The following is a 110391-nucleotide window of genomic DNA, read 5'->3' as shown; positions in this document are numbered from 1 at the left end:
CTGCGGCTCAAGCCGAGCGGCAAGGTGGAGGCGGTGACCACGCCCCAGTCGCTGCTCGGCGTCTTCCACGAGGTCGTGTTCGAGGCCGACACCATCCATCTCGACCACGGTGACGTGCTGCTGGCGGTGACCGACGGCGTGACCGAGCGGCGCTCGGGCGGGCGGCTGCTCGACGACGACGGCGGCCTGGCCAAGCTGCTGGCCGAGTGCGCCGGGCTGTCGGCCAGGGCGGTGGCCGAGCGCATCCGCAGGGGCGCGGCGGAGTTCGCCGCCGAGCCGAGCGCCGACGACCTGGCCATCGTGGTCCTGCGCGCGCGCTGACCCATGCGGGAGCGCCCCCGCAGGAGCGCTCCCACGACGTGCGCGAGAGGTCAGCCGACGTGCACGTGCTTGCGGGCGAACTCCAGTTGCAGAGCCGTCTGCGCGATGCGTTCCGCGACCACGAGCGAGCCGCGGATGGCGCCGTAGGTGTAGAGCTCGTGCTCGCGGCCATGCTCGGCCAGCTTGGCCACGTACTTCTCGATCTGGCGCAGCGGGCAGCGGGTGTCGTTCTCGCCGGCCAGGATCAGCAGAGGGCTCTTGATCTGGTCCACGTACGTGATCGGCGAGCAGAAGGCGTACCGTTCGGGCTGCTCGTCGGGGGAGCCGCCGAGCAGGGCGCGCTGGTAGGCGCGCAGGCTCTCGGCCTCGTCCTCGTAGCAGGTCTGGTGGCAGGCGATGGGCACCGCGGCGATGCCCGCGGCCCACAGGCCGGGCTGGACGCCGAGGCCGAGCAGCGAGAGGTAGCCGCCCCAGGCGGTGCCGGCCAGGATCAGCCGGGCGGGGTCGATCGTGCCCCGGTCCACCAGCGTCCGGCGCACGGCGGCGATGTCGGCCAGCTCGATGTGCCCGACGTCGCCGTGCAGCGCGTCCCGCCAGGCCGAGCCGTAGCCGGTCGAGCCGCGGTAGTTGACGCGGACGACGGCGAAGCCCGCGTCGACCCAGGCCGCGACCTCGGGGGAGAAGGTGTCGCGGTCGTGGTCGGTCGGGCCGCCGTGCATGAGGAAGACCGCCGGGTGGGGCGCCGCGCCGGTCTCGGGCTTGGACACCAGCGCGTGGATGCGCCCGCCGGGCCCCTCGACGTCGAGATCCTCGACGGGGACGCTCGGCGGCGCCGGCGGGCCGCCCGCGTTGAGCACGACCTGTCCGTTGCTCGACCGGATGATCGGCGGGCGGGAGCCGCTGGACCAGGAGTACTCGATGTGGCCGCCGGGCCGCGGCGCGGCCTCGTCGATCACGCCGTGCGGGGTGTCGATGAGCGTCAGGACGCCGCCCGCCAGGTCGTAGCGGTGCAGGTAGCTGCGGGCGCGGTGGTCGCGCAGGATCAGCAGGCCGCGGCCGTCGTCGAACCATTCGGCGGCCAGGTCGCCGGGGTCCTTCAGCCAGATCTCGCGCTGCTCGCCGGTGACCGGGTCCCAGACCAGGGGCTCGTGGCGCTGGCGGCGCTCGTGCAGCGTCAGCAGGCGGCGGTCGCCGAGCACCGGGGCGAAGCTGAGACCGTGCACGCCCTTGTCGGGGCCGTCGTAGAGCTCGCCGACGGTCTCGCCGTGCTGGTCGACGACGCGCAGCGCCGGACGCCGGAAGTCGCCGTACTCGCCGTGGTTGATGGCGATGAGGGAGCCGTCGAGGGACATGTCGGTCACCCAGGCGGCCTCGGCGTGCTCGTACAGCAGCTCGGCCGGCGCGCCGGGACGTACCAGGTGGATCCGGAACGTGCCCTCGCTGGCCAGGCTGATGGCGGCCATCCCGGTCGCCGAGAGCGCGATGCCGCCCGGCTGGCCCGGCGGCAGGCCGGGTGCGGCCGGCTCGCTGGGACCGCCCGCGAACGGCTGGCGCCACCAGGTGCCGAACTCGTCGCCGTCGGTGTCGGCGAACCAGTAGATCCACTGTCCCGCCGGGTCGATCGCCGCGTACGCGGTGCCCTTGGGCCGGTCGGTGACCTGGCGCACGGCGCCCGTCGCCCGGTCCCAGGCGTAGACCTCCCACGTCCCAGTGGCGTTGGAGCGGTAGATGGAGCGGTTCGGGGCCTGGCGGGCCCAGGCCGGCAACGTCATGCGCGACGCACGGAACCTGGCCTGCCAGCGTTCCTCCGCCTTCATCCGGTGCGCCCCCTCCCATCGATGGCCCACGCCCTCTGGGTGCGGGATGCCGTCCAGTATTGCGCCTGAGTCGCGGAAATACTCGGGGAATGTGGGGGAATTTCGGACTAAATGCCCCATCAGTAACACCAGTCGCAGATGCCCGTCAAGGAACAGGTCTTGAACGGGGCTCAGGCTCGAAGATAGACAGATGAAACGCGGCTCTGACCGTAACTTTCTTCTGGCCATTCTTGGCATGTCGGCGGAAATAGCCGGATATGCGGGCGGCCAGCTCGGCGGAATCAGTGTGCCACGCGCTCGGGCCCATTCCCACGACCTGGGTCAGCTCGTCCGGCCGGAGCTCCATGTCGAACTCGATCGTGCGCCGCCCGGTCTGGGTGAACCCCTGCATGCTGCGGGCGACCCGGCGGTCCTTCTCCTCGTCCACCGAGAGCAGCCCCAGCTCCTCGACCAGCGGGCTCAGGTGCGCCGCCGCGGGGGTCGCGACGATCGCCGCCCCTCCAGGGCGCAGGATCCGCCGGAACTCGGGCCCGTTCCTGGGCGCGAACACATCGATCACCACATCGGCCACCCCATGCCGGATCGGGAGCGGTCGCCACACGTCCGCCACGAACGCCCCCAGCCTCGGATGCGCCCGCGCCGCCCGCCGTACGGCGTGCTTGGACACGTCGAACGCCATCCCGATGCCATCGTCCACCGCATTGAGCACGGCCGCCAGGTAGTGCCCGGTGCCCGTGCCGGCGTCGACGATCAGCGGTGCGACCCTGCCCGCCGCGCCGAGACCCTCGACGGTCACCGGCCCACCTTGCGGACCGGCCTCCACTCCCGCCCCACCGTACGCTCTCGGCCCGGTTTCGTCATTCGATTCAGTAGAAGATTCACGTTTTTCTCCGCCCGCCACCCGTACGCGTACGGTTTCCGCCAGCGCCTGCGCCAGCGGGGCGTAGTGCCCGGCCGCCAGGAACTCGGCCCGCGCGGCCACCATCGCGGGGCTGTCGGCGGTGCCGGGCGGGCGTGACCCGGTGAGCAGGCTGACGTACCCCTGCTTGGCCACGTCGAAGGAGTGCCCCCGCGCACACCGGAGTGCGCCGTCGGCGAGCTCCACGTCCGCGTGGCAGACGGGGCAGATCAGGTGTTCGACGATGTCGGCCAGCATGCGCCCATTCTCCAGCGGCCTCACGCCGCCGCGCGCAGCGCCTCCAGCAGGAACGCGGCGTTGGACGGCGTCGCGCGCAGCTTGCCGACGAGCGTCTCCAGGGCCTGCTGCCGGTCCAGCCCGGCGAGCGTGCGGCGCAGCCGCCAGATCACCTGCCGCTCCTGCGGGTGCAGGAGCATCTCCTCGCGCCTGGTGCCGGAGGCCTCCAGGTCGACCGCGGGGAACAGGCGTCGCTCGGCCAGGTCGCGGGCGAGGTGCAGCTCCATGTTGCCGGTGCCCTTGAACTCCTCGTACAGGCTGTTGTCCATGCGGGAGCCGGTGTCCACGAGCGCGCTGGCGAGGATGGTCAGCGAGCCGCCGCCCTCGACGTTGCGCGCCGCGCCGAAGAAGCGCTTGGGCGGGTAGAGGGCGCGGGCGTCGATGCCGCCGGTGAGCACCCGGCCGCCGCCGGGCGCGAGGTTGTTGTAGGCCCGGCCGAGCCGGGTCAGCGAGTCGAGCAGCAGCACGACGTCGCGGCCGGCCTCCACCAGGCGCTTGGCGCGTTCGAGGGCCAGCTCGGCGACGGCGGCGTGGTCGCGGTCGGGGTGGTCGAAGGTGGAGGCGAAGATCTCGCCCTGGACGGAGGCGCGCATCTCGGTCACCTCCTCGGGCCGCTCGCCCACGAGCACGACCATGAGGTGCACCTCGGGATGGTTGCGGGTGACCGCGGCGGCCAGCGCCTGCAGCACCATCGTCTTGCCGGCCTTGGGCGGCGCCACGATGAGACCGCGCTGCCCCTTGCCGATGGGCGCGACGAGGTCGATGACCCGGGTGCTGAGCGCCCCGGTCTCGATGACCAGCCGCTCGTCGGGATGGACGGGCGTCAGCTCGTCGAATCGCGGCCGGTCCCGCCACTCGGTCAGGCCGTTGACGGACTGGACGCCGGCCAGCTTGTTCCCGGCCACGGAGGCCACGACGTGGTCGCCGCGCCGCAGCCCGAGCTGCCTGACCCGCTCGGGGGGCACGCGTACGTCGCCCGGCCCGGGAAGGTGTTCCGCGCGGATGTGGGCGGACTTCTCCTGCACGTCGAGGAGGCCGCTCACCTGCCCTGCGGGCGTTTCCGCGCGCTGTTGCGGAATGGTGTGAACAGACATGATGAGCCCCTTTGGGGGAGATGCGCCGACCAGAGATCGGCGAGTTCGATGAAGAAGCCGGGCCCGGAGAACCTGGGCGGGGCTTGACGAGGAAAACCAGCGGAGCAGAAGCTCAACGCTTGTGGGGAAGATACCACACGTTCCGCCCCATCAAACGCCTAGCCCTCTTGGACTATTCCCGGACGGTTCTGGTGTGTTCTGCCGCGTGTCCCGGCCCGTACGCGTGACAATGTTCTTCATCGCACCACGCCGTGTGGAAGACCCCCGGCCGGCGGTGCGGCGAAGGCACACAAACCCCCATCAGCGCAGCGGCACCGTGTCAAGTGACATGCAGGACCCCTGCAACTCGGCGGGGGTTCCATGGACACATCCGAGCTCCTTGGGGGATCACCATGAACACCGTCCACTGCCCGCAGTGTCAGCACACGCTCGACGAGGGCCCGATCATGTACCGGTGCGCCCACTGCTGCCGCGCCGTCTACGCCGCCGACCTGGAGAACGAGTACGTTCCGCGGCAGCCCGTCGCCGCCTAACCTAGGCGGGATGAAGCACAGCCCCATCACCGTCTCCGGCGTCGAGGTGACGCCGCTCTGCGACGCGGTGGGCCCGATGGGCCCCGCGATCCGCCTCCCGCTCGCCGAGATGTTCCCCGGCTCCGACCCGGCGGACGATCAGTGGGTCCTGCACTTCCACTGCTACCTGCTGCGTGACGGCGCAGGCCGCCTCACCCTCGTCGACACCGGCATCGGCGGGGAGGACTCCCCGGCGGCCGGCTGGGCGCCCGTGCCCGGCGTCCTGACGGACGAGCTGGCGGCGGTGGGCGTCACGCCCGCCGACATCGGCACCGTCGTCCTCACCCACCTGCACAGCGACCACGCGAGCGGCGCGGTCACAGGCGGCCGGCCGGTGTTCGAGAACGCCCGCCACGTGCTCCAGCGGGCCGAGGTGGACTCGGCCTCCGGAGCCATCTCCGACCTGCTGCTGACCCCGCTCAAGGACCAGCTCCACGTCGTCGAGGGGCAGGCCGAGATCGCGCCGGGCATCCACGTCCAGCACACGCCCGGCCACACCCCCGGCCACCAGATCGCCAGGGTCGGCGACCTGGCCATCACCGGCGACCTCGTGCTCCACCCGGTGCAACTGACCGATCCGGGCATCCACTACGTCTACGACGACGACCAGGAGACGGCCGCGCGCACGCGCACCGAGGTCCTGGCGGCGCTGCGGGCCGAGCGGGCGACGATCGCCACCGCGCACTTCAGCGAGCCGTTCATGCGTCTTTGATCCGTTACGGCACCATAGGCTGTCATGAAGATTCGTGTTGTGGCCGGGGTAGCCCTCGGCGCCGCACTGCTGGCCCCCACCCCCGCGTCGGCGGCCGGCGCGCCCGAGCTCTCGGGCGCCGCCGTCTACGCCGACAACGGCCACCGGCTCGCCCGCTACGAAGGCGGGGAGTGGAGCACCCTCGCCAAGATCGGCGCGCTGCCGCAGTTCGCCGTCTCGCCGGACGGCAGGAAGGCCGCCTGGGTGACCGACGGCGGCAACCTCCAGGTCAAGGACGGCGCCAAGACCGTCACCGCGGCCACGAAGCTCCAGGGCGGCACGCCGTGCCTGACCCCCGTCTGGTCGCCCGACTCGACGCAGGTCGCCTACGTCGGCAAGGGCGAGACCATCATGGCGGTCAAGGCCGACGGCACCGGCAGGCGCCGGCTCGGCACGTCCAAGGGCGTGTGCCATCTGGCGTGGGCGGCGGGCGGCCGTTACCTCGCGGGCTACACCGGCGAGGCCGACGCCGTCTACCGGCTCGACGTCAGGACCGGGAAGGCCGCCAGGGCCAAGGGCGTCAAGCTCGTCACCCACGTGCAGAGCCTGTCGCCGAACGGCCGCAACGCGGTCGTCGCGGTCCCCGCCGATTCCGCCGCGCTCGGCGACGGCAGCTGGCCGGCGGCCTTCAAGCCGGCCGTGGTCGACCTGGTGACGGGCCGGAAGCTCACCCCGGCCGTCAAGGGCCGGCTGATCGGCGCGTTCTACCTGGCCGACGGGCGGCTGGTCGTCCGCGTGGCGGGCGGCGCGCACAACACGCTGGTCGTGCTGGACGCCGGAGGCAAGGAGAGCCAGCGGGTCGAGGAACCGGCCAGGGCCAGGACCCAGGCCCTGCTGCAGGTGCTGCCGTAACGTGGGTCCGGTGAACGATTTCTGGTCCACCGTCAACCGGGTCGTCACCGGAGCCGCGGCCTACATCACGGACGAGCGGGGCCGGGCCCTGCTCGTCAAGCCCAACTACCGCGACCACTGGTCCTTCCCCGGCGGCATCATCGACGCGGGCGAGCACCCGGCGCAGGCGTGCGCCAGGGAGGTCGCCGAGGAGCTCGGCCTGGTGCTGGAGGTCGGCAGGCTGCTCGCCGTGAGCTGGGTCGACGGCCTGGCCTACGTGCCGTACGCGATGGTCAACTTCATGTTCGACTGCGGCGAGCTCCCGCCGGGCACGGTGATCACCTTGCAGGCCGAGGAGCTGGACGACCACGGCTTCTACACCCACGAGGAGGCCGCCCGCCTGCTGCCCGCCCACGGCCACCGGCGGCTGCTGGCGGTCGCGCGGGCGCGGGCCTCGGGCGGGACGGCCTACCTAGCTCCCGGTGAGGACCGGCTGGTCGGCCAGGAGGGCTGAGGGCAGGAAGACCATCGCGGTCAGGCCGCCGTAGGGCGAGGGCGCGAGGGTGACCTTGATGTCGTGCCGGGCGGCCAGCCGGCCGACCACGAACAGGCCCAGCCGGTCGCTCTGCGCCAGGTCGAACTCGGGCATCTTGGCCAGCCGGTCGTTGAGCTCGTCCAGCTCGACGCGGGGCAGGCCGAGGCCGCGGTCCTCGATCTCGATCATCAGGCCGTGCGGGGTGCTCGAACTGCGCACGTCCACCCTGGTCTTGGGGGGTGAGAAGAGCGTGGCGTTCTCGACCAGCTCGGCCAGCAGGTGGGCCACGTCCGTGACGGTCGCGCCGAGCAGCGCGGTCTGCGGCGGCGGGAGGATCTCGACGCGTTCGTACTCCTCGACCTCCGCGACGGCCGCGCGCAGCACGTCGAGGATGGCCACCGGGTTGCGCCAGCCGCGCCCGGGGGCCTGGTCGGACAGGATGATCAGGCTCTCCGCGTGCCTGCGCATGCGGGTGGTGAGGTGGTCCAGCTTGAACAGGTCGGCCAGCAGGTCGGGCTCCTCGGTGGCCCGCTGCATGCCGTCGAGCTGGAGCAACTGGCGGTGCAGCAGCGACTGGTTGCGCCGGGCCAGGTTCACGAAGACCTGGCTGACGCCGTGCCGCAGCCTGGCCTGGTCGACGGCGGCCTCGACGGCCGTGGACTGCACGTGGTTGAAGGCCCGCACGATGTCGGCGACCTCGGCGGTCTCCGTCCTGACCTCCAGCGGCGCGACCTCGGCGGCCGTGGGCGGACGGGTGTTCGTGCGCAGCCGCTCGATCAGCCCGGACAGCCGCACCTCGGCCAGTTCGGTGGCCGCGTCGCGCAGCCCGGCCAGCTCGCGGACCAGCCGCCTGCGGAAGCGCAGCGACAGCAGGATCGAGGCGAGCACGGCGAGCAGGCCCACGCCGCCGGCCACGCCGATCTTGATCAGGATGCTCCCCGCGGCCGGCGTCACCCGGGCCACGATGCCCTCCACGGCCTGGCCCTGGTCGCGTTCGAGCACGGCCCACAGGTTCTGGCCGTCGATCTCCCAGGTGGCGGCGGTGGCGGGCAGGCCGTTCATCGCGGCCTGACCCCGGATGGCGTCCTCGGCGTCGAGGAACTCCTTGTAGACGGGCGAGGCGGCCAGCTGCTCGTACGGGCCGCGCAGGCCGCCGTCCAGGTGCGAGAGCGCCTGCGAGTACAGCAGCCGCCGGGTCGCCACCATCCCGGTGAACGCCTCCCGCTCGACGGCCTCGACCCGCCCTCTGGCCAGCACCACGACGATCATCGCGCGTTCCCGCGAGACCAGGTCCTTGGCCTCGCCGAGCATGGTGACGGCCCGCGCCTGCCGGTACAGCGACATGTCGGGCACCAGCACCATCGCGTCGTACATGCGGAAGGAGGCGTCCACGATCTGGCTGTAGCCGTCGATCACGGCCAGCGGCGCGACCGTGTTGCCGTCGACCTTGGCGCGGATGCCGGCCAGCAGGTCGAGCTTGGCGTTGAGGGCGTCGAGCTGCGTGCGCATCTCGGGCGACATCCCGCGCTGGTCCTTGGCCAGCTTGCGGAAGGCCGCCACGGCCCGGTCGGTCTGCCCGCGCTGCCTGGCCAGCTTGTCCGCCCGGCGCTGGGTGGCCAGGAACTCGACCGAGGCCAGCCGCTCGTCCTGGAGTTCGGCGTTGATCCGCTCCGACGGCGTGGCCAGATTGGAGGCCAGCTTGTTGATCTCCAGCAGGCGCAGGCCGTCGCCGCCGGTCAGGCCCGCCGCGAACGCCCACAGCCCGACCAGGGACAGCAGCGGCACGAGCAGGAGGATCAGGAGCTTCAGAGCAATGGGACGGCCACGCGTGGGGGGCATGCGACCTCCGGGTGCATGATGAGATCGCCTCGCAGATTACACCCCCCTTTGGAAGGATTTCTGTGCGTCTTCCGCGTTCCACCGCCGGTTGGACCATCGGCGTCTTCGGCGTGCTCGCCTTCGCGCTCGGGCTCGTCGGGCTGCTGTCGCCGGACTCCCTGCTGGTCCTGCTGGGTTTCGAGGTGCTCGACGTACGCCCGTCCGGCGACTACACGCTGGTCTACATGGCGGCTTCGTCGATGGCGGCGGTGAACATGGGGGTCTATTACGTTTTCGCGGCATCCGCCGACTACACGCCGTTCTTCCGGTGGACCGTGCCGTTCAGGCTGGTGACGTTCGCGGTGTTCACGACGCTGGTGCTGACGGGGGCGGCGCCGGGCGAGTTCTTCGGCGTGGGGCTCTGGGAAGGCGTGGGAGCGCTGGTCACGGGGTTCGCGCTCTGGCGCGAGGGCAAGCTGCTGCCCTCGCGCCCATGAGCTCACGGCCTGGTGTCGTCGGGACGGCCGCCGGCCACCAGCCGGTCGCCGTCCGCCCGTTCGTGTGCGGCTCGCTCGCTCGCGACCCGTTCGTGTGCGACGCGGCCGTCCGTCACGCCGTCGTTCGCGGCGCGGTTGCGGTCGCGTTCGAGCCGCCGTTCGAGGTCGCGCTTCTCGCCCTCCAGCCGGGAGACCCGGTCGGACGCCTCGGCGCGGGCGGCCCGCAGCCTGCGGCGCTTCCTGGCCGTCCTGCGCGACCCGGCGCCGATCAGCCAGATCCCCGCCAGCAGGGCGGCCGCGGCGACCGCTCCCGCGAGGAACATCTGGACGTGGTCGAGCTGGTAGGTGTTGCCGAACAGGATGTACCTGGAGCTCTCCTCCGTCGCCACCAAGGCGACGGCGCCGCCGGCGAGCAGGACCAGGATCAGACCCAATAAGACCATCCGAACTCACCCCTTGTCGTCAGAGCGCGTTTCTTCTGCCCTGACGGAGACGGGGTATGCGCATGATGGCGGGTATGAGACCCGAGCCAGGCCAGGTGCTGCACTTCTCCGAGGACCCGACCATCGAGCGGTTCGTGCCCCATGTCGCGCAGACGTCCTCGCTCGGCGAGCCGTACGTGTGGGCGGTCGGCCACGACCGCTGCCCCGACCACTGGTTCCCGCGCGCCTGCCCGCGGGCGATGGCCTGGCGCGGGCCGGACACGACCGACGAGGACGTGGCCAGGATCGCCGGCGCGGGCTGCGGCGACCGCGTGCACGCCGTCGAGTACGCCTGGCTCCAGGCCATCATGGACGTCCGCCTGTACGCCTACCGCCTGCCCGCGGCCGGATTTGCGCCGATCGGCGACCCGCCGCACGCCGTGGTGTCGAGGGAGCCGGTCGTCCCGCTCGGGCCGCCCGAGCCGGTGGGCGACCTGTTCGAGCTGCACGAGCAGGCCGGGATCCAGCTGCGCGTGCTGGACAACCTGTGGCCGTTCTGGCACGAGGTGACGGGCAGCAGCATGCGGTTCAGCGGGATCAGGCTGCGGAACGCGCGTCGATGAGCGCGGTCAGCTCCGCCACCGGCATCGAGGCGGGCGGCAGCTTCTCGCGGGCGACCCGGTTGGCCTCGCGGCGCAGCACTTCGTTGACCGGCGTGGGGACGCCGTGCTCGCGGCCGAGCAGGACGATCTCGCCGTTGAGGTAGTCGGCCTCGATCGAGCCGCTGCCCCTGGCCAGGCTCTGCCAGGACGACCCGCCGCCACGCTGAACGCCTTCGATGGGGACGACCTCCACCTGGTCGCCGCGCACCCGGCGCTCGTCCTCGGGGGTGGAGTAGGGGATGCCCGCGTGCTCGAACACGCTGACGGCCTCGGCGCGGGCCCTGTCGAACAGCTCGACCATGCCGTCGGCGTGCCCGACGAGGGCTTCGACGGCGTTGCCGAGGTTGCTGAGCAGCTTGCCGTGCTTCCAGCGCATGACGTCGGGGGTGGCGCGGGCGAGCAGCCCGTGTTTGCCGAGGTCGTCGGCGATCTGCCCGGCGAGGTCGTCCACACCCTGGGGATAGCGCCCGACGTGCAGCAGGCCCGAGTACGGCCGGCCGTAGGCGGCCACGACGCCGGGTTCGAGGTGCTGGGAGGGCAGCCACACGCACATGCCGTAGACCCGCTCGGACCTGCGCAGGACGGTGCGCTCGTTGGCCACGCCGTTCTGGGCGCACACCACCGGCAGGTCCGCCGGCCAGGGGTCGAGGGCGGCCAGGGTGTCCTGGGACTTGGTGGCCAGGATCAGCACGTCGTCGTCGCGGGTGGGGATCGGGCCGGAGGCCGCGGGGATGCGCAGGGTCTCGTCGGAGTCGGGGGTGATCAGGCGGAGTCCGTCACGCTCGAGCGCCTCGTGGTGCGCGCCTCTCGCGACGAGCACGACCTCGTGCCCGCCCTGGTGGAGGCGGGCGCCGATGGTGCCGCCGACTGCTCCTGCTCCGATCACTATGTAGCGCATTGTCCGAGAATGTCACTTCTTACTTCGCGAGCGCCACCTCGGTCTGCGGCATCAGGGCGGTGCCGCGCGTACGCTCGCGCATGATCGTCTTCAGGACGCGCCAGCCGTCGCGCACCGCGTGCAGGTTGCTCGCGCCGTGGATCCGGGAGCGCTCGTGGCTGGGCACCTCGTGGATGACCAGGCCGGCCTGGGCGGCCCGGACGTTCATGAGGGTCTCGATCTCGAAGCCGTCGCAGTCGAGCTCCATGACGTCCAGGTGGTCGCGCCAGAAGGCGTTGTAGCCGTAGCACAGGTCGGTGAAACGGGTGCCGTACAGCATGTTGGTCAGGCCGGTGAGGACCTTGTTGCCCAGCGACCGGATGGGGCTGAGGTCGTCGGAGCCGCCGCCGGGGGCGTACCGGGAGCCCTTGGCGAAGTCGGCGCCGTCGATGAGGGTCTCGACGAAGGAGCGGATCTCCTTGCCGTCGGTGGAGCCGTCGGCGTCGATCATGACGATGATGTCGCCCCGGGCGGCCTGGAAACCCTCGATGAGGGCGTTGCCCTTGCCCCGCCGGCTCTGCACGACGACCCGGAGGTCGGGGCGCAGCCTGCGCGCGACGGCGACGGTGTCGTCGGTCGAGTTGCCGTCGACCAGGATCACCTCGTCGATCCAGTCGGGCAGCGTGGCGAAGACGTGGGGAAGGTTCTCGGCTTCGTTCATCGCGGGGACGATGACACTGACACTGGCGGCGAAGGGCTGCTTGTTCATGGGTACAAGGTGCACCTGCACACATGCAGCCCACTTGACACTGCCTTGCAGTGATCCTACTTATATGCGATCTCCACCGACCAATGCCTCGTCCGCCCGCGCGAGGATCTCGTCGACGGTCTCGGCGGGGGACTGCGCGGAGGTGTCCAGCCACAGGCCGATCCGCGGCGTACCGGCCCGCAGAGCGGCGTCGAGCTGGGCGATCGTCCAGGCGCCGTAGCCGGTCTTGGCGCGTTCGCGCTCGCGGCGCTCGACGGCGGCGGCGTCGGGCGCGAGCACGACCACCCGGAGCGGACGGGTGCGGATCCACCGGGTGAACCGCTCCAAGTCCTCTCCAAGGACCACATCTTGCACAATTGCTGTAAATCCGGCTTCGAAATACAAGTCCGCCGTTCGAGCCGCGAGCCGGTAGCGGAGCTGCAACTGGCGCACCGCCTCCTCCTCCGACCCGGGCGTCATCTCGGCCCGGCCGCCCACGACCATGCGGCGGAAGGTGTCGCCCCGGACGTGGGCCGACCGCGGCAGGCGCTCGGCCAGCGCCTGGGCGACCGTGGACTTGCCCGCGGCCGAGATCCCGGTGACCAGGACGACGCCGTTCACCCGCCGACGAGCTTCCGCACCCGGTCGGCGCCCACCGCCATGAGCAGCGTGGGCAGTCGCGGCCCGGTGTCCCGGCCGACCAGCAGCCGGTAGAGCAGCACGAAGAACGCGCGCTGGGCCGCCTTCAGCTCCGGCGTGGGCTTGGCGTCGGCGTCAAGGCCGGCCTGGAGCTTCGGCACGCCGTAGACCAGGCCGGTGAGGCCGTCGAGCGTCCAGTCGTCGAGGCCCTCGGCCAGCAGCCGCAACGACTCGCGCTCGGTCTGCCCGAGGGAGTCGAGCAGCTCCTGGTCGGGCGTCTCGCGCACGCGGGTGCGCTGGTCAGTGGGCAGGTGGTCGGCCACCCAGCGCTGCGCCCGGTCGAGCCGGGGGCGGGCCTGGTCGAGCTCGTCGACGGCGTCGAGGTCGCGCAGGATGCGCAGCGCCTGCTCGTCGTGGCCGGTGGTGATGTCGAGGATCGAGGCCAGCGTGCGGTAGGGCACCGGGCTCGGCGTGGCCGGCAGCGGCCCGGCGGCGGTGCCCACGGCGCGGGCGTGGGCGGCCAGCTCGGCGGGCTGGGCCTGGCCGGCGGCGACCTTGCGGGCCAGGGCGTCCCACTCGTCGTAGAGGCGCTGGATCTCCTGGTCGAAGGCGACCTTGAAGGACTGGGCGGGCTTGCGGCGGGCGTACAGCCAGCGCAGCACGGGCGCCTCCATGATCTCCAGCGCGTCGGCCGGGGTCGGCACGTCGCCCTTGGAGCTGCTCATCTTGGCCATGCCGGTGATGCCGACGAAGGCGTACATCGGGCCGATCGGCTGCTCGCCGCCGAACACCTCGCCGACGATCTGGCCGCCGACGATCCAGGCCGAGCCGGGGGAGTGGTGGTCGACGCCCGACGGCTCGAAGACCACGCCCTCGTACGCCCACCGCATCGGCCAGTCGACCTTCCACACCAGCTTGCCGCGGTCGTGCTCGGCCAGGCGCACGGTCTCGCCGAACCCGCACTCGCAGGTGTAGGCCAGCTCGGTCGTCTCGTCGTCGTACGCGGTGACCTTGGTGAGGTCGCGCTCGCACAGCTCGCAGTACGGCCTGTACGGGAAGTAGTCGGCCACCTCCCGGCCGCCGTCCTTGGTCCGGTACGCCGCCAGGATCGCGTCGATCCGCGACCGCTCGCGCATGGCCAGCAGGATCTGCTCCCGGTAGGCGCCCGAGGTGTACTGCTCGGTCTGGCTGATGCCCCGGTAGTCGACGCCCAGCTCGGCCAGCGCGGCGGTCATCGGCGCCTTGAAGTGCTCGGCCCAGTTGGTGTGCGGGCTGCCCGGCGGGGCGGGCACCGAGGTCAGCGGTTTGCCGATGTGCTCGGCCCAGGACGGGTCGACGCCCGCGGGCACCCGCCGGAAACGGTCGTAGTCGTCCCAGGACAGCAGGTGCACGCAGTCGAGGCCGCGCCGCCTGATCTCGTCGGCGACGAGGTGGGGGGTCATGACCTCGCGCAGGTTGCCCAGGTGAATGGGGCCCGAGGGGCTGAGCCCGGAGGCGCAGACGATCGGTTTGCCCGGGGCACGACGCTCCGCCTCGGAGATCACCTCGTCCGCGAACCTGGAGACCCAGTCGGCCTCTGCACTTTCCGCCATCGAGCCATTGTCGCGGCTCGCCAGGGTCATACGCGAACCGGCCGAAAATGCGGTGCGTTGCCGGTGAGCCCTGCAGTAGCCTCCGGCGCATGACGCCACCCCGTGTACGTCCGCCCTTCGTGGCCGACGAACGTACCCAGCTCGTCGGCTGGCTGGACATGCAGCGCTCGATCGTCCAGTGGAAGTGCGAGGGGTTGTCAGAGGCCGACGCCCACCGGCCGGTCCTGCCGACCTCGCCCCTGATGACGGTGGCCGGTCTGGTCGCCCACATGCGCTGGACCGAGCACTGCTGGTTCGAGGTGCTCTTCCTGGGCGGCAGCGCCGAGGGCAACCCGCAGTTCCTGGAGGCGCCCGAAGACGCCGACATGCTGGTCGAGGGCGTCACGCTGGCCCAGCTCCTCGACGACTACGCCAAGCAGTGCGAGCGCTCCAACGAGATCGTCGCCGCCCACTCGCTCGACGACGTCGGCAAGCACCCCGACTTCCGGTCGGCGGCGTCCTCGCTGCGCTGGGTGCTGATCCACATGGTCGAGGAGACCGCCAGGCACGCCGGCCACCTCGACATCGTCAGGGAGCTGGTCGACGGGAACAAGGGCTACTACTGACCCTCACAGGCCCAGCACGTCCGCGGGGTCGGCGACGATCCGCTGGATGACCAGCCCGGCCGCCCCCAGCACCGCCGCGTCGGCGCCGTTGGCCGAGACGACCAGGGCGGGCGGCGTGCCGCGCATCTGCCCCAGCCGGGCCGCGAGCACGTCCCGGGCCGGCGCCGCCAGCCACGGGAACAGCGGGGCGAAGATGCCGCCGAGCACGATCCGGCCGGGGTCCAGCAGGTGCACGGCCGAGGTGAGCGCCACCCCGAGCGCCTCCCCGGCCCGCGCGCAGGCGGCCAGCGCGTGCCGGTCGCCCTCGGTCAGCGCGTCCACCAGGGCGGCGACCGAGTCCAGCGCGCCGAGCAGGGCGTCCTGGCCCGCGTACACCTCCAGGCAGCCGCGGCCGCCGCACCGGCAGGCGGGGCCGTCGGGGGTCACGACGACGTGCCCGAGCTCGCCGGCCAGCCCGTACGTCCCCCGGAACACGGTCCCGTCCACGACCAGCCCGGCGCCGACGCCGATCTCGCCTGAGACGTAGAGGAAGTCCGTCGCCCGCGAGCCGAACCACAACTCGCCCAGCGCCGCCAGGTTCGCCTCGTTGTCGACCGCGCACGGCAGGCCGAGCAGGTCGGCCACCCGTACGTCGCGCCAGCCCAGATGAGGGGCGTTGCGCAGCAGGCCGCCCTCGACCGTGCCGGGCACGGCCAGCGCGGCGCCGATGATCCGCAGCCCGGCCGCCTCGGCCTCCGCGGTGACCTCCTTGACCAGGTCGCGCAGCAGTTGCAGCACGCCGGCCGGGTCGGAGCCGCGGTTGTCGGCCGGGCGGGTGCGGCGCAGGCGTACGGACCGGGTGAGGTCGACCACGCAGGCGGCCAGGTAGTCGATGTTGACCTCCAGCCCGAGCGCGGCCACCCGGTGCCCGCTCAGCCCCACGGCCACGCCGGGCCGCCCGCGCTCGCCGTCGCGCACCGCGCCCGACTCGCTCACCGCGCCGGCCTCCAGCAGGGCCGCGACCAGGCTGGACACGGTGGTCTTGGTCAGCCCGGTGAGCTCGGCCAGCGCCGCCCTGGTGAGCGGGCCTTGCCCGTGGACGGCCTGGAGTACCACGGCCAGATTGCGGGCACGCATGGAATCATGCCGGACCCCCCTTGACGCCACCATGCATGCCTCCTCAGGATTATGTACAGATTATGGACTAAAGGTAGGGGACGTCAGCAAATGTCATCCTTCACTCCGACACCCGCCGATCGCTTCACCTTCGGACTCTGGACCGTGGGCTGGCAGGCACGTGACCCGTTCGGCGACGCGAGCCGTCCCGCGCTCGACCCGGTCGAGAGCGTGCACCGGCTGGCCGAGCTCGGCGCGTACGGCGTCACCTTCCACGACGACGACCTGCTGGCCGTCGAGCCCGACCGGGACAAGGCGATCGCCGCCTTCCGCAAGGCCCTGGACGAGACCGGGATGAAGGTCCCGATGGCCACCACGAACCTGTTCACCCACCCGGTGTTCAAGGACGGCGCGTTCACCAGCAACGACCGCGACGTGCGCCGGTACGCCCTGCGCAAGGTCATGCGCAACATCGACCTGGCCGCCTCGCTCGGCGCGACCACGTACGTGTGCTGGGGCGGACGCGAGGGCGCCGAGTCCGACGCGGCCAAGGACGTCAAGGCGGCCCTCGACCGCTACAAGGAGGGCCTGGACCTGCTCTGCCAGTACGTCCTCGACCGCGGCTACGACCTGCGCTTCGCCCTGGAGCCCAAGCCCAACGAGCCGCGCGGCGACATCCTGCTGCCGACCATCGGCCATGCCCTGGCGCTCATCAACGACCTGGAGCACCCCGAGATGGTGGGCCTCAACCCCGAGGTCGGCCACGAGCAGATGGCGGGGCTCAACTTCGTCCACGGCATCGCCCAGGCGCTGTGGCACGGCAAGCTGTTCCACATCGACCTCAACGGCCAGCACGGCCCCAAGTACGACCAGGACCTGATCTTCGGCCACGGCGACCTCAAGAGCGCCTTCTTCCTGGTCGACCTGCTGGAGAACGGCGGCTACGACGGCCCCCGGCACTTCGACTACAAGCCGCTGCGCACCGAGGACCCCGACGACGTGTGGGACTCGGCCGCCGCGAACATGCGCACGTACCTGATCCTGAAGGAGAAGTCGCGCGCCTTCCGCGCCGACGCCGAGGTTCAGGAGGCGCTGCGCGCCTCCCGCGTGGACGAGCTGGCCCGGCCCACCCTCGCCGCGGGCGAGACCTGGCAGGACCTGGCCGCCGACGACTTCGACCCCGAGGCGGCGGCCCGGCGCGGCTTCCACTTCACCCGGCTCAACCAGCTCGCCCTCGAGCACCTCATGGGGGTCCGTGGATGACCAGGCCGCTCAGCGTCCAGCTCTACACCGTCAGGGAACAGCTCGCCGCCGACCGCGACGTCACCCTTGAGCGCATCGCCGGCATCGGTTACGGCGCCGTCGAGCCCTTCGACCCGACCGCCGACCCCAAGGGCTTCCGCCAGGTGATCGACGACCTGGGGCTCGCGGTGAGCAGCACGCACGCGTACGCGCTGCTCAGCCAGGAGCCCGCCGAGGTCTTCGACGCCGTCGCCACGGTCGGCGCCGACCTGGTGATCATCCCCGGCGGCGTCCCCGAGGCCGAGTTCACCACCCGCGACGGCCTCGCGCGCACCGCCGACCTGCTGAACGGCCTGGCCGAGCAGGCGGCCGGGCACGGCATGCGCATCGGCTACCACAACCACTGGTGGGAGATCGAGCCCAGCATCGACGGCCGCCACGCCATCGAGGCGCTGGCCGACCTGCTCGCCCCCGAGGTGTTCCTGGAGATCGACACGTACTGGGCGGCCGTGGGCGGCGCCGACGTGCCCGCCCTGCTCGGCCGCCTGGCCGGGCGCACGCTCGCGCTGCACGTCAAGGACGGGCCGGTGGTGAAGGGCGAGCCGCACACGGCGGTGGGGGCGGGCGCGATGCCGGTGCCCGAGATCCTGGCCGCCGTGCCGGACGCCTGGCGGATCGTCGAGCTCGACACGTGCGCGACCGACCTGTTCACCGCACTCGCCGACAGCCACGCCCACCTCACCGGCCTGGAGGGCTCATGAGCAGCGGAACCAGTCTGGAGGCTGCATGAGCAGCGGGCCCGTGGGCGTCGCGGTCGTCGGCGCCGGGGTGATCAGCGCCCAGTACCTGCGCAACCTCACCGCCTTCCCCGACGTGCGGGTGCTCGGCGTGGCCGACCTGGACACCGGCCGGGCCGCCGCGGCGGCCCGCGAGCACGGCGTGCCCGCCTCGGGCAGCCTGGCCGAGATCCTCGCCCTGCCCGAGGTCGAGATCGTGGTCAACCTGACGGTCCCGGCCGCGCACGCGGCCGTCGCGCTGGAGTCCCTGCGCGCCGGCAAGCACGTGTACGGCGAGAAGCCGCTCGCCCTGGACATGGACCAGGCGGCCAAGGTCATGGCCGAGGCCGCCAACCTGGGCCTGCGCGTCGGCGGCGCCCCCGACACCTTCCTCGGCCCCGGGCTCCAGGCCGCGGCGCACGCCCTGCGCTCCGGCCTGATCGGCGAGCCGGTCGGGATCACCGTCGCCTTCCAGAACCTGGGCCCGGAGTCCTGGCACCCCGATCCCGAGTTCTACTACCGGCCCGGCGGCGGCCCCCTGTTCGACATGGGCCCCTACTACCTGACCGCGCTGGTCTCCCTGCTCGGCCCGGTCGCCCGGGTCGCGGGCGGCACGCGCAGGGCCCGCGCCGAGCGGGTCGTCGGCTCGGGCCCCAAGGCCGGCACCCTCTTCCCCGTGGACGTGCCCACCCACGTCAACGCCCTGCTGGACTTCCCCGGCACGGCCACCGCCACCGCGACCTTCAGCTTCGACTCGCCCGTCAGCCGCAAGCTGATCGAGGTGATCGGCACGGAAGGCGCCCTGCTGCTGCCCGACCCCAACACCTTCGGCGGCCCGCTGCTGGCCCGCGGCCGGCACGACCCCGACTGGCGCGAGCTGCCCGTCGCCGCCGGCCGGGCCGGACGCGGCATCGGCGTGCTCGACCTGGCCCGGTCGCTGCGCGCGGGCACGCCGCACCGGGCCTCGGGCGAGCTGACGCTGCACGTGCTGGAGCTCATGACGGCCATCACCGAGTCGGGCGAACGCGCCGAGTTCCGCCCGATCACCTCGGCCGTGACGGCTCCCGAGCTCCTTCCGGGCGATTGGGACCCGTGCGCGAACACGTCGTCCTGACGGGACGGCTCAGAAGAGCGGCTTGGCCAGGCGGATCGTCAGGATCCGGCTGGTCACGCCCGAGTCCACCAGGCGGCCGTCGGCGTCGAAGGTGCCGAGGCCGAAGTCGTTGTCGTTGGCCACGGCGAGCGTCACCGGGTCGAGCAGGGCGACGCCCTCGATCTTGCCGGGCAGGCCGGGGATCGCCGCCAGGTCCACGGCCTGCGCCTTGGTGGCGACGGTGACGTTCGACGGCAGCGACGCCTCCAGCGAGGGCGTGGTGGCCGGGTCGTCGTGCCGGCCGCCGAGCAGGTTCGTCGCCCGGCGCAGGTCCACGGTGTAGAGGCGGGCCACGGCGTCGGTGCGCTCCTGGAGCAGCAGGCGGCCGGGGCTCAGCACGTTCAGGGCCGAGATCTTCATGTCGCCCTGCTCGGCCGCCGGGTCGAAGGTGGCCACGTTCTCCATGGTGTAGGCCCACTCGCCGGTCGGGCGGCCGGTACGCAGGTCCACCCGCAGGATGCGGGCCGTGCTCGACGCCTTGCCGGTCTTCTTGTCGGGGTTGGCGAGCGGGCTCTGCACGGCCAGGTACAGGGCGCGCTCGGCCTGCGAGACGCCCAGCGCCTCGATGCCGCGGTTCTGCTGCCGGGTCGCGAGGATCGCGGGCAGCGTCTCGTGGACCGGGTAGCCGGCGCCGGTGAGCTTCAGACCCTTGGGGACGTACCTGGCCAGGACGCGGCCGTCGCCCGCCACGTGCAGCAGCGAGGGGGAGTACTCGTCCACCAGCCAGAAGCCGCCGCGGCCGTCGGTGACGATGTCCTCGGTGTCCAGGCCGTTCGGGTCGTAGGGGAGCTGCGTCAGGCCGTCCCAGGTGTAGGGGATCTCGTCGTGGCCGGACTGGTTGGACAGGCCGGTGATCGGGGTGCCGTCGGAGGTCTTCAGCGGGATGCTCTCCACGATGCGCGCCGCGCCGTGCCGTACGGCCACGCGGACGATCGCCGGCGCGAACTCCGGCACCGGGAACGTGCGCCGCTTCTCCCCGTTGACCTTGGGCTCGCCGTTCGGGCCGCGGTCGGTGACCATCCAGTACTCGCCCGCGCGCCTGGCCGGGAACAGGCCGCTGCCGAGGCCGCCCAGCTTGACGCCGCGGGAGTCCTTGACGATGTCCGGCTCGAAGGCGGCCAGGTCGGGGGCGGGCAGCGTCACGTCGGACAGGACGCGCGGCTGCCGTCCCGAGGCGGCGTCGGCGGGCGCGGCGACGGTGGTGGCCAGAGCCGCGCCGACGGCCAGCAGGGCGATGAACGAACGAGACATGACGCTTCCCTTGGCAGCAAACCTACAGATAAGGGTCGAAAGGTATCCGCGCTGGATGTCCTGCCGTTGAAGGGCGCGTGAATTAGTCCCACGACATCACACGAAATTTCACGACGATCGGTGACATGTCGTACTAGGCGGCCTTCGGGGGGCTTCCTAGCGTGGAGTCGTGACCCTCATCCGGCGTACGGCCGTCGCCGCGGCGGCCGCGCTCATCTGCTCGCTGCTGCCCGCGCAGGCCGCCCGCGCCGACGGCTCCTACACCTGCTTCCTCGGCTGGATCGACCACGGCACGATCTCCGGCCAGGACTGCGAGGGCGTCGGCTACGTGAACGTCAACGTCACGATCACGGCCGGCCCCGACCCCGGCACGTACCTGTGCCGCACGGCCTTCTCCTGGAACGGCTCCCTGTCGGGCGAGGGCTGCACGGGCTGAGCCGCCTCCGGTCCCTTGCCTGCCGGTGAGGACCCCGGTCCGGGCCGTTCCCTTCTCTTCGTTCAGGGCAGAGGGGTGCTCATGACCCAAGACCCCTTCGAACCCCCCGGAACCGGGCTCATCACCTCCTGGATCGCGCTCCTCGACAACGCCCGCCACGAGAACCGGGTCATCTCGGTACGCCTGCTGAGCGGCGACTCCTTCACCGGCCACGTCACCCGCCGGGGCGACTCCGTCGTCACCGTCGAGTCCTCGGACCGGGCCTCCGGCGGCGCCCGGGAGCACAACCTCGCCATCAGCGCCATCGTGTCGATCTCCTTCGAGTCGCCGGCCGGTCCCACCGGGGCCTCGCCCGCCTGAGCACCCGCCGGAACGCCGGACGCGCTTCGGACGCGCCGGCCTGTCGCACGGGAACGCGTCGTCCCGTATCGTCCCCACCAGCGACCCCGTCCCCGTGAGGAATGATCAACATGTCCCACGATGTGGTACGACGCGTTTTCCGGACGGTCGACTCGTTCGACCCCGACAAGTTCGCCGAGCTGCTGGCCGAGGACGCCATCCTGGTGTTCGGCAACGCCGAGCCCATGGTGGGACGCGACGCCGTCGCCGCCGGCCTGCGGACGTTCTACTCGACCATCGGTGGCCTGCGGCACCGGATCGTCCGGGACTGGCAGGTGGGGGCCGACACGATCGCCGAGACCGAGGTGACGTACCGGCGGCTCGACGGCAAGGACGCCGCGGTGGTGGCCGTGTCGATCTGGCACACCCGCGACGACGGCCTGATCTCGAACTACCGCATCTTCGCCGATCTCGCCCCCATCTACGAGTCGTAACCCCTGCCCCGTATTCCTGTCGGTATTGTGGACAACTCTGTGCGCCCGCCGGCGGCCACGTACCGACAGGAGAACCGTCATGCCCACCTACGAGCCGCCCACCCCCACCCCGACCGGTACCCCCGCCCCGAGCCCCACGTCCCCGACCCCCAGCGAGCCCCCGACCCCCAGCCCCACGACCCCGTACCCCACCCCCACCCCGACCTCCACCGGAACCCCGACCCCCACCGGAACCCCGACCCCCAGCGGGACACCAACCGGGACACCAACCGGAACGCCGACCCCGACCGGGACGCCAACCGGGACGCCGACCCCGACCGGGACGCCGACCTGGACCCCAACCCCGACCGGGACGCCAGCCCCGACCCCGACCACCACCCCCAGTGGGACACCGAGCCCTTCGGCGGTGGCTCCCGCCCCGAGCGCCACCCCCTCGGCCCCCGCCCCGACCGCGGCCGCCCCCCAAGGCTCCGGGATGCCGACCACCGAGGTGCACGGCACCACCTTCACCAAGGCCGCCGGCGCCTTCCTCGCCGAGCGCACCGAATTCGCGACCGACACCCGCCGCATCCTCGACGCCCTCGCCGCACTGGGCGACTTCGCCGGCACGGACGAGACCGCGAACACCTTCAAGAAGAACTATTCGACGGCCCTGAAGAAGGCCGAGACCTACGTCGACGCCCTGCGCGACGTCTATCCGGCGGTGGCCGACCGCCTGGCCGACATGCGGACCAGCTTCGACGTCGCCAACTGGGCCACCATCGAATCTCTGCCCAAAGTGTCCGACCCGCCCAAGCTCTCCCCCAAGGACGGACAGCTCATCTGACACCCCTGGAGCCCCCGATGACCACCCCCGAAGACCCCACCCCCTACCTCGACGACGAGATGCGTCACCTCCTCGGCCAGTTCCAGGCCGACGTCCGCCCGCTGGAGGAGTTGCAGCAGACCCTCGACGCCGTCCGCGGCCGTGGCGAGGCCGCCGACGGCCAGGTGACGGCCGAGGTGCTGCCGACCGGCGCGCTCGGCGGCCTGCGCATCGATCCGCGGGCCATGCGACTGGGTGCGGACGCCCTGGCCGAGGCCGTCCTGGCCGCCGCGAACGCCGCCGCCGAGGACCTCGCCGCCCAGATGTCCGGCCTGATGACGACCGGTCTGGCCCCCTTCGCCGACGAGGTCCGTCGCTTCACCCGGGACTGACGTCGTGACCGGCACTCAGTACCGGCGCCACCGCCTGAACTGGTCCTGGCCCGCGGCGACGCCCAGCTTGGCGAGCATCTGCTGCCAGGTCGGCAACAGGCTGACCGGGTCGTCCACGACGTCGCCCGGCCGGTTGAGTGCGTTGGCGGTGGTGCTGAAGATGGTGGACCCGGTCAGGAACACGACCGCGTTCCGCGCCGCCGGGTTCTTCGGCAGCACGTTCGCGGCCTTGCCGAAGTTGGCGGGGTCCACGTGGTAGAAGACCATGGCCGCCGCGAAGTTCTTCAGCATGTAGTCGCCGCGGTCCCCCCAGGAGCCGGTGTCCTCGCCCCTCGCCAGCTTGAGCCCGTCGACGACCGCCTGGTCGAGAACGGTGTAGGCCAGGCTGCCCCCGACGGCGTAGATGAACCGTTTGCCCACGGCGTGCTCGAACATCTTCAGCAGCAGCCGCGCCTGCGACCTGCGTATCGCCCAGTTGATCATCACCTGGACCTTCTTGTCGATCGCCGGCCAGCAGAAGAACATCAGCAGTTCCAGCCACTGGATCATGGCCATCGTCCGCAACGTGTGCTGGGTGCGCTCCAGCAGTTCGGCATAATCCTCGACCGCGTCCGCCAGCCCCCGGACGTAGGCGGAGACGCGCGGCGGATAAGGCGCGATCTCCTGGTTGAAATACGTCCGGAACGCGTCAATGCCCGCACCGGAACTCGGCGGACGCCAGACCCGGGCCGCCACCTCCTCCACGTCGTCAAGGCTGGCGTCCACGCGTCCCGCCAGTTGCCGCAACAACTCCGCGGCCGCCCGCGCCTTTGCCGGATCGCCGTCGGGATAGGCCACGCTCAACATCTGCAGAACCACACCGCCCACTCCGACGGCGGAGAACATGAACCCCGCCATCGGCAGCGCCCGGGAAGACGGACTCATTCGACAACCCCTTCTGCTGAAATCAACAATTGGTCGTCGGATCATCCCATCAATATCCTCGATAACGCCAGTCCCAGATTTCCGCCGCCGTTCAGCTGCCGGTCCGATCGGAGTTTCCCGTCAGGGCCTATTACGAGCCCCGGATACCGCCCATTGCGCACCCGTAGCAGTGCGGCGCGATAATCGCCAAGACCGGTGCGGAGGCGGCGGTCTCGATCGGCTTTCGTGGCCGGCGCTTTCCTGCTCATTCGCGGCTTCTTCTTCGGCCGGACGGCCTCCGGGGCCCGCGCGAACGACGCCCGAAAGGGCGAAGGCGGCGTCACCCATGGAAGCGGGCCGGCGATCCGTACACAATGGATCATCAGCCCTCAATGCGGCTCATGCCTCGGAGGTACGGTGACCCCCGCCTCGAACCCCGCATTCGATCACATCTCCGCCGGATACCACCCCGATCCCGCACTGTCGATGTCCCTGCACGCCGACGCCTATACCGACCCGAAATGGCACGACATCGACCAGCAGGCCATCTTCGCCCGTACCTGGCAATGGCTGTGTCACGTGGAACGCCTGCGGGCGCCGGGCAGCTACGTGACGGGGACGGTGGCCGGCCTGCCGATCGTCGCCGTACGGGACGAGGACCTGGGACTTCTACCTGGAGACCGCCGAGCCCGACCAGGCCGAGCTGGACAGCATCCGCTACATCGACGAGGTGCTCCAGGTGGAGGACATCGCCCTGGTGGAGAGCGTCCAGCGTGGCATGCGCACGCCCGCGTTCACCCAGGGCAAGATCGTGTACGACCCCGACGGCTCAGGACTGTCGGAGCACGCCGTCCACCATTTCCACGGCCTGGTCCTGGACGCCTACCGCCACCACCTCGACCACCGACCGTAGGAAAACAGCAGCGACAAGGCCGCTTCCGTACTCCGGAGGCGGCCTTCTCCGTATTCGCCTGTCACGCCCGCACCCATCCGGACACCTGCTTGATGTGACATACCCCTACGGAAGGGACGAACACGTGGGCCCACCGGACCCCCGGCAACGCTTCGAGGAGCTCTACACCGAGCACTACGCGACCGTCTCCGGTTATGTGCGGCGGCGCAGCGACGACCCTCACGACGTCGCCGACGTCATCGCCGAGACGTTCACGACCGCGTGGCGGCGGCTCGGCGAGGTGCCCACCGGCGACCGCACCCGGCTCTGGCTGTACGCGGTGGCACGGCGAACGCTGGCCAACCACCGCCGCGGCGAGTCCCGCAGGGCGGCCCTCACCACACGCTTGCGTACCGAACTCGCGGAATGGACCGACCCCGCGGCCGGCACCGCGCCCGAGACCGCCCGCGCGGCCTTCATGCGGCTGTCCGCCGACGACAGGGAGGTGCTCTCGCTCGTCGCCTGGGAGGGGCTCGGCAACGCCGAGCTGGCGCAGGTGCTCGGATGCTCGCGCCTCGCCGTCCGGCAGCGCCTGCACCGCGCCAGGAAGCGCCTGGCGGCCGAGCTCGCCGCCGAAGACCCCGATCTTGCCCGGTACGGCTCGCGGGCCGTCCGTCTCGCCAAGGAGACCTCATGAACGACGAACTCGACGACATCGTCAGGCGTCTCGCCTCGCCCGCGGGGCCGGGCCTGACCGACGGCGCCCGGGAGACCATGTACAAGATCATGGAGGCGGAGCCGGCCCCCGCCTTGCCCGCGCGCAGGAGGCGGCGCACCCTGCTCGCGCTGCCTGCCGCGGTGGGCGCCCTCGCGGCGTCGCTGGCCGTCGTCGTCACCCTCGGGCCCGCCTCGGCCTCGGCCCTCGACGTCAAGGACGAGGGCGGCTACTTCGTCATCGAGGTCAAGGACATGTTCGCCAAGCCGGAGGTGTACCAGCAGCAGCTGCGCGACGCCGGGCTCGACATCAAGCTGCGGCTGTTGCCGTCCACGCCCAGCAACGTCGGCTCGGTCGCCCCGAGCACGGTGGAACCGAACGGGATCGAGGTGGTCGACCGGCAGGAAGGCTGCGAGACGGCGGGCGGCTGCCCGATCAGCATCAAGGTCAGCCGGGACTTCAAGGGTTCGGCCGAGGTCATCCTCGGCCGGGAGGCGCGTCCCGGCGAGAAGTACGAGATCACCACCGGCTTCGACTCGCTGGGCGAGCCCATGCACTGCGCGCCGTACCACAACAGGCCCGTCAGTGAGGTGCGCGCCCTGCTCAAGGCTCGCGGTGTGGACGTCCAGGCGTTCGACGTCCTCGGCCCCGCCTTCTGGACGAAGGAGGGGGAGGAGACCGAACCGGTGACCAAGGCGTCGGTTCCGGAGTCCATGCACGTCGTCGGCGGCTACCTGACGATGGCCGGCAAGGCGACGCTCCAGGTCAGCGACTCGGACCTGCCCACCGACCTCGTCCGGACACTGCAGCAGAAAGCCGGATGCCGGTGATCCGGCACGGACTCTCGTCATCGCGCTACATGGAACCGACCTTGCCGTCGGAGAACTCCGGCCTGTCGGCCAGGCGAAAGAGCATGACGACCAGGACGACGAGCGCGGCGAACCACCCGGCGAGCAGGACGGGTGACAGTTCGGCGTAGCCGTGCCCGGCCAGCAGGCCGGCCGCGCCCAGACCCGCCACCGCCCAGCGCAGCACGTCCAGCAGGGCGACCTGTGAGGTGTCGCCGCTCGAGCGCAGGTGGATCATGAACGCGTCCACGATCAGCCAGACGGCGATCAGGGCGCCGGCCGTGGCGGCGATGCCGATCACGTCCTTGATCGGCCCGTCCGTGGGTTCGCCGCCCATGAAAACGGCCACCAGCGAGACGGGGACCATGCAGCCCGCCGATGTCCGGGCCCTGGCGAAGGCGTCGCCGGGCTGCTCCAACGACAGCAGCCCGGCGGCGCACAGCCCCCAGCCGACGGGGTCGAACAGCAGGTCGAGGCCGTTGAGCCGGAGGGCGCCGAAGGCGACGACCAGCCCGGTGGCGATCTTCGTTACGGGATGCACGCGCAGTGCCCTTCTCCTGTGGGCGGCTCTCCTGTCGGACGGCGGTCAGAACTCGCCGCTCACCGCCTTGTTGCACACCAGGCCGGCCAGGCCGCGTTGCCAGGCCACGGGTACCTGGCCCGCCTTCCCGGTCAGCTGCCACGACGTCGGCGTCACCTCCGACGAACCCGTCCCCAGCCAGGTCCGGTAGGTGAATCGGATCGGCCGCGGCTCGTGCGGCACCGCCCCGCAGTCGGTGATGACGATCCGCCGGCTCACCGAGTCCATTCCGCGGCCCTCAACAGTGGTCTTGGCCGATTCGTCCTGCGAGCTCTCGGGAGGGAGCAGACGCAGGCCCGGTATGGACATCGAGATATCCGTGATGGTGATTGGGGAAATCGCCTCGTTCTCGAGCTCGAACAGGGCCCTGGTGGACAGCACGCCATTGTCGTCCACGTCGGCCGAGGGAAAGAAGCTGTCGATTGTCCATTGGATCCGCGGCGTTGTCGCCCCTGACCACCACAAGCTCGCCGCCACACACATCAGCACGAGACAGATGGACACTACGGCCGGCATACGCGTACGCGGGGCGATGCCGAATTGCTGCCATATATCCGCTGAACTCACGAGATGGAACCATATATTGTGGCGCCTTGTGTCGATACCCCCGGTGATTTCCTGGGTGGCGGTGCTGGTCACCGTGCTCGCCGCAGCCGTGCCCCTCAGCCAAGGACGCCTCGACAGGTTCGCCGCCCTGACGGGTCTCACCGTCACCGGCACCAATGCCCGCCGGATCATCACCTATTTCACCGGTCTGCGCCGGTGGCGGCTGGTGGCCGTGGTTCTCGCCGCCCCCGTTGCGGGCCTGACCGCGGATCCGTTCTATCTTGTCCTGGGCTGGTGCGTGGTTCCGGTATTCCGTGTCGTACGGTCGCCGGACGCTGACGCCCTTTATCGCCGGGTCTGGCTGCTCGCCGTGTGCGGTTCCGCCGTGACAGGTTGCTATCTCCTGCTATCGCGGGGAATCACCCCGACCCGGCTCGCCCATGCTGTCGTCGTGGTCGCGGTGGTGACGGCGATATCGTATGCCGAGCGAAATGCCGGGCCGGAAATTCCGGACGAGACGGACTCGGCCATTCGCCGATGGTCTGTTCGCGCCGGATATCTGGCGGGAGCCGCGACAGTGCTCGCCGGTGTTCTCATCGGGCCCCGGCAGGCGCTGCCGAGCGAAGTGCAGCAGTACACGATGCCCCGGCAGTTCCCGGAGCAGCGGGCTTCCTTCCAGGAGATCGGCAAGGTGAAACGCCCCACCTGTCCTTGGATCGACGAGATGGACGACCCGTGCCGCTACTGGCTGGTGGACGACATGCCGTTCCCGCAGGCCGCGCCGTACGTCGTCATGAAGGGCGGGGCGCCGAAGGCGGCGCCGTTCGTGGTGAGCCCCGATCGGCGAACCGCCGTCTACCTGGACCGGACCTCGCGCCGCATGGTCTACGAACACGCGGGGACCCGGCATGATCTCAGCGGCCGGCTCGCCGACGCGGACGTGCCCGAGGTGAGCGTCAGCGACCGCGGCAGGTACGTCGCCCTGGCCAGGAACGGCACCCGCGTCATCGACACCAGGTCGTGGAGCGAGACCACGCTTCCCGGCGCGCTGAAAGTGCTTCAGGTCAACTCCGCGGGCGTGGTGGTCACGACGGACTCCCGCCTGGTGGCCCACGACCATGGCGGCAAGGAACTGCTGAACATCGCCATCCCCGACGTGCTCCTGAAATCCGACACCGCCTTCCTCAAGCCGGACCGCAGCCGGCTCGTGGTCATCAGCGAGTACGGCGACCTCGTCGAGACCTACGACCTCACCACCCGCGAGCGCATCCACCGCGTGCGCCCCCGCCTCCCCGACGGCGATTCGATCGAATCGGGCAAGGGCTGGTCGACCAAGGGCCCGTTCGAGGTGCTCCGAGGGAACGCGGGGACGGAGGAGCGCAGAAACTTCTTCCTCGACCTGGCCACCGGCAAGACCTGGTACACCAAGAACAGCCCGCCGGACGGCTACCAACCCGCCAACCAGTAGGACGAACAGAACACGGGCTCCCGCTTCCAGCGGCAACCCCGAACTCGCGGCCTCCTAATACTGTCCGTGTGGTGCTACGCAGCCTGTCGCCTGGGGCGCATGTCGAACATGTAGAAGATGAGCAACAACACGTAGAACACGAGCGCGCCGATCGCACTGAACGCGCCGATGACGGTCGCGACGAGATAGAGCACCGGCCCCATGCCCCAACGAAATCGCAACGAGCGTGCCTCGGCCGGAGTGATGTGCCCGCCGAGGTGGCGGTGCCCTGACGAGGCGTACCACCACACGGCGTTGTAGAAGATGCCGCCGATCACCAGCACGATGCCATAGAAGACGGCGGCCATCTGGGTGCCATGGTCGGCGTGCAGCGCCTCGGCCAGCACATGCGTGGGAAACGGCAAGAAGGCGACATCCATCAGGAGGAGCACGTTGAGGGCCAGCAGCAGGCCGTCGGTCCGCTGGATGAAGTGGAACATGCGGTGGTGGTTCATCCAGATCATCCCCACCAGCAGGAACGTCACCATGTAGGCGAGGTAGGACGGCCACAGGCCGATCAGCGTACCCCCGAGGTCCTTCTCCCAGCCTTCGGGCAGCCGGATCTCGAGCACCAGCAGCGTGATCGCGATGGCGAAAACGCCGTCGCTGAACGCCTCCAGGCGCCCGGTGCTCATCACGGAAGAGTCATCGCTCACGCCGCGTATCGTAGCGAGGGCTACCAAGTCGCCCGATGGCGGGCAGTTCTGCCGTAGCGTCTCAGTGGCACGGCGACGCTGAACCGCGTGAGCACACACCGAAGAACCTCAACTGTGGTGTTCGGGCGCGGCCATCCCGTGCGGCGCGGTCAAGCCATGGGACCACAGCGCTGCTCCGTGTCGAGCCGACCGGGCACAAGGCGACACCAGGACCCGCAAGCCCCGCGGAACCGATCGAGACCATCGCCGCTCTCGTCGGGTCGCGGGCGCCGGCGTCACCGAAACCGTCTACCGGCGCCGGTTCAAGCCGGTGATCACCAAGGGCGCTCACCATGAACACCGTCTTCGGCGACAAGCCGACGGGGTGAGTCCGAGCGAGATGGCTCCCATCGACTTCCGGGAACGGAAAAGGGCCCGACCCGCTGAGCGGATCAGACCCTCTACCTGGCCAAACTGTGTCGGGGTGGCGGGATTTGAACCCACGACCTCTTCGTCCCGAACGAAGCGCGCTGCCAAGCTGCGCTACACCCCGGTGCACGCCCGTCTTGCGCGTGCTTGAGAAAGTCTAGCGGACTTCGCGGGTACTCGTGACCGCCTCAGCGTCGCGGAACCAGCGTGAGCAACGTCGCCTCCGGGAAACACGCGAAACGGGCCGGTGCGTACGGCGAGGTGCCGAGGCCGGCGGACACGTGCAGCCAGGAGCTCTCGTGCCGGCTCAGGCCCTTCACGCGGGCACGGTCGATGCCGCAGTTGGTGACCAGGGCGCCGTAGAACGGGATGCAGAGCTGGCCGCCGTGGGTGTGGCCGGCGAGCAGGAGCTGGTAGCCGTCTTCGGCGAAGCGGGTCATGTTGCGGGGCTCGGGGGAGTGCATGACGCCGAGGCGGAGGTCGGCGTCGGCGGGGGCCGGGCCGGCGACCAGGTCGTAGCGGTCGCGGGAGATGTGGGAGTCGTGGATGCCCGCCACCGCGACGTCGAGGTCGCCGATCTTGACGCGGGCGGTGGTGTTGTTCATGTCCAGCCAGCCCTCGGCGGCCATGCCGGCGCCCAGTTCCTCCCACGGGAGGTTGGGGATGTGCTGGCGGCGGTCGTTCTTCGAGGTACGCCAGAGGTAGCGGGCCGGGTTCTTCGGCTGGGGGGCGTAGAGGTCGTTGGACCCGTAGACGAACAGGCCGGGACGGGACAGCAGGGGCTCCAGGGCGTGCAGGAGCGCGGGGACCGCTTCGGGGTGGGCGATCGAGTCGCCGGTGTTGACCACCAGGTCGGGCTCCAGGGCGCCCAGGGAGCGCACCCAGTTGATGAGCATCGTGCGCCTGGGGGTCAGGTGCAGGTCGGACAGGTGCAGCACGCGTACGGGACGCCGCCCGCGCTCCAGCACCGGCACATCGAAGCGGCGCAGGCGGAACCAGTTGCGCTCCACGACGGAGGCGTAGCCCAGCCCGGCCAGGCCGAGACCGATCATGGACAGGGGCACTGCGACGGCTTTCCTCACGTACTCATGATGCCTGACAACGGGCACGAGGCGTCCCGGCAGACGGCAAGATGGACCGCATGAGCGCAATGAAGGACAAGCTGAAGGCCGATCTCACGGCCTCGATGAAGAGCCGGGACGAAGTCCGTCTCCGGACGATTCGCATGGCTCTGGCGGCCGTGAACGTCGAGGAGGTGGCGGGCAAGACGGCCAGGGAGCTCAGCGATGACGAGGTCATCAAGGTGCTGACCAAGGAGGCCAAGAAGCGGCGCGAGGCCGCCGAGGCGTTCCAGAACGCCGGACGCACCGAGCAGGCCCAGGCCGAGCTGGACGAACAGGCGGTGCTGGAGGAGTACCTGCCGGCGCAGCTCTCCGACGAGGAGCTGGCTCAGATCGTCGACGCGGCCGTGGCCGAGACCGGCGCGTCCGGGCCTCAGGCCATGGGGCAGGTCATGAAGGTGGTCAACCCCAAGGTCGCGGGCAAGGCCGAAGGCGGCCGCGTCGCCGCCGCCGTCCGCGCCCGCCTCACCGCCTGACCACCCGACACCGCCCACCCACCGATAGCCACACATGCCGCCTTCGCGTGGGAGGTCCTCACTCGGGACGCCGCCCTCGTGACGCCGCTCCCGCGACCGTCCGCAGTGACGGCGACGGTCCGACACGGCGGTGGCGGCTCAAGAGGCAGCGGCGGTCCCACGGAGCTCCGTGGTGGCGGCAGGAGCAGCCCCACGGGCGGTGGCGTTCCGAGGGAGCGGCGGCGGCGGTCCGACGTGACGGCAGCGGCCCTTCATGGCGGAGGCGGTCCGGCCGAGCGGTGGTGCTGGTTCACCGGGGCGGCGTTGGTGGCGGGGCTACGGTGTCCGTCTGAGGGGTGTTGCGGGAGGTGGGCAGGGGCGGCCGCGTGAGAGGGCCGTCCCTGGGAAGCCTCTGGGGCGTTGTACGCGGGACTGGGCGGCCATAGAGCCCTAGAGGGGCGATGTCGCCCCAAAGGCCGCCCCGTGCCTCTCAGCGGCGGGTTCGGGCCGCCGGGGCGGTGAGCCCGGTGTTGGCCTGGCCGCCGAGCCCGTCGCCCAGCCCGTCGCCCAGCCCGCCGCCGAACCCGTTGCCCGGCCGCTGCCAGTCGCCCGGCCCACGCCCGTCCCCGCCGCCGTCGCCACGGTCGTTGTGGTCGCCGAAGAAGTTCTCGAACGGATCGCCGTCCCCCGGCCCCTCGTCGCCCCCGCGCTTCTTCTTCTTGGGCTTCGGCGCGCACTTGTCGGAGCAGCCGCCGAACCGCGAGTGGTCCACCGGCGTGAACTCCGCCGGCTCCACCCCCTTGAGCGCCTGCATCATCGCCTGCTTCCAGATGGGCCCGGAGATCGAGGCGCCGTACACGTACGGGAAGTACTGCCCCCGATCGTGACCCCGATCAACTTGTGGGTGGAGGCGCCGCGCGGGTCGCCGAGGCTCACGGCCGAGGACAGGTTCGGGGTGTAACCGGCGAACCAGGCGGACATGTAGTCGTCGGTCGTTCCGGTCTTGCCGGCCGCGTCACGACCGATGCCGCCCACGCCGCTCATCGTGCCCTTGGTGAACACGCCCGAGAGGATGCCGCTGACCGCGTCGGCGACCTCCTCCTCCATGACCTGCGAGCACTTCGGCTTGTACTGCTTGGCGGCGCCGTTCCTGTCCTTGATCTCGGTGATGGCCAGCGGCTGGCAGTACTGGCCGCGCGAGGCGAACACGGCGTAGGAGTTGGCGATCGTCACGGGGTCGACCTCGTTGACGCCCAGCGTGAACGTCTCGACCTCGCGCAGCTTGCCGCCGTCGGCCCGCTTGACGCCGAGGCGCTTGGCGAGCTTGACGACCTTGCAGAGCCCGACCTCCTGCTCCAGCCTGAGGAAGAACGTGTTCACCGAGCCCCACGTGCCGGTCTGCAGGGTCTTGAAACCGCCGCCGCCCTCGCTGGAGTTGTGCGCGGTGTGCGAGGGGTCGCCGACGTTGTCGCCCTTGCAGTCCTTGAACGAGTTGTACCCGCTCGCGGTGAACCCGGCCGGCGAGGGGAAGCCGTCGCCGTACTTCAGGCCCTCCTCCAGGGCGGTGGCCAGCGTGTACGCCTTGGCCGTCGAGCCCTGCTGCAAGCCGCGCCCGCCGCCGTGCGCGGCGTCGGCGACGACGTTGTAGCTCATCTCGTTCTTCTTCTTGCTGCCGCCGAACTTGCGCGAGGCCGCCATCGCCTTGATCTCGCCGGTGCCGGGCACGACCATGGCCTGCGCGGCCACGGGCTTGTCCTTGGGGCTGACGTACTTCTTGATGGCCTTCTCGGCGGCCTTCTGCATCTTGGGGTCGAGCGTGGTCTTGATCGTCATGCCGCCGCGCTGGAGCAGCTTCCTGCGCTCGTCCTGGTTCTTGCCGAAGTCGTCGTTGTTGAGGATCTCGTACTGGACGTAGAGGCAGAAGTAGGGGAACTTGCTGGCCTCGCAGCCGCCGGGGAACTTGACGTCCTTGTAGCCGAGCTTCTCGGCCTTGGCCGCGTCGGCCTCCGCCCGGGTGATCTTGTGGATCTCGGCCATCCGGTCGAGCACGGTGTTGCGGCGCAGCAGCAGCCGTTCGCGCGACTCGGGGCCGACGTTGGGGTCGGTGCGGGCCGGGTTCTGGACGGCGCCGGCCAGCGTGGCGGCCTCCGACAGGTCCAGCTCGGAGGCGGGCTTGTCGAAGAAACGCCTGGCCGCGGCCTGGATGCCGTGCGCGCCCGCGCCGAAGTAGGCGATGTTGAGGTACTTCTCCAGGATCTGCTGCTTGCTGTACTTGCGCTCGATCGCCATGGCGTACCGCAGCTCCTGGAGCTTGCGGGACATCGTCGGGGCGATGGCCGCCTGCTGCTCCTCCGGCGTCTCGGCCTTGTTGACCAGCACCTGCTTGACGTACTGCTGGGTGATCGAGGAGCCGCCCTGCATGACGCCGCCGCCGGTGAGGTTCTTCACCAGGGCGCGGGCGGTGCCCTCGACGTCGATCGGGCCGTGCTCGAAGAAGCGGAAGTCCTCGATCGCGATCAGCGCGGTCTGCATGATGGGCGAGACCTTGTCGAGGGTCACGGACTGCCGGTTCTCGTAGTAGAACTGGGCGATCTGCTTGCCGTTGGCGTCGACCAGCTTCGTGCGTTCCGGCAGCGGGGGTTCGTCGAGTTCCCTGGGCTTGAGTTCGAGTCCGTCCATGGCGGTCTTGGCCGACACGCCCGCCCCGCCGACCGCCGGCAGCGCCACCGCCGCCGCCAGCACACCCGCCGCCGTCCCGGCGATGATCAGACGCAGGACGCTGAGGAGCGGGTGGGAGCGGTCTTTGCCCTTCGCTTGCACGCTCCCAAGGGTACGTCGAAACACTGTCCTTATCGGTAACACGACACCATTTCGCCTTGACTGGGAGGGGTGACTAGTCATTCCCGGTCAACAGTCCGGCGAGAAATTGGTCCTCTGGGGTCTGTCGGCCCGAACGTGAAGTTGCGTACGTTCATCCTCTGCGGCAACTGAATACGGAGGCTCGGCGCCCGCGCCCGTCGGCCCCAAATGACGACTGACCACCTAAGGGGAGTGGGGTCGAAAAATGTGGATCACGGATTGGACCTCCCGTGCCGCCTGTAAGGGTGCGGACCCGGACGCGCTGTTCGTCCAGGGCGCCGCACAGAACAGGGCGAAGCTGATCTGTCGAGGATGCCCGGTCCGTACCGAATGCCTCGCCGATGCGCTGGACAACCGCATCGAGTTCGGGGTGTGGGGCGGTATGACCGAACGCGAACGCCGTGCGCTGCTCAGGCGCCGGCCCGACGTGGACTCGTGGCGCGACCTGCTCGAGTCCGCGAAGGAAGAGTACGAACGGACCAATGAGCTGATCGCGGGCTGATCGGGCCCGCGGCGGGAAAGCACGGCCGGCGCCGCCCGTCGGCCGTGCTTTCTCTACGCGCTCGCCAACAGGTTCCCGATCTGCCGCAAGCCGGCTAGGTCGTGGACATCTCCGGACATCGCACGTACCTGTGCCACGGGCACCGTGGGATGAGCCGAGACGAAATGCTCCTGCTCGCGGCTCTCGCGAGTGGCGAGTTGCATCCGGCCGGTGTGCAGCCGCAGCACAGCGGCCGTCAACTCGTGTTCGCCCCTGGACTCCAGGTCCTCGGCCGCGGCGGCGCTGCGTGCCGCCGAGAGTGCCGAGCCGGGCGACACGTGCACCCGGTTCACCACGAGCCCGGCGAGGGGCATGCGCTCCTCGGCGAGCCGTTCCACGAAGTACGACGCCTCCCTCATCGCGTCGCGCTCCGGCGCGGCCACCACGAGGAAGGCCGTGCCCGGCGCCTGCAACAGCTTGTACGTCATCTCGGCCCGCTGCCTGAACCCGCCGAACACGGCGTCCAACGCGGACACGAACGTCTGCAGGTCCTTGATCACCTGCGCGCCGAGCAGCTTGGTCATCGCTCCGGCCATCAACCCGAACCCGGCGTTGAGCAGCCGGAACGCGCTGCGCCCGCCCGCCTTGGCGGGGGCGGTGAGCAGCCGGATGAACCGTCCGTCGAGGAAGCGGCCGAGCCGCTCGGGCGCGTCGAGGAAGTCCAGCGCCGACCGCGAGGGCGGCGTGTCCACGATGATCAGGTCCCACTCGTCGGAGCGACGGAGCTGGCCGAGCTTCTCCATCGCCATGTACTCCTGCGTGCCCGAGAAGCTGGAGGACAGCGACTGGTAGAAGGGGTTCGACAGGATCTGGCGGGCCCGCTCGGGGTCGGCGTGCGCCTCGATGATCTCGTCGAACGTGCGCTTCATGTCGAGCATCATGGCGAAGAGCTGGCCGCCGCCCTCGGGCGAGCTGACCAGGCGCGGGGTGTTGTCCAGCTCGGTCAGGCCCATCGACTGGGCCAGGCGGCGCGCCGGGTCGACGGTCAGCACGACCGCGCACCGGCCGCGTTCGGCGGCGCGCAGGCCGAGGGCCGCGGCGGTGGTGGTCTTGCCGACGCCGCCGGAGCCGCAGCAGACGATGATCCGGGTGCCCTTGTCGTCGAGGATCGCGTCGACGTCCAGGGGGATGGGCTTCTTCACACGGCTCCCCGGTGGGTGCGGAGGACTTCGGCCAGCTCGTACAGGCCGGCCAGGTCGACGCCGTCGGCCAGCAGCGGCAGCTCGACGCGCGGCAGGCCGGCCTCGGCCAGCGATTCGCGCTCGGCGTGCTCCAGCTCGGTGCGGCGGGCGTGCTCGATGACCTCCTCGGAGAGCGCCTCGGCCATCGCGGCGGCGTCGGAGGTGTCGGCGAGACCGGCCGCCTTGAGCCCCAGCGCCAGCTCGCCCACGTCGAATCGGCCCTTGACAGCCATGTCAAGAGCGGCCTGTGGAAGCAGTGATTCACGGACCATGTTGATGAAAACGCAACCTGCGGGAAGCCCGGCCGAGCGCAATTCGGCGACCCCGTCGAGGGTCTCCTGCACCGGCATCTCCTCCAGGAGGGTGACGAAGTGCACCATCGTCTCCCTGGACTTCACGACGCCGTTCACGAGTTCCGAGTGGTTCTTGATCGGGCCGACCTTGGCCAGGCCGGCGACCTCCTGGGTGACGTTCAGGAAGCGCGTGATGCGGCCGGTGGGCGGCGCGTCGAGGACGACGGCGTCGTAGACCCTGCGGCCGTTCTTGCCCCGCCTGCGTACGGCCTCGGTCGTCTTGCCGGTGACCAGGACGTCGCGGAACCCGGGGGCCACGGTGGTGGCGAAGTCGACGATGCCCATCTTGGTCAGCGCGCGCCCGGCCCTGCGCATGCCGTAGAACATCTCCATGTATTCGAGCATGGCCTCTTCGGGATCGATGGCCAGCGCGTACACGTCGCCGCCGGAGGGCGCGACGGCGATCTTGCGCTCCTCGTAGGGCAGCGGCGGCAGGTCGAAGATCTGGGCGATGCCCTGCCTGCCCTCCACCTCGACGAGCAGCACCTTGCGCCCGCCCGCGGCCAGTGCGAGGGCGAGGGCGGCGGCGACGGTCGTCTTGCCGGTGCCGCCCTTGCCGGTGACGACGTGCAGCCGCACGTCGCCCCAGTCCGTGTCCGGAGAGTCCACGTTTCGAGGCTACCGAACGGTTACTTGTCGAAACCCGACGGCCACCGTTTGATTGCTCACATTGTGGTCACCGCCCCCCGTATGGGTGGGGTGACAGGCCGGGAAGCGGCTTTCCATGAGATCGTCATGCCATGAAGAAATGGGAGTACCTCACCGCTCCGGTGCTGATCCACAACACGAAGATGATCCTCGACAACTTCGGGTCCGACGGCTGGGAGCTCGTCCAGATCGTCCAGGGCGCCTCGCCCGAGCAGCTCGTCGCCTACTTCAAGCGGGAGAAGGCGTGACCCCCGAGGAGCGGATCGCCGAGCTCGGGCACGAGCTGCCCCAGCCCGTGACGCCGCTGGCAGCGTACGTGCCGACCGCCCGTACCGGCGACCTCGTCTACACCTCCGGCCAGGTGCCCATGCTGGAGGGCAAACTGCACCAGACCGGCAAGCTCGGCGTCGACCTCGGCGTCGACGAGGGCAAGGCGCAGGCGCGCATCTGCGTGCTCAACGCGCTGGCCGCGCTGAAGGCCGAGCTGGGCGAGCTGTCCCGGGTGCGCCGGATCGTCAAGGTCGTGGTCTTCGTGGCCAGCGCGCCGAGCTTCACCGAGCAGCCCCAGGTGGCCAACGGCGCCAGCGACTTCCTGGCCGAGGTGTTCGGCGAGGCGGGCAAGCACGCCCGCAGCGCCGTGGGCGTGGCCGCGCTGCCGCTGGACGCCCCCGTGGAAGTGGAGCTGATCGCGGAGGTCTCCTGACCACCAGGATGTGTCACCATGACCGAGTGATGTTCTAGTAGGAGGTCAGGTGGCCGGTCTTCCCCTTCCCGACGAGCTCGCCGCGCGAGCCAGAGAGATCATCGCCGGGCGGCTCGCCCCCGTCCCGGCGCGCGACGCCGCCACGGTGGTGATCCTGCGCGGTTCGGGCCCGCGCGGCGGGCCCGAGGTCTACCTGCTCCGGCGGAAGTCCACGATGGCCTTCGCGGCGGGCGCCTACGTCTTCCCCGGCGGCTCCGTCGATCCACGCGACACCGACCAGGCGGTGGCCTGGGCCGGGCCGTCCCCCAAGGAGTGGGGCGAGGTCTTCCACGCCAGTGAGAACGTCGCGCGTGGGCTGGTGTGCGCGGCCGTGCGGGAGACGTTCGAGGAGTCCGGCGTGCTGCTGGCGGGGCCGGGGCCGGACAGCGTGGTCGAGGACACCACGGGCGACGACTGGGAGGCCGACCGGCTGGCGCTGATCGACCGGAGTCTGGCCTTCGCCGACTTCCTGGCCAAGCGTGGCCTGGTGCTCAGGTCCGACCTGCTCAAGCCGTGGGCCCACTGGATCACGCCGGAGATCGAGCAGCGCAGGTTCGACACCCGGTTCTTCGTGGCGGTGCTGCCCGAGGGCCAGCGCACGCGCGACGTCGGGGGCGAGGCCGACCACGTGGTGTGGCGGCGGCCGGCCGAGGCGATCGAGCTGTGGCGCGCGGGTGAGATCTTCCTGATGCCGCCCACCTCCCACACGCTCGCCGAGTTGGCCGGGCACGACAGCGTGGCGTCCGTGCTGGCCGAGGAGCGGCGGATCACCGCGATCCTGCCGACGGCCATGGAGGTCGAGGGGGAGATGAGGTTGATGACGCCGTGAGCGGACTGCACATCCCGCTCGGCACGCCCGACGGTTCCCGTACCGAGCACGCCGAGAACCTGCTGGCGCCCAACCCGTCCGCCATGACGCTCGACGGCACCAACACCTGGGTCATCGGCACCCGTGACGCGGTCGTGGTCGATCCCGGGCCCGACGACGAGGCGCACCTGCTGCGCGTACGCGACCATCTGGGCGAGCGGCGGGTCACCCAGATCCTGCTCACGCACGGCCACGCCGACCACAGCGGCGGCGCCAAACGGTTCGCCGAGCTGGTCGACGCCCCCGTACGCGCACTCGACCCGCGCCACCGGCTCGGCGACGAAGGGCTCGGTGACGGCGACGTGATCACGGTCGACGGCCTGGAGCTGCACGTCTACGCCACGCCCGGCCACTCGTTCGACTCGCTGTGCTTCTGGCTGCCCCAGGACAGGGCCATGCTGACCGGCGACACCGTCCTAGGCCGGGGCACCACGATCATCGCCCAGGACGGCGGCCTGGGCGACTACCTGCGCAGCCTCGACCGGCTGCGGGCGGCGGCCGAGGGCCTGGGGGCGCGGGCGCTGCTGCCCGGCCACGGCCCGGTGCTGCCCGACCCGATCGCGGCCCTCGACGGCTACATCGCCCACCGGCGGCAGCGGCTCGACCAGATCAGGGCGGCGCAGGCGCGCGGCGCGCGCACGCCGCAGGAGGTCGTCGAGATCGTGTACGCCGACGTCGACAGGTCGCTCTGGCCCGCGGCGGAGGTCTCCGTGCGGGCCCAGCTCGACTACCTGGAGCGGTTGTAGAGCCGGTCCATGTCGAGGATGACCACGGCCTTGGCCTCGATGCGCAACCAGCCGCGCTGGGCGAAGTCGGCCAGGGCCTTGTTCACCGTCTCGCGCGAGGCCCCGACGAGCTGGGCCAGCTCCTCCTGGGTGAGGTCGTGGTGCACGCGCATGCCGTCGTCGGTCTTGGTGCCGAACCGCTCGGCCAGGTCGAGTAGCTGCTTGGCGACCCGGCCGGGCACGTCGGTGAAGACCAGGTCGGCCAGCACGTCGTTGGTACGGCGCAGCCGCTGGGCCAGCGCGCGCAGCAGGTGCAGCGCCACCTCGGGGCGGCCGGTCAGCCACGGGCGCAGGTCGTCGTGGCCCAGCCCGGCCAGGCGCACGTCGGTCAGCGCCGTCGCCGTGGCGGTGCGCGGACGCGGGTCGAACAGCGACAGCTCGCCGAACATCTCGCTCGGGCCGAGCACGCTCAGCAGGTTCTCGCGGCCGTCGGGCGAGGTGCGGGAAAGCTTGATCTTGCCTTCGAGCACGACGTAGAGCCGGTCGCCGGTCTCGTTCTCGTGGAAGAGGGTCTGTCCCTTGGACAGCTGGACCTCGGTGATGCTCGTCCGCAGCGCCGCGGCGCTCTCGCGGTCGAGCGCGGCGAACAGGGGGGCCTTGCCCAGCACATCTTCGGTGTTCACTCTGCCTCCTCTGCTGCCATTGTGACTCACCCCACTCCGGGCGGCACACACAGGCTATGGGAATGCCCGGTTTAGCCCGGGATTGCCCTGATGTGTCGCGCACTGAAGTGTATGAACAAATCGGGTGACCTGCTTACTTCCGCAGGAGGTCGTCCACGGAGGCGACCGCCGTCGCCATCGTGTGGCCCAGCAGGACGCGTACGACATGGGCCGCCGAAGGGCGGCCGGCCGGCTCCGGACGGCGGCAGCGCTCGACGACGCCGCGCAGCGGCTGCGGCAGCGCGCCGGACCCGCTCGCGAACGTCACCAGCTCGGCCCAGTCCCGCACGTCGGCGGCCGGGCCGCCGCGGCCGGGCGAGCCCTGCACGCCCACCAGCACCTGGCCGCGCGTGCCGAGCGCGACGTTGTCGGGGGTGAGCCGCAGGCCGGTCACGCCATGGGCGTGCATCCTGGCCATGGCCGCCGCGCTGCCCAGCGCCAGCCGGTGCAGCGCCGCACCGCGCAACGGTCCGCCCGCGCGGACGAACTCGGTCAGTGACTCGCCCTTGTGCCGATCGCCCATGGTCGCCGCCCTCCAAGCCGCCAGGTTGTACGCGAACGCGGCGTAGAAGGTTCAACCGTTCCCATAGTCTTGCGGCATGGCCACGAACGCGGCGGGGCGCAAGCCGGAGACCCAGCTCGCCCTGGTACGCCGGGCGCGCAGGATGAACCGCGTCCTCGCCGAGACCTACCCCGACGCCCACTGTGAGCTCGACTTCCGCAACCCGCTGGAGCTCCTGGTCGCCACCATCCTGTCGGCCCAGTGCACCGACAAGCGGGTGAACATGGTGACCCCCACCCTGTTCGCCAAATACCCCACCGTCGAGGACTACGCCGCCGCCGACCGCGCCGAGATGGAAGACATCATCCGCTCGACCGGCTTCTTCCGCGCGAAGACCAACAGCATCATCGGCATGGCCCAGGCCGTGTGCGAGCGTTACCGCGGCGAGGTGCCCGGCCGGCTCAAAGACCTGGTCACCCTGCCCGGCGTGGGCCGCAAGACCGCGAACGTGGTGCTCGGCAACGCGTTCGGCGTGCCGGGGCTGACCGTCGACACGCACTTCCAGCGGCTCGTGCGCCGCTTCGGCTGGACCGAGGAGACCGACCCCGTCAAGATCGAGCACATCGTGGCCGAGCTGCTGCCCCGGCGCGAGTGGACGATCTTCTCCCACCGGGTGATCTGGCACGGCCGCCGCATCTGCCACGCCCGCCGCCCGGCCTGCGGCGTGTGCCCGCTGGCCAACCTGTGCCCCTCCTTCGGCACCGGGCCCACCGGCGAGGCGGAGGCCGAGAAGCTGGTCAGGCCCGGTCCCTTCTCCTGATCGGCGAGCAGCGGGAAGTGATCGAGGCCGTGCCGTGTTGGAGGTTGGCGTGACAGAAGTGCCCGACTGGCTCGAACGGCTGGCGGCGCAGGCCGCGCGCATCACGGTCCCCCGTTACCTGCGGCCCCCGGCCGACGGCGGGCGCCTGGCCGCGGTGCTGATGTTGTTCGGCGAGGGTCCGCTCGGCCCCGACGTGCTGCTCATCCAGCGCAGCTCACGCGGGCGCAGGCACGCGGGCCAGCCCGCCTTCCCCGGCGGCGGCGTCGATCCCGACGACGGCGGCCCGGTCGGCGCGGCCCTGCGCGAGGCGGAGGAGGAGACCGGCGTCGATCCCCGTGGCGTCCGCGTCCTCGGCACGATGCCCGAGCTCTACCTCGACCACAGCGACAACCGGGTCACCCCGGTGTTCGGCTGGTGGCACACGCCGTCCGCCGTGCACGCGGCCTCGCCCGACGAGGTGGAGTCCGTGGAGCGGGTGCCGATCGCCGAGCTGGTCGATCCGGGCAACCGGGTCATGTTGCGGCATCCCAGCGGGCTCGCCGGGCCGGCCTTCCACGTGCGCGGCATGCTGGTGTGGGGGTTCACCGCGATGGTGCTCGACTCCGTGCTGCGCGCGGGCGGCCTCGAACGTCCGTGGGACCAGGCGCGGCTTGAGGACCTGCCGGCCGAGGTCGTGCGGCTGGGCCTGCGCGAGCGGACCACTCCGGCGCCCTGACGCGAGGACGCCGGGCCGGGGTCACTCCGGGGCCCTGAGCGAGACGCCGAGCGAGGCCCAGTTGGCCACGTCGGCGTCGTCGTCGGCGGCCAGGGTGCGCAGCATCTCCAGGCCGGCCCGGTCGGGCGGGTCGCCGAGCACGTGCTGCAGCGCGTACGCCGCCCCGTACCGCACCCTGGCGTCGTCGTGACAGGCCAGGTCGATCACCGAAGGCAGCGAGCGGGGGTCGGCCAGGTGGCCGAAGGCGATCAGCACGGAGTACAGGACCATGGCGTCGACCTCGCTGGCGGCCAGGTAGCGCAGCACCGGCAGCGTACGGTCCACGAACGGCCGCAGCATGCCCATGATGTCCACCCCGAGCAGGCGCTCGGCCACGTTGTCCGCAGCGCACAGGCGGCGTGCCTCGATGAACGACTCCAGGTCGGCCCGCTGGCGCAGCTGGCAGATCACGTGCCAGCGCAGCGGGCCGTCCGGATCGGTGTCGCTGAGAGCTGCCTGGATGAGATCGCGCACTGTTCCCTCGGCCGGCGGCATACCGCTCAAGATAGCCAGGCGGGTGACGCCGTCCTGGCGGAAGACGTGCACACTTGACCGTATCGCTGGTTACCTTTGAAGCGTGCGCGGTGATCTGCTTGACCTCATATTGATCGGCCTCGTGATCGCCTTCGGCGTATCCGGCTACCGACAGGGCTTCATCATCGGCGCGATGAGCTTCGTGGGGTTCGTGGGCGGCGCCGTGCTCGGCATCTTCATCGCTCCGCCGATCGCCAAGGCCGTCGTCGACGGCGACACCCCGCAGGCGCTGCTCGCGATCGTGATCGTCTTCCTGGCTGCCACGATCGGCCAGTTCGCCTCCTCCACGGTCGGCGCGGTCGTGCGCAGCCACGTGACGTGGGAGCCGGCCAAGATGGCCGACGCGGTGGGCGGCACGTTCGCCAGCGCGCTGTCCGTGCTGGTGATCGCCTGGCTGATCGGGTCGCTGATCGTCTCGACGACGTTCACCCCGCTGGTCGACCAGGTCAAGAACTCCGCGCTGCTGACCACCGTCGACGACGCGATCCCGCAGGCCGCGCGCAACTGGCAGCAGCCGTTCAAGAAGTTCGTCGACCGGTCGGAGTTCCCGCCCGTCTTCGACGCGATCGGCGCCGACACGCTGATCGACGTGCCGCCGCCCGCGCAGAGCATCCTCCAGGGCGCCAAGCTGGGCCGGGCCCAGCGGGCCATCGTCAAGGTCCAGGGCAACGCCGAGAGCTGCAACAAGCACATCGAGGGCACCGGCTTCGTCTACGCCGACGGCCGGATCATGACGAACGCCCACGTCGTCGCCGGCGTCACCCGCGACCTCGAGGTCATCGACTACAAGAACGTGCGCCACCCGGCCAAGGTCGTGCGCTACAACCCCCAGCGCGACATCGCGATCCTCTACGTGCCCGGCCTCAACCTGCCGCAGCTCGGCTTCGAGGCCGACGGCAAGCGCGGCGCCAACGCGATCATCGCCGGCTTCCCCAGGGGCAAGGGCTTCACCGCCGAGCCGGCCCGCATCGGCGGCCGCCTCGACGCCGAGGGCCCCGACATCTACCACGGCAGCAACGTCCGGCGGAAGGTCTACGCGATCCGCGGAAAGGTGCTGCCGGGCAACTCCGGCGGCCCGCTGCTCACCGTCGACGGCCGCGTATACGGTGTGATCTTCGCCGCCGCGGTCAGCGAGAAGGACACCGGTTACGTGCTGACCGCCGAGGAGGTCGCGCCCGACGCCGGCCAGGGCAGGAACGACACCTCCGCGGCCAGCACCCAGGAGTGCGACTAGCCGGGCAGCTCGCGCAGGATCAGGGCGATCGCCTCGCCGGGGTCGCTGTCCTGGGTCAGGCCGGTGGCCGCCCTGCCGACGGCGTCGTAGTCGCCGCCGTACGCCTGCGCCCTGGCCGCGCCGCGGCTGAACAGGGTGACCGCGCCGCGGCCGTTGCCGCGCTGCAGGTGCGTCAGGCCGACGCAGATCTGCGCGAGCCCCTGCCACAGCTCCCGCTCCTCCTCGGGCGCGCATTTCCAGCGGCCCTCGAAGACCTCGTGCGCGTTGAACGGCAGCCCCTCGGCCAGGAAGTGCCGCGCGTCGGCGAGCGCCTGGTCGGCGGTGGGGGCGTAGTCGTCGGGGACCCGGTCGACGCCGGGCGAGCCGTAGGGGAGCGGCCTGCCGTACGCGTCGCGTGGCCTGGCGTTGCGCGGCTTGCCCTGGGGGTCGCGGTCTCTCATCGCTCGCGGGGCTTCCTCATCGGTCGGGCTCGGGGTCGGCCAGCCAGCCGAGCAGCTCGGTGTCGAACACGTCGGGGATCTCTTCGTGGGGGAAATGGCCCGCGCCCTCGAACAGCCGCCAGCGGTAGGGGGCGGCGACGTACCGGCTGGAGCCCTGGGCGGTGCGGGGCAGCACGCACGGGTCGAGCGCGCCGTGCAGGTGCAGCGTCGGCGCCTCGATCTCGGTACGCATGACCCTGGCGTAGCGGCGGCCGTCGGGCCGGAGCTGGGAACGGCCGAACCAGCGGTGGTACTCCAGCGCCGAGTGGGCCACGGCGGGGATCCGGAACGCCTCCCGGTAGGTGCGCGCGGTCTCGGCGTCGGGCCAGCCGGGGGCCGACCAGCCCGCCAGGATCCGGCCGACCAGGGCCGCGTCGTGCCGGGTGAGCCTGCGTTCGGGCAGCAGCGGGAGCTGGTAGCCGAGCGCGTGCCGGCCGGCCCTGAACTGGCCGGGGTCGGTCACCAGCGCGTTGCGCAGCCGCAGCGGGTGCGGCGCCGAGACCACGACCAGCCGGCGCACGCACTTGGGGTCGAGCACGGCCATCGTCCAGGCCAGCAGGCCGCCCCAGCCGTGCCCGACGACGACCGCGCCGGTCTCGCCGAGCGCGCGGATCAGCCCGGTGGCGTCGGCGGCCAGGGTGGGCAGGTCGTAGCCGCGTGGCGGCTTGTCGCTGCCGCCGTAGCCGCGCAGGTCGGCGGCGACCGCCCGGAAACCGGCCTGGGCGAGGGAGGTGAGCTGGTTGCGCCAGGTCCACCAGAACTGCGGGAACCCGTGCAGCAGCAGGACCAGCGGCCCCTCACCGGCCTCCACGACGTGGAAGCGGGTGCCGCCGGCGTGCACGGCCCGGTGTGTCCACGGGCCGTCGATCTGGACGACCGTCTCGTCAGGTGCCATCACGACTCACCGGCTGGCCCTCGGGGCTGGGCACGGGAAGCGTCTGCTCCTCCGGCGTCGCGATCTCCTTGAGGCCCTTGATCGACCTGGCGGTGCGCTTCATCCCAGCCAGGCCCTTCAGCCTGCGCACGCCGACCAGCACCAGCAGGCCCGCGGCCACCAGGTAGAAGACGGTCACGATGAGGAAGGCCAGCCAGTTGGGCAGCCACTGGGCCAGCACGTACGCGATGGTGAACGAGGCCAGGATCAGGCACAGGTGCGCCATGAACGCGGCGGCGGCGAACAGGCCCGCGGCCATGCCCACCCGCTTGGCGTCGAACTTGAACTCGGCCTTGGCCAGCTCGATCTCGGAGCGGACGAGGTCGGAGATATGGCTGCTGGCCTGGGCGACCAGCGAGCCCAGGGATTCTTCCTCGGGAGTCTGCGGCATGAACGTCTCCTATCGAGGCCTGGTGGCCGTGTCAAACATCCCGTACTGACGGCTGGGCGCCACCGAACACGCCGAGGACGCTGCTCTTCACAGAACTACCCGATCGCCCACGATAACGCCGACCGGTGGAGACGGCTGAGGCGCATGCCCGGTTCGGGCATGCGCCTCAGCTGACTTGTGGCCTGATCAGTCCTCGGACTTGGCCGCGGGCAGCTTCTCGGAGATGAGGTTCATCACCGTGCTGTCGGCCAGCGTGGTGACGTCGCCGATGCTGCGGTTCTCGGCCACGTCGCGCAGGAGGCGGCGCATGATCTTGCCGGAGCGGGTCTTCGGCAGCTCGGGCACGACCAGGATCTGCCGCGGCTTGGCGATCGGGCCGAGCGTCTTGGCCACGTGGTCACGCAACTCGGCGGCGATGTCGTCGCTCTCCTCTGCGCTGCCGCGCAGGATCACGAACGACACGATCGCCTGGCCGGTCACCGGGTCGGTGGCGCCGACCACGGCCGCCTCGGCGACCTTGGGGTGGCTGACCAGCGCGCTCTCCACCTCGGTGGTGGAGATGTTGTGGCCGGAGACGAGCATGACGTCGTCGACGCGGCCGAGCAGCCACAGGTCGCCGTCCTCGTCCTTCTTCGCGCCGTCGCCGGGGAAGTACATGCCCTCGAAACGCGACCAGTACGTGTCGATGTAGCGCTGGTCGTCGCCCCAGATCGTGCGGAGCATGGCGGGCCACGGCTCGCGCACCACGAGGAAGCCGCCGCCGCCGTTGGGCACGCTGTTGCCCTGGTCGTCGACCACGTCGGCGTTGATGCCCGGCAGCGGCCGCATGGCCGCGCCCGGCTTGGCCGAGGTGACGCCCGGCAGCGGGCTGATCATGATCGCGCCGGTCTCCGTCTGCCACCAGGTGTCCACGACCGGGCAGCGGTCGTGGCCGATGTTCTCCCGGTACCAGACGTAGGCCTCGGGGTTGATCGGCTCGCCGACCGAGCCCAGGACGCGCAGGCTGGACATGTCGAACTTGGCGGGGATGTCGTCGCCCCACTTCATGAACGTCCGGATCGCCGTGGGGGCGGTGTAGAGGATCGTGACCTTGTACTTCTGCACGATCTCCCAGAACCGGCCGCGGTGCGGGGTGTCCGGGGTGCCCTCGTAGATGACGCTGGTCGCGCCGTTGGCGAGGGGGCCGTAGACGATGTAGGAGTGGCCGGTGACCCAGCCGATGTCGGCCGTGCACCAGTAGATGTCGGTCTCGGGCTTGAGGTCGAAGACCGCGTCGTGCGTGTAGGCGGTCTGGGTGAGGTAGCCGCCGGTCGTGTGCAGGATGCCCTTGGGCCGGCCGGTGGTGCCGCTGGTGTAGAGGATGTACAGCGGGTCCTCGGCGCCGTGGGGCTCGGCGGTGTGCTGGTCGCTCTGGCGCTCGACCAGGTCGTGCCACCACACGTCCTTCTCGCCCACCGCGACGTCCTGGCCGGTACGCCGTACGACGAGCACGTTCTCCACCTGCGGGCACTCGGCGACGGCCTCGTCCACGGTGGGCTTGAGCGCGCTCGGCTTGCCGCGGCGGTAGCCGCCGTCGGCCGTGATCACGAGCTTGGCGTCGGCGTCGTCGATGCGGCTCTTGAGCGCGCCGGCGGAGAAGCCGCCGAACACCACCGAGTGGATCGCGCCGATGCGGGCGCAGGCCAGCATCGCGATCGGCAGCTCGGGGATCATCGGCATGTAGATGGCCACCCGGTCGCCCTTGCCCACGCCGAGCTCCTGCAGGGCGTTGGCGGCCTTGCTGACCTCGGTCTTGAGGTCGTTGTAGGTGAGCGTGCGGCTGTCGCCGTCGGGCTCGCCCTCCCAGTGGTAGGCGACCTTGTCGCCGCGCCCTTCCTCGACGTGCCGGTCGACGCAGTTGTAGGCGACGTTGAGCTCGCCGCCGACGAACCACTTGGCGAACGGCGCGTTCCACTCCAGCGTCGTGTCCCACCGCCTGGCCCAGGTCAGCCGCTCGGCCGCGCGCTCCCAGAAGGCGAGACGGTCGGCGTCGGCCTCGGCGTAGGCGGCGGCGGTCACGTTCGCGGCCGCGGCCAGCTCAGCCGGTGGTGCGAACCGGCGGTTCTCCTGCAGCAGGTTGGACAGCGCCTGGGTCTCGTTGCCAGGGGTCTCCGGGGCCACTTCGTGCTCCTTCTATGGCCAGGTGGGATAGGTCGGGTCCCACTTCACCAGCTCACGGCCTCCCCACACAAGAGGTCTAGACAGGTCTGTACCGATTCGCGTGGGTGGCCGCATGATTATCAGCTCGCATGACAAACGCAATTGAACTGTTGTCATCCTGAAATCAGGAGAATATGCGGTTCGGCGTGGCGGGAAAATGCGGGGGTCGCCGTAGCGCCTAATACGGCGGCGGTCCGGTCCATGGCGGGGGCACGGTGTGACGCCTTACGGCGGCGGTGTGGGCCCATGGCTGGGCATGGCGTGTCGCCTTGTGCGGCGCTGGTGTGGTCCATGGTGTGTCGCCTTGTGCGGCGGTGGTGTGGTCCGTGGCGGGGCATGGTGTGACGCCTTGTGCGGCGGCGGTGTGGTCCATGGCGAGGCACGGTGTACCCGCCGGTAAGGTCGGTTTCCGTGAGTGACCCATTGGCCGTCATCGCGCGGTTCCCAGGCGTGTCCGAGGCGGTTGACGAGGCGCGTCAGGCCGTCGACAGGCTCTATCGGCATCGCGTCCTGCGCCGGGCGAGCCCGGCGGTGTCCACCGAGTCCTCCCTGCGCGGCGCGCGGGCCTCGGCCGCGATCGAGGGCGCCGACGTGCCGCTGGACGCGCTGCGCCGCGACGAAGTGCACGACCCGCTGGTCCAGGGGGCGCTGCGGGCGTCCGCGGAGATGGGCCGGCTCGGTCCCACCTGGCGGAAGGCCCCGAGGCAGGTGCTGGCCCGCCTGCACACCGTCGCCGCCGCGGGGCTCGCCGACCAGCCCGCATTGGGACGCCCCCGTACGGACGACTCCGCCCCCGACCCGCTCGGCCTCGGCCCCGCGCCGGGGGCCGCGGAGACCGCGACGCGGATGGAGGCCCTGCTCAGGCTGCTGGAGGGGGCGGGCAAGGCGCCCGCGATCGTGCTGGCCGCCGTGGTGCACGCCGAGCTGGCGGTGCTGCGTCCGTTCGGTACGTGCGACGGCGTCGTGGCACGTTCCGCGGAGCGGCTGACCCTGGTCGAGTACGGGCTCGACCCGAAGTCGCTGGTCGTCGTGGAGATCGGGCATCTGGAGCTGCCGTACGCGGAGGCGCTGCGGGCGTACCTGACCGGGACTCCGGAGGGCGTCGGCCAGTGGGTACAACACTGTGCCTCGGCGGTAAGCCTGGGGGTGCGGGAGACGACCGCGATCTGCGAAGCGATGCAGCGGGGCTGACGGACGGGCTGGTCACATAGCTGACGGCGTCTCGTACGAGACGCCGTCTGCCGGTGCATCACACCGGGTTACCAAGCGTGCACCTCAAATCCGTCGGAGCGGGTCAAGCCCGTCACGACGCGCCTCCCGCGGCTGGTCGCGCGTGGGTGCCCGGCTGATGCACCCGGACAAGTGGTCCGTAACCCCTTTCTACGTCGGATCCGCCCTGATGGGAACCCCTTGGAGCAAGACCTTTGCCGAGCCGTGGAGCGGCCGGGAGGGTTCCGTTGCGGCGCCCGCGAACGCCAACCCGTTACCCACCTGTGACGATTACGGACAGTGATCGCCTTTATGTGATCGTTATCGGGTGGCGAAAAAACTTGGCGAAAATGCCAGATTACTGCTCGACGAAACTCGAGTGGATCGGGCAGCATACGGTGGTATCGCCCGAAACTGGAGCGGCTGTGTGAGGGATTGGTTTGCAAGTCTCTTGCCATGTTCCGGTGAAGTGATGAAAGCTTTCTTCTGAAACGGGACCGGCTCTACCCCCCGGAGCCGGACCGATCAGGCGACCCCCGCTCTCCCCCCGGCGGGGGTCGCCCTATTTCTGCCCCCAGGTCGTCCTGGGCCCACCGGTTGTCCACAGGCGGCACGTGCCCCCGCGCCGGTCATCCCCAGAATCCCGTTCGCCCTCTCGCGACGTCCGTCCTCCCCAGCAGGGTTGACCTCCCACGCCCCCGCAAGAGGAGGACCCCGTGCACCGCCCCCTGGTCATCACCGAGGACCACGACCTCCTCGACGACCTGGTCCGCATCGCGGCCGCCGCCGGCGCCCAGCTCGACGTGGCCCACACCCCCGCCGGCGCCCGCCCTTACTGGAACCTCGCCCCCATGGTCGCCATCGGCCCCGACCAGGCCGACGCCGTCTCCGCCACCTCACCGCCCGCCCGCGACCAGGTGCTCCTGGTGACCCGCGCCCCCGACGACCCCGACACCTGGCGAAAATGCGTGGCGGTGGGCGCCCAGGCCGTCGTACGCCTCCCCGGCGACGAACGCCACCTCGTGGAACGCTTCGCCGACGCCATGGAGCCCGAACCCCGATCCGGCGCGGTGACCTGCGTGATCGGCGGCCACGGCGGGGCCGGCGCGAGCGTGGTCGCCGCCTGCCTGGCCCTGCGCGCCTCGGGTGACCGCCTCCGTACGCTGCTGATCGACGCCGACCCGCTGGGCGGCGGCATCGACGCGCTGCTCGGCCACGAGGAGGCGGCGGGCGCCCGCTGGGGCGACCTCGTGGCGAGGGAGGGAAGGATCAGCTCCAGCGCCCTGCAGGCGGCGCTCCCGTCGTTCGGCGACCTCGCGGTCCTGTCCTTCCACCGTGGCGAGGTGGCCGCGATCCCGCCCCAGGCCATGCGCTCGGTCCTGGAAGCGGGCCGGCGCGGCTTCGACCTGATCGTCGTCGACCTGCCACGCCATCTCGACCCGGCCGCCGTGGAAGCCCTCACCAGGGCGACCACGACCCTGACGGTCACCACGGCGGACCTGCGCGGCATCCTGTCCACCGTCCAGGTCCTGGGCGAGCTCCGCAAACACACCTCCGACGTGCGCGCCGTCCTCCGACCCGGCGTCCTCGACGAGGAGACGGCCGCGGCGTCCCTCGGCATCCCCGTCGCCGCCCACCTGCCCGACCATCCGAGGCTCACCGCCACCCTCAACCGCGGCGAGCTGCCCAGGCTCGGTCCGCGCACGGTTCTCGGCAGCCTCTGCGCCGCCCTCCTCCGCGACCTGCTGCCGGCATGAGCGCCGCCGAGGAGGTCTCCCCGGAGCTCGTGGAGGCCGTACGCGTCCGCCTGGCGCGCGCCGGCGTGGAGCCGACGGCGGCCCAGGTGGCCGTGGCGCTCCGGGCCGAACGCTCGGTCTACGGAGACGCCGAGATCCTGGCGGTGGCCCGCGCCCTGTGCGCCGACCTGATCGGCGCCGGCCCGCTGGAGCCGCTCCTGGCCCGTCCCGACGTCACCGACGTCCTGGTCAACGGCCCGCGCGAGGTGTGGATCGACGACGGCGGCGGCCTGCGCCGCACCTCCGTCACCTTCACCGACGACGGGGCGGTCCGCAGGCTGGCCCAGCGCCTCGCGGCCGCCGCCGGTCGCCGGCTCGACGACGCATCCCCTTATGTCGACGCGCGGCTGGCCGGCGGCGTCCGGCTGCACGCCGTACTGCCGCCGATCGCGTCCGGTGGCACCTGCGTGTCGCTGCGTCTGCCGCCGCGCCGCACCTTCACCCTGTCCGACCTGGTGTCGGCCGGCACGATCGCCCCGGCGGCCGTCACGGTGCTGACGGCGATGGTCGACGCCCGGCTCGCCTTCCTCGTCACGGGCGGCACCGGCACGGGCAAGACCACGCTTCTGTCGGCCCTGCTGTCCCAGGCCGACCCGGCCGAACGCCTCCTGCTGGTGGAGGACTCCGCCGAGCTACGCCCTCTGCACCCCCACGTGGTCCGCCTGGAGACCCGACCGGCCAACCTCGAAGGAGCGGGCGGGGTGGGCCTGCGCGACCTGGTGCGCCAGGCGCTGCGCATGCGTCCCGACCGTCTCGTGGTGGGCGAGGTCAGGGGAGCGGAGGTCGTCGACCTGCTCGCCGCCCTGAACACCGGCCACGAGGGCGGCTGCGGCACGCTGCACGCCAACGCCGCGGCCGACGTGCCACCCCGCCTGGAAGCCCTCGGCTGCGCGGCCGGCCTGACCAGGGAGGCCGTGCACAGCCAGCTGGCCGCGGCCCTCGACGTGGTCGTCCACCTGACCCGCACCCGCAGCGACGGCCGAAGGCGCGTCGCCGAGATCTGCCTGCTCTCCAGAACCCCGGCCGGCCTCGTCGAATCGCTCCCCGCCCTCACCTTCGCCCCGAACGGCTCCTCCCACACCGGCCCCGGCTACGAATCCCTCCTGCGCAGGACATCATGAAGGCCCCCGGACGATGACCGCCGCGATCGTCTCGGCCCTGTCCACAGCCTGTGCCGTCTGGCTGTGGACCGGCCCGGCCACGCCCGCCCTCCGCCTGCACGCGCTCCTGACCGCTCGCCACCGCCGTCTCCCATGGCAACACCTGCTCCGGGCCACGCTCACCCGCCCCGGTCCCGCCCGCCGCGCCGACTCCTGGCGCCGCGCCTCCATAGAGCTGTGCCAGTCGCTCTCGGCCGAGCTCGCCGCGGGCCGCACCCCCGGCGAAGCCCTGACCCGAGCCATCACGGCAGTCGACTTCCCCGACCCCGAAGCCCTGCGCCCCGCCCTGGCCGCCGCACGAGACGGCGGCGACGTCGCCGCGGCCCTCACGGCAGCGGCTCCGGCTCAGGGCGGCGAGGGCCTCCGCCGTCTCGCGGCCTGCTGGGACGTCAGCCTCACCGTGGGCGCCGGCATGTCCGCGCTGGTCGAACGAGTCGGCGGCACGCTCCGCGCCGCCCAGTCCCACCGCCAGGACGTCGCCGCCCAACTGGCCGGCCCCCGCACCACAGCCCGGATGCTCGCGGCACTGCCGGTCCTCGGCCTGCTGATGGCGGGAGCGCTCAACATGCACCCGCTGAGCTTCCTGTTCGGCACCTTGCCCGGCCTGCTCTGCCTCCTGTCCGGCACCGCCCTCGACGCCTGCGGCCTGTGGTGGACCCACCGCATGGCCACCAAGGCCCAACCCTGACCCGCCACGCCCCCGACACCTGCAGGCCAGGACTCACCACGAGACCTGCGGGTCGGGACTCACCACGAGACCTGCGGGTCGGGACTCCCGTAAGGCCTGCAGGTCAAACTCCCGCGAGACCTGTAGCTCAGCACTCATGCGACACCTGTCGGCCATCACTCCAGTGAGACCTGTAGGCCGGCGCTCCGGCGAGTGCTCCTCTCCGGGGCGTCCTCATCCCCGCCCGTCGTCGTCATCCCCGCCCGCCCGAACCACTCTGGATCCGCCCGATGTTCCCTTTGCTGTCCGCCCTCTGCGCAGCCCTCGCCACCTGGTTGTGGTCAGCCCCACGCACCCCGGCAGACCGGCTCACCCGCCTCCTGCCCTCGCCCGACCCGCCGTCGAGCCCCGCCACCTCTCCGACGGACACCCCGGCCCGGCCCGAATGGTTCGACAAGCAGGCCCCCCACCACCGCCGCCCGACCCGCAGAACCGTCACCACCGCCGCCATCACCGGCGTGATCACCGCCCTCCTGATCGGCGGTCTCGCAGGAATCGCGGTGGCCCTCCTGCTGACCCCGGTGACCGCCCTGATCCTGCACAGGAAGGAACCCCCGCGGTCCCGCCAGGAACGCGAGCAGATCACCGCCGATCTCCCCTTCGCCGCCGACCTGATGACCGCCTGCCTTCTCGCCGGACAACCGGTGACCGCCGCCACCGACCTGGCCGCGACCACGATCGGCGGCCCCCTCGGTCAGCGTCTGGCGTGGGTGGGCAGCCAACTCCGCCTGGGCGCCGACCCCGAGCCGACCTGGGCAACCCTGGCGAAGGACCCGGCCCTGAGCCAGCTGTCGAGAGCCATGAGCCGGGCCGCGCAGACCGGTGCCCCGCTGGCGGACGTCCTGACCCGCCTGGCCGACGACGCGAGGGACACAGCCAGAGCCGCCTCACTGGCCGCCGCCCGGACCGTGGGCGTGAAAGCGGTCGCCCCTCTGGGCCTGTGCTTCCTGCCGGCCTTCGTCCTCCTGGGCATCATCCCGGTGATCGCCGGTCTCGCCTCCACGATCGTTCTGCCGTGACCTCCGGCGGCTTCGTCCACAGCCTGAGGGCCGCCCCGCGGACAATCCCCAGAACGCCATTCGGCCTGACGGCGGCTGTGCCTTCTCGGCGAATCTTGGACTCCCGCCGGACAAGACCCGGCTCCGACCACCTGGAGGCACGATGCAAGGTCCCGCCACCATGCCAGGCACCCTCAGCCCCACTCCAGCTCCTTCACCCCGGCCCGGTGCCTGCACCGAGCCGACCGCCGCCACCACCACCGCGCCGCCCCCTGCAGTCGGCGACCCCTCCAACGTCGAGGCAGAAGCCAGCCACGCTTCCTCGGCCACCTCCGGCGGGCCCACCGGGCAGAGCTCACGCACCTCCCGCTGGTATCCCGGCAAGTGGATCACCTGCGCTGTCGCGAACCGGGAGCGCGGCATGTCCACCGCCGAATACGCGGTCGGCACCATCGCGGCCTGCGCCTTCGCCGCGCTCCTGTTCAAGGTGGTCAGCAGCCCGGAGGTTCAGGAGATGCTGAAGTCCCTCATAGACCGAGCGCTCAAGATGACCGGATGACCCTCCACCAGACGCGGAACGCCACCACCGGGCAACGGTCGGCATCACGCGGCTCGGTGACGGCCGAGACCGCCGCCATGCTGCCCGCGCTCATGGTCGTCCTGGCAGCCGCGCTCTGGGCCATACAAGCGGTGAACGTCCAACTGGAATGTGTAGACGCAGCTCGAGCGGCAGTGCGCGCCGCAGCCCGAGGTGAGCCGCTGGACCAGGTCCGCGAGCTCGCCCGCTCGGCCACCCGCCCGAACGCACACGTAGAGATCGCCCGCGACGCAGAATTCACCCACGTAGAGATCGCAGTAGATGTACGACCAGCTTGGGGCGCTTCGCTGCCGGCCGTCCGCGTGTCGGCCTCGGCGACAGCCGCCACAGAACCGTGACGTCACGCAGGTGCCTGCCGAAATGAGATCTGCCAGGAGGACATGAGCCCTCGTGTCCTCCTGGCAGTCGGGGGGCGAAATCTCCAACCCCTACGCCGTCTTCTACCCACAAGAAGAGACAACAACTCCGCGACATGGCACGGAGATCGTCCGTGTGGGGGGGCGCAGAAGCGTCGCAAAGCTGAGCGAAGCGACGACCTTTCACCGATCCATCACTCCAAGGACAAGGATGATCAAGCACAGGGAACGAGGGTCGGCGACCTTATGGGGAGTGGCCCTCATGGGGCTCCTGATGGCGGTTGCCGGAGGGTTGGCCTCCGTGGGGGCGATTCGGGTGGCTCGCCATCGGGTTGACAGCGCGGCCGATCTGAGCGCTCTGGCGGCGGCCAGGTCGGCGATCGTCGATCCCGAGGGGGCTTGCGGCAGGGCGTCCGCGCTGGCCAGCAGGAACGGCGTGCGACTGGTGGCTTGTGAGATCACGGGAGAGATAGCGGATGTCCGCACCTCTTTGTCGGTCACCCTGCCGATCGCCGGAGCGCACACCCTCACAGGCAGGTCTCGCGCGGGGCCGGTCACGATGTCACCTGGGTAGCGGCTGGTTGCAGCGGTCGGTCGTGAGGCCATCGTTCTGGGCCTTGAGGGCGCGTGACCGGCCGCGACTCGTGCAGCCTCGGGGCGTGTCGCGCGAGTTCGGCCAGCGGCTGTTCGGGCTGAGACGCGTGCCGGCACCGTGGTCCGGTTGTGTGAAGCCTCACCGGCCGGCCGCTTCGACGTGCTCCGGGCTGGCGGTGTCGATACAGAAGCGCTGATCGGGAGAAGGGGCGGCGCGAGCCGAGGTGGCCGACTCGCCTGCGCCGGCCCCGGTGTTCACTCTGCCGTCAGTCCCTCGACAAGGCCGGCCGTCGGCCTGCCGAGGAGTCGAGAAAGATCGTCACCGACCCGGGCGAAAGCCCCGGCGGCGATGGTTTCATCGAGACTTGCCAGGAAGCCGGCCAGCTCGCCGTCCATCCCCGAATGGATGAGCGCTACCTGCAACTCTTCGGGAGTGACAGGTCGGTAAGTGACCTCTCGTCCCAGCACGACCGACATCGCTTCGGCGATGTCGGCGTAGGTGAAGTTCGTGTCGCCGGAGAGGCTGTAGGTCACCTTGTCGTGCCCATCTGTGGTGACGACGATGGCCAGTGCCTCGGCCAGATCCTTCCGGCTGGCCGCGGCGACGACGGCGTCACCGGTCGCCGCGGCGAGAACGCCGGTGAAGCGGGGGCCTGCGAGCGCCTGGATGTAGTTCTCGATGTACCAGGTGTTCCGCAGGATCGTGTACGTCACGCCGGAAGCGGTAAGAGCGTCCTCTGTCGCTCTGTGGTCCGCGTTGATCTCGAACCGGTCGTCGTCGGCGCGAACTCCGCTGGTGTAGTAGACGTGTCGGACATTCGCCTTCTTCGCCGCCTCGATGACCGACTCGTGCTGAGCAAGGCGGTTGGGGTCTCTGCCCGAGATCAACACGATGTCGGAGTGCCTGGCAACCAGCTCTGCGACGCGGGCTGAATCCGACAGGTCGATGGCGGCGGTGCTGAACCCGGCGGAGGCGAGTTCCCCGAGGCGTGCTTGGTTACGACCGGCCGCGGTGATCGTTTCGGGGCTCGTTCCCCGGGCGACCAGCGCGTCCAGGACGTGGCGGCCGAGTGCCCCGGTAGCCCCGAAGACCAGGGTGCTCGCCTCAGGCGCGGTCATGGAGGGTGATCTGGTAGCCGTCGGGGTCGGCGAAGGTGAATGTGCGGCCGAAGGGGCCGTCGATCGGTGCGGAGACGATGGTGTGACCGTCGGCGACGAGGGCGTCGTGGATGGCCTGCACGTCGGTGGCGTGAAGCCAGATCGAGGCACCGATGCCCGGCTGGGCAACGGATGCGAGATCGGTGCCGGGAACGACCTCGCGGAGTGCGAACGCGATCGGCTTCGTCTCGAACACGACGGCGTGCGGAGGCCCGGCCTGCGAACGGACGAGGCCGAGGTACTGCTCGTAGAACGCCTGCGAAGCGTCGAGGTCGCGCGCTTGCAGCGAGATGAAGTCGGGTCCGGTGACGGGCATGGTGCTGCTCCTTCTCTCTATGTCAGTTTCCTGACACGCATCAATGTATGTCAGAATACTGACATGAGTCAAAACGGTGCCGGCGTCGACCTGGACAAATCGCTGGGCTACCTGCTGAAAGAGGCTTCGAGCGCCCTGCGTGCGGCCATGGAGGAGGTGCTGCGGCCACTCGGCATGACCGTGACGCACTACTCCTGTCTGGAGTTGCTGGCTCAACGGCCGGGCCTGTCGAACTCCGAGTTGGCGCGTGGCGCGTTCGTGACCCGGCAGTCGATGAACGTGCTGCTCCAGACCCTGGAACGAGACGGCTACGTGACCAGGCCCGCGGAGGCGCCCGTCGGAAAGGCGCTTCCCGCGCGGCTCACGCCTCGCGGCCGGCGGAGCCTGGAGAAGGCGAGCGCGGCGGTCCGGTCCGTCGAGGTCAGGATGCTGGGCGGCATGACCGAGGCCGAGCAGTCGGACGCGTTCCGGATTCTGCAGAGCATGATTCATTCGCTGCGCGATGGCGACGATGGTGCATAGCCCGTTCTTCGGCGCATGTTTCGCCGCGTCGGGACAAAGGTTCGGCCGAGCGTGGAAATCTGTGCGAGTGGCCTCGAAATGCCGGTCACCCTGTTCTGTGATGAGCTGATAAACCGTCAGGCGAGCAAAATTAGTAAGGGTCTTGTGGCGTGGTCAGCGGCGCGAAACGGAGGGGTGAGGTGCAGGGTGTGGCGGCTCGCGCGCTGAGGCTTGCCGCTCGAAGGGCTGTGCGGCAAGGCGTGAGGATCGCCGGGGATTGATCGACAGTGCTTCACGTGGAGCCCGGTGGAGCAAGCTGAAGCCCGGGTGCGGGCGCCGGCGGTGATTGAGCAGCGCAGAGCGGTGGGTGGCCGAGATTGCACACAGTTCAGCGATGGGAAGCTGGGATGGCCTGCGGATAGCGGGGTTTGTGCCGAGGTGGGAGGCGCTGCGGGGGCGTGGATCGAGCGTGAAGCGTCACGGGGGCGTTCATAGGGGCGTTCCAGTGCGAAGTGGTGAGAGGGGGGCCCGCAGGGGCGCCCCGACGTGAAGTGTTGCGGGGAAGCCCGCAGGGGCGTTCCGATGTGAAGCGGGAGCCCTGCGGGAGTCTTCAGTGTGAGGCGGGGCGCGGGACGGTCGTCGGGATTGTTCTCGCATGAGGTGTGGCGCAAAAGGCTGAGGTCGAAGTTGCGTGATTGACGAAAATGCCGTCATTTCGGCTGGGGCTTATTGTTAGTTTTGGGCAATCCCCGTCAAACAGGCGATACTGTCTGTGAGTTGCGGTGCAATGTCGCAATCGAGTCACGACTTCTTGGACGCGGTGTCCAAGAGTTCGCTACGTCACATAAGGTTCCGCTTACCCTCGGTTCATGCCATCTACGGCGCGCTTCCAGAACGTCGCCAACAGGACGAATTCGGGAGCGGTCGGTGACCGCATCGGCCGGGCGGACTGCACTTCCGGTCGTCGCGTGCACGCCCCCTGGACGGTCACGCGGCGCGAGGCTCTCCGTGGAGGGAATCGTCGTGACGGTGGTTGGCAGAGTGGTGGCCGCTGTGGCGGTCGTGGCGGGATCGATCGTCCTCGGCGGGTCGGCGCAGGCGGCTGTGGTGACGCGGCAGGCCGGAGCCTCCGGGCAGATCACATCGCCTACCGACGGCCAGGTGGTCACGGGGTCGTCCGTGACGGTTTCCGCTCAGACCGGGTTGATGCAGCTCAAGATGGGCCTGTACGTCGAAGGCCCCTCCACGCCGAGCCGGAGGGTCGCCGGAGGCGGAGCGAACCAGACGATCTCCGGTACGTTCGACGCCGGCAACGCGCCCAACGGCACCTTCACCGTGACGCTCAAGGGCGACATCACGGGAGCCAGGTACGCCGGCAGCACGTTCAAACTGCGGCGACCTCCCGAGCCCCCGGGAAACGTGAACGCGCGCCTGGAGGGCACCACCAAGGTCGAGGTGACCTGGAGCAAGGGCTCGGAGCCGGATCTTCAGTCCTACGAAGTCGCCACAAGTCAGTCCGGCGTCGTGGGCCGGCTGTCCGCGGACAACGCGTGCTCCGGCTCCACGTGCAAGGCCGTGCTCGCGGTGCCCGCCAAGGCGGCGGGGCGACGGGTGGGCATCACGGTCAAGGCCTTCCGTGGCGACGGGGACGGTGGCTCGGTCGGGTCCGGCAAATCGGGTGCCGCGTACGTCACGGTTCCCGCGCCGGCCGCGTCCCAGCCCAAGAAGCAGACGACCAGGCAACAGACGAACAAGGAGCAGACCCCGAAGACGGATGGCAGGACGCGGGTCGACCCGTTGCCGACCCTCCCGGCCAAGAAGCACGTCAAGCCCACGACCGTACCCACCCGCAAGCCGACGACGACCCGCAGGCACACCTCCGCCCTGCCCGAGCTGCCGGAAACCGACGACAAGGGGAACCTCCCGAACCCGGACACGGCCGACACGGGCCGCCAGGAACCGTCCGGGACGAACAAGAGCGCGAACGACGAAACCGCAGCGGCTGCGATCCAGGCGGGCGGCGTCAGGGCGCAGTCGGACGAGTCGCCGATGGGGAACATCGGGCAGTACGGGATGTATGTGACGGGAGGTCTGCTGCTTCTGCTGCTCGCGGCGCACGCCGGGGCATGGGCTCGGAGACGCGCGCTGGCCGCCGGTGCTGGAAATGGTGGTGGGAGCGTCGCGGCTTCGGCCGGCCGTGCCGCCACATCAGCAGGAAGCGGGGCGGATCAGCACAACACCGACGAGGTTCCGCGAGCCAGGACAGCGTCCCGACGTCCTGCCGTGGTGCTCGCCGTCGCCAGGGCGCGCATGCCGGAACCTCCCCAGGCGCACCCCCTGACCCCGCTGCCCGACCCTGCGAGCGGGCAGAGGCCCGGCGAACAGGCGAACGAGGCGGAGGGTCAGGCGCGTGAGACGCCGCAACGTGCTCTCGGAAGGGCTGCCACCGCGCCCGATCCGCTTCTCGGAAGCGCGGATCGCAGGGCGGCGGAGGCTCAGGGAACGGCGCGTGTGCAGGGTGTGAGGGCGGCGGACGCTTCGGTGAGGGCGCAGACGCCGGGAGAGGCTCAGGGGGCGTACAACGCTCGGGGGTGGCGGGAGGCGGAACCCAGGGTGGCTCAGATGCCGGGTGGGGCGTCGGGGCAGGTGCCGGTCGCTCTGCCGATCCATCTGAGCGTGCAGGACTTACGTGCGGCCCAGGAAGCACGGGAGTCGGTTCATCATGAGGCTCGGCAGGAAGCAGCGGGGAAGGCAGGGCGGGATGCGCGGCAGGAGCCGCCGCGCATCGCATTGCCCAGTACGGCTGTCACGGACGTTCCCGAGCCCGCCACCGGCCCCACCGTCCCACCCGCCATCCCCATGGAGCAGCGTTGGGACGACTACCTGCCCCCGTCGCCCAGGTGCATGGAGGACAGCGGCTTCTGGGAGCGTCCGCTGCCGGGCGCCGGCGACTTCTGGGCCTCCGACGACGAGGAGCGGGCGTATACGGGGCGCCGGCCGGAAAAGGGCGACAGTTAGGACTGCGCGCCGGGGGCGAGGAGGATGTCCAGGAGCTGGAGCGCGCCGCGTTTGTGCAGGGGCTCGTTGCCGTTGCCGCACTTCGGGGACTGGATGCAGGACGGGCAGCCGCGCTCGCACTCGCAGGACGCGATCGCCTCACGCGTGGCCGTCAGCCAGTCGGTGGCCCGCGCGTAGCCGCGTTCGGCGAAGCCCGCGCCGCCTTCGTGGCCGTCGTACACGAAGACGGTGAGCAGGCCGGTGTCGGCGTGCAGTTCGGTGGAGACGCCGCCGATGTCCCATCTGTCGCAGGTGGCGAACAGGGGGAGCAGGCCGATCGAGGCGTGCTCGGCGGCGTGTGCGGCGCCGCCGAGGTCGATGTCCGCCGCCGCGAGCGGCGCGACCGCCGTGGCGGGCAGGGTCCACCAGACCGCGCGGGTGCGGAGGGTGCGGGGCGGCAGGTCAAGGGGTTCGTCGCCGAGCATCTCGCCTGACTGCAGGCGTCTTTTCAGGTACGAGACCACCTGCCTGGTCACCTCCACCTCGCCGAAGTGCAGCGTTCCCGGGCCGAGTGGGCGGGAGCGCTGGGTGGCGAGGATGGAGATGTCGGTGATGTCGCGGGCGAACGTGGAGTAGTCGGGATTGGCGGCCTCGACCAGGGCGACCCCGGCGTCCAGGTCGAGGGTCTCCACGAGGAAGGTCTCGCCCTGGTGGATGTAGACCGCGCCGGTGTGGACCGTGGTGTGGGCGGACGGCTCGTCCACGCTGCCGAGCAGGCGGCCGGTCGACGACTCGACCACCTGGATCGGGGCGCCTCCGCCGCCTCTGATGTCGGCGAGGTCGGTGGCGCGTTCGCGGCGGGTCCAGAACCAGCCCGCGGGACGGCGTCTCAGGAGGTTCCGGGCGACCAGGTCTTCCAGGACGTCGGGGGTGGTGGTCCCGAAGACGGGCAGGTCGTCGTCCGTCAGCGGGATCTCGGCGGCGGCGGCGCACAGGTGGGGGCCCAGGACGTACGGGTTGTCCGGGTCCAGGACGATCGCCTCCACCGGCCGGCCGAAGAGGGCCTGCGGATGGTGGACGAGGTAGGTGTCCAGGGGGTCGTCCCTGGCGATGAGCACGGCGAGCGCGTCCTGGCCGTCGCGTCCCGCCCGGCCGGCCTGCTGCCAGAGGGAGGCGCGGGTGCCGGGCCAGCCGGCGATCAGGACGGCGTCCAGGCCCGAGACGTCCACGCCGAGTTCGAGGGCGTTCGTGGTGGCCAGGCCCATGAGGGTGCCGGCGCGCAGGGCCTTCTCCAGGAGACGGCGGTCCTCGGCGAGGTAGCCGGCGCGGTAGGCGGCGACCTTGTCGGGGAGGCCGGCCAGGTCTTGGGCGTCGTCGGGGATTGCCCAGGTGAGCGGGCTCGGGGGAGTGGAGTGGCGCGGGTCCTGGATCTCTCCGCCTGTCACGTCGGCTTCGGGGCCCGTGGCGTCGGGGGCGTCGTGCGGGGGCCAGGGCGCTGAGTCCGGCGTGGCTTGCGGGGCCCAGGGGGCGGTGACGGAGAAGGCGACGTCGGCGAGTTTGGCGCGGGCGGACAGGGCGACCGTCTCCGCACCGCGCCGCGAACGTACGAACGCGAGCGTCCGTACGTTCGCCAGGACCAGGTCCGCGAGGAGGTCAGCGGTCTCCGCGGTGGCCGTGCGGCGCACAGGAGCCCCTCCCTCGCCCCGCAGATCCGTCAGGGGCGGTTCCCAGAGGGCGATGGTCGTGGAACCCTTCGGGGAGGCGTCCGTGGTCACCTCGTCCATCTCAAGCCCCGTCAGCCTCATGGCGAACACGCCGGGCTCGCTCGCCGTGGCCGAGGCGAGCACGAACGTGGGGCGTGAGCCGTACCGGGCGCAGACCCGGCGCAGGCGGCGCAGGATCTGCGCCACGTGCGAGCCGAAGACGCCGCGGTATCCATGGCACTCGTCCACGACCACCATGCGCAGGCGGCGGAAGAACGAGGACCACTGCGCGTGGCGGGGCAGGACGCCGCGGTGGAGCATGTCCGGATTGGTCAGGACGTAGTTGGCGTGCTGGCGGACCCACGTACGTTCCTCGAAGGGGGTGTCACCGTCGAAGCAGGCGGCGCGCACCTGCGTGATGCGCAGTTCGCGCAGGCCGCGGAGCTGGTCGGCGGCCAGGGCCTTGGTCGGCGTCAGGTACAGGACGGTGCCGCCGTCGAGGCAGGCGGCGACCGCCGGCGTGAGGTACGCCAGGGACTTGCCCGAGGCCGTTCCCGTACTGATGATCACGTTTCGGCCACGGAAAGCCAGGTCGGCGGCTTCGTGCTGGTGAGGCCAGAGTCCTGTAACTCCACGGTTCGCCAAGCGCGTAACCAGGACTTCCGGCGCCCACTCCGGCCAACGGGCTTGACCCGCCTGACGTGCTGGAACATGCTCCACATGGGTGACACGCTCATGACGTGCAGGAACTCCGAGCAGGTGGGCGAGGAGTGGACCTGCCTGTTGTGGGGAGGATGCCGAGGAAGTCACTGTTTCCAGTCTTGCATCGATGGGCAAAGTCGCCGGGAATCGTGATTTCGTATAGACACAAGCCAGACGCGTGGTTGAATGCCGCGCGTCAGGGTCGGACAGTCTGGGGCCACGCTCCAGATTGCCAGGCCCGCAAGAGTACTTTCGCAGGCGAGGCGCTGGAGGATCTGTGGATCTGAAGTTGGATCACCGCACCGAAGACCGACTCACCATCGTGGAGGTCGAGGGTGAGATCGATGTCTACACGGCGCCGAGATTGCGTGAGCTCCTCATCGACCTGGTGAACAAGGGCAACTTCCACCTTCTGGTGAACATGGAGAAGGTCGACTTCCTCGACTCCACGGGGCTGGGAGTGCTCGTCGGAGGGCTCAAGAGGGTCCGGGCGCACGACGGCTCGCTTGAGCTGGTGTGCACCCAGGAGCGCATCCTCAAGATCTTCCGCATCACCGGTCTGACCAAGGTCTTCGGGATTTACGCTTCCGTCGACGAGGCCAAGGAAGCTCACGGCAAAGACAAGTAGCATGGCTACCGTCGAGCTGACGTTCAGCGCTCTCCCCGCGCATGTGCGGACCGCCCGGCTGGTGGCCACGGCGATCGCCCGTCGTACCGGCGTGGAGGAATCGCTGCTGGACGAAGTCAGGCTCGCCGTGGGTGAGGCATGCTCCCGGGCGGTCGAGGCGCATCGACTTCACTGTCCGGGCGAGCCCATCCGCATCGAGCTACGTGACGACTCCGGGCGTTTCGAGGTCACGGTCAGCGATCTGGCCCCCAGTGACGAGATCAAGCAGGAGCAGCCGCTCGATCTGGGCATGCTCTCTGACTCGTTCATGTCAGGCTTCGGCATCGCCGTCATCTCGGGTCTGGCCGATGACGTCGAGGTCTTCCCCAGCCCCAAGGGGACGAACATCCGGATGAGCTGGCCCGCCTCCAACGGGGCGGGTTCCTGACCTGACGGCGTTGGATCGGTCCCTTGTCTCCCAAGGGCCGTGTTCGAGCTGGTCGGGTGTGGTTGAGGGGCGATAGACGGGGATGAGGGGATGTCCGGTTGTGGCATGCCTTCCTCCCTGTCGAGTCGCACCACGTTTCCGCATGTCCTGACGAGGGTGCTGGTGCCTCGTTCTATCGGCATGCCCGGACGGCCTGCGCCGCTCTGCGAGAAAGTGGCAGCGTGCGCGCGGCCACCGGAGGCCCGGCCAAGAGGTTGGCCAGGCCCGATGCAGGGCTCATCGATGTCCGGTGCAGGGGCTCGGCGCCGCAGAGGTCCGGCGGCAGAGGTCCGGTGTGGCCCGGCCGCAGGGATCCGGTGTGGCCCAGCGTGGCCCTGCTGCAGGGCTCTGGGCGATCGGTGCGGAATCCGGCATGGCGTCGAAGCAGTGCGAGGGCCGCGCGCCTCTACGCCGCAGGCCTACGGAGCTTCAGCTTCAGAGCAGCCAGGGCCCGCTTTCGCGCATTCAACCGCTGTGCCGTGCGGCGCCCAGGTTCCGATCGGGCGGTTGCTCAGGCTCGCGGACTGCGGGCCAGCTGGGCAGGCGCTGCATGGTGCGGGACGGTGGCTGAGGTCGAAGGTCTTAAGGCGGCGAAGGCCGCAGACTCAAGGCCGAAGGCCAGTGCGGTGAGGGCCTGAGCCCGTGAGCTGAAGGCTCAGTACGCTCCGAAGGCTCCGCCTGGCAAGGGGCGCGACTGAGGGCCGGAAGGCCAGGGCGGCGAAGCAGGGCCTCGGCTGCCTAGCGTGTTCTGGCGGAGCGATACGACTGCGCCCTGGGATCTTGCTCGCCGCAGTGATGTCTGTGGAAGGCGACGGAAGTTTTCCACAGGCTGTGGATGGGCGGGGGATAGTCGGCCGGGTCGTCAAGAGGGCTCGCGCTGGCCGGTAGGGGGCATGGGGTTGAGGCGAGTGGCTGGCGGCGCCTGGAGGGAAGGCATGGCGGCTGCACATGGGGCTGTCAGGACCGACATCCAATGGGCCGCGCGGGAGCCTCAGGCCGAGAGGCAGGCATCGGGTTTGGTTGTTGAGCTGGCGCAGCTTTTCGGCCGCCGTAGGGGCTTTGAGGCGGTGTAGGGGCCTTGGGGCGGATGCGGGAGCTCTGGGCTGTCATGAACGTGGCCTGGAGGGCGGGGCAGTGTCGGCCAGGGGCCCGAACAGCACCCGACCGAGAGGTCAGGGGGCGGCGCACGGAACTGGGAGACGCCGGGCGGCGGTGTCACTGGGTCGCATCTGCCGGCCGTGTCACCGAGCCGCGGGCCGGCGGGCCCGTGTCGCTGGGTCGTGTCACCGGGTCGCGTCGGCCGTGCCGTGTCCGGGGGCGTGTCACTGGGCCGTATCTGCTGGCCGTGTCGCCGGGCCGCGGGTCAGCGAGCCGCGGTTTCCTGGCCGTGCACTGGGTCGCCTCTGCCTGGCCGTGCACTGGGTCCGTCGGCCGGGCCGTGTCCGGGGGCCGTGTCTGCTGGCCGTGTAGCGTCTGCCCCCCGGTCACCGGGCCGTGTCCGGGGGGCGTGTCATTAAGCCGTGTTCGGCGGTCGGGGCGTTCGGCCGTATGGCGCGGATGGGGTGCCCCGAGGCGGCGCCTGGATGGGCGCCACGGGGTGTGCCGGAGGGTGGGGTGGCGGGTGGGGCTGCGGGGGTGGGGTGGGTCGGCGTGTCGTGGGGATTAAATCTGGGTTTCGGGCGGTCCGATTTGTGGGGTTGTCATGCCCGTAAACCTGAGGAAATTTCGCCTGTCAGATCTCAAACCGGCCCGCTGTCAGGGGATTACTGAACGCCCGCACAAATAGCCGCCCCGAGAGCCTTCATATCCGTTCAGTGCCTGCGTAGACTCCCGGCACCGGCCAAGGTGATCCGGCGGAACCGCGGATTCAACCGGAAGCGGCACCCACAACCCGGATGGTGCCGCACCCGCCCGCCGAGAAATCCGCAGCACCGTTCGGGCAGGACGACCGGTCTTGCCGAGGAGAACGATGAGCAGGCACATGCTGGCATTGGCGCCAGCGCCCAATCTGTCCCTGAGCGGTAACAATCTCACCATAGTGATCGTGGTAGCCGCGGTCGCGCTGATCGCGCTAGCCGTCGCCGGCGGCCTCGTACGCGAGGTGCTGTCCGCCGGCCAGGGCACCGAACGCATGCAGAACATCGCGCGAGCCGTGCAGGAAGGCGCGGCTGCCTATCTCACGCGCCAATTCCGCACACTGGCGATCTTCGTGATCGTCATTCCCTTCCTGTTGCTCTTGCTACCGGGCGAAATGGACGTACGCGTCGGTCGCTCGATCTTCTTCGTGGTCGGTGCGGTGTTCTCCGCATTGACCGGATTCATGGGCATGTGGTTGGCGGTGCGCGGAAACGTGCGTGTCGCCGCCGCGGCCAACGAGTCGGGCGAGAAGCGCGCCATGCGCGTCGCCTTCCGCACCGGCGGCGTCGCCGGCATGTTCACCGTCGGCCTCGGGCTGCTCGGTGCGGCCGTGGTCGTCTTCATCTACCAGGGCGAGGCGCCCCACGTTCTCGAAGGCTTCGGGTTCGGGGCGGCGCTGCTGGCGATGTTCATGCGAGTCGGCGGCGGCATCTTCACCAAGGCCGCCGACGTCGGCGCCGACCTGGTGGGCAAGGTCGAGCAGGGCATCCCCGAGGACGACCCGCGCAACGCCGCGACGATCGCCGACAACGTCGGTGACAACGTCGGCGACTGCGCGGGCATGGCGGCCGACCTGTTCGAGTCGTACGCGGTCATGCTGGTCGCCAGCCTCATCCTGGGCAAGGTGGCCTTCGGCGAGCAGGGCCTGATCTTCCCGCTGATCGTGCCCATGATCGGCGTGCTGACGGCGATCATCGGCATCTTCGTCACCGGGCTGCGCGACCGCGACCGCAGCGGCATGGCGGCGATCAACCGCAGCTTCTTCATCTCGGCCGGGATCTCCGCGGTGCTGGTCGCCGCGGCGGCCTTCTGGTATCTGCCCAGCAGCTTCGGCGCCCTGTCGGGCTCGACCGTCACCTCCGACGCCGACCCGCGCCTGATCGCGGTGGGCGCGGTGCTGATCGGCCTGGTCCTGGCCAGCGCCATCCAGCTGCTGACCGGCTACTTCACCGAGACCAACCGCCGTCCGGTGCGCGAGATCGGCGAGAGCTCGGCCACCGGGCCGGCCACCGTCATCCTCGCCGGCATCAGCGTCGGCCTCGAGTCGGCCGTCTACTCGGCGCTGATCATCGGCGGCGCGGTCTACGGGGCGTTCCTGCTCGGGTTCGGGAACGTCACGATTGCGCTGTTCGCGGTGGCCCTGGCCGGCACCGGCCTGCTGACCACGGTCGGCGTCATCGTCTCCATGGACACCTTCGGCCCGGTCTCCGACAACGCCCAGGGCATCGCCGAGATGTCGGGCGACGTCGAGGGCGAGGGCGCGCGGGTGCTCACCAGCCTCGACGCCGTCGGCAACACCACCAAGGCCATCACCAAGGGCATCGCCATCGCCACGGCCGTGCTGGCGGCGACGGCGCTGTTCGGCGCGTTCCGCACGGCGGTGGAGGACCAGCTCTCCAAGGCCGGCCAGGACATCAAGGCCGCACTGGGCGCCTTCTCCACCTTCAGCCTCAGCATCGACCAGCCCAACGTGCTGGTGGGGCTGATCGTCGGCGCCGCGGTGGTGTTCCTGTTCTCCGGCCTGGCGATCTCGGCGGTCGGCCGCGCGGCCATGCGGGTGGTCTTCGAGGTACGCGACCAGTTCCGCAACAAGCCGGGCATCATGGACGGCACCGAGAAGCCCGAGTACGGCCGCGTCGTGGACATCTGCACCCGCGACTCGCTCCGCGAGCTGGCCACGCCCGGCCTGCTGGCGGTGATGACCCCGATCGCGGTCGGGTTCGCGCTCGGCTACGCGCCGCTCGGCGCGTTCCTGGCCGGCGCGATCGCCTGCGGCACCCTGATGGCCGTCTTCCTGGCCAACTCCGGTGGCGCCTGGGACAACGCCAAGAAACTGGTCGAGGACGGGCACCACGGCGGCAAGGGCTCCGAGGCCCACGCCGCCACGGTCATCGGCGACACGGTCGGCGACCCGTTCAAGGACACCGCGGGCCCGGCCATCAACCCGCTGATCAAGGTGATGAACCTGGTGGCGCTGCTGGTCGCGCCGGCCGTCGTCCTGTACGCGGGCAACGCCGCGCTGCGGGTCGGCATCACGGTGGTGGCGGTGGCGGTGGTCGTGGCGGCCATCATCGTCTCCAAGCGCAGGTCGGTGACGAGCCAGCCGGCCAACAACGACCGCGAGCACGAGCCCGTGGCCTCGTAACGACCGATCGACGAGACGCCCGTCCCGGCCAGGGGCGGGCGTCTTCGCATGCGGGCGGGTGGCTGGCGCGGGGACGGCGGGGTGCGGTGGGAAACTGGGCGGGTGGAAGAGGACAACCGGCCCTCGGGCGGGAAGACGCTGGGCCTGATCCTGCTGGCGATGCTGGTCATCCTGGGCGTGATCATCGGGCTCGGGATCTGGGCGTCGAGGGGATGACGTGATGCGGACCCTGATACTGCTCCGCCATGCCAAGGCCGCGCAGGTGCCCGGTCTGGCCGACCGCGAACGTCCGCTGACCGAGCGCGGCGAGCGGGACGCCGCTCGCGCCGGCGACGAGATCAGGGCGGCCGGGCTGAGCCCCGACGCGGTGCTCTGCTCACTGGCGCTGCGGACGAGGCGCACCGCCGAGCTGGCCTTCCCGGGCATGGAGATCAGCTACGAACGTGACATCTACCAGGCATATCCGGAGGAACTGCTCGAACTGCTCCGCAGGACCGACGCGGACCTGGGCACGGTCGTGTTGTGCGGGCACAATCCCGCGGTGCACGAGCTGGCCCTGCAACTGGGCGGCGGCGACTACGGCTTCCGGCCGGGGGCGTTCGCGGTGATCCAGGTGGAGGCGGCGTGGGTAGACCTGTGGCCGGGGGAGGGACGCCTGGTCACGCACTGGGATCCCAAGGAGCACTGACCGGGGACGACGCCTATGCGGGGGGCCGCCAGAGCGCTGCGTGACGGCTTCTCGCTGCCCGCGCGTCCGCCCTGGGGGTACGGGTTGCTGTGCGGGCTCGCGGTGGCCGGGCCGCTGCTGGCCGGGGTGCTGGCGGGCAGGTCCCAGTCAGGGGCGTTCCTGGCACTCGGGGCCTATCTGACGGCGTTCGGGGACACGTACGGGCAGCCGTACGCGGCGCGGGCGCGGTCCATGGCCATCAAGATCGTGCTGATCGCTGGCGGGTGCTGGCTGGGCCTGTACCTGGCGGACCGGCCCTGGTGGGCGGTGCTGGCGCTCGGGGCGGTCGCCGCGGCGGGCGGCAGGTGGCGCACGGTGGGGACGCCGCCCGCGTTCGCCCTGGTCACCGGCTTCTACCTGGCGGTGCCCGCAGGTTTCGGGCCGCCCGAGCTGATGGTGTTCGGCGGCCTCCTGTACGCCGTGCTGGCCCTGGCCCTGTGGCCGTTGCGCCGGTTCGACCCGCTGGCGACGGCGCTGGGCGAGGCCGTCCGCGCCGTGGCCGGCCTGCTCGACGGGCTCGCCGGCGACGACTGGGACGACCGCAGAGAACGCGCGTCCAAGGCCCTGGAGACCGCGGCCACGGCGTCGGCGGCGTTCGAGAGCATGGACGCGGCCGGCCGGTCCGCCGACGCGTACGTCGAGGCGCTGGTCCGGATCTTCCACGAGACGGTGGCGCTGCGCGCCCTGCGCGCGGCGGCCCCGGACGAGCAGGACGGCATCGACGACGTGGCCACGACGCTGGCCGCGGACCTGCGGGAGGCCGCGGACGGGCGGCGGGCCGGGGTGGTGGAGGCGCTGGCCGTCACCGCCGACTACGCCGAACGCCTGGACGCGCGCGAGCCCGGCGGCGACCCGGCGGCGCTGCGCAGCGGCGCGGTGCTCGGGCAGGCCCGGCGCTGCCTGGACCGGATCGCGGTGGGGGTGCGCACGGTCGGCCTCCTGGCCGCCCGGCACGTGCCGCCCGCGGGCCGCGGGCTGCTGCCCGGGCTGTCCGGGCTGCCCGGAACGCCTCCGGCGGGCCGCCGGCTGTTCCCCCGGCTGCCGTGGAAGCCGCCGCCGGGAGGCTCGGGGCCCGAGCACGCCGGGCGGCTGGGGCTCACCGCCGCCGTGGCGATGGCGCTGATGCTGGGGGTGCACGAGCAGTACGGCAAGTGGTTCGTGTTCACCGTGCTGCTGGCGGTGCGGCCCACCTACGGGGACACCGTCGAGCGGGTGGTGCTGCGGGTGGCCGGCACCGTGGCGGGGGCCGCCGGGGCGGCGCTGATCCTGGCGGCGGTGCCGGGGCCGTACACGATCGTGGGGACGGTGCTGGTGTTCGGCACGCTCGGGTTCGCCCTGCGCGAGGTGAGCTACGGCTACTGGTCGGTCTTCGCGACGCCGCTGGCCATGATGCTCACCGACTTCTCGACCCGGCTCGACTGGGAGGCGGCGGGGATCAGGCTGGCGCTCACCGCGGGCGGCGGCGTGCTGGCGCTGGCGGCGGCCCGGCTGCTGTGGCCGCGCGGCCAGTCGGGACGGCTGCGCGGCCTGGCCGCCGAGCTGCTGCGCGAGCACGCCCACCTCGTCCGCGCGCTGGCCGAGGGCGACCTGGACCGGCTGCCCGACCGTACGGAGTCGGCAGGGACCGCGGCCGACCGGCTGCGCGAGTCGCTGGACAAGCTGGACAAGGAGCCGGGCGGCCGGGCGCCGGCCGAGCTGCGGGCCGCGCTGACGCTGGCCAGGAAGCTGAGGGACGACGCGATCCTGCTCGGCGCCGTGCTGCGCGGGGCCGAGCCCGGTTCGGACGCCACCGCCGGCGTGCTCGACGCGGTGGCCGACCGGCTGGACGCCGTGGGGCAGGCCGTACGGGAGCGCGAGCCGCCGCCCGCCGCCGACGCGTTCGAGTCGCAGCTCGACGAGGTGGCGCGGGAGGTCAGCTCGCTGATGGAGGAGGCGGCGGCGGGGGAGGGCACGGCCGTGCGCAGGCGGCTGCGGCACGCGGTGACCGCCCATCCGGCGCTCAGGTCGCTCTGCAAGGACGCGCTCGACCTGGCCGCCGAGGTCACCGCCCGGTTCAGGACGTGAGTACGCCGTCCTCGGCGTCGGCGGCCTCGACCTCGTCCCTGGAGATGCCGAGGAGGTAGAGGATCGAGTCGAGGTAGGGCGTGTTGACCGCGGTGTCGGCCGCCTGCCGGACGACAGGCTTGGCGTTGAAGGCGATGCCCAGCCCGGCCGCGGCGATCATGTCGAGGTCGTTGGCGCCGTCGCCGATGGCCACCGTCTGGGAGATGGGCAGCCTGGCCTCTTTGGCGAACCGCTCCAGCGCGCGCGCCTTGCCCGGCCGGTCGACGATCTCGCCGATGACCCGCCCGGTGAGCTTCCCGTCGATGACCTCCAGGACGTTCGCCGCCGAGTAGTCGATGCCCAGCTCCTCGACCAGGGCGTCGGTGATCTGGGTGAAGCCGCCGCTGACGATGGCGAAGCGGTAGTCGAGGCGCTTGAGCGTACGGACGAGGGTGCGGGCGCCCGGGGTGAGCACGACCTCCTGGCGCACCTGCTCGAACACCTCGGCCGGCAGCCCTTCGAGCAGCGCGACCCGGCGGCGCAGCGACTCGGCGAAGTCGAGCTCGCCGCGCATGGCCTGCTCGGTGACCCGGGCGACCTCGTCGAGGCAGCCGGCGTGCGCGGCCAGCAGCTCGATGACCTCGCCCTGGATGAGGGTGGAGTCGACGTCCATGACGATGAGCCGCTTGGCCCGGCGGGACAGGCCGGTGCGCTGGACGGCGACGTCGACCTCCTGGGCGGCGGCCTCGGCGGCCAGCTCGACGCGCAGGGCGGTCGGGTTGGCGCCGGACACCGACAGCTCGATGCAGGTGACGGGCCACTGGGCGAGGCGTTCGATGCGGTCGATGTTGGCGCCGGCGGCGGCGATGCGGCCGGCGATGCCCGCGATGGCGGCGGGCTGGAGGGTGGCGCCCAGCACGCTGACCGACAGGCGGCCGCGGCGGCGCTGTTCCTTGGCCTGGGAGCCGGTGGAGAGCTCGACCTCCATGCCGAGGTCTTCGGCCACCCGTTCGACGGCGGTCCACATCGCGCCGAGGGTGGTGCCCGTGCCGGTGGACGGGCCGCCGGCGTACGCGACGAGCACGCCGAGCGTGAGCCTGCCGCGGATGACGACCTGTTCGATGTCCGCGACCGTCACCGGGAACCCGGACAGCACGGAGAAGAGCCTGGAGGTGACACCGGGCCGGTCGGGGCCGGTCAGGGTGATCAGGAGGGTGCGCTGGTCCACATCCAGCCACGGTACTGCGCCCGGTCCGGTGCCCGCGCAGCAGGCTCGCCATTCGGACACGGGCGCAGCGTGACTAGCGGACGATCCTGGTCTTGGCGGTCTTGGCGTAGCCGTGCACGGGGACGCCGACGCGCTCCAGCTCCTCCTCGGCCAGCGCCCACGTGCCCTTCTCCTGGTCCCACATGCCCTGCTGGACGTCGTAGGAGACCACGCCGAGGGTCGCCTTCTGCGTGCCCGTGGCGTTCTTCTTCAGCTTCGCGTAGAAGTCGAGGCGGACCCAGTCCTTCTTCTCCAGGACGTAGGGGACGCTGCAGTACAGGGCGCGGCCGTCGAGGCTGCAGACGGTGCCCTTCGGAGCGTCGTAGCGGACCCTGCGCAGGTCCACGCCCTTCGGGAACTGGCCGCCCACGAACCAGGCGTCGGCCGAGAACGGGCCGGTGTTGGTGGCCTTGAGGCTGTACCTGATCTGGCCGCCCGCCTTGGCGGTCTTCGACGCCTGCAGCTTGATGTCGAAGACCGCGAACGGGGCGTCGGCGGTCTTGGCGGCGTGGGCGGCGGTGGTCGTCGTGGCGGACGCGGGCACCGCCGGGACAATCAGCGCACCGGCCAGCAAAGCCAGCGAGGCGACCTTAGTGAGGGAGTTGCGCATTAACGTCTCCGGAGAGGAAGTGGCACGGGGACGCGCACGAACAAGCCCCCGTAAATGTCGGCTGTTCCTATCACGAGGGCAAAATCCATGTAAAGCTTATTTATCCAGAATCAAGTGCGTGTCGCCAAACTCGTGCCACAGATATCCCTTCCGCAGCGCCTCTTCGTACGCGCGTGCCAGCGCCTTCTCGCCGGCGATCGCCGTCAGCATGAGCAGGTGGCTGGAGCGCGGTTCGTGCAAGCCGGTGATGAGCCCGGTGACCGCCCGTACGCCGGTGGCCGGGGTGACTACGTGGCCGGTCCAGCCGGAGGCGGCGCCGACCTGGCCGTCCGGGCCCACGGCGGTCTCCAGGGCGCGTACGACGGTCGTGCCCGCGGCGACCACCCGGCCGCCGTTCCGCCGGGTCAGGTTGACCAGCCGGGCGGTGGCGGCGGGCACCTCGTACCGCTCGGCGTAGGGCCGCTCGTCCTTCTCGGGCGAGGCCACGCCGGTGTGCAGCGTGACGGGCGCGATCGTCACGCCCCGCGAGACCAGCGCGGTGACCAGCTCGGGAGTGAACGGCCGGGCCGCGCTCGGCATCTCCGCGCTGCCCGGCACGGTGGCGAACACCGTCTGGTAGGCGTCGATGGGCCAGTCGGCCGGCACGTACGAATAGCGGATCGGAGAGCCGTGCTCGCGCAGGTACGGCAGCACGTCCCGGTCCAGCAGCGCCCGCCACAGCCGCGGCGTCTCCCGTTCGATCAGCCGCAGCGTGGCCCGGCCGGGCAGCGGCAGCCACTCGCCCGGCTCGCCGCCCCCGTACGGCTCGGACGCCTTGGCCGTCCTGCGGCGCAGCTCGACCAGCCAGGTGCCGTCCTCGCGGGCGGTCGAGAAGTGCACCGCGAGCCGGTCGAGCCGGACCGCGGCGGGCAGCGTCGCGGAGTTGTTGACCACGATCAGGTCGCCGGGGTCGAGCAGTCCGGGCAGGTCACCGAACCGGTGGTGGGCGGGCTCGGCCTCGCCGCGCGAGACCATCAGGCGCACCGCGTCCCTGGCCAGCCCGCGCGCCTCGGGCGGCTCGTGGGCCGACAGGTCGGCGGGCAGCGCGAAGTCCAGCAGCGCGGTCATTGCAGGCTCACCTTCCCGCCGGCCGGCCGGGACGTGACCAGGTCGCGCAGCGCCGCGGCCACCTTGGCGGGGTCGGTGGCCGACGACGCCTCCGCCACCCCGACGGCGTCGGCGAGCATGCGGGTGTTCATCTCCCCGGGATCGGCCCACCAGACCCGCAGGCCGGGCTCCTCGGCGGCCAGCACGTTCGACAGCTGCTCCAGGGCGGCCTTGGTCGCGCCGTAGCCGCCCCAGCCCTCGTAGGCGCCGGTGGCGGCGTCGGAGGTGATGTTGACGACGGCCCCGCCGGCCGCGCGCAGGGCGGGCAGCGTGGCCTGGATGAGCGCGAGCGGCGCGGTCACGTTCGTCTCCAGCAGGACCCGGAACGCCTCCAGCGGATAGCCCGCCAGCGGCGGCAACGGGGTCACCCCGAGGTCGCTTGCGTTGTTGACCAGGAGGTCCAGCTCGGGCACGGCCTGTCCCAGCCGCGCGACGTGCTCGGGGTCGGTCACGTCGCCGGGGATCGCGGTGGCGCCCAGCTCGTCGGCGACCCGGCGCAGCTCGTCCGCGCCGCGGGCGGTGAGCACGAGGTTCCAGCCCGCCTCCGCCAGGGACCTCGCCAGGGCGAGGCCGAGGCCGCGGGAGGCGCCGGTGATGAGAGCGGTGTTCGTCATGACATCGACGCTAGGATCGGCGCGCCGCGCCGGCATCGGCCGCAGGGCCCGCTCCCGCCTGGGCACATCGTCCTAGGACTCCGCCCCTGGACCGGGACCCTAGAGTGGGTCCGTGAGCTCACCCGACCGAGACGAGATCCTGCAGGCGGTGAGCTCCGCCGTGCTCGCGGTCACCCGCCATCTGTCGGTCCGCGAGGTGCTCCAGGTCATCGTACGGTCGGCGCAGCGCCTCCTCGACGCCCGCTACGCCGCCCTCGGCGTGCCCGACGACGACGGCTCGTTCGCCGAGTTCGTCGCCGAGGGCCTCACCGACAAGCAGTGGGAGGCCATCGGCCCGCTGCCCAGGCAGCACGGCATGCTCGGCGCGATGCTCCGCGAAGGCACCCCGGCCCGGCTGCCCGACCTGCGGGAGGACCCGCGGTTCGAGTGGTGGCCGAAGGCGCACCCGGTGATGAAGGACTTCCTCGGCGTCCCGATCCGCGACGCCGACCAGGTGATCGGCATCATCTTCCTGGCCAACAAGCGCACCCCCGGCGGGTTCACGCAGGAGGACCAGGAGCTGCTGACGCTGTTCGCCGCGCACGCCGCCATCGCGCTCACCAACGCCAGGCTCTACGAGCGCGGGCGCGAGCTGGCCATGCTGGAGGAGCGCAACCGGGTGGCCCGCGAGCTGCACGACGCGGTCACCCAGAAGCTGTTCTCGCTCCGGCTGACCGCCCAGGCCGCCGCCACCATGCTGGACAAGGCCCCCGAGAAGGCGCACGCCGAGCTCGAACGCGTCCAGCGTCTGGCCGGGGAGGCGCTGTCGGAGCTGCGCGCGGTGATCGTCGAGCTGCGCCCGGCCGAGCTCGACCGCCACGGGCTCGCCGAGACGTTGCGCAAGCACGTGCGCATGCTCGACCGGCTCCATCCCGCGCTGGTCACCTTCGAGTGCGACGAGCTGCCGCCGCTCGACTCGGCGGTGGAGGTGGCGGTGCTGCGGGTGGCCCAGGAGGCGCTGCACAACGCGCTCAGGCACTCCGGGGCCTCACGGGTGTCCGTACGCCTGGTCCTCGACGGCGGAGGGCTGGCGCTGACCGTCCACGACGACGGCGACGGCTTCGAGCAGGGGGAGTCGCACGGCCTGGGCCTGGTGTCGATGCGCGACCGGGCGGAGTCGGTCGGCGGTGTCATGACGGTCTCCTCGGCCCCCGGCCAGGGGACCGCCGTACGCGTGGAGGTGGGCGTGTGATCCGGGTGCTGATCGCCGACGATCATCCGGTGGTCCGGCAGGGGCTGCGGACGTTCCTCGACCTCCAGGACGACATCACCGTCGTCGGCGAGGCGGCCGACGGCGCGCAGGCCGTGGAGCTGGTCGGCGAGCTGACGCCCGACGTGCTGCTGCTCGACCTGAAGATGCCGGTGCTCGACGGGCTAGGCGCGCTGGAGCGGCTGGCCGGCTCGGCCACGCGGGTGGTGGTGCTGACGTCCGTGAGCGACCGGTCCGACGTCGGCCCGGCGATGCGGGCGGGGGCCGCGGGCTTCCTCTACAAGGACGTCGATCCGTCCGCGCTGGTCCAGGCCGTGCGCGCGGTGCACCACGGTCAGGTGCTGCTCGCGCCGGAGGCGGCCGAGGCGATGTTGTCCGCCCCGGCGCCCGCGGCCGCCGTGCCGGGGCCGGCGCCGCTGACCGAGCGCGAGCGCGAGGTGCTCGCCCTGATCGCGGCCGGGCGGTCCAACAGGGAGATCGCGCGGAGCCTCGCCGTCGCGGAGAAGACGGTCAAGACCCATGTGTCGAACGTGCTGATGAAGCTGGGCGTCCAGGACCGGACCCAGGCCGCGCTGTACGCCGTCCGGCACGGCCTGGCCTGACTCTCGGCCGGTCGGGGCCCGCAAGCCGCCTACGAGTGGCGTACCGGCTCGAAGATGGCGTGATGGGCGGCCACCAGGGCGCGGCGGACGGCCCGGTCGAGCTCCCGCAGGGCCGCGGCCCTGGCCGCGACCTGGGTCGAGGTGAGCCCGCGGTCGTCGGCCAGGACGAGTACGGCGGCCAGCCGGGTGGCCAGCGTGGAGACGCGGTGGGCGCGGGCCGGGTAGCCGGGGGCCAGCTCGCCGCCGCGCTGCGACCGGTCGGGGCGGGCCTGGGCCGGGCCGTCGACGCCGGTCAGCGCCTCGGTGGCGGCGCGCATGGCCGACGACAGCTCGTGCTCGGCCTCGGCCAGCGACGGCAGGTCCTGGCGTACGGGCCCGGCGTCGTGCACCTCCAGGCGGGTCCCCACGTACGAGGAGCCGCGCCGGTCGGGGACGGGCACCAGGCCGAGCCGCCGGTCGCGCAGCACGGCGACCGCGGCCTGCCCGGCCTCGACGGCGGAGGAGTTGAACGTCGCCGGCCCGGACAGCCCCAGCGGGTCGCCGGGCGCGGGAAGGGCGAGCCGGAACTCGTGCAGACCGTCGGACCGCAGGTTTGCGAGGTATTTACGCAGCGGCACGTCACCGGCGACGACGGGCCCCGCGACGGCTTCCACGTGGTCAGCCGCCTCGTCGAGGCCGACGTGACCGGAGAGCCACGCGTTGCCCCAGGCGACGAGCGAGGGACAGACAGGTGATTCAGGGTGCACCGATCCACGATAAGCGCTCGCCCTGCAATAGGTTTGTCCCCAGGGTGACTCCAAAGGTCTCCAGGGTGACTCCAAAGGAGGGAACGGGGATGGGTGGTCAGGTGCTGCGGCTCCAGGACGTCGCCGTCAGGCGCGACGGAGCGGCCCTGCTGCGCGGCATCGACTGGACGGTCAACGAGGACGAGCGCTGGGTCGTCATCGGTCCCAACGGCGCGGGCAAGACCACGTTGTTGCAGGTCGCCGCGACGTTGCTCTATCCGACCGAGGGCGTGGTCGAGGTGCTGGGGGAGCGGCTGGGGCAGACCGACGTGTTCGACCTGCGGCCGCGCATCGGGCTGGCGAGCGCCGCGCTGGCCGAGCGCATCCCGCCGGAGGAGAAGGTCATCGACCTCGTCCTGACCGCCTCGTACGCCATCATGGGCCGCTGGACGGAGGAGTACGACTCCAACGACGTGACCAGGGCCGTCGAGCTGATCGACATGATGGGCGCGGCCCACCTGATCAGGCGGCGGTTCGGCACGCTGTCCGAGGGCGAGCGCAAGCGGGTGCAGATCGCCCGCGCGCTCATGCCCGACCCCGAGATGCTCCTGCTCGACGAGCCGGCCGCCGGCCTCGACCTGGGTGGCAGGGAAGATTTGGTGCGCCGGCTGTCGGCGCTGGCCGGCGACTACCGCTCGCCGACGCTGGTGCTGGTGACGCATCACGTCGAGGAGGTGCCGAGCGGGTTCACGCACGGCCTGCTGCTGCGGCACGGGTCCGTGGTGGCGCAGGGGCCGCTCGACCACGTGATGACGGCCGACAACCTGTCCCGTACGTTCGGGGTGCCGCTGACGCTCGACCGGAGTGCCGAGGGCCGCTGGTACGCCAGGGCACACTGACCTCACTGGATCACCATTTATGCGGATATCGGTCGCCTAAAGGTGAAACGAAATATCATGCACCGAGTCGGTCCCCTCGACTCCGGAGCTTCGCCATGTCGACCGAGCAGCTCATCGTCGCCCTCGTCGTGGTCGCGGCGATGGGTTTCGTGGTGGCCCGCAGCATCCGCATCATCCCGCAGGCCACGGCCGCCATCATCGAACGGCTGGGCCGCTACCACCGCACGCTGACGCCCGGGCTCAACATGGTGGTCCCGTTCGTCGACCGCATCAAAGACCTGATCGACCTGCGGGAACAGGTGGTCTCGTTCCCGCCGCAGCCGGTGATCACGTCCGACAACCTGGTGGTGTCGATCGACACGGTCATCTACTTCCAGGTCACCAACCCCAAGGCGGCCACGTACGAGATCGCGAACTTCCTGATCGGCGTCGAGCAGCTGACCGTCACCACGCTGCGCAACGTGGTCGGCGGCATGGACCTGGAACGCACGCTGACCTCGCGCGAGGAGATCAACACCGAGCTGCGCGGCAGCCTCGACGAGGCCACCGGCAAGTGGGGCATCCGGGTCAACAGGGTCGAGCTGAAGGCCATCGACCCGCCCGTCTCCATCCAGGACTCGATGGAGAAGCAGATGCGCGCCGACCGGGACAAGCGCGCCGCCGTGCTCGCCGCCGAGGGGCAGCGCCAGGCGGCGATCCTGGCCGCCGAGGGTGACAAGCAGGCGGCCGTGCTGCGCGCCAGGGGCGAGGCGGAGGCCGCCGTGCTGCGGGCCCGGGCGGACGCCGAGGCCCAGGCCATGCGCGCCAAGGGCCAGGCGGACGCGATCGGCATGGTGTTCAAGGCCATCCACGACGGGAAGCCCGACCAGGGACTTCTGGCCTACCAGTACCTCCAGACCCTGCCCGAGATCGCCAAGGGCGACGCCAACAAGGTCTGGATCGTGCCCTCGGAGATGGGCAAGGTGCTGGAAGGGCTGGGCGGGCTGTTCGCCCCGCCCGCCCCGAAGAACCCGGAAGGATAACTCAAACACATGTACGGATAAATACCGGACTAAGTGGGTATAAATCAGTACATGAAGGGTGATCGGGTGGAGATCGTCATCGACGCGGGCGGCTCCCCGCGAACCTACGAGGTCACGGCCACCCGCGCGGGCCGGCGCGTCGAGGTGGCCAACCGGCGCGGGCTGGTGGAGGTGAGCGAGGTCACCCGGAGCGGCACGCCGGTACGCACGGCCCGCTTCATGTCCAGCCGGATCCTCGCCCTCGTGGAGCATCCGGCCGACGAAGCCGCCGGGGACGACTAGCGGAAGTCCGCCACGTGGTCCTCGGCCCACTGGCGGAAGGTCAGCGCGGGCCGGCCGAGCAGCCGCTCCACCGTGTCGGTCACCCGCTCCGGGTTGTGCACCGCAGCCCCCCAGCCCTTCAGCGCGCTCTCCACGAACCCGGGATCGCCCCAGGCGGCCGTCAGGTGCCGGCGGGCCTCGTCCAGCGGCTGCTCCTCCCAGCGCACCTCGTGCCCGGCCACCTCGCCGATGATCCGCACCTGCTCGGCCTGGGTGAGCTGTTCGGGGCCGGAGAGCACGTACTTGCCGCCTGTGTGGCCGGCCGAGGTGAGCACGTGCGCGGCCACCGCGGCGATGTCCTTCTCGTGGATCAGTGCCCTGACCGCCTGCCCGAACGGCCAGCGCACGACCCCCTGCCGGATCTGGCCGGCCCAGCCCAGCGTGTTGGCGGCGAAGCCGCCGGGCCGCAGGAACGTCCAGGCCAGCTCGGAGTGCCGGATCAGCCGCTCGACGCTCTGGTGGAACAGCGTCGGCTCCTCGCCGTCGGCCAGGTCCTCGACGTCGGCGGACAGGTAGACCACGCGGCGGGCGTGCCTGGCGATGGCCGTCACCGCGTCCGCGGTCGCCGCCTCGGAGTAGCCGGGCCACAGCAGGAAGACGCTCTCGACGTCGCGCAGCGCCGGTTCAAGGGTCTCGGGCACGGTCAGGTCGCCGCGCACCGCCTCCACGCCCTCGGGGAGCCGGGCCTTGTCAGGGTTCCTGACCAGCGCCCGTACATCCAGGCCCGCCTCCGCGAGCTGGGAGACCACATGTTTGCCCACATTGCCGGTCGCGCCGGTCACCAGAATTTTGCTCATGGCCCCGACGGTAGGACCTCAAGTTAAGTTCAGGTCAACCCCGGCCGTACCTGGATCGTGCCGTCGCGGCGGATGCGGGTCTCGAACATGGGCGCGGGCGCGGTCGCGGGACCGTGTTTCACCGAGCCGTCCGTCAGCCGGAACGTGCTGCTGTGCCACGGGCAGACCACGCACGCCTCGCCGTCCTCCATGACCAGCCGGCCCTGGTGCAGCGGACCGGCCAGGTGCGGGCAGCGGTCGGCCAGCACGGTCACCCCGTCGCCCTGGCGCAGCACGAAGAGCTGGATGTAGCCGAGCCGGCGCGCGACCGGTCTGCCGTCGGGCAGGTCCTTGAGCGGGCACAGGTCGTGCCAGCCCAGCGGTACGAGATGGGTGACCTGCGGCGCGTGGTTGGCCCCCGCGGCCTGGCGGTAGGCCATGTGGCCGCCGAGGTAGCCGCCCAGCCCGCCCAGCCCGAGCCCCGCGTACGACAACATCCGCCCGGCCCGCTCGGCGCCGCGCAGCCGGGCCACCAGCGAGGCCGACATCAGGCCGAGGGCGGCCATGTTGGCGGCCATGTGCACGAAGCCCACGCGCTGCTGCTCGCGGTGGAGCGAGGACCAGTCGGTCAGCCCGGCCGCCGCCGTGGGCAGCGCGTTGCCGATGCCCGTGGCCAGGAGCAGCCTGCTCGCCCTGGGGTCGGCGTGGGCCAGGTCGAGCACGGCGGCCGACAGCCAGCAGCCGAGGGTGACCGTGGCCAGCGGCGGGTGCAGCGGTTTCCCCGTGGGCACGCCGTGCAGCAGGTCGCGCAGAGTGCCCTGACGCAGGCGCTCGCGTACGACCTTGGCCAGCCCCCGGATCGGTTTGTCCATCGCCTTCGACTTCTCGAGTCGATCGGCGAGGTCAACCGGACCGACGAAACCCCGCAATTGCCGACGTCCCGCTCGCACTGTCTCTTTCACGACAAGTCCCCTACCCCGGCCTTGACGGGATCACTCGGAGAGGTGTCCCCTGGCCACGGAGAGTTCTACCAGCTCCAGCGCGTACGCGCCGAGCGAGGGCGATCCCTCCTGGATGATTTGCACCTTCTCCCGGACCTCGCCGGCCGTCACCTTGAACAGCGGCCACGTACCGCCCTCGGTGTGGTGGTTGGCCAGGATCGGGGCGAACCGGTCGAGCGCCTTGGCGAACCTGGCCTCCGGCGTCTCCCTGGCCTCGAACTCGTCCCAGAGCTCCCGCAGCCGGGCGCCCTGCTCGCCGGGGAGCAGGCCAAAGATGCGGTCGGCCGCGGCGGTCTCGGCGGCGGCCTGGGCGGCGACCGCCACGTGGTCGTAGACGAAGGTGTCGCCGGCGTCGATCTCGACCAGGTCGTGCACGAGTAACATCGCCACCACCCGCTGCAGGTCCGTTCCGGGCGGGGCGTGCTCGCCGAGGACCATCGCCAGCGTGCCCACGTACCAGGAGTGCTCGGCGGAGTTCTCCCGCCGCGACCCGTCGATCAGATGGTTGCGGCGGATGATCCGCTTCAACTTGTCGATCTCGACGGCGAACGCGATCTGGGCGTACAGGCGGTCCTCTTCTGGCGCGATAGTCACGCGCGACACCCTAATGTGCGGTGATCACCCCGGTTGGTGAAATCGTGACCGGAACTCCGTTGAACACTGCGTTACCACTTGGGATATCCAGGGCGGATTCGTCCGTCAGCACGTTCGTGTTGACACCGGCGTGTTGGGCCGCCACCTGCTGGGTGCTGCCCGCGTGCCCCCAGCCGTGCGGCAGGCTCACCACGCCCGGCATGATCGTGTCGGTGGGCTCCAGCGTCACCGTGAGGCTGCCGGTGGCCGAGGTGACCACGGCCTGGCCGGCCAGGCCGAGCCTGGCCACGTCGGCGGGGTTGATCTGCAGCGTGCAGGTGTTGGTGCCGCCGACCAGCGGGCCCACGTTGTGCAGCCAGCTGTTGTTGGAACGCAGGTGCCGCCGCCCGATCAGGACGATGTCCGGCGGTTCCTCCGTAAGCCTGGCGCGCAGGCGCTCGACGTCCTCGACGAGTCGCGGCGGGGCCAGCTCGATCACGCCGGAGGCGGTCTTCAGCACCTCGGGCAGCCGGGGTTCCAGCGCGCCGAGGTCCAGGCCGTGCGGGTGGTCGAGCAGCTTGCGCAGCGACAGGTCGCCCTTGCCGGCCCACTCGCCGTACGGGCCGAGCCTGAGCATGAGGTCCAGCCTGCGCTCGGCGCCCGTCTCGCCCTCCAGCGCGGCCCGCAGCCCGGCCACGTCGTGCCCCTCGACGCCGGAGCCGGGCGTCTGCGCGGCCTTGCGCAGCATCTCGCCGATCAGGAACTCGTCCAGGTCCGCTTCCGGCCCGTCCAGTCCGGCCGCGATCGCGGCCAGTCCGGCCAGGATCCTGGCCTCGCTGGGCCGCCCGTCCAGCGGCAGCGCGGGGCGCGAGTAGCGGGCGTAGTTGCGTACGGCGAACCCGAGCAGCGCGAAGTCGTAGTGGCCCGACTGCAGCACGCGCGGCGGCGGCAGGATCACGTGCGCGTGCCGGGTGGTCTCGTTCAGGTACGGATCGACGCTCACCATGAAGTCGAGCCCGGCGAAGGCCGCCTCCAGCCGGTCGCCGTGCGGCGCGGACAACACCGGGTTGCCCGCGACCGTGACCAGCATCCTGACCTGGCCCTCGCCCGGCGTCTCGATCTCGTCGGCCAGCGTGGCCACGGGCAGCTCACCGTTGGCCTCGGGCAGCCCCCGCACCCGGCTGCGCCACCGGCCCACCGTGTACGGCCGCCGCCGCGCCCCGAACTCGGTCGCCGGCTTGGGGAACATGGCCCCGCCGGGCCGGTCGAGGTTGCCGGTGAGCACGTTGAGCACGTCCACGAGCCACTGGGCCAGCGTGCCGAACTCGGTCGTGCACGTGCCGATCCTGGCGTACACGGCGGCCGTCCGCGCGCCGGCCAGCTCCCTGGCCAGCCGGACGATCGTCCCGGCCGGTACGCCGGTACGCCGGGAGACCGCCTCCGGCGGGAAGTGCTCGGCCGCCTCGCGCACCTCGGCCAGCCCGTTGACCTCGTGCCACGGCCTGGCCAGGTCCTCGGCGAACAACGTGTGCACGATCCCGAACAGCAGGTACGCGTCCGAGCCCGGCCGGACGAAGACGTGCTCGTCGGCCAGCGCCGCCGTCCTGGTCCGGCGCGGGTCCACCACGACGAACCTGCCGCCGCGCCGGCGCAGGGCCTTGAGCCGGCCGGGGAAGTCGGGGGCGGTGCACAGCGAGCCGTTCGACTCCAGCGGGTTGGCGCCCAGCATCAGCAGGAAGTCGGTCCGGTCCAGGTCGGGGACCGGGACGGCCAGCGGGTGGCCGAACATCAGGCCGCTGGCGACGTGCTTGGGCATCTGGTCGGCGGTGGCGGCGGTGAAGACGTTCCGGGTGCCGAGCGCCTTGATCAGCGGCCCGGCGTACAGGGCGCCGGCCATCGTGTGGGCGTTGGGGTTGCCCAGGTAGACCGCCACCGACCGGCGTCCGTAGCGCTCGGTGACGCGCGCCAGGCCCTGCCCGACGGCCTCGAACGCCTCCTCCCAGCTCGCCTCGCGCCACTGGTCGCCCTCGCGGATCAGCGGCTTGCGCAGGCGGTCGGGGTCCTCGTCGAGGCGGCCCAGGCTCGCGCCCTTGGGGCAGATGAACCCCTTGCTGAAAGGGTCGTCCCTGTCGCCGCGGACGCCGGTGACGTGGCCGCCGTCGTCGAGGGTGAGCGTCAGGCCGCAGACGGCCTCGCAGAGGGGACAGGTGCGGTGGACGGTCGAGGTCATCGCGACTCCTGAGTTCGCCAGGTGAACTCATCTTGGCCCGTCCCGTGCGCATGGGGAAGCCCCGGGAGCCCCCGCGGTCCCCGGGGCTGTTTCTAGGGAGATGTCCCGGTTTCCCTAGGTCATCGGACGACCTGCGGCAACGCCAGCGGCGTGCGCAGATCGGGCGGCTCCTCCAGGTCGGACCGGAGCGGCGTCCAGGAGCGGCGGCCGTACAGGCGTTCCAGGCCGGGTGCGGTCACGCCGGGCAGCTCGTCCCGCCGGACGATCTCCACGATCAGCAGGTGGGCCCGGTCGCGGTGCCTGTGGACGGTGGCGCTCCTGGCCCAGCAGGCCGCCGCGATCTCCTCGGCGTACGCGTCGAACTCCTCGGCCGAGATGCCCGCCCGCGTCATGACCAGCGCCTTCTCGCCCCTGGCCGACGGCGTGATCCAGAGCACCAGCGGGATCCGTCCGGCCCGGGTGTGCATGGTCGTCTCCAGGCAGACCCGCTGCAGGCGGTGCCGGGAGAGCACGCACCAGAAGTGGGCCAGGGCCCAGTTGCGGCCGGTCCTGGTGGCGGCGGGCACCGAGATGGCGCTGCTCAGCAGGACGAAGGGCACCCAGTGGCCGTCCCGCGCGGCGCCCAGCAGGGCGAGAACGAACAGCCCCACCGCCCCCAGCGCCATGAGCTCGCTGCGGACGCGCCAGATGCGCACCAGCGGGCCCCCGCCGCCCGCGCCCGGGAGGTCCTCGACGGCCGGGTAGATCTGGTTGCGCGGGTTCCTCGACATGTCAGGACACCTCCTCGGGCACCCGTGACGCCACCGTGAGCTGGTCGAAGCGCGGGTCACGGTAGGAGCGGGCGCCGAAGCCCGTCCTGGTGACCGTCCAGCCCCGGTAGATGGCGAACTCGTCCGGCTCCATGCAGATCTCGCGGTCGGCATATGCGAGCAGATCCCGGATCCGGGACTTGATTCGGCCGAGCCCCTTGGTACCTTGTGAGTACATAGAAGACCCCTTTCGCGGCATTTCCAGAGGTGGCTTCTTCGCCGGGTCGCAGGTCGGGTCCAGTCCCGCCGCAGGGTGGCAGCCCATATGCGGCGAACGCGGATCCGGTCTCGGCCCGGCATTTTCTTGGTGCTCCGATGAGCGACACGTTTTCAGGCGATGGGACGGTCCTTCCGGCAAGCGGCCTCCCTTGGGCGGACATTCGTATCCGGGACGGCTCCGTTGCCGGTGAGGCGGCCCTCGCGCGGGCGCCCGATCGTGAGCGGAGAGCTCGACGGGCGGGGCCGTTTCGTCATCCCGGCCTCCCCTCGTCGGTCGAGAACCCTCCTGGCTCGATCGTCCTCCGCCTTCCGGGATGCTGCAATACGTCGAGCAAGGGAAGAATTAAGTTTCTTCGCAGTTTGCCGTTCTAGTTGCCGTGCAACTTGCACGTGTTCTGTCAGGGGCTTGAGGGGCCTCCGAGGTGGCCGTAAATCCTCCCCCTGACCTCTATACCTACGCGAAGCCTTGTCTTGCTCCCACGCTCTCTCCGTGAAAGCCTTCGAGCAACCCCATGCGGCAGGATTCGTGCAAGTTGCAGTGTAAGATTGAGTGAACGGCCCACAAACCGGGTTGCCAAACGATCCGTTCCCGCCACACCTTCATTCCCGACAAGGAGAGTGGACGGTGCCATCGCAGCAGGGCAGTCCGACAGTGCGCAGGCTCCGCCTAGGCCAGGAGTTGCGCCTCCTTCGCGAACGACGGAAGTTCACCGGGGCCCGGGCGGCGCGAGAGCTCGGCTGGTCGGCCAGCAAGGTCAGCCGCATCGAAGCCGCGAAGACCATGCCCAGCGCCGCCGACATCAAGGCGTTGGGCGAGCTCTACAGCCTCGACGTCGACAGACTTGACGAACTCTTCGGCCTCCTGCGAGATGCGGAGCAGCGTGGGTGGTGGGAAGATTATGAAGACTCCCTGCCCGAGGAGTACATCAGGCTTCTCGGGCTGGAGGCGGAGGCGACGGTTCAGCGCAACTGGGAACCCCAGTTGGTGTCCGGTCTCCTCCAGACCGAGGACTACGCGCGAGAGGTCATCCTCTCCGCGCGCGGAATCGTCCGGATCACGCACAGCGGCGTGCGCAGTCGCGTCGAGGCCCGCCTCGACCGGCAGCAACGGGTTCTGCACCGGCCCGATCCCTGCCGCCTCAACGTGGTGCTCGACGAAGCGGTGCTGATGCGGCGCTTCGGGGAGCCCTCGGTCATGCGGGAGCAGATGGAACACCTCATCGAGGTCTCCCTGTTGCCGCACGTCAACGTCCGGGTGTTGCCGCTGGACTCGCTCCATCCGGTCAATACCGGGGCGTTCATTCATCTGAAGTTCACCGGTTTCGACGATGTCGTCTATTTGGAGCACTTGTACACTGCTCACTTCGTAGAGGACCTCGAACGAGTCGCCGGCTATGAGAACGCTTTTGACCACATGTGGGCAGAGGCACTCGACGAGGACGAATCCCGCGTACTCATCCAACGCAAGGCCATGTTGTGGCGGCGCTAGAGCGCGCGGTCCCAGTAGGCGGGCAATGGGGCCCGCTTATACCTTTTGGGGAGAAAATGCACACCACTACTACGATCCGGGCCTGGCGGAAGAGCAGCTTCTGCAACGGAGCGTCTTCTTGCGTCGAGGTTGCACCTCTGGGCGACGGCAACGTCGCCCTGCGGGACAGCAAGGTGCAGGACGGCCCGGTGCTCGTCTTCACGCCGTCCGAGTGGGCCGCCTTCACGGCCGGCGTGCGCGACGGTGAGTTCGACCTGGACTCCCTGGCCGCCCGCGCGTGAAAAGCGGCCCTGGCGAGTTGGTGGCACAACCTCGCAGGGCCGCTCGGGACGAGGCCGGATCGGCCACGACCGTACTTCGGTCGCCCAGCTTGTGAGCAGTGAAGACGCCTACATCATCGCATGAGGACCACCCGGGTGATCAAGGTCTGCGCCCGCCCGAGGTGACGAACGGCCCTGGCCCTTGCACCGCCAAGCCCCAGGGCCTCTCTCTCCCCGAAGCATCGCATACCCCGTCTCGGCACGCCTCCGTGCCGCTCACTCCGCGGCCGAGGGCCTGGGGCACGCCGAGCCCACCGATCAGCGTACGGCCCGGCGGCGGATCAGGAAGAGGCTGCTCAGGCCCGCCAGTACGGCCAGGCCCGCCATCGCGACGGCGGCCATGAGGGAGGCCGAGACGGTGCCGTGGCCCTGGCTCAGTGAGATGAACAGGGTGCCCACGGTCGAGACGCCGATGACCTGGCCGAGCTGCATCACGGTGAGCAGCGCGCCGCTCGCGTCCGCCGCGTACGCGCCGTCCACCTGCTCGGTCGCCATGTTGGTCACCGCCACCTGCACGCCGAGCCCGGCGCCGATGAGGGCGCTCATGACGGCGTACAGGACGCCGCCGTCGGCGGCGAGGCCGAGGCCGAGGTAGGCGGGCGCGGCCACCACGTAGCCGACCGGGACGAGCGGGCGCTGCAGCCCCGCGGGCAGCCGCGGCCACAGCAGGCCGACGATGCCGAAGGCGAGCGCGCACGGCACCAGCATCATGCCCGAGCCGAGCGGGGAGAGGTGCAGGTCGCCCTGCAGGTGCAGAGCCGAGGTGAACAGGAACGCGCCCCAGGTCGCCGGGCCGAACAGCAGGATCGCCAGGCCGGGACGCATGCCGGGCGCGGCCAGCACCTTGGCGTCCACCAGCGGACGCCCGCCGCGACCGGTCACCCAGCGCTCGACCCGGACGAACGCCACGAACATCACGACACTGAGCCCCATCGAGACCCAGCCCCAGACGGGCCAGCCCAGGTCACGTCCGAGCACCAGCGGCACCACGAACAGCAGCACGGCCGCCGACAGGGTCACCAGGCCCCACGGGTCGAGCCCGGTCCTGCCGCCGCCCTCGTCGGCGGGCAGGGCGCGGATGCCGATGCCGAGCAGCACCGCCCCGACCGGCACGAGCACCAGGAACACCACCCGCCAGCCGGCTCCGAAGCCGAGCAGGATGCCGCCGAGCGCCTGGCCCACGACGATGCCGCCGCTGATCACCAGTGACCAGAGCCCGATCGCCCGTCCGCGGGCCGCGCCCTGGTAGTTGCGCTGGATCAGGGTCAGCACCTGCGGCATCATCATGGCCGCGCCGGCGCCCTGCGCGAGGCGGAAGCCGATCAGCCAGCCCGTCGAGGGCGCGAGGCCGGCGCCGAGCGTGGTGACGGTGAACACGGCCAGACCGCCGAGGAAGGCGTTGCGGTAACCGAAGAGGTCGCCGATCCGGGCGCCGGTGATCAAGAGGACGGCATAGACAATGGTGTAACCGGCGACGATCATCTGCAGCCCCGCGCCGGAGGAGTGCAGGTCCGCCTCGATGGTCGGGGTGGCCACGTTGACGATGTTGACGTTGAGGATGGCCAGGAACTGCCCGACGAGGATCACTGCGAGGAGCAGACCGCTGGCCTTGGCCCTGTCCGGTGGGGTGACCTGGACAGGAGAGGTGACAGTGGCGGATTCGGTCATGTGTTTCATTATTGTGCGAACCCGATACCAGTAACGAGAGTCCCTTTATACTGGTATTGGCGGCACCTGGATAAGTGTGCGCGGATGCCCCCATAGTGGAGGTGTGACCGTGACCGAGGCAAGACGTACGGACCTGGCGGCGTTCCTCCGGACTCGCCGGGAGCGCATCACCCCCGAGATGGTGAACCTCGCGCCGGGCCCCCGCAGGCGTACGCCGGGGTTGCGCCGCGAGGAGGTCGCCCAGCTCGCCGGGGTGGGCGTCACCTGGTACACGTGGCTGGAGCAGGGCCGGCCGATCAACGTCAGCGGCCAGGTGATCGACGCCGTCGCCCGTACGCTCATGCTGGACACCGCCGAGCGCCAGCACCTCTACCGGCTCACCGGCCAGGCCGAGGCCCCCGCCGTCGTCGACGCCAGCCGCATGCCGCCGGAGATGCAGGGCATTCTCGACCAGCTCGGCGACATGCCCGCGTCCGTCGCCAACAGCCGTTCCGACCTGCTGGCCTGGAACGCCGCCTACGCCGCCCTGTTCCCGCACGTCGTCGCGGCCCCGGACGGCGAGCGGAACTCGTTGTGGCAGACGTTCGTCAACACGGATGCCCCGACCACGCTCGTCAACCGCGAGTCGGAGCTGCCGCGCGCGGTCGCGGTCTTCAGGGGCGCCTACAGCAGGCATGCCGACGACCCCTGCTGGCAGGACTTCGTGCGGCGGCTGAGCGCGGAGAGCGCCGAGTTCGCCCGCATGTGGGCCAGGCAGGACGTGGCCGAGCCGGGCCCCCGCGTGAAGGTCTTCAAGCACGAGGTCGCCGGCGACCTCCGCTTCAGCACGACCAGCCTGAACGTCTCCGCCACGCCCGAGACGCGGCTGATCGTCTACAGCCCCAAGGACGAGGCCACCAGGTCCGCTTTGACCTGGTTGATGGGAAGTGGTGATACCAAGTCCTAATCTGCCGCCCATAGAATGCTCGATCCGTAAAAGTCTGGATCGAGCGGAAATGGCGGTAGATGAGACTCCCCCGTGTCCTACCGGTGCTGGTCGTCGCCGCCTCCCTCGCGGCATGCTCGTCGGCACCTGACAAAGAACCGCAGAGCAAGCAGGTCGAGCAGCAGGCGGCCGAGTCGCCGAGTTCGAAGCCGAAGCCCGCGCGCCGGCCGTTCACCATCTCCTTCGGCGGCGACGTGCACTTCGAGGGCGTCCTGCGCGGCAGGCTCGCCAACCCGGGCACCGCCCTCGGACCCATCGCGAACGTGCTGCGCAAGGCCGACCTGACGATGGTCAACCTGGAGACCGCCATCACCACCGCCGGGACGCCCGCGCCCGGCAAGCAGTTCACCTTCCGCGCGCCGGCGACCGCGTTCAGCGCGCTCAAGGCGGCCGGGGTGGACGTCGCCTCCATGGCCAACAACCACGGCATGGACTACATGGAGAGCGGCCTGGCCGACTCGCTGGCGGCCATCAAGCGCAGCAGGTTCCCGATCGTGGGCATCGGGGCGAACGCCGCGCAGGCCTACAAACCCTTCCGCAAGACGGTGAACGGCAACCGGGTGGCGATCATCGGCGCGACGCAGGTGCTCGACGCCGAGTTCATCCAGTCGTGGACGGCCACGGCCGACAAGGGCGGACTGGCCTCGGCCAAGGACGAGGCGAGCCTGCTGAAGGCCGTACGCCAGGCGCGCAAGAACTCCGACACCGTCATCGTGCACCTGCACTGGGGCACCGAGATGCAGAAATGCCCCAACGAGGCCCAGCGATCGCTCGCCCCCAAGCTGGTCGCGGCGGGCGCCGACGTCGTGGTCGGCGGGCACGCGCACATCCTGCTCGGCGCCGGATACCTGGACAACGCCTACGTCAGCTACGGCATGGGCAACTTCGTCTTCTACAACTCCACCCCGGGCACGACGGGCAGGACCGGCGTGCTGACGTTGACGATCAACGGCCGCAAGGTGCTCAAGGACCAGTGGACCCCGGCCACGATCCAGGGCGGCATCCCGGTCCCCATGACGGGCACGGCCAGGACCCAGGCCGTGAGCGACTGGAAGGCGCTGCGCTCGTGCTCGGGGCTGGCCGCGCGGCCATGATCGATCTATCCTCTGGACAGTTCGTCCAATAGGAGGTCGCCATGCGGCAGGTCGAGTCCGGCGGGGTGCGGCTGGCGGTCTTCGAGGAGGGCGACCCCGCCGCACCCACGATCCTGCTGCTGCACGGCTACCCGGACACCCACCGCGTCTGGGACGAGGTCGCCGCCCTCCTGCGCGACCGCTTCCACCTGGTCAGGTACGACGTGCGCGGCGCCGGCGCCTCCACCGCGCCGCGCGACCGCCGGCACTACGCCTTCGGCCACCTGATGGCCGACCTGGCCGCGGTGATCGGGTCCGTCGGGAAGCCGCGGGTCCACCTCGCCGGCCACGACTGGGGCTCGCTCCAGGGCTGGGAGGCCACCGTCACGCCCGGCCTGCGCGACCGGCTGGCCTCCTTCACCAGCCTCGGCGGGCCGGGGCTGCGGCAGGTGTCCCACTTCATGCGGCACGGCGGGCGGCGCGAGGTGCTCAGGCAGCTCGCCCGTTCCTGGTACATCGGCGCGTTCCAGGTGCCGGTGCTGCCCGAGCTGGCGTGGCGCACGGTCGTGCCGCGCGTCCTTGCGCGCACGTTGCGGCGCACCGACGGCGTCGGGCCGCGGCCGGGGCATCCGGCGCACACCCTGGCCAGGGACGCGCGCAACGGGCTGGAGCTCTACCGGCGCAACATGTTCGGCGGGCGGCGGGACGCCGGGCCCGAGGTCGTGCGGGTGCCGGTGCAACTCGTCGAGGCCCGCTGGGACCCGTTCGTCACCCCGGCGCTGCTGGCGGCGACCGCCCGGTGGGCCGACCGGCCGTGGCGCCGCACGATCGAGGCCGGCCACTGGGCGCAGCGCAGCCACCCCGCGGCCGTCGCCGGGCTGATCGCCGAGTTCGTCACGCACGTGGAGGGCGGCGCCGCGGCGAGGGGAGCGCGGCGGGCGCCGCCGCACGGGGACGACGCCTCCGGCCCGGCCCGGCGTCGCTGATATCGCTCGAATTGAAGATTATTCGCGAAATATCGTCTCGCAATATAGTGTCCCGGGATTGTGCTGAACAATATGACGGTCGCCGTCCGGGAACATTTATCGAACACACCATCGGCGGCCTGTTATCCAGGGCCGCATCCCCAGGGAGCGGCACCGGGCCACCGGCCGTCCGCGCTGGGCCGCGGGCCGCGGGCCGGTGCACATTCGGCACGCTGACCAGTGCGGAAATTCGGTTATGCCGGCTCGTGGATTTCGCCATGGGCGACGCGACGCGAAGCCGTCCGAGAAATCCCGCAAATGAGTAGGTAACGATCGTGCAGACGAGAGAAGATGAATCCGTGTCTTCGCCGCAAATGGATGATGACTGCGTCCACCCCAAAGCTCTCCGGCGGCAGCCGGCCCAACGCCGCAGCGCCCGGCGCGTCGAGCGCATGCTCGACGCCTGCGCCGAACTCCTCGACGAGACCGGCTACGAGGCCCTGTCCACCACCCGCATAGCCGAGCGGGCAGGCGTCGCGATCGGTTCGGTCTACCAGTTCTTCCCCGACAAGCGGGCCATCACCCAGGAGCTCACCCGGCGCAACGTCGAGCAGTTCGTGGCACGGGTGGGCCTTCGGTTCATGGAGGAGGAGTACCGCGGCTGGTGGGAGGCCGTCGATGCGATCATCGACGAGTACGTCGACATGCACCGCACGGTCCCCGGCTTCAGGAGCCTGCACTTCGGCGACGTCGTCGACCTCAACCTGCTCGACTCCGACTCCGAGAACAACACGGTCATCGCTGGCAGGCTGCGCGGCCTGCTGCTCAAAGAGTTCGGGCTGGCCGACAGCGAGACGCTCGACCTGGCCGTGCTGGTCGCGGTCGAGGCCGGCGACGCGGTGCTCAAGCTGGCCTTCCGGCGCGACCCCGCCGGCGCGCCCGACATCATCGACGCCGCCAAGCACCTCGTGCGGGGGTTCCTGTCGCGTCAGCTCAAGTCGTGGTCGCCGCACGTGCTGACCGAGGGCGAGGTGGGACGCTGACCGAGATCTGGGCATGACAGCAACGAGCGATCGTCACTGTCCGTCACGGGTCTTTCGCGAGGTGAAGATGTACGATCTTCCGCCGTCCGCCTTCAAGCGCAGTGCCCCCTTCGATCCCCGCCACAGGCGTGGGCCGGTCCGCGTCGCGCTCGGGCTCGCCCGGGCCGTGCGGTCCGTGGTCGCCGGCCGGATCACCGCGCCGTACCGGCGATGACCGGCCGCTGGGCGCCGGACGCGGCCCGCCGCCACGACTCGGGCACCAGGGGCGCGGCCTCCCGGTGCCGGTGCCTGGTGGGTTGCCGGTCGCCCAGCGCGGTCGCGGGCACCTGCTGGATGCGCGGCGTCATCGGCGTACGCAGGCAGGGCAGCGGAAACGACACCGGCCGTACGTCCCGGGCCTGCCGGACGTCGAGCCTGGCCCGCAGCGCATGGAGGTTGCGCTCGGCCGTCCGGATCGCCTCCAGCCGGGCCGAGAGATACCCCGCCACGCCGGGCCCGAGAGCCGAGAGAACGACGGCGCAAGCCAGCGTGAAGGTCATCTGCCGAGACATGCCCATTACAGCCCCCTCCGCCCGCGTACCGCAAAGCATGCCGTATATGCCCACTGACCTGCACGGACACGCGCAGCGTGACCAGCCTTGGACGAGACGTTGCCGAATTTGCATGTGACCGGCGATGCGCATTGACCGGGCAAAGCGCCTGGCGGCTCGGTAGTCTCGCGGGTGTGGCGCATGTGACCCGAGAGCACCTTGATCGTCTGCTGGAGCAGGCCCTGCTGGCCGACGACCACAGTTCCTTGGCCAGTCGGCTGTACGACGTCGCGCTCGGTTATTCGTCCGGCGACGTCTCCAGGGCGTCCATCCTCGTCCTCGCCGCCGAGGAGTGGCGAGCGGCGGGACAGCCCGCACGCGCGATGGAGTGTTTCCAGCGCGCCGTGGAGGACGGCGGCGACGCGGGCTTCGACCCGCGCGCAGGCATCGCCGACACCCTCTTCGAGCTCGAAAGGCCCGACGAGGCCCGGGAGCTCATCGAGACCATCCGCGCGGAGGGCGACGTCTCCACGGCGACGGCCCACACCATCGCGGAGACCCTGGTCGCCTACGGCGATCTGCGGGGCGGCCTCGAATGGGCCACCCAGGCCGTGCTGGGCTGCGACGAGGGCGACCCCGAGCAGGTGGCGCTGCTGCGGACGCGATACCGCATCAGGGTCGACCTCGGCCTTCCGGAGGACGAGCTCGACGAGCTCGTCTCCTAGTCGCGGAGGCCGGCCGACGGGCCCCGCGCGGGGCCCGGCTTGTCGCGTGCCCGCGAAGCGGGGCCGGAGGGGCCGCGACAGTGCGCGGCCACGACCCCTCCGGCTGAGGAAGCCGGGCGCGGCAGGCACGACCCGCGCCCGGACACATTGGCTCAGTGCAGGTCGAGACCGGGCAGCAGGCGGCTGAAGCCGTCGATGGCGGGGTAGCCGCCGGGCAGCGTCGACGCGCCCTCGATGCCCTCGACGGCCCTGGGCAGCAGGTTCGAGATCAGATCGCCGCCGACCTCACGCACCGGCTGCCGCGCCTGACCCGGCGACTTCGCGGCGCGGGCCGAAGCGGGGGCGGTCGGCCGCTCGCCGAGCGTCATCTCGGTCGGCACCCGGGCCGCGACGGGCGCCGGCGGCAACGCGGGGAGTGCGGGCAGCGCGGGCACCTGCAGCGTGGTCGCCAGGTCACGCATCCCGCTGTTGCCGGCGGCCGCGGGGAACAGCGCGGGCGAGGCGCTGTTCAGCGAGGGCATGCCCCACGTCGCCCCGACGCCGCCGAGGTCGGCCAGCGGGCCCATGGCCGACCTGGCGGCCGCCAGACCCGTCAGGCCGAGCCGCCTGGCCATGTCACCGGCGGCCATGGCCAGCTTGCCGACCTCCTCGGTGACGACCCGGTGGCCGTTCGTCCTGCCCTCGTTGAGCTGGAGCTTGGCGTGGCCGTCGCAGTACGAGGCGACCGCCTCACGCGGCCGGCAGGTGTCGGCCACCGAAGGCCCGGCGACCGGCCAGGTGACGCCCGCGGTCAGAGCGGCCACCGTGAGGATGCTGCGGATCTTACGAGATGACACCGTACGTCCCTCTGATCGGAATCGCTGATCTGACGAACGCCGAAGCTAGCCACGTGTCCGGCCGGTCGCGTGCGGCTTGTCCGAAGGGTGGCGGGAACCTTACCCCGCGGCGACGGGATATGACCCTGGCATGACATGCCGGAGCCCGGAGATCCGGGTGGATCTCCGGGCTCGACGGCACTGCCTCAGCCGCGCTGGATGACCAGCTCGTCGTCGCCGAGCTCCACCCTGACCTTGTCGCCGTCGGCGATCTCGCCGGACAGCACGGCCTTGGCCAGCTTGTCGCCGATGGCCGACTGGACCAGGCGGCGCAGCGGGCGGGCGCCGTACAGGGGGTCGTAGCCGGTCAGCGAGAGCCATTCGCGGGCGGCCGGGCTGACCTCCAGCGTCAGCCGGCGGTCGGACAGGCGCCGGGCCAGGCGGTCGACCTGGAGGTCGACGATCTGGGCCAGCTCTTCGGAGCCGAGCGCGTCGAAGAGGATGACGTCGTCGAGCCGGTTGAGGAACTCCGGCTTGAACGAGCCGCGCACCGCCCCCATGACGGCCTCGCGCTTGGCGTCGTTCTCCAGCTTCGGATCGACCAGGAACTGCGAGCCGATGTTGGAGGTCAGGATCAGGATCGTGTTGCGGAAGTCGACCGTGCGGCCCTGGCCGTCGGTCAGCCGTCCGTCGTCGAGCACCTGGAGGAGGATGTCGAACACCTCCGGGTGCGCCTTCTCCACCTCGTCCAGCAGCACCACCGTGTACGGCCGCCGCCGGACGGCCTCGGTGAGCTGGCCGCCCTCCTCGTAGCCGACGTAGCCGGGAGGCGCGCCGACGAGCCTGGCCACGCTGTGCTTCTCGGAGTATTCGCTCATGTCGATGCGGGTCATCGCCCGCTCGTCGTCGAACAGGAACTCCGCCAGCGCCTTGGCCAGCTCGGTCTTGCCCACACCGGTCGGCCCGAGGAACAGGAACGAGCCCGTGGGACGGTCGGGGTCGGCGATGCCGGCCCGGCTGCGGCGTACGGCGTCGGAGACGGCCTGTACGGCCTGCTGCTGGCCGATGAGCCGCCGGCCCAGCTCCTCCTCCATCCGCAGCAGCTTGGCCGTCTCGGCCTCCAGCAGGCGGCCGGCGGGGATGCCCGTCCAGGAGGAGATGACCTCGGCGATGTCGTCGGCGCCGACCTCCTCCTTGACCATGGCGTTGTCCGGCGGCGCGGCGTCGGAGGCGGCCTGGAGTGCCTGCTCCAGCCTGGGCACCTCGGCGTACATGAGCCGGGAGGCGGCCTCGAAGTCGCCGTCGCGCTGGGCCCGCTCGGCCGCGCCCCTGGCCTCGTCGAGCTGCTTCTTCAGCTCGCCGACCTTGTTGAGCCCGGCCTTCTCGTGCTCCCAGCGGCCGACGAGGGCGTTGAGCTCCTCCTGGCGGTCGGCCAGCTCCTGGCGCAGGCGGTCGAGCCGCTGGACCGACGCCTCGTCGGTCTCCTTCGTCAGGGCCAGCTCCTCCATCTTCATGCGGTCGACGTTCCGCTGGAGCTGGTCGATCTCCACGGGACGGGAGTCGATCTCCATGCGCAGCCGCGAGGCGGCCTCGTCGACCAGGTCGATGGCCTTGTCGGGGAGGAAGCGGTTGGTGATGTAGCGGTCGGACAGGGCGGCGGCGGCGACCAGGGCGCCGTCGGCGATCTGCACCTGGTGGTGCGCCTCGTAGCGGCCCTTGAGCCCGCGCAGGATCGCGATCGTGTCCTCGACCGTGGGCTCGCCCACGTAGACCTGCTGGAAGCGGCGCTCCAGCGCGGGGTCCTTCTCGATGCGCTCGCGGTATTCGTCGAGCGTGGTCGCGCCGATCATGCGCAGCTCGCCGCGGGCCAGCATGGGCTTGAGCATGTTGCCGGCGTCCATGGCGCCCTCGGCGGCCCCCGCGCCGACGACGGTGTGCAGCTCGTCGATGAACGTCACGATCTGCCCGTTGCTCTCCTTGATCTCGGAGAGTACGGCCTTGAGACGCTCCTCGAACTCGCCGCGGTACTTGGCGCCGGCCACCATCGCGCCCAGGTCGAGCGAGATCAGCCGCTTGTTGCGCAGCGACTCGGGCACGTCGCCGGCCACGATGCGCTGGGCCAGGCCCTCGACGACGGCGGTCTTGCCGACGCCGGGCTCGCCGATCAGCACCGGGTTGTTCTTGGTGCGGCGGCTGAGCACCTGGACCACGCGGCGGATCTCCGAGTCGCGGCCGATCACCGGGTCGAGGCCGCCGCCGCGGGCCCGTTCGGTCAGGTCGACGCCGTACTTCTCCAGCGCCTGGTAGGTGTCCTCGGGCGTCTCGCTGGTGACGCGGGCGTGGCCGCGTACCTTCTCGAAGGCGTCGAGCAGCGCCTGCGGGGTCGCGCCCTGCGACTTGAGCAGCTCGGCCATCGGGCCGCCGTCGGCCGCCGGGCCGACGAGCAGGTGCTCGGTCGAGACATAGAGGTCTTCGAGGCGGTTGGCGTGCTGGGCGGCGGTGTTCATGACGGTGAGGAGCTGCCGCGAGCTCGACGGCGCGCCCACTGTCGCGCCCTGCGCCTTCGGCAGCGCCGCCAGCTGCTCCTCGACGCGCGCCCGCAGCGTGCGCCAGTCGGCGCCGACCGCTTCGAGCAGCGGCACGGCCGTGCCGCCCGTCTGGGAGAGCAGCGTGGAGAGCAGATGGGCCGGAGAGATCTCCGGGTTGCCCTCGGCGGCGGCGCGCCGCATGGCACCCGAGAGAGCTTCCTGGCTCTTCTGGGTGAGCTTGTAGTCCATAACCTAGGCCCCCGGTGGCAGCTCGTAGCGGATCAGCGCCCTGACCATCCGCATCTCGGCGCGCAGGCGGTGAACCTCCTCACGCAGCCGCAGAGCTTCGTTCTCGAGCTCGAGGATCCGCTTGATGCCCGCGAGGTTGATGCCCTCCTCCTGGGAGAGTCGCTGGACCTCGCGGAGCTGGATGATGTCTCTTGTGGAGTAGAGGCGGCCGCGCCCGGCGGTGCGGCCCGGGCTGACCAGGCCGAGCCGGTCGTACTGGCGCAGCGTCTGCGGGTGGAGCCCGGAGAGCTGCGCGGCCACCGAAATCACATAAACAGGCGTGTCGTCGGACAGGTCGAAATAGTTGGCGTCCATCGGCTACTCGCTTCTGGCTCGCTGAATGAGATCGGCGCGCGGGTCGTCGCCCGCGGTCGCGGTGTTGAACTCGTTGAGGAGCTCGCGCGACTTGTCGTCGAGCGTCTTCGGCACGAGCACCTCGACGCTGGCGAGCAGGTCACCCTTGGTGCCGTCCTTGCGGGTGACGCCCCTGCCCCGCACGCGGAACGTGCGGCCGTTGGGCGTGCCCGCCGGGACGCGCAGGGTCACCGGCATGCCCTTGAGGGTCGGCACCTTGATCTCGGCGCCCAGCGCGGCCTCCGAGAACGTCACGGGAACCGTGATCGTGAGGTTGTCGCCCGTCCGGCCGAACACGTGGTGCGGCTTGACGTGCGTCAGGATGTAGAGGTCGCCGGCCGGGCCGCCGTTCTCGCCCGGCGCGCCCTTGCCCTTGAGCTTGACCCGCTGCCCGTCGGCCACGCCGGCGGGGATCCTGGCCTGGATCGTGCGGGTGCTCTTGGCCCGGCCGTTGCCCTCGCACACGGGGCAGGGGTCGTCCACGAGCAGCCCGCGGCCCTTGCAGTCGCGGCAGGGCTCGGAGAAGGCGAAGTTGCCCAGGTTGCGGCTGGCCGCGCCGGTGCCCTCGCAGGTGGGACAGACCCGGGGGTCGTGCCCGCCTTGGCGCCGGTGCCGCTGCACGCGGTGCAGGCGGCCGAGCTGGTCAGCCTGAGCGACACCGTGGTGCCCTCGACGGCCTCGGTGAACGAGAGCGTGACCTCGGACTCGACGTCCTGGCCGCGGCGCGGTCTGGTGGCGCTCGTCGTGCGGGTGGAGCCCCCCGCCCCACCGCGGTTGAACAGCCCGCCGAACAGGTCGCCGAGCCGCTCACCGGCGCCCCCGCCCTGCTGGCCGGCGGTGCCGCCGAACAGGTCGCCGAAGTCGAACGGGAAACCGCCACCGCCGGGGCGCTGACCGCCCACCCCGGACCCGAACAGCGTGCGCGCCTCGTCGTACTCCTTGCGGCGCTTGCCGTCGGACAGGATGTCGTACGCCTCCGAGACCTCCTTGAACTTGGTCTCCTTGGCGGCGTCGCCCTGGTTGGTGTCCGGGTGGTACTGCCTGGCCAGCTTCCGGTACGCCTTCTTGATCTCGTCGGCGGTGGCGGTCTTGGGCACACCAAGGACGGCGTAGTAGTCCTTTTCCAGGTAGTCCTTGGTGCTCATCTACGGCCCTTCGTCCTTTTGTCAGTTTGCTTCGTCGTCATTGGACGCGGGAGGAGCGTCCTCGGGCTCGGCCACCGCCACCCGCGCCGGGCGCAGCACCCGCTCACCCATGCGGTAACCGGGCTGCAGCACCTCGATCGCGGTGGGCTCGGTGACGTCGGGCGAGTAGCTGTGCATCAGCGCCTCGTGGACCGTCGGGTCGAACGGGTCGCCCTTCTGGCCGTAGGCGCTGAGGCCCAGCTTGGTGAGCACCGACTCCAGCGACTCCGCCACCTTCGCGAAGCCACCGGTCAGCTCGCCGTGGTCACGGGCCCGTCCGATGTCGTCGAGCACGGGGAGAAGCTCGGTCAGCGCGCCGGCGACGGCCTGCTCGCGGACCGCGACCCTGTCGCGCTCGACCCTTCTGCGGTAGTTCGTGTACTCCGCCTGGAGGCGCTGGAGGTCGGCGGTCCGCTCGGCGAGCTGGGCCGCCAGCTCACCGTCGTGGGCCGCCGCCGGCGCCTGCTCGGCGGGCGCCTCGGGCTGCTCGCCCGAGGTCTCCCGAACCTCGCCCGTCTCCGGGTCGATCTTGCGCTTGTCGCGGATCACCGGCTCCTCGTGCCCGTTGTCGCGCGCCGGCATCACTGGTCCTTCTTCGGCTGGTCTTCGTCGACGATCTCGGCCTCGACCACGTCGTCGTCGGCCTTGGCGCCCTGACCGGCCGAGGCGTCCTGCGGAGCGCCCTCGGGGCCGGCCTGCTGGCCCTGGCTGGCGGCGTAGATGGCCGAGCCCATCTTCTGGCTGACCGTGGCGAGCTTCTCCGCGGAGGTGCGGATGACGTCGGTGTCGGTGCCCTCAAGAGCCTTCTTCAGCTCGGACAGGGCGTCGTTGACCTCGGTCTTGATGTCGCCGGGGACCTTGTCGTCGTTCTCGCGGAGGAACTTCTCCGTCTGGTAGGCCAGACCGTCCGCGTTGTTGCGGACCTCGGCCTCCTCGCGGCGCTTCTTGTCCTCCTCGGCGTACGACTCGGCCTCGCGCATCATGCGCTCGATGTCGTCCTTCGGCAGCGCGGAGCCGCCGGTGATGGTCATCGTCTGCTCCTTGCCCGTGCCCAGGTCCTTGGCGGAGACGTTGACGATGCCGTTGGCGTCGATGTCGAAGGTGACCTCGATCTGCGGGATGCCGCGCGGCGCCGGGGCGATGCCGGTCAGCTCGAAGGTGGCCAGCTTCTTGTTGTACGAGGCGATCTCGCGCTCGCCCTGGTAGACCTGGATCTGCACCGACGGCTGGTTGTCCTCGGCCGTGGTGAAGACCTCCGAGCGCTTGGTCGGGATCGTCGTGTTGCGCTCGATGATCTTGGTGAAGATGCCGCCCTTGGTCTCGATGCCCAGCGACAGCGGGGTCACGTCGAGCAGGAGGACGTCCTTGACCTCACCCTTGAGCACGCCGGCCTGGAGAGCGGCGCCGATGGCGACGACCTCGTCGGGGTTGACGCCCTTGTTGGGCTCCTTGCCGCCGGTCAGCTCGCGGACGAGCTCGGTGACGGCGGGCATGCGGGTCGAGCCGCCGACGAGCACCACGTGCGCGATGTCGGAGACCTTGATGCCGGCGTCCTTGATGACCTGGTGGAACGGGCCCTTGGTCCGCTCGAGCAGGTCGGCCGTCAGGCGCTGGAACTCGGCCCTGGTCAGCTTCTCGTCGAGGTGCAGCGGGCCCTCGGAGGAAGCGGTGATGTAGGGCAGGTTGATGTTGGTCTCGGCCTGGCTGGACAGCTCGATCTTGGCCTTCTCCGCGGCCTCACGCAGGCGCTGGAGGGCCATCTTGTCCTTGGCGAGGTCGACGCCGTGGGCGTTCTGGAAGCGCTTGACCAGCTCGTCGACGACGCGCTGGTCCCAGTCGTCGCCACCGAGGTGGTTGTCGCCGGAGGTGGCCTTGACCTCGACGAAGCCGTGGCCGTCCTCCTGGCCGACGTCGAGCAGCGAGACGTCGAAGGTGCCGCCGCCGAGGTCGAAGACCAGGATCGTCTGGTCCTGCTCCTTGTCGAGCCCGTAGGCGAGGGCCGCGGCGGTCGGCTCGTTGATGATGCGCAGAACGTTGAGGCCCGCGACCGTGCCGGCCTCCTTGGTGGCCTGGCGCTGGGCGTCGTTGAAGTACGCCGGGACGGTGACCACCGCATCGGTGATCTTCTCGCCCAGGTACGCCTCGGCGTCCTGCTTCAGCTTCTGCAGCACGAAGGCGCTGATCTGCTGAGGGGAGAACTTCTTGCCGTCGATCTCCTGGGACCAGTTGGTGCCCATCTCGCGCTTGACCGAGCGGATCGTCCGGTCAACGTTGGTGACGGCCTGCCGCTTGGCGACCTCGCCCACGAGGACCTCGCCGTTCTTCGCGAAGGCGACCACGGACGGCGTGGTCCGCGAGCCCTGCGCGTTGGCGATGACGGTGGGCTCACCGCCCTCGAGGATCGAGACGACGGAGTTGGTCGTCCCAAGGTCGATACCTACCGCACGTGCCATGAGTACGTCCTTGTAGTCAAAGTTGAGTCGGTTGGACTCAAGCTACGGATTCGTGTCGTCTTTGTCAAACGACTTGAGCCTACCCGACTCAACCCCGATGAGCGCGTCAGCATTCCCACGAACTGGGGCGATAACCGGCGTGATTCCACACATCAGGCGTAACGGGGGCGGACGCCCGGCGGTTCCACCGGCATGAGTAAGCCGCCCACCTCGACACGTGGTCAGGAGGAGGGCGGCCGAGTGAACGTCCGGCTCAGGGCTTGGCGCCGTCCACGAGCTTGCGCTTGGCGAGGGGGTGCTTGAGCTTGACGGTCGTGGTCTTCTCCAGGGCCAGCATGATGCAGGAGACGTTCTTGGCCTTGGGGGACGTGCCCTCGTACAGGGTGATGGTGACCTTCTTGGCGGTCTCCTTGACCTTGACCCTGTCCAGCACGGTGCACGGCTCCACCCCCGACCACCAGGTGAGCCTGACCTGCCTGCCGCGGGCGACGGACGCGGCCTTGGTCCAGCGGACCTTGTGCACGTTGATGGCGTCGCCGGTGGGCTTGACCGGCTCGGGGGCCTTGGTGGGGGCGGTGGTGACCGGCGTCACGGTGTGCTCGACGGGCGCCTGCGGCCCCGGACGGGCGGCCGGCGGCGATGTGGCACAACTCGTCGCGAGCACCAGAGAACCGGCGAGAAGAGTCGCTGTCGTCATTGTGCGCATATCTATAGGACGAAAAGGGCAGGTCCGCGGTTCAGCGTTATACCCGGGAAGTGGGCGGTTAGTGTGGGTCACGTGCTCCGTCAGGCAATGCTCGCCGTCTCCAAGAGCGAACGCGCCGAACGCGTCATCACCACATCGCCGCTGACCAGGGACGTGGTCAAGCGATACGTCGCCGACGACGTCGGCGAGGTCATCCGCGGGCTGACCCACGAGGGCCTCCTCGTGACCGTCGACCACCTGGGCGAAGAGGTGACCGACAGGGGACAGGCCGAGGCGGCCGTGCGCGAGTACCTGTCGCTCCTCGACCGGCTGCCGCCGGGCGGCGACGCCTCGGTCAAGCTGACCGCGCTCGGGCTGCGGCTGTCGGAGCAGGTCGCGCTCGACAACGCGGCCACCATCTGCGAGGCGGCGGCCGCCCGCGGCATCACGGTCACGCTCGACGCCGAGGAGCACGACACGGTCGGTGGCCTGCACTTCGTGCACGCCACCCTGCGCAAGGAGCATCCCGACGTCGGGATCGTGGTCCAGGCGTACCTGCCCGACGCGCTCGAACGCTGCGAGAAGCTGGTCGGCGCCCGCGTACGGCTCTGCAAGGGCGCCTACACCGCCCCCGGCGCCTACAACAGGCCGGCCGACGTCGACCGCTCGTTCGTCCGCTGCCTCAAGATCCTCATGGCGGGCACCGGCTACCCCATGATCGCCACGCACGACCCCAGGATGATCCAGATCGCCTCCACCCTGGCCGTGCTCGACGGCCGCGACGTGAACGGCTTCGAGTACCAGATGTTGTACGGCGTGCGCCCCGGCGAGCAGCGCCGCCTGGCCGGCCTCGGCGGCCAGGTACGCGTGTACGTCCCGTACGGCGCCGACTGGTACGCCTACCTCATGCGCCGCCTGGCAGAACGCCCCCGCAACCTGGCGTTCTTCCTCAGATCGCTGCTGTCGCGGGGCTAGTAGGCTGGGCCGGCGTCCGTTCCCCTTCGAGAGGTCGAGATGATCGCGATTCTGGGCACCGGCAAGATGGGCGAGGCCCTGCTGTCCGGGCTGCTGCGCGCCGGGTTCAAGCCGGGCGACATCATGGCGACCAGCCGCCGTCCTGAGCGGGCGCAGGCGCTGCGCGAGACCTACGGCGTGCGCACGGTCGACAACGCCGAGGCGGCCAAGTCGGCCGACACCCTGATCCTGGCCGTCAAGCCCCAGGACATGGCGACCCTGCTGGCCGAGATCGCCCCCTACGTCCCGGCCGACCGCCTGGTCATCACGGCGGCGGCCGGCATCACCACAGCGTTCGTGGAGCAGCGGCTCGGCGTCGAGGTGCCGGTGGTCCGGGTCATGTCCAACACGCCGATCAAGTTCGACGAGGCGATGAGCGTGATCTCGGCGGGCGCGCACGCCGGCGAGGAGCACCTCAAGCTCACCGAGGGCCTGCTCAAGCCGGTCGGCAAGGTGCTGCGCATCCCCGAGTCCCAGCAGGACGCCGCGACCGCGCTGTCCGGCAGCGGCCCCGCCTACTTCTTCTACCTGGTCGAGGCCATGGTCGACGCGGGCATCCTGCTCGGCATGCCGCGGGCCGCCGCGCTCGACATGGTCACCCAGTCGATCGTCGGCGCGGCCGTGATGCTGCGCGACTCCGGGGAGCACCCGGTGATCCTGCGGGAGGCCGTCACCTCGCCGGGCGGCACCACGATCGCGGCCATCGCCGAGCTGGAGCGCCACAGCGTGCGTGCCGCCTTCCTGGCCGCCATCGAGGCCGCCCGCGACCGGGGGCGCCAGCTCGCCTCGGGCTGACCGGCGGCCGGGGGAGCCAGTCGTGCTCAGGCGTCCCGCCGCTGCATGAGGACGCCCCCCGCCACCACCGCGACGGCGACCCACAGCGCGTAGACGCCGAGCCCGCTCCACGGCCCCAGCGGGTTCCCGGGCTGGTCCAGCACGATCTCCAGGCCGGCGTTGGTGGTGAAGTGGTCGGAGACGGTCTTCCCCCACTGGCCGGGCAGCGCGCTGGTGAGCTGCGGCAGCACCATCATCAGCGCGATGGCCGAGACGATCGCGCCCGGCGTGTGCCGGATCAGCGTGCCGAGCCCCAGCCCGAACAGGCCGCAGGCGGTGAGGTAGAGCCCGGCCCCGAACACCGACTGCGCCGCGGTGCCCAGGTCGACCGAGCCCGGCCGGAGGATCGCCAGGCCGACGGCCACCGCGGCGGCGGCCGCGACCGTGCAGACGACCAGCGCCGTCACGGTGAACACCACGATCTTGCCGGCGAGCAGCTTCATCCGCCTCGGCACGGCCAGCAGCGACGTGCGGATGCCGCCGGTCCGGTACTCGCTGGAGATCACCAGCACGCCCAGCGTGGCCATGGACAGCGAGGCGAACATGATGCCGGTCAGGCTCGTCATGACGGCCTGGTCACCGGTGATGGGCCGCCCGTCGGCCGTGGCCTTGGACGCGACCGACAGGAGCCCGCCGAGGCCGATCAGGAGCAGGGCGGTGACGGCGAGTGTCCACACCGTCGAACGCACCGAACGGATCTTGGTCCACTCGGACATCAGGATGTCGGTCATGACGAGTACTCCACACTGTCCTTGGTGAGCTCCATGTACGCCGCTTCGAGCGAGGGCTGCACGAACGTCAGCTCCTCCAGGGGAATCCCGGCCCGAGCGGTCAGGGTGCCGATCTCCAGCGTGCTCATCGCGGTGACGCGCAGGTGGTCCGGGTACAGGTCGCCCACCTTGACCAGGTCGGCGACCTCGGCCAGGCGCGGGGAGCGCACCCGTACGTAGCCCTGCGAGCTGCGCCCGATGAACTCCTGCACGCTCGTGTCGGCGATCAGCCGCCCCCGGCCGATCACGATCAGGTGGTCGGCCGTCTGGGCCATCTCGCTCATGAGGTGGCTGGAGACGAACACCGTCCGCCCTTCGGCGGCCAGCTTGCGCATGAACGTGCGGATCCACAGGATGCCCTCGGGGTCGAGCCCGTTGACCGGCTCGTCGAAGAGCAGGATCTCGGGGTCGCCGAGCAACGCGGCCGCGATGCCCAGGCGCTGCGACATGCCCAGCGAGAAGCCGCCGATCCGGCGCCGCGCCACCTCGCGCAGGCCGACGGCCTCCAGCACCTCGTTCACCCGGCTCGCCGGGATGCCGTTGCTCTGGGCGATGGCCAGCAGGTGGTTGCGGGCGCTGCGGCCGCCGTGCACGGCCTTGGCGTCCAGCAGCGCGCCCACCTTGCGCAGCGGGTGCCGATGCTCCTGGTACGGCCGCCCGTCCACCAGCACGGACCCGCCCGAGGGCCGGTCGAGGCCGAGGATCATGCGCATGGTCGTGGACTTCCCGACTACGGGTTTGGGGCACATAATCGAAGTAGAACCACCGCAAACGGGCAAAGCGAAGGGACGGGAACCATGGGCAAGCCCGGGACGGCCACAGGACGAACGGCCAGCAGCACGGCTGAGGAACAGGCCCGTTGGTTGGTGGACTACACCCGTAAGAGCCTGGACAAGGCCAAGACCGGTGCCGGAGTGGGCAGCCAGCACGACGAGAACCAGGACCTTGCCGACGAGTTCGACTTGGGCGAGATCCAGCACACCTACAGCGACAACGACGTGTCGGCCTACCAGGACGTAGAGCGCCCCGACTACCGGCGCATGCTGGCCGACATGCAGGCGGGCAGAATCGCCGTGATCATCATCTGGCACGCCAAGCGGCTGCACCGCAAGGTCGAGGAAGTGGTGGAGTTCATCAAGATTGCCCGCGCTAACAGGGTGCGACTGTTCAGCGTGGCGCGCGGCGGTGAGTACAACCTGAACAAGCCTCAGGGCCGCCGGGATCTGATCAACGACACCAACGAAGGCGAGTACGAGTCCGGCGAGCGTGGCGAGCGTGTGGCGTTGGCCCGCAAGCGCCAGGCCCGCAACGGCGACTACGGCGGGGGCGTGCGCCCGTTCGGCTGGGGAGTGGACACCGGCCGCGTACGGGCGGTGTGCATCAACCCGAAAGCGCCCACCATGGAGCGCGTCTACGAAGACCGCCCCGTCCTGGACATGACCCAGCACAACCCGGAGGAAGCCGCAGAAATCCGCAGGTGGGCAAAGGACATCCTGGCAGGGGTCCCGGTAGATCAGATCATCGCCGATCTGAACGAACGCGGCGTGCAGACCGTCAGCCAGAAGGACGGCCGGATAGTCAAGCGCAACGGCAAGGTCATCGAGCAGAGCCGATGGAACTCCCGCACCATCAAGCAGATCTTGACCCACCCCCGCACCGCAGGCCACGCCGTCTACAACGGCGAGATCATCCGCAGGGACGCCTACGAGCCGATCATTCCCGATGACACGCGCCAAGCGATCATCGCCATGTACGCGGACCCGACCCGCAAGACGAGCCCGGGGAACACACCCAAGTGGCTTACGTCCGTGATCGCCGAGTGTGACCGCTGCGACGACGGCACCGTGTGCACGGTGCGCAACAACTCTCAGGGCGTGCCGGTCTACCGGTGCCGCACCAAGGGCCATTGCATGGCGGTGGCGTCGGAGGTCGATGCCCGCGTGGAGCGCGTGGTGGTCAAGCGTCTGTCCCGCGACGACATCCGGGATCTTCTCCCGGCGCACGTGGAGGCTGACGTGCCCGCGTTGCGCGAGGAGATCGTTACGCTGACCCAGGCCAAGAAGGACGCCGCCCGTAAGGTCGCGCTCGGCAAGTGGGACGAGGAGACCGGGGATGCCGCTATCGCCGCCGCCATGACCCGGATCGAGGAGATTCGCGAGACCTTGCGCCAGGCCACCACCAACAGCCCGTTGGCCGAGTTCATCACCACCGACGACGCGCAACGCACGTGGGATGGCCTGTCTTTGGGCCGCAAGCGCGAGATCATCCGACTGTTGGTCACGGTCCGGTTGGTTCCTATCGATCGCCGCCGCAATGTGCCGATCGCCCAGTGTGTGATCACCACGCCGAAGAAGCCGACCCAGACTCCGCCCGCGTTGGCCGCCTGATCGCCCCGGCTTGCGCCCCCGCAGTGCATGCGTGCCGGACCGGGGGCGCATCGCTGTCACCAGGCACCACCTACACCAGCAGCAGCAGCGCAAGCCGCTCACGCTGGCTTTCGGTCAACGGTGGCCAGTCCCGGACCATGGCCGTGATCTCGTCATCCTCGCTGATCGCGGCTAATTCCTGATCATCTCGTCTGTCTGTCGTGTCCATCCCTGCCGCCTCACCCCGAGCGAGCAGCGCCGCAGCACCCCACGGCCGAGCCTCACGCGCCCATGCCGAAGGAGCGGACGACCGCCCGCATGATCGTTTTAAGGTGCTGTCTGGCAGCGGCCGGGCAGCCCACCCACCCGCCCACGGTGCAGGTTGAGCACCGTAGATCACACACAGGTGGACAGCCGGGGAAGAAGGGCCAACCCCAACAGCTTTCTATCGTGCCTTCGGCGCGTTTTCCCAGGTCGCAGCCTCGCCGCAAGTGCCGGCGGAAGCGTCGGCGACCCTCACGCCGTCAGCCCCAGGCGTTGCGCCTCGCGTGCTTGACGATGTTCCCGCCCGAGTACTTCGGCCAGCACCCGGTCACCCAGCGTCCGGTAGCCGACCCCGGCGATACGCCAGTCACCCACCACCACACACTCAGTGCCGTCCCGCTCATGCGCCCACGGGTCACGCTCACGAGCCCGCGCCTGACGCCAGGCCCGCCGCCCCTCGCGCAGCGCGGCGAACGTGGTGGAGTAGCGGCGGCTCTTGGACGTCACGTGCCCCCGAAAGCCCAGCGTGTGCACGTGCCGGGCAAGGCGCAGGGTCCGGCAGGTGGCCAGCCGCGCCAGCCTGCGAACCGCATCGGTCAGCGCCACCACGTGAGCCGGGACCGCGCGTGCCCCCGCCATGTCGGGATCGTCGCCCCGTGGCCGGGACGCCGGAAGACCGCTCACAGAGTCGGAGACGGTCTTGGTCGCGTACTTGGCCAGGTACCCGGCGACCCGCGCGCCGTCCACCTCACTGGCCCGGACCGGCCGCACGTCGAGCTGACTGCCCCACCGAGCCATGGCGGCCGTCTTGCCGTCCACCACCGGAAGCGGCACGCTCGCCCGCGCCCCAGCCTGCTTGAGCGCCGCCGTCAGCAGCTCCACCCCGGCCCACGCCGGAGCGGGAACCAGCGCGTCAGGGTCGTCAGGGTTGACGCCATCCAGGCGGGCCAGCACGTGAAGATGAACGACGCCCCGCTTCTGAAACTCCGTGACCTTGACGTAGCTCAGCCGCAACAGCTCCCGGATCTGGCGGACGCCGACCGGCCGACCGCCGAGCGCCGGAGCCAGCGCGGCCAGCGCCCGGTAGGCGTAGATGACCGTGCGCCGCCACAGCTCCCCAACGTGGGCGTTCCACAGCACCAGCCCGGTCAGGTCCGCGCAGTCGGTACACAGCGGAGCGCCCACCATGCCATCCCCAGGAGTGTGCCGTGCCGTGCACCACAGCGGCCTGCCGTGCTCGCACACCCGCGCGCCCCGGCCCCCGTCACGTCGGCCAGCCCGAACCGCCCGGCAGACGCCGCCATCACGGGCCGCATGCACCCGGCCGAAGCTCGGAGCGGTGAAGGTGGCCAGCACCAGCGGACTCCCGGCCGCATCGCTGTCAGGGGCAGGCAGCGCCCGGGACACCCCACCGGCGAACACGTGCCAGGCATCGGAGCGGTAGCGGGCCGCGCACGGCGGACACACGCTCTCCCGGCGATCCTTGCACGCCACCAGCAGCACCCCGCCCGGCTCGCCCGAACTGGAGTAGGAGGCTTCCACCTCACCTGTTGCCGCGTTCACCGTCGTTGCCGACCCGGCCAGTTGTACCGGCCGCACGCAGTACCCGGCCCGGTCCACTTGCCCGGTCCAGCGCCGGTATTGGTCGTCATCGGCCACCCGGGCAAGGATCTGCCCGAGCACTGTCTGTGTCCTCATCATCTGATCACTCCGTTCCGCATGCTGTGTCCGGGAACGCAAAGAGGCGGGTCCCCACGGCCCGCCTCTTTGGTCATGTGCGCAGATCCCCCGACCGGTGCCCGGAGCCTCACCGCCGCCCCGGACGCTCCCGGCTACTGCGCGCGTCGCTGCTCAGGGACCGTCAGCGGGTTCCAGCGGGTTTGCACTACCCGCGCCAGGGCTTCCAGGTCGGCCGGACCGTCCACCGTCGTCGCGCCCAGGCCCCCGGTCTTCCATGGGGTGTGCGCGAACGTCTTGAGGGTGTGTTCCAGCTCCGCCCGGCCCGCGCCGAACAGCCATGCCACGAACCTCTGAGCCGCGTACTCTTCGCTGATCTCTACCGGTGCGAGTTCTTCCCCCATGACCCAGATCTTCATCGTGCTACGTCCTCTCCCGTTGTGATCTCTCGCCCGTCGGCCCCTCGCCCGGCCCCTGCGTCCCCACTCAGGTTTTCCGGCCCCCGTCGTGCGCTTCCCCTACTTGTCTGTTGAGTGATCAGACAGTGGTGGTACGACGCATCCGGCCGGACGGTTCAATCCGGGACGCCTATATTCGAACTACATTTCCGCAGGTAGAGGCCCTTTCCGGAAAGCCGCCCGACCGGTGATCGCATCGGGCGGCCCTCCCCGGCACCGGACGCGGGCTAGATCACCCGCACGCAGGTCGCCGGAACGTAGCCGTACGGGCTCCCGGTGACGGTCAGCCGCCCCGACCGCACCTGATACCAGCTCTGCCCCCGTAACCCGCACTTGGACGGGTAGGAGTTGGAGCCGTTGCCCGCCACGACACCGCACGTCGTCAGGATCGTCCCGCGCGCAACGGTCCGCACGACGAGGCCGTTGACGAACGGGAAGTCACGGATGGCGATCTTGTCCCCGGTCACCTGGACCTGACGGCACGCCCCCGCGCCGTTGGCCGTCCGGCTCACGGCCTGCGTGGTGGTCTGCGTCTGCGCGTTCGCCGGGATGGCCGCGAAACCCATGGTCAGAGCGGCGAGGACTGAGCCGGCGAACAGGGTGGAGGGTCGGAACATGGTCGTTCTCCTGTCTGTGATGAGTAGAACCGTGTGGGAAGGATCGAGCGGGGTTGAGCAGGGACGGAGGTCAGGAGGCGAAGTACTCCGCCGTCTCCCGCGTGGACAGGTAGCAGGTGATGACTGTGGCGATGGCCAGCGCCACCACGGTCCCGATGTTGGGACCGGTGAACAGGGACAGCGCCC

The 110391-nt window shown here is 70.7% G+C and carries 114 protein-coding genes, 1 tRNA gene and 2 pseudogenes (2 of these 117 only partly in view); 59 read left to right on the top strand and 58 right to left on the bottom strand.

Features of this window, described 5'->3' with window-relative positions:
• Positions 1 to 321, top strand: the 3' portion of a protein-coding gene (locus ACNF49_RS03305; protein ID WP_357966036.1) for a PP2C family protein-serine/threonine phosphatase. It extends 882 nt beyond the left edge of the window; 321 of the gene's 1203 nt are visible here — the last part of the coding sequence; its start codon lies off the left edge, out of view; the stop codon is at positions 319 to 321.
• Positions 322 to 371: 50 nt separating this feature from the next.
• Here the strand turns inward: ACNF49_RS03305 and ACNF49_RS03300 are convergent, their stop codons facing one another.
• The 3 genes from ACNF49_RS03300 to rho form a co-directional block, all read right to left on the bottom strand.
• Positions 372 to 2138 carry a S9 family peptidase gene (locus ACNF49_RS03300; RefSeq protein WP_357966039.1) on the bottom strand — a complete coding sequence of 589 codons (1767 nt, stop codon included), beginning with the start codon at positions 2136 to 2138 and terminating at the stop codon, positions 372 to 374.
• 145 nt (positions 2139 to 2283) lie between these two features.
• A complete protein-coding gene (locus ACNF49_RS03295; protein ID WP_482942758.1) occupies positions 2284 to 3294 on the bottom strand; it encodes a putative RNA methyltransferase in 1011 nt (336 codons plus the stop codon).
• A gap of 20 nt (positions 3295 to 3314) precedes the next feature.
• Positions 3315 to 4427 (bottom strand): transcription termination factor Rho, encoded by a 1113-nt coding sequence (gene rho / locus ACNF49_RS03290; RefSeq protein WP_357966044.1) that lies wholly within the window; start codon positions 4425 to 4427, stop codon positions 3315 to 3317.
• 392 nt (positions 4428 to 4819) lie between these two features.
• Here rho and ACNF49_RS03285 point away from each other — a divergent pair, with 392 nt between their 5' ends.
• Genes ACNF49_RS03285 through ACNF49_RS03270 form a run of 4 tightly spaced genes read left to right on the top strand, consistent with a single transcriptional unit; the run spans position 4820 to position 7095 of the window.
• Positions 4820 to 4960: a hypothetical protein gene (locus tag ACNF49_RS03285; protein WP_352321299.1), complete on the top strand. Its 141-nt coding sequence runs from the start codon at positions 4820 to 4822 to the stop codon at positions 4958 to 4960.
• A gap of 10 nt (positions 4961 to 4970) precedes the next feature.
• Positions 4971 to 5711, top strand: coding sequence for an MBL fold metallo-hydrolase (locus tag ACNF49_RS03280; RefSeq protein ID WP_482942757.1), 741 nt, complete (start codon positions 4971 to 4973; stop codon positions 5709 to 5711).
• A 24-nt stretch (positions 5712 to 5735) separates the two neighbouring features.
• On the top strand, positions 5736 to 6602 hold the full coding sequence (locus ACNF49_RS03275; protein WP_482942756.1) for a hypothetical protein: 867 nt from the start codon (positions 5736 to 5738) through the stop codon (positions 6600 to 6602).
• 10 nt (positions 6603 to 6612) lie between these two features.
• Positions 6613 to 7095 (top strand): NUDIX domain-containing protein, encoded by a 483-nt coding sequence (locus ACNF49_RS03270; RefSeq protein ID WP_357966052.1) that lies wholly within the window; start codon positions 6613 to 6615, stop codon positions 7093 to 7095.
• On the opposite strand, the gene ACNF49_RS03265 is transcribed toward ACNF49_RS03270, so the two are convergent.
• Positions 7054 to 8955, bottom strand: a complete 1902-nt coding sequence (locus tag ACNF49_RS03265; protein WP_482942755.1) for a sensor histidine kinase — start codon at positions 8953 to 8955, stop codon at positions 7054 to 7056. The genes ACNF49_RS03270 and ACNF49_RS03265 overlap by 42 nt on opposite strands.
• Positions 8956 to 9017: 62 nt before the next feature.
• On the opposite strand from ACNF49_RS03265, the gene ACNF49_RS03260 reads away from it, so the two are divergent.
• A complete protein-coding gene (locus tag ACNF49_RS03260; protein WP_357966058.1) occupies positions 9018 to 9431 on the top strand; it encodes a hypothetical protein in 414 nt (137 codons plus the stop codon).
• Positions 9432 to 9433: 2 nt separating this feature from the next.
• On the opposite strand, the gene ACNF49_RS03255 is transcribed toward ACNF49_RS03260, so the two are convergent.
• Complete coding sequence (locus ACNF49_RS03255) at positions 9434 to 9874, bottom strand: hypothetical protein (protein ID WP_482942754.1); 441 nt, start codon at positions 9872 to 9874, stop codon at positions 9434 to 9436.
• A gap of 74 nt (positions 9875 to 9948) precedes the next feature.
• Between ACNF49_RS03255 and ACNF49_RS03250 the strand changes: the two genes are divergently transcribed.
• Positions 9949 to 10476 (top strand): DUF6886 family protein, encoded by a 528-nt coding sequence (locus ACNF49_RS03250; RefSeq protein ID WP_357966063.1) that lies wholly within the window; start codon positions 9949 to 9951, stop codon positions 10474 to 10476.
• Here ACNF49_RS03250 and ACNF49_RS03245 read toward each other — a convergent pair.
• Genes ACNF49_RS03245 through lysS form a run of 4 tightly spaced genes read right to left on the bottom strand, consistent with a single transcriptional unit; the run spans position 10451 to position 14371 of the window.
• Positions 10451 to 11413: a ketopantoate reductase family protein gene (locus tag ACNF49_RS03245; protein WP_357966066.1), complete on the bottom strand. Its 963-nt coding sequence runs from the start codon at positions 11411 to 11413 to the stop codon at positions 10451 to 10453. The genes ACNF49_RS03250 and ACNF49_RS03245 overlap by 26 nt on opposite strands.
• Before the next feature lie 19 nt (positions 11414 to 11432).
• A complete protein-coding gene (locus ACNF49_RS03240) occupies positions 11433 to 12161 on the bottom strand; it encodes a glycosyltransferase family 2 protein (protein WP_357966069.1) in 729 nt (242 codons plus the stop codon).
• Between the two features lie 60 nt (positions 12162 to 12221).
• A complete protein-coding gene (locus ACNF49_RS03235) occupies positions 12222 to 12761 on the bottom strand; it encodes an AAA family ATPase (protein ID WP_482942753.1) in 540 nt (179 codons plus the stop codon).
• Positions 12758 to 14371 carry a lysine--tRNA ligase gene (lysS, locus tag ACNF49_RS03230; RefSeq protein ID WP_482942752.1) on the bottom strand — a complete coding sequence of 538 codons (1614 nt, stop codon included), beginning with the start codon at positions 14369 to 14371 and terminating at the stop codon, positions 12758 to 12760. Before lysS ends, ACNF49_RS03235 begins: the two co-directional genes overlap by 4 nt.
• A gap of 89 nt (positions 14372 to 14460) precedes the next feature.
• Between lysS and ACNF49_RS03225 the strand changes: the two genes are divergently transcribed.
• Positions 14461 to 14976 (top strand): DinB family protein, encoded by a 516-nt coding sequence (locus ACNF49_RS03225; protein ID WP_357966078.1) that lies wholly within the window; start codon positions 14461 to 14463, stop codon positions 14974 to 14976.
• A gap of 3 nt (positions 14977 to 14979) precedes the next feature.
• Here the strand turns inward: ACNF49_RS03225 and ACNF49_RS03220 are convergent, their stop codons facing one another.
• Positions 14980 to 16092, bottom strand: a complete 1113-nt coding sequence (locus ACNF49_RS03220; RefSeq protein WP_482942751.1) for an ROK family protein — start codon at positions 16090 to 16092, stop codon at positions 14980 to 14982.
• A gap of 90 nt (positions 16093 to 16182) precedes the next feature.
• Here ACNF49_RS03220 and xylA point away from each other — a divergent pair, with 90 nt between their 5' ends.
• Genes xylA through ACNF49_RS03205 form a run of 3 tightly spaced genes read left to right on the top strand, consistent with a single transcriptional unit; the run spans position 16183 to position 19203 of the window.
• A complete protein-coding gene (xylA, locus tag ACNF49_RS03215; RefSeq protein WP_357966083.1) occupies positions 16183 to 17334 on the top strand; it encodes a xylose isomerase in 1152 nt (383 codons plus the stop codon).
• Positions 17331 to 18074 carry a sugar phosphate isomerase/epimerase family protein gene (locus ACNF49_RS03210; protein ID WP_482942750.1) on the top strand — a complete coding sequence of 248 codons (744 nt, stop codon included), beginning with the start codon at positions 17331 to 17333 and terminating at the stop codon, positions 18072 to 18074. Before xylA ends, ACNF49_RS03210 begins: the two co-directional genes overlap by 4 nt.
• Positions 18075 to 18099: 25 nt before the next feature.
• Positions 18100 to 19203, top strand: coding sequence for a Gfo/Idh/MocA family protein (locus tag ACNF49_RS03205; RefSeq protein ID WP_482942749.1), 1104 nt, complete (start codon positions 18100 to 18102; stop codon positions 19201 to 19203).
• A gap of 9 nt (positions 19204 to 19212) precedes the next feature.
• Here the strand turns inward: ACNF49_RS03205 and ACNF49_RS03200 are convergent, their stop codons facing one another.
• A complete protein-coding gene (locus tag ACNF49_RS03200) occupies positions 19213 to 20493 on the bottom strand; it encodes an esterase-like activity of phytase family protein (RefSeq protein ID WP_482942748.1) in 1281 nt (426 codons plus the stop codon).
• 169 nt (positions 20494 to 20662) lie between these two features.
• Here ACNF49_RS03200 and ACNF49_RS03195 point away from each other — a divergent pair, with 169 nt between their 5' ends.
• The 5 genes from ACNF49_RS03195 (at position 20663) to ACNF49_RS03175 (ending at position 22959) form a co-directional block, all read left to right on the top strand.
• Positions 20663 to 20929 carry a hypothetical protein gene (locus ACNF49_RS03195; protein WP_357966093.1) on the top strand — a complete coding sequence of 89 codons (267 nt, stop codon included), beginning with the start codon at positions 20663 to 20665 and terminating at the stop codon, positions 20927 to 20929.
• Between the two features lie 81 nt (positions 20930 to 21010).
• Positions 21011 to 21289 carry a hypothetical protein gene (locus ACNF49_RS03190; RefSeq protein WP_482942747.1) on the top strand — a complete coding sequence of 93 codons (279 nt, stop codon included), beginning with the start codon at positions 21011 to 21013 and terminating at the stop codon, positions 21287 to 21289.
• A gap of 110 nt (positions 21290 to 21399) precedes the next feature.
• Positions 21400 to 21762 carry a nuclear transport factor 2 family protein gene (locus tag ACNF49_RS03185; RefSeq protein ID WP_357966098.1) on the top strand — a complete coding sequence of 121 codons (363 nt, stop codon included), beginning with the start codon at positions 21400 to 21402 and terminating at the stop codon, positions 21760 to 21762.
• 475 nt (positions 21763 to 22237) lie between these two features.
• Positions 22238 to 22588, top strand: coding sequence for a hypothetical protein (locus ACNF49_RS03180; protein WP_482942746.1), 351 nt, complete (start codon positions 22238 to 22240; stop codon positions 22586 to 22588).
• A 17-nt stretch (positions 22589 to 22605) separates the two neighbouring features.
• Complete coding sequence (locus ACNF49_RS03175) at positions 22606 to 22959, top strand: YbaB/EbfC family nucleoid-associated protein (RefSeq protein WP_357966104.1); 354 nt, start codon at positions 22606 to 22608, stop codon at positions 22957 to 22959.
• Positions 22960 to 22974: 15 nt separating this feature from the next.
• On the opposite strand, the gene ACNF49_RS03170 is transcribed toward ACNF49_RS03175, so the two are convergent.
• Positions 22975 to 23883 (bottom strand): WXG100-like domain-containing protein, encoded by a 909-nt coding sequence (locus ACNF49_RS03170; RefSeq protein ID WP_357966106.1) that lies wholly within the window; start codon positions 23881 to 23883, stop codon positions 22975 to 22977.
• Positions 23884 to 24601: 718 nt separating this feature from the next.
• Here ACNF49_RS03170 and ACNF49_RS03165 point away from each other — a divergent pair.
• The 3 genes from ACNF49_RS03165 to ACNF49_RS03155 all read left to right on the top strand — a co-directional run bounded on the left by ACNF49_RS03165 (position 24602) and on the right by ACNF49_RS03155 (position 26299).
• Positions 24602 to 24775 carry an SRPBCC family protein gene (locus ACNF49_RS03165; RefSeq protein ID WP_482942745.1) on the top strand — a complete coding sequence of 58 codons (174 nt, stop codon included), beginning with the start codon at positions 24602 to 24604 and terminating at the stop codon, positions 24773 to 24775.
• A gap of 124 nt (positions 24776 to 24899) precedes the next feature.
• Positions 24900 to 25451 (top strand): RNA polymerase sigma factor, encoded by a 552-nt coding sequence (locus ACNF49_RS03160; protein WP_482942744.1) that lies wholly within the window; start codon positions 24900 to 24902, stop codon positions 25449 to 25451.
• Positions 25448 to 26299: a hypothetical protein gene (locus ACNF49_RS03155; RefSeq protein ID WP_482942743.1), complete on the top strand. Its 852-nt coding sequence runs from the start codon at positions 25448 to 25450 to the stop codon at positions 26297 to 26299. Before ACNF49_RS03160 ends, ACNF49_RS03155 begins: the two co-directional genes overlap by 4 nt.
• Positions 26300 to 26324: 25 nt before the next feature.
• Here ACNF49_RS03155 and ACNF49_RS03150 read toward each other — a convergent pair whose 3' ends face one another.
• The gene (locus ACNF49_RS03150) at positions 26325 to 26858 is read right to left on the bottom strand and encodes a hypothetical protein (RefSeq protein WP_482942742.1); all 534 of its coding nucleotides are present in this window, start codon (positions 26856 to 26858) and stop codon (positions 26325 to 26327) included.
• A gap of 45 nt (positions 26859 to 26903) precedes the next feature.
• Positions 26904 to 27536 carry a hypothetical protein gene (locus tag ACNF49_RS03145; RefSeq protein WP_482942741.1) on the bottom strand — a complete coding sequence of 211 codons (633 nt, stop codon included), beginning with the start codon at positions 27534 to 27536 and terminating at the stop codon, positions 26904 to 26906.
• On the opposite strand from ACNF49_RS03145, the gene ACNF49_RS03140 reads away from it, so the two are divergent.
• Complete coding sequence (locus tag ACNF49_RS03140) at positions 27520 to 28911, top strand: hypothetical protein (protein WP_482942740.1); 1392 nt, start codon at positions 27520 to 27522, stop codon at positions 28909 to 28911. The genes ACNF49_RS03145 and ACNF49_RS03140 overlap by 17 nt on opposite strands.
• Positions 28912 to 28985: 74 nt before the next feature.
• On the opposite strand, the gene ACNF49_RS03135 is transcribed toward ACNF49_RS03140, so the two are convergent.
• The 3 genes from ACNF49_RS03135 to ACNF49_RS03125 all read right to left on the bottom strand — a co-directional run bounded on the left by ACNF49_RS03135 (position 28986) and on the right by ACNF49_RS03125 (position 31066).
• Positions 28986 to 29606 (bottom strand): TMEM175 family protein, encoded by a 621-nt coding sequence (locus ACNF49_RS03135; RefSeq protein ID WP_482942739.1) that lies wholly within the window; start codon positions 29604 to 29606, stop codon positions 28986 to 28988.
• A 458-nt stretch (positions 29607 to 30064) separates the two neighbouring features.
• Positions 30065 to 30138: transfer RNA gene (locus ACNF49_RS03130), tRNA-Pro, on the bottom strand.
• 64 nt (positions 30139 to 30202) lie between these two features.
• Positions 30203 to 31066, bottom strand: coding sequence for a metallophosphoesterase (locus tag ACNF49_RS03125; protein ID WP_482945718.1), 864 nt, complete (start codon positions 31064 to 31066; stop codon positions 30203 to 30205).
• An 89-nt stretch (positions 31067 to 31155) separates the two neighbouring features.
• On the opposite strand from ACNF49_RS03125, the gene ACNF49_RS03120 reads away from it, so the two are divergent.
• Positions 31156 to 31611, top strand: coding sequence for a GatB/YqeY domain-containing protein (locus ACNF49_RS03120; RefSeq protein WP_357966123.1), 456 nt, complete (start codon positions 31156 to 31158; stop codon positions 31609 to 31611).
• Between the two features lie 469 nt (positions 31612 to 32080).
• Here the strand turns inward: ACNF49_RS03120 and ACNF49_RS03115 are convergent, their stop codons facing one another.
• Both ACNF49_RS03115 and ACNF49_RS03110 read right to left on the bottom strand, forming a co-directional pair.
• Positions 32081 to 32404, bottom strand: a complete 324-nt coding sequence (locus tag ACNF49_RS03115; protein ID WP_498701960.1) for a hypothetical protein — start codon at positions 32402 to 32404, stop codon at positions 32081 to 32083.
• A complete protein-coding gene (locus tag ACNF49_RS03110; protein ID WP_482942737.1) occupies positions 32404 to 34410 on the bottom strand; it encodes a transglycosylase domain-containing protein in 2007 nt (668 codons plus the stop codon). The genes ACNF49_RS03115 and ACNF49_RS03110 overlap by 1 nt, the downstream gene beginning before the upstream one ends.
• A 244-nt stretch (positions 34411 to 34654) precedes the next feature.
• Between ACNF49_RS03110 and ACNF49_RS03105 the strand changes: the two genes are divergently transcribed.
• Positions 34655 to 34951, top strand: coding sequence for a WhiB family transcriptional regulator (locus tag ACNF49_RS03105; protein WP_090771382.1), 297 nt, complete (start codon positions 34655 to 34657; stop codon positions 34949 to 34951).
• A 53-nt stretch (positions 34952 to 35004) separates the two neighbouring features.
• On the opposite strand, the gene bagB is transcribed toward ACNF49_RS03105, so the two are convergent.
• Together bagB and bagA are read right to left on the bottom strand one after the other, a co-directional pair.
• Positions 35005 to 36132 carry an ATPase BagB gene (gene bagB / locus ACNF49_RS03100; protein WP_352321366.1) on the bottom strand — a complete coding sequence of 376 codons (1128 nt, stop codon included), beginning with the start codon at positions 36130 to 36132 and terminating at the stop codon, positions 35005 to 35007.
• Positions 36129 to 37133, bottom strand: coding sequence for an ATPase BagA (gene bagA, locus ACNF49_RS03095; RefSeq protein WP_482942736.1), 1005 nt, complete (start codon positions 37131 to 37133; stop codon positions 36129 to 36131). The genes bagB and bagA overlap by 4 nt, the downstream gene beginning before the upstream one ends.
• 131 nt (positions 37134 to 37264) lie before the next feature.
• On the opposite strand from bagA, the gene sp36 reads away from it, so the two are divergent.
• Genes sp36 through ACNF49_RS03075 form a run of 4 tightly spaced genes read left to right on the top strand, consistent with a single transcriptional unit; the run spans position 37265 to position 39528 of the window.
• Positions 37265 to 37420 carry a Sp36 family protein gene (gene sp36, locus ACNF49_RS03090; protein ID WP_352321370.1) on the top strand — a complete coding sequence of 52 codons (156 nt, stop codon included), beginning with the start codon at positions 37265 to 37267 and terminating at the stop codon, positions 37418 to 37420.
• Positions 37417 to 37875 (top strand): RidA family protein, encoded by a 459-nt coding sequence (locus ACNF49_RS03085; RefSeq protein ID WP_357966130.1) that lies wholly within the window; start codon positions 37417 to 37419, stop codon positions 37873 to 37875. The genes sp36 and ACNF49_RS03085 overlap by 4 nt, the downstream gene beginning before the upstream one ends.
• A 49-nt stretch (positions 37876 to 37924) precedes the next feature.
• Positions 37925 to 38743 (top strand): NUDIX hydrolase, encoded by an 819-nt coding sequence (locus tag ACNF49_RS03080; RefSeq protein ID WP_357966132.1) that lies wholly within the window; start codon positions 37925 to 37927, stop codon positions 38741 to 38743.
• A complete protein-coding gene (locus ACNF49_RS03075) occupies positions 38740 to 39528 on the top strand; it encodes an MBL fold metallo-hydrolase (RefSeq protein ID WP_357966135.1) in 789 nt (262 codons plus the stop codon). Before ACNF49_RS03080 ends, ACNF49_RS03075 begins: the two co-directional genes overlap by 4 nt.
• On the opposite strand, the gene ACNF49_RS03070 is transcribed toward ACNF49_RS03075, so the two are convergent.
• Both ACNF49_RS03070 and ACNF49_RS03065 read right to left on the bottom strand, forming a co-directional pair.
• Complete coding sequence (locus ACNF49_RS03070; protein ID WP_125644033.1) at positions 39510 to 40190, bottom strand: Crp/Fnr family transcriptional regulator; 681 nt, start codon at positions 40188 to 40190, stop codon at positions 39510 to 39512. The genes ACNF49_RS03075 and ACNF49_RS03070 overlap by 19 nt on opposite strands.
• Before the next feature lie 133 nt (positions 40191 to 40323).
• A complete protein-coding gene (locus ACNF49_RS03065; RefSeq protein ID WP_357966138.1) occupies positions 40324 to 40752 on the bottom strand; it encodes a hypothetical protein in 429 nt (142 codons plus the stop codon).
• Positions 40753 to 40828: 76 nt separating this feature from the next.
• On the opposite strand from ACNF49_RS03065, the gene nth reads away from it, so the two are divergent.
• Positions 40829 to 41551, top strand: a complete 723-nt coding sequence (gene nth / locus ACNF49_RS03060) for an endonuclease III (RefSeq protein ID WP_357966140.1) — start codon at positions 40829 to 40831, stop codon at positions 41549 to 41551.
• 49 nt (positions 41552 to 41600) lie between these two features.
• Positions 41601 to 42266, top strand: coding sequence for an NUDIX hydrolase (locus ACNF49_RS03055; RefSeq protein WP_357966143.1), 666 nt, complete (start codon positions 41601 to 41603; stop codon positions 42264 to 42266).
• A 21-nt stretch (positions 42267 to 42287) separates the two neighbouring features.
• On the opposite strand, the gene ACNF49_RS03050 is transcribed toward ACNF49_RS03055, so the two are convergent.
• Positions 42288 to 42800: a HEAT repeat domain-containing protein gene (locus tag ACNF49_RS03050; RefSeq protein ID WP_482942735.1), complete on the bottom strand. Its 513-nt coding sequence runs from the start codon at positions 42798 to 42800 to the stop codon at positions 42288 to 42290.
• 82 nt (positions 42801 to 42882) lie between these two features.
• Here ACNF49_RS03050 and ACNF49_RS03045 point away from each other — a divergent pair, with 82 nt between their 5' ends.
• Complete coding sequence (locus tag ACNF49_RS03045) at positions 42883 to 44073, top strand: MarP family serine protease (protein WP_482942734.1); 1191 nt, start codon at positions 42883 to 42885, stop codon at positions 44071 to 44073.
• Here ACNF49_RS03045 and ACNF49_RS03040 read toward each other — a convergent pair.
• The 4 genes from ACNF49_RS03040 to acs form a co-directional block, all read right to left on the bottom strand.
• Positions 44070 to 44513, bottom strand: coding sequence for a DUF309 domain-containing protein (locus ACNF49_RS03040; protein ID WP_482942733.1), 444 nt, complete (start codon positions 44511 to 44513; stop codon positions 44070 to 44072). The two genes, ACNF49_RS03045 and ACNF49_RS03040, sit on opposite strands and share 4 nt — an antisense overlap.
• A 16-nt stretch (positions 44514 to 44529) precedes the next feature.
• Positions 44530 to 45447: an alpha/beta fold hydrolase gene (locus ACNF49_RS03035; RefSeq protein ID WP_482942732.1), complete on the bottom strand. Its 918-nt coding sequence runs from the start codon at positions 45445 to 45447 to the stop codon at positions 44530 to 44532.
• Positions 45437 to 45877: a phage holin family protein gene (locus ACNF49_RS03030; protein ID WP_357692590.1), complete on the bottom strand. Its 441-nt coding sequence runs from the start codon at positions 45875 to 45877 to the stop codon at positions 45437 to 45439. Before ACNF49_RS03030 ends, ACNF49_RS03035 begins: the two co-directional genes overlap by 11 nt.
• A 186-nt stretch (positions 45878 to 46063) precedes the next feature.
• Complete coding sequence (gene acs / locus ACNF49_RS03025) at positions 46064 to 48037, bottom strand: acetate--CoA ligase (protein WP_482942731.1); 1974 nt, start codon at positions 48035 to 48037, stop codon at positions 46064 to 46066.
• Between the two features lie 450 nt (positions 48038 to 48487).
• Between acs and ACNF49_RS03020 the strand changes: the two genes are divergently transcribed.
• From ACNF49_RS03020 to ACNF49_RS02985, 8 genes are all read left to right on the top strand, one after another.
• Positions 48488 to 49267: a Fic family protein gene (locus ACNF49_RS03020; protein ID WP_357966159.1), complete on the top strand. Its 780-nt coding sequence runs from the start codon at positions 48488 to 48490 to the stop codon at positions 49265 to 49267.
• A 734-nt stretch (positions 49268 to 50001) separates the two neighbouring features.
• A complete protein-coding gene (gene ssd / locus ACNF49_RS03015; RefSeq protein ID WP_482942730.1) occupies positions 50002 to 51042 on the top strand; it encodes a septum site-determining protein Ssd in 1041 nt (346 codons plus the stop codon).
• Positions 51039 to 52202: a TadA family conjugal transfer-associated ATPase gene (locus tag ACNF49_RS03010; RefSeq protein ID WP_482942729.1), complete on the top strand. Its 1164-nt coding sequence runs from the start codon at positions 51039 to 51041 to the stop codon at positions 52200 to 52202. The genes ssd and ACNF49_RS03010 overlap by 4 nt, the downstream gene beginning before the upstream one ends.
• 13 nt (positions 52203 to 52215) lie before the next feature.
• Entirely contained in the window at positions 52216 to 52929 is a 714-nt protein-coding gene (locus tag ACNF49_RS03005) for a type II secretion system F family protein (protein WP_357966166.1), read from the top strand.
• Positions 52930 to 53198: 269 nt separating this feature from the next.
• Complete coding sequence (locus tag ACNF49_RS03000; RefSeq protein ID WP_482942728.1) at positions 53199 to 53987, top strand: type II secretion system F family protein; 789 nt, start codon at positions 53199 to 53201, stop codon at positions 53985 to 53987.
• Positions 53988 to 54147: 160 nt separating this feature from the next.
• Positions 54148 to 54525 (top strand): DUF4244 domain-containing protein, encoded by a 378-nt coding sequence (locus tag ACNF49_RS02995; protein ID WP_482942727.1) that lies wholly within the window; start codon positions 54148 to 54150, stop codon positions 54523 to 54525.
• Positions 54522 to 54902: a TadE family type IV pilus minor pilin gene (locus ACNF49_RS02990; protein ID WP_482942726.1), complete on the top strand. Its 381-nt coding sequence runs from the start codon at positions 54522 to 54524 to the stop codon at positions 54900 to 54902. Before ACNF49_RS02995 ends, ACNF49_RS02990 begins: the two co-directional genes overlap by 4 nt.
• Before the next feature lie 229 nt (positions 54903 to 55131).
• Entirely contained in the window at positions 55132 to 55494 is a 363-nt protein-coding gene (locus ACNF49_RS02985; protein ID WP_357966177.1) for an Rv3654c family TadE-like protein, read from the top strand.
• Between the two features lie 275 nt (positions 55495 to 55769).
• On the opposite strand, the gene ACNF49_RS02980 is transcribed toward ACNF49_RS02985, so the two are convergent.
• Both ACNF49_RS02980 and ACNF49_RS02975 read right to left on the bottom strand, forming a co-directional pair.
• Entirely contained in the window at positions 55770 to 56633 is an 864-nt protein-coding gene (locus tag ACNF49_RS02980) for an NAD(P)H-binding protein (RefSeq protein ID WP_482942725.1), read from the bottom strand.
• On the bottom strand, positions 56620 to 56988 hold the full coding sequence (locus ACNF49_RS02975; protein WP_482942724.1) for a VOC family protein: 369 nt from the start codon (positions 56986 to 56988) through the stop codon (positions 56620 to 56622). The genes ACNF49_RS02980 and ACNF49_RS02975 overlap by 14 nt, the downstream gene beginning before the upstream one ends.
• A gap of 63 nt (positions 56989 to 57051) precedes the next feature.
• Here ACNF49_RS02975 and ACNF49_RS02970 point away from each other — a divergent pair, with 63 nt between their 5' ends.
• Entirely contained in the window at positions 57052 to 57510 is a 459-nt protein-coding gene (locus ACNF49_RS02970; protein WP_482942723.1) for a MarR family winged helix-turn-helix transcriptional regulator, read from the top strand.
• A 987-nt stretch (positions 57511 to 58497) separates the two neighbouring features.
• Positions 58498 to 60507 (top strand): hypothetical protein, encoded by a 2010-nt coding sequence (locus ACNF49_RS02965; protein ID WP_482942722.1) that lies wholly within the window; start codon positions 58498 to 58500, stop codon positions 60505 to 60507.
• On the opposite strand, the gene ACNF49_RS02960 is transcribed toward ACNF49_RS02965, so the two are convergent.
• Complete coding sequence (locus tag ACNF49_RS02960; RefSeq protein ID WP_482942721.1) at positions 60504 to 62759, bottom strand: DEAD/DEAH box helicase; 2256 nt, start codon at positions 62757 to 62759, stop codon at positions 60504 to 60506. The two genes, ACNF49_RS02965 and ACNF49_RS02960, sit on opposite strands and share 4 nt — an antisense overlap.
• Before the next feature lie 409 nt (positions 62760 to 63168).
• Here ACNF49_RS02960 and ACNF49_RS02955 point away from each other — a divergent pair, with 409 nt between their 5' ends.
• The 5 genes from ACNF49_RS02955 (at position 63169) to ACNF49_RS02935 (ending at position 71058) form a co-directional block, all read left to right on the top strand.
• The gene (locus tag ACNF49_RS02955; protein WP_043629845.1) at positions 63169 to 63519 is read left to right on the top strand and encodes an STAS domain-containing protein; all 351 of its coding nucleotides are present in this window, start codon (positions 63169 to 63171) and stop codon (positions 63517 to 63519) included.
• Between the two features lies 1 nt (position 63520).
• Positions 63521 to 63946 (top strand): ATP-binding protein, encoded by a 426-nt coding sequence (locus ACNF49_RS02950; protein ID WP_352357402.1) that lies wholly within the window; start codon positions 63521 to 63523, stop codon positions 63944 to 63946.
• 2008 nt (positions 63947 to 65954) lie between these two features.
• Positions 65955 to 68267, top strand: coding sequence for a sodium-translocating pyrophosphatase (locus ACNF49_RS02945; protein ID WP_482942720.1), 2313 nt, complete (start codon positions 65955 to 65957; stop codon positions 68265 to 68267).
• 220 nt (positions 68268 to 68487) lie between these two features.
• Positions 68488 to 68955, top strand: a complete 468-nt coding sequence (locus ACNF49_RS02940) for a SixA phosphatase family protein (protein ID WP_482942719.1) — start codon at positions 68488 to 68490, stop codon at positions 68953 to 68955.
• 15 nt (positions 68956 to 68970) lie between these two features.
• Entirely contained in the window at positions 68971 to 71058 is a 2088-nt protein-coding gene (locus ACNF49_RS02935; RefSeq protein ID WP_482942718.1) for an FUSC family protein, read from the top strand.
• On the opposite strand, the gene serB is transcribed toward ACNF49_RS02935, so the two are convergent.
• From serB to ACNF49_RS02915, 4 genes are all read right to left on the bottom strand, one after another.
• Complete coding sequence (serB, locus tag ACNF49_RS02930; RefSeq protein WP_482942717.1) at positions 71048 to 72265, bottom strand: phosphoserine phosphatase SerB; 1218 nt, start codon at positions 72263 to 72265, stop codon at positions 71048 to 71050. The genes ACNF49_RS02935 and serB overlap by 11 nt on opposite strands.
• Before the next feature lie 73 nt (positions 72266 to 72338).
• Complete coding sequence (locus ACNF49_RS02925) at positions 72339 to 72914, bottom strand: hypothetical protein (RefSeq protein WP_482942716.1); 576 nt, start codon at positions 72912 to 72914, stop codon at positions 72339 to 72341.
• Positions 72915 to 73010: 96 nt separating this feature from the next.
• Entirely contained in the window at positions 73011 to 74021 is a 1011-nt protein-coding gene (locus ACNF49_RS02920) for an S-adenosylmethionine:tRNA ribosyltransferase-isomerase (RefSeq protein ID WP_482942715.1), read from the bottom strand.
• Positions 74018 to 74674, bottom strand: coding sequence for an SDR family NAD(P)-dependent oxidoreductase (locus tag ACNF49_RS02915; protein ID WP_357966201.1), 657 nt, complete (start codon positions 74672 to 74674; stop codon positions 74018 to 74020). Before ACNF49_RS02915 ends, ACNF49_RS02920 begins: the two co-directional genes overlap by 4 nt.
• Positions 74675 to 74786: 112 nt before the next feature.
• Here ACNF49_RS02915 and ACNF49_RS02910 point away from each other — a divergent pair, with 112 nt between their 5' ends.
• Positions 74787 to 75905 carry a GAF domain-containing sensor histidine kinase gene (locus ACNF49_RS02910; RefSeq protein ID WP_482942714.1) on the top strand — a complete coding sequence of 373 codons (1119 nt, stop codon included), beginning with the start codon at positions 74787 to 74789 and terminating at the stop codon, positions 75903 to 75905.
• Complete coding sequence (locus ACNF49_RS02905; RefSeq protein ID WP_482942713.1) at positions 75902 to 76525, top strand: response regulator; 624 nt, start codon at positions 75902 to 75904, stop codon at positions 76523 to 76525. Before ACNF49_RS02910 ends, ACNF49_RS02905 begins: the two co-directional genes overlap by 4 nt.
• A gap of 29 nt (positions 76526 to 76554) precedes the next feature.
• On the opposite strand, the gene ACNF49_RS02900 is transcribed toward ACNF49_RS02905, so the two are convergent.
• A complete protein-coding gene (locus ACNF49_RS02900) occupies positions 76555 to 77271 on the bottom strand; it encodes an Rv1486c family protein (RefSeq protein ID WP_357966208.1) in 717 nt (238 codons plus the stop codon).
• An 89-nt stretch (positions 77272 to 77360) separates the two neighbouring features.
• On the opposite strand from ACNF49_RS02900, the gene ACNF49_RS02895 reads away from it, so the two are divergent.
• The 3 genes from ACNF49_RS02895 (at position 77361) to ACNF49_RS02885 (ending at position 79453) form a co-directional block, all read left to right on the top strand.
• Positions 77361 to 78149 (top strand): ABC transporter ATP-binding protein, encoded by a 789-nt coding sequence (locus tag ACNF49_RS02895; protein ID WP_352319106.1) that lies wholly within the window; start codon positions 77361 to 77363, stop codon positions 78147 to 78149.
• Between the two features lie 95 nt (positions 78150 to 78244).
• Positions 78245 to 79171 (top strand): SPFH domain-containing protein, encoded by a 927-nt coding sequence (locus ACNF49_RS02890; RefSeq protein WP_482942712.1) that lies wholly within the window; start codon positions 78245 to 78247, stop codon positions 79169 to 79171.
• A gap of 51 nt (positions 79172 to 79222) precedes the next feature.
• Complete coding sequence (locus ACNF49_RS02885; RefSeq protein WP_352319104.1) at positions 79223 to 79453, top strand: DUF8836 family protein; 231 nt, start codon at positions 79223 to 79225, stop codon at positions 79451 to 79453.
• Here ACNF49_RS02885 and ACNF49_RS02880 read toward each other — a convergent pair.
• From ACNF49_RS02880 to ACNF49_RS02855, 6 genes are all read right to left on the bottom strand, one after another.
• Complete coding sequence (locus tag ACNF49_RS02880; RefSeq protein WP_482942711.1) at positions 79450 to 80289, bottom strand: NAD(P)H-binding protein; 840 nt, start codon at positions 80287 to 80289, stop codon at positions 79450 to 79452. The two genes, ACNF49_RS02885 and ACNF49_RS02880, sit on opposite strands and share 4 nt — an antisense overlap.
• Before the next feature lie 29 nt (positions 80290 to 80318).
• On the bottom strand, positions 80319 to 81140 hold the full coding sequence (locus ACNF49_RS02875; RefSeq protein WP_358009679.1) for a Rieske (2Fe-2S) protein: 822 nt from the start codon (positions 81138 to 81140) through the stop codon (positions 80319 to 80321).
• A gap of 120 nt (positions 81141 to 81260) precedes the next feature.
• Complete coding sequence (locus ACNF49_RS02870; RefSeq protein ID WP_357966219.1) at positions 81261 to 81872, bottom strand: HD domain-containing protein; 612 nt, start codon at positions 81870 to 81872, stop codon at positions 81261 to 81263.
• 1 nt (position 81873) lies between these two features.
• Positions 81874 to 84072 carry a molybdopterin-dependent oxidoreductase gene (locus tag ACNF49_RS02865; RefSeq protein ID WP_357966222.1) on the bottom strand — a complete coding sequence of 733 codons (2199 nt, stop codon included), beginning with the start codon at positions 84070 to 84072 and terminating at the stop codon, positions 81874 to 81876.
• Positions 84073 to 84191: 119 nt separating this feature from the next.
• Positions 84192 to 84842: a hypothetical protein gene (locus ACNF49_RS02860; protein ID WP_482942710.1), complete on the bottom strand. Its 651-nt coding sequence runs from the start codon at positions 84840 to 84842 to the stop codon at positions 84192 to 84194.
• Between the two features lies 1 nt (position 84843).
• Positions 84844 to 85059 (bottom strand): hypothetical protein, encoded by a 216-nt coding sequence (locus tag ACNF49_RS02855; protein WP_357966227.1) that lies wholly within the window; start codon positions 85057 to 85059, stop codon positions 84844 to 84846.
• 666 nt (positions 85060 to 85725) lie between these two features.
• On the opposite strand from ACNF49_RS02855, the gene ACNF49_RS02850 reads away from it, so the two are divergent.
• Positions 85726 to 86589, top strand: a complete 864-nt coding sequence (locus ACNF49_RS02850) for a helix-turn-helix domain-containing protein (RefSeq protein WP_357966230.1) — start codon at positions 85726 to 85728, stop codon at positions 86587 to 86589.
• Positions 86590 to 86645: 56 nt separating this feature from the next.
• A complete protein-coding gene (locus ACNF49_RS02845; protein ID WP_357966233.1) occupies positions 86646 to 86870 on the top strand; it encodes a DUF397 domain-containing protein in 225 nt (74 codons plus the stop codon).
• Between the two features lie 297 nt (positions 86871 to 87167).
• Here ACNF49_RS02845 and ACNF49_RS02840 read toward each other — a convergent pair whose 3' ends face one another.
• Positions 87168 to 88577 (bottom strand): MFS transporter, encoded by a 1410-nt coding sequence (locus tag ACNF49_RS02840; protein ID WP_482942709.1) that lies wholly within the window; start codon positions 88575 to 88577, stop codon positions 87168 to 87170.
• 109 nt (positions 88578 to 88686) lie between these two features.
• On the opposite strand from ACNF49_RS02840, the gene ACNF49_RS02835 reads away from it, so the two are divergent.
• The 4 genes from ACNF49_RS02835 (at position 88687) to ACNF49_RS02820 (ending at position 92643) form a co-directional block, all read left to right on the top strand.
• Entirely contained in the window at positions 88687 to 89523 is an 837-nt protein-coding gene (locus tag ACNF49_RS02835; protein ID WP_482942708.1) for a helix-turn-helix transcriptional regulator, read from the top strand.
• Between the two features lie 59 nt (positions 89524 to 89582).
• Positions 89583 to 90656, top strand: a complete 1074-nt coding sequence (locus ACNF49_RS02830; protein ID WP_482942707.1) for a CapA family protein — start codon at positions 89583 to 89585, stop codon at positions 90654 to 90656.
• A gap of 41 nt (positions 90657 to 90697) precedes the next feature.
• Positions 90698 to 91621: an alpha/beta fold hydrolase gene (locus tag ACNF49_RS02825; protein ID WP_482942706.1), complete on the top strand. Its 924-nt coding sequence runs from the start codon at positions 90698 to 90700 to the stop codon at positions 91619 to 91621.
• A gap of 431 nt (positions 91622 to 92052) precedes the next feature.
• Positions 92053 to 92643, top strand: coding sequence for a TetR/AcrR family transcriptional regulator (locus ACNF49_RS02820; protein ID WP_387652033.1), 591 nt, complete (start codon positions 92053 to 92055; stop codon positions 92641 to 92643).
• A 191-nt stretch (positions 92644 to 92834) separates the two neighbouring features.
• Here the strand turns inward: ACNF49_RS02820 and ACNF49_RS02815 are convergent, their stop codons facing one another.
• Positions 92835 to 93182, bottom strand: a complete 348-nt coding sequence (locus ACNF49_RS02815) for a hypothetical protein (RefSeq protein WP_482942705.1) — start codon at positions 93180 to 93182, stop codon at positions 92835 to 92837.
• 185 nt (positions 93183 to 93367) lie between these two features.
• On the opposite strand from ACNF49_RS02815, the gene ACNF49_RS02810 reads away from it, so the two are divergent.
• Positions 93368 to 93898 carry a tetratricopeptide repeat protein gene (locus tag ACNF49_RS02810; RefSeq protein ID WP_352319079.1) on the top strand — a complete coding sequence of 177 codons (531 nt, stop codon included), beginning with the start codon at positions 93368 to 93370 and terminating at the stop codon, positions 93896 to 93898.
• A 152-nt stretch (positions 93899 to 94050) separates the two neighbouring features.
• Here the strand turns inward: ACNF49_RS02810 and ACNF49_RS02805 are convergent, their stop codons facing one another.
• The 7 genes and pseudogenes from ACNF49_RS02805 to ACNF49_RS02775 all read right to left on the bottom strand — a co-directional run bounded on the left by ACNF49_RS02805 (position 94051) and on the right by ACNF49_RS02775 (position 102217).
• Positions 94051 to 94734 carry a hypothetical protein gene (locus ACNF49_RS02805; RefSeq protein ID WP_357966245.1) on the bottom strand — a complete coding sequence of 228 codons (684 nt, stop codon included), beginning with the start codon at positions 94732 to 94734 and terminating at the stop codon, positions 94051 to 94053.
• 185 nt (positions 94735 to 94919) lie between these two features.
• Positions 94920 to 97490, bottom strand: coding sequence for an ATP-dependent chaperone ClpB (clpB, locus tag ACNF49_RS02800; protein WP_482942704.1), 2571 nt, complete (start codon positions 97488 to 97490; stop codon positions 94920 to 94922).
• A 30-nt stretch (positions 97491 to 97520) separates the two neighbouring features.
• Positions 97521 to 97844 (bottom strand): annotated as a pseudogene (locus tag ACNF49_RS02795) (heat shock protein transcriptional repressor HspR); the annotation flags it as partial.
• A 3-nt stretch (positions 97845 to 97847) separates the two neighbouring features.
• A pseudogene (gene dnaJ / locus ACNF49_RS02790) lies at positions 97848 to 99028 on the bottom strand (molecular chaperone DnaJ).
• A 21-nt stretch (positions 99029 to 99049) separates the two neighbouring features.
• Complete coding sequence (gene grpE / locus ACNF49_RS02785; protein ID WP_357966251.1) at positions 99050 to 99649, bottom strand: nucleotide exchange factor GrpE; 600 nt, start codon at positions 99647 to 99649, stop codon at positions 99050 to 99052.
• A complete protein-coding gene (gene dnaK / locus ACNF49_RS02780; protein WP_358290341.1) occupies positions 99649 to 101520 on the bottom strand; it encodes a molecular chaperone DnaK in 1872 nt (623 codons plus the stop codon). The genes grpE and dnaK overlap by 1 nt, the downstream gene beginning before the upstream one ends.
• A 253-nt stretch (positions 101521 to 101773) precedes the next feature.
• The gene (locus tag ACNF49_RS02775) at positions 101774 to 102217 is read right to left on the bottom strand and encodes a hypothetical protein (protein WP_482942703.1); all 444 of its coding nucleotides are present in this window, start codon (positions 102215 to 102217) and stop codon (positions 101774 to 101776) included.
• 81 nt (positions 102218 to 102298) lie between these two features.
• On the opposite strand from ACNF49_RS02775, the gene ACNF49_RS02770 reads away from it, so the two are divergent.
• Both ACNF49_RS02770 and proC read left to right on the top strand, forming a co-directional pair.
• Positions 102299 to 103180 (top strand): proline dehydrogenase family protein, encoded by an 882-nt coding sequence (locus ACNF49_RS02770; protein WP_482942702.1) that lies wholly within the window; start codon positions 102299 to 102301, stop codon positions 103178 to 103180.
• A gap of 39 nt (positions 103181 to 103219) precedes the next feature.
• Entirely contained in the window at positions 103220 to 104014 is a 795-nt protein-coding gene (gene proC, locus ACNF49_RS02765) for a pyrroline-5-carboxylate reductase (protein WP_352357328.1), read from the top strand.
• A 26-nt stretch (positions 104015 to 104040) separates the two neighbouring features.
• On the opposite strand, the gene ACNF49_RS02760 is transcribed toward proC, so the two are convergent.
• Both ACNF49_RS02760 and ACNF49_RS02755 read right to left on the bottom strand, forming a co-directional pair.
• On the bottom strand, positions 104041 to 104784 hold the full coding sequence (locus ACNF49_RS02760; protein WP_482942701.1) for an ABC transporter permease: 744 nt from the start codon (positions 104782 to 104784) through the stop codon (positions 104041 to 104043).
• Positions 104781 to 105572 (bottom strand): ATP-binding cassette domain-containing protein, encoded by a 792-nt coding sequence (locus tag ACNF49_RS02755; RefSeq protein ID WP_482942700.1) that lies wholly within the window; start codon positions 105570 to 105572, stop codon positions 104781 to 104783. Before ACNF49_RS02755 ends, ACNF49_RS02760 begins: the two co-directional genes overlap by 4 nt.
• Before the next feature lie 48 nt (positions 105573 to 105620).
• On the opposite strand from ACNF49_RS02755, the gene ACNF49_RS02750 reads away from it, so the two are divergent.
• The gene (locus ACNF49_RS02750) at positions 105621 to 107210 is read left to right on the top strand and encodes a recombinase family protein (protein WP_482942699.1); all 1590 of its coding nucleotides are present in this window, start codon (positions 105621 to 105623) and stop codon (positions 107208 to 107210) included.
• Positions 107211 to 107280: 70 nt separating this feature from the next.
• Here the strand turns inward: ACNF49_RS02750 and ACNF49_RS02745 are convergent, their stop codons facing one another.
• The 5 genes from ACNF49_RS02745 to ACNF49_RS02725 all read right to left on the bottom strand — a co-directional run.
• Complete coding sequence (locus tag ACNF49_RS02745; protein ID WP_482942698.1) at positions 107281 to 107418, bottom strand: hypothetical protein; 138 nt, start codon at positions 107416 to 107418, stop codon at positions 107281 to 107283.
• 287 nt (positions 107419 to 107705) lie between these two features.
• Positions 107706 to 109136, bottom strand: coding sequence for a replication initiator (locus ACNF49_RS02740; protein ID WP_482942697.1), 1431 nt, complete (start codon positions 109134 to 109136; stop codon positions 107706 to 107708).
• 149 nt (positions 109137 to 109285) lie between these two features.
• Positions 109286 to 109549 carry a hypothetical protein gene (locus tag ACNF49_RS02735; protein ID WP_482942696.1) on the bottom strand — a complete coding sequence of 88 codons (264 nt, stop codon included), beginning with the start codon at positions 109547 to 109549 and terminating at the stop codon, positions 109286 to 109288.
• A gap of 266 nt (positions 109550 to 109815) precedes the next feature.
• On the bottom strand, positions 109816 to 110205 hold the full coding sequence (locus ACNF49_RS02730; protein WP_482942695.1) for a hypothetical protein: 390 nt from the start codon (positions 110203 to 110205) through the stop codon (positions 109816 to 109818).
• Positions 110206 to 110275: 70 nt separating this feature from the next.
• On the bottom strand, positions 110276 to 110391 hold the end of the coding sequence (locus ACNF49_RS02725; protein WP_482942694.1) for a hypothetical protein. Its footprint extends 343 nt past the window's final position; only the last 116 of its 459 coding nucleotides appear in the window; its start codon lies off the right edge, out of view; the stop codon is at positions 110276 to 110278.

Source organism: Actinomadura sp. ATCC 39365 (genome assembly GCF_054392275.1).
The sequence above is the reverse complement of the archived record's forward strand: the minus strand, read 5'-3'. Positions and strand labels throughout refer to the sequence as shown.

Excerpts from the sequence above, each read along its gene's own strand:
- ACNF49_RS03300 (WP_357966039.1), bottom strand. The coding sequence starts at position 2,138 with ATGAAGGCGGAGGAACGCTGGCAGGCCAGGTTCCGTGCGTCGCGCATG.
- ACNF49_RS03295 (WP_482942758.1), bottom strand. The coding sequence starts at position 3,294 with ATGCTGGCCGACATCGTCGAACACCTGATCTGCCCCGTCTGCCACGCG.
- rho (WP_357966044.1), bottom strand. The coding sequence starts at position 4,427 with ATGTCTGTTCACACCATTCCGCAACAGCGCGCGGAAACGCCCGCAGGG.
- ACNF49_RS03285 (WP_352321299.1), top strand. The coding sequence starts at position 4,820 with ATGAACACCGTCCACTGCCCGCAGTGTCAGCACACGCTCGACGAGGGC.
- ACNF49_RS03280 (WP_482942757.1), top strand. The coding sequence starts at position 4,971 with ATGAAGCACAGCCCCATCACCGTCTCCGGCGTCGAGGTGACGCCGCTC.
- ACNF49_RS03275 (WP_482942756.1), top strand. The coding sequence starts at position 5,736 with ATGAAGATTCGTGTTGTGGCCGGGGTAGCCCTCGGCGCCGCACTGCTG.
- ACNF49_RS03265 (WP_482942755.1), bottom strand. The coding sequence starts at position 8,955 with ATGCCCCCCACGCGTGGCCGTCCCATTGCTCTGAAGCTCCTGATCCTC.
- ACNF49_RS03255 (WP_482942754.1), bottom strand. The coding sequence starts at position 9,874 with ATGGTCTTATTGGGTCTGATCCTGGTCCTGCTCGCCGGCGGCGCCGTC.
- ACNF49_RS03250 (WP_357966063.1), top strand. The coding sequence starts at position 9,949 with ATGAGACCCGAGCCAGGCCAGGTGCTGCACTTCTCCGAGGACCCGACC.
- ACNF49_RS03245 (WP_357966066.1), bottom strand. The coding sequence starts at position 11,413 with ATGCGCTACATAGTGATCGGAGCAGGAGCAGTCGGCGGCACCATCGGC.
- ACNF49_RS03240 (WP_357966069.1), bottom strand. The coding sequence starts at position 12,161 with ATGAACAAGCAGCCCTTCGCCGCCAGTGTCAGTGTCATCGTCCCCGCG.
- lysS (WP_482942752.1), bottom strand. The coding sequence starts at position 14,371 with ATGGCGGAAAGTGCAGAGGCCGACTGGGTCTCCAGGTTCGCGGACGAG.
- ACNF49_RS03225 (WP_357966078.1), top strand. The coding sequence starts at position 14,461 with ATGACGCCACCCCGTGTACGTCCGCCCTTCGTGGCCGACGAACGTACC.
- ACNF49_RS03220 (WP_482942751.1), bottom strand. The coding sequence starts at position 16,092 with ATGCGTGCCCGCAATCTGGCCGTGGTACTCCAGGCCGTCCACGGGCAA.
- xylA (WP_357966083.1), top strand. The coding sequence starts at position 16,183 with ATGTCATCCTTCACTCCGACACCCGCCGATCGCTTCACCTTCGGACTC.
- ACNF49_RS03210 (WP_482942750.1), top strand. The coding sequence starts at position 17,331 with ATGACCAGGCCGCTCAGCGTCCAGCTCTACACCGTCAGGGAACAGCTC.
- ACNF49_RS03205 (WP_482942749.1), top strand. The coding sequence starts at position 18,100 with ATGAGCAGCGGGCCCGTGGGCGTCGCGGTCGTCGGCGCCGGGGTGATC.
- ACNF49_RS03200 (WP_482942748.1), bottom strand. The coding sequence starts at position 20,493 with ATGTCTCGTTCGTTCATCGCCCTGCTGGCCGTCGGCGCGGCTCTGGCC.
- ACNF49_RS03190 (WP_482942747.1), top strand. The coding sequence starts at position 21,011 with ATGACCCAAGACCCCTTCGAACCCCCCGGAACCGGGCTCATCACCTCC.
- ACNF49_RS03185 (WP_357966098.1), top strand. The coding sequence starts at position 21,400 with ATGTCCCACGATGTGGTACGACGCGTTTTCCGGACGGTCGACTCGTTC.
- ACNF49_RS03180 (WP_482942746.1), top strand. The coding sequence starts at position 22,238 with ATGCCGACCACCGAGGTGCACGGCACCACCTTCACCAAGGCCGCCGGC.
- ACNF49_RS03175 (WP_357966104.1), top strand. The coding sequence starts at position 22,606 with ATGACCACCCCCGAAGACCCCACCCCCTACCTCGACGACGAGATGCGT.
- ACNF49_RS03170 (WP_357966106.1), bottom strand. The coding sequence starts at position 23,883 with ATGAGTCCGTCTTCCCGGGCGCTGCCGATGGCGGGGTTCATGTTCTCC.
- ACNF49_RS03155 (WP_482942743.1), top strand. The coding sequence starts at position 25,448 with ATGAACGACGAACTCGACGACATCGTCAGGCGTCTCGCCTCGCCCGCG.
- ACNF49_RS03125 (WP_482945718.1), bottom strand. The coding sequence starts at position 31,066 with ATGATCGGTCTCGGCCTGGCCGGGCTGGGCTACGCCTCCGTCGTGGAG.
- ACNF49_RS03120 (WP_357966123.1), top strand. The coding sequence starts at position 31,156 with ATGAGCGCAATGAAGGACAAGCTGAAGGCCGATCTCACGGCCTCGATG.
- ACNF49_RS03115 (WP_498701960.1), bottom strand. The coding sequence starts at position 32,404 with ATGCAGGCGCTCAAGGGGGTGGAGCCGGCGGAGTTCACGCCGGTGGAC.
- ACNF49_RS03105 (WP_090771382.1), top strand. The coding sequence starts at position 34,655 with ATGTGGATCACGGATTGGACCTCCCGTGCCGCCTGTAAGGGTGCGGAC.
- sp36 (WP_352321370.1), top strand. The coding sequence starts at position 37,265 with ATGAAGAAATGGGAGTACCTCACCGCTCCGGTGCTGATCCACAACACG.
- ACNF49_RS03065 (WP_357966138.1), bottom strand. The coding sequence starts at position 40,752 with ATGGGCGATCGGCACAAGGGCGAGTCACTGACCGAGTTCGTCCGCGCG.
- nth (WP_357966140.1), top strand. The coding sequence starts at position 40,829 with ATGGCCACGAACGCGGCGGGGCGCAAGCCGGAGACCCAGCTCGCCCTG.
- ACNF49_RS03050 (WP_482942735.1), bottom strand. The coding sequence starts at position 42,800 with ATGCCGCCGGCCGAGGGAACAGTGCGCGATCTCATCCAGGCAGCTCTC.
- ACNF49_RS03040 (WP_482942733.1), bottom strand. The coding sequence starts at position 44,513 with ATGAGAGACCGCGACCCCCAGGGCAAGCCGCGCAACGCCAGGCCACGC.
- ACNF49_RS03035 (WP_482942732.1), bottom strand. The coding sequence starts at position 45,447 with ATGGCACCTGACGAGACGGTCGTCCAGATCGACGGCCCGTGGACACAC.
- ACNF49_RS03030 (WP_357692590.1), bottom strand. The coding sequence starts at position 45,877 with ATGCCGCAGACTCCCGAGGAAGAATCCCTGGGCTCGCTGGTCGCCCAG.
- ACNF49_RS03010 (WP_482942729.1), top strand. The coding sequence starts at position 51,039 with ATGAGCGCCGCCGAGGAGGTCTCCCCGGAGCTCGTGGAGGCCGTACGC.
- ACNF49_RS03005 (WP_357966166.1), top strand. The coding sequence starts at position 52,216 with ATGACCGCCGCGATCGTCTCGGCCCTGTCCACAGCCTGTGCCGTCTGG.
- ACNF49_RS03000 (WP_482942728.1), top strand. The coding sequence starts at position 53,199 with ATGTTCCCTTTGCTGTCCGCCCTCTGCGCAGCCCTCGCCACCTGGTTG.
- ACNF49_RS02995 (WP_482942727.1), top strand. The coding sequence starts at position 54,148 with ATGCCAGGCACCCTCAGCCCCACTCCAGCTCCTTCACCCCGGCCCGGT.
- ACNF49_RS02990 (WP_482942726.1), top strand. The coding sequence starts at position 54,522 with ATGACCCTCCACCAGACGCGGAACGCCACCACCGGGCAACGGTCGGCA.
- ACNF49_RS02985 (WP_357966177.1), top strand. The coding sequence starts at position 55,132 with ATGATCAAGCACAGGGAACGAGGGTCGGCGACCTTATGGGGAGTGGCC.
- ACNF49_RS02980 (WP_482942725.1), bottom strand. The coding sequence starts at position 56,633 with ATGACCGCGCCTGAGGCGAGCACCCTGGTCTTCGGGGCTACCGGGGCA.
- ACNF49_RS02975 (WP_482942724.1), bottom strand. The coding sequence starts at position 56,988 with ATGCCCGTCACCGGACCCGACTTCATCTCGCTGCAAGCGCGCGACCTC.
- ACNF49_RS02970 (WP_482942723.1), top strand. The coding sequence starts at position 57,052 with ATGAGTCAAAACGGTGCCGGCGTCGACCTGGACAAATCGCTGGGCTAC.
- ACNF49_RS02950 (WP_352357402.1), top strand. The coding sequence starts at position 63,521 with ATGGCTACCGTCGAGCTGACGTTCAGCGCTCTCCCCGCGCATGTGCGG.
- ACNF49_RS02945 (WP_482942720.1), top strand. The coding sequence starts at position 65,955 with ATGAGCAGGCACATGCTGGCATTGGCGCCAGCGCCCAATCTGTCCCTG.
- ACNF49_RS02940 (WP_482942719.1), top strand. The coding sequence starts at position 68,488 with ATGCGGACCCTGATACTGCTCCGCCATGCCAAGGCCGCGCAGGTGCCC.
- ACNF49_RS02935 (WP_482942718.1), top strand. The coding sequence starts at position 68,971 with ATGCGGGGGGCCGCCAGAGCGCTGCGTGACGGCTTCTCGCTGCCCGCG.
- ACNF49_RS02925 (WP_482942716.1), bottom strand. The coding sequence starts at position 72,914 with ATGCGCAACTCCCTCACTAAGGTCGCCTCGCTGGCTTTGCTGGCCGGT.
- ACNF49_RS02920 (WP_482942715.1), bottom strand. The coding sequence starts at position 74,021 with ATGACCGCGCTGCTGGACTTCGCGCTGCCCGCCGACCTGTCGGCCCAC.
- ACNF49_RS02915 (WP_357966201.1), bottom strand. The coding sequence starts at position 74,674 with ATGACGAACACCGCTCTCATCACCGGCGCCTCCCGCGGCCTCGGCCTC.
- ACNF49_RS02895 (WP_352319106.1), top strand. The coding sequence starts at position 77,361 with ATGGGTGGTCAGGTGCTGCGGCTCCAGGACGTCGCCGTCAGGCGCGAC.
- ACNF49_RS02890 (WP_482942712.1), top strand. The coding sequence starts at position 78,245 with ATGTCGACCGAGCAGCTCATCGTCGCCCTCGTCGTGGTCGCGGCGATG.
- ACNF49_RS02885 (WP_352319104.1), top strand. The coding sequence starts at position 79,223 with ATGAAGGGTGATCGGGTGGAGATCGTCATCGACGCGGGCGGCTCCCCG.
- ACNF49_RS02880 (WP_482942711.1), bottom strand. The coding sequence starts at position 80,289 with ATGAGCAAAATTCTGGTGACCGGCGCGACCGGCAATGTGGGCAAACAT.
- ACNF49_RS02875 (WP_358009679.1), bottom strand. The coding sequence starts at position 81,140 with ATGGACAAACCGATCCGGGGGCTGGCCAAGGTCGTACGCGAGCGCCTG.
- ACNF49_RS02865 (WP_357966222.1), bottom strand. The coding sequence starts at position 84,072 with ATGACCTCGACCGTCCACCGCACCTGTCCCCTCTGCGAGGCCGTCTGC.
- ACNF49_RS02860 (WP_482942710.1), bottom strand. The coding sequence starts at position 84,842 with ATGTCGAGGAACCCGCGCAACCAGATCTACCCGGCCGTCGAGGACCTC.
- ACNF49_RS02855 (WP_357966227.1), bottom strand. The coding sequence starts at position 85,059 with ATGTACTCACAAGGTACCAAGGGGCTCGGCCGAATCAAGTCCCGGATC.
- ACNF49_RS02845 (WP_357966233.1), top strand. The coding sequence starts at position 86,646 with ATGCACACCACTACTACGATCCGGGCCTGGCGGAAGAGCAGCTTCTGC.
- ACNF49_RS02840 (WP_482942709.1), bottom strand. The coding sequence starts at position 88,577 with ATGACCGAATCCGCCACTGTCACCTCTCCTGTCCAGGTCACCCCACCG.
- ACNF49_RS02830 (WP_482942707.1), top strand. The coding sequence starts at position 89,583 with ATGAGACTCCCCCGTGTCCTACCGGTGCTGGTCGTCGCCGCCTCCCTC.
- ACNF49_RS02825 (WP_482942706.1), top strand. The coding sequence starts at position 90,698 with ATGCGGCAGGTCGAGTCCGGCGGGGTGCGGCTGGCGGTCTTCGAGGAG.
- ACNF49_RS02820 (WP_387652033.1), top strand. The coding sequence starts at position 92,053 with ATGCTCGACGCCTGCGCCGAACTCCTCGACGAGACCGGCTACGAGGCC.
- ACNF49_RS02815 (WP_482942705.1), bottom strand. The coding sequence starts at position 93,182 with ATGACCTTCACGCTGGCTTGCGCCGTCGTTCTCTCGGCTCTCGGGCCC.
- clpB (WP_482942704.1), bottom strand. The coding sequence starts at position 97,490 with ATGGACTACAAGCTCACCCAGAAGAGCCAGGAAGCTCTCTCGGGTGCC.
- grpE (WP_357966251.1), bottom strand. The coding sequence starts at position 99,649 with ATGCCGGCGCGCGACAACGGGCACGAGGAGCCGGTGATCCGCGACAAG.
- dnaK (WP_358290341.1), bottom strand. The coding sequence starts at position 101,520 with ATGGCACGTGCGGTAGGTATCGACCTTGGGACGACCAACTCCGTCGTC.
- ACNF49_RS02775 (WP_482942703.1), bottom strand. The coding sequence starts at position 102,217 with ATGACGACAGCGACTCTTCTCGCCGGTTCTCTGGTGCTCGCGACGAGT.
- proC (WP_352357328.1), top strand. The coding sequence starts at position 103,220 with ATGATCGCGATTCTGGGCACCGGCAAGATGGGCGAGGCCCTGCTGTCC.
- ACNF49_RS02760 (WP_482942701.1), bottom strand. The coding sequence starts at position 104,784 with ATGACCGACATCCTGATGTCCGAGTGGACCAAGATCCGTTCGGTGCGT.
- ACNF49_RS02755 (WP_482942700.1), bottom strand. The coding sequence starts at position 105,572 with ATGTGCCCCAAACCCGTAGTCGGGAAGTCCACGACCATGCGCATGATC.
- ACNF49_RS02750 (WP_482942699.1), top strand. The coding sequence starts at position 105,621 with ATGGGCAAGCCCGGGACGGCCACAGGACGAACGGCCAGCAGCACGGCT.
- ACNF49_RS02745 (WP_482942698.1), bottom strand. The coding sequence starts at position 107,418 with ATGGACACGACAGACAGACGAGATGATCAGGAATTAGCCGCGATCAGC.
- ACNF49_RS02735 (WP_482942696.1), bottom strand. The coding sequence starts at position 109,549 with ATGAAGATCTGGGTCATGGGGGAAGAACTCGCACCGGTAGAGATCAGC.
- ACNF49_RS02730 (WP_482942695.1), bottom strand. The coding sequence starts at position 110,205 with ATGTTCCGACCCTCCACCCTGTTCGCCGGCTCAGTCCTCGCCGCTCTG.